Below are 115,343 nucleotides of genomic sequence, written 5' to 3'. Positions count from 1 at the left end.
GATCTGATTACTCCAGGCATAGTATACTGCTAATAAAACGAACGGCACAACTACCACTGATAGTACAATATGCGTCACTAAAATAGTATAGTAAAAGCCGCGAATAAACGCCCCTTCACCACCAAACTTTGTTGATTCGGTGGTCAGGTGATACAGTACATAACTAACCAGAAACAACGATCCCAGCACAAAAGCCGCCTGCATACTTCTACGGTGCCCGGCAATGTTTCCCTTTTTAATAAAGATGTAACCTGCCAGTAATAGAATTGAAGTGGTGGTATTAATAGCCGCGTTTAAATGGGGTAATATCTTGGTCCACTCTCCTAAGTTTACTTTAGGTACACGAGGGTTCAGTAAAACGGCCACCGCAATAGGAATCGCAAAGGATAAAATGCGAATCCACATCAGATAGCTCTTCTGCTTTTCTTGGGGTATAATTAACTGACTCATTTTGATTCTCGTTTTTTGTAAATATCCTGCAATACCCGTATTTCCAGAATCAGACGATCCACTTCTTCTTTATCTTCTGCGTCGTAATAACCTCGGATCACGCCTTCCTTATCCACTAAAACCAACTTACTGTCGTGCGTGAAAGTTTCATTCGAGCCCGTTTTTGGAGCATCATCCTGAACGGCCAGTTTGTAGCCTTTTATCGCTAGCTGGTAGATCTGGGATTTATCTCCTGTCAGAAATACCCATTTATTAGTTTCCGCATCATAACGTTTGGCATAGGCTTTCAACACCGACGGTGTATCATGAACGGGATCAATAGAATGCGAAACAAGCAATACTTCGGGATAATTCAGAAATACATCCTGAATCCGATTCAATTGACTCGACATTTTAGGGCAAATCGTTGGGCAACGGCTAAAGAAAAAATCTGCTACTACAATTTTTCCTTTAATCAGGTTTCTATCAACGGCTACACTATCCTGATTCCATAAATGAAAATCTGGAATGGTATGGAAAAGTGTATCCTGTTCAGGCTCCCACCATTCGCGGTCAGGACCATTTTTTACAATTGTTACCTGATTCGTCACTGAATCACGCAGGGGGAAGTAACGGGGTAAAGTATAATGATTTACGCCCCCAAAACGAATCCACAAAAAAAACAAAACCGGAATCACCAACATGAGAGTCAGGATTCCGGCTTTTTTAAAATTCCACATAACTAGCTCTCTTAATATGCACAAAAGTACATATTAATGTTATTAGTAAGTAGATATAAAACCACCTTCTAGTAAAAGAGCCAGCACTAACCATGCAATAAATACGATGGGAACCAAGATGGTCCAGAAAAGACCTTTTGTTTCCTGCGACAAGTGCATGAAGTCGCCCATGATGTAAGCCGCTTTAATAAGCGTCATACCTACGAAGATGGCTACCTTCAAAATGTGATAGTGGTGAGGTAGCGAGAATGCTACCACGAATTCCAGTACAGTAATGATTAATAAAATCCAAAAGGTTTTCCAGATGGCTTTGGTCTGAGGCTTAGCAACCATCTTACCGTCCTTCTCGATAAACTCGTTATATTCAGATGCCATGACGACTTATGCTTTTCAATTAAACCAGATAGAAGAATGTAAATACGAAGACCCAAACCAAGTCTACAAAGTGCCAGTAAAGACCTACTTTTTCAACCATTTCATAATGTCCACGACGCTCGTATAATCCCATACAAACGTTGAAGAAGATGATGATGTTCAGGATAACTCCAGACGTTACGTGCGTTCCGTGGAAACCTGTAATGAAGAAGAAGAAATCAGCAAATGGCTGAGGACCGTATTGGTTGACGTGTAAATTAGCTCCAAATACTTCTTTAGTTACCTGTACTCCGTTGATGATGTCGGTTACAATGGTTGGCTTGTCTGTTCCGGTAATAAAGTGACCCCACTCCCAAGCCTGAGAACCTAAGAAAGTAATACCACCTAAAATCGTCCAAAGCATCCATTTCTCTACATCTGCTTTGTCTTTGCGGTGTCCTGCTTCAACCGCCAATACCATCGTTACAGAACTGAAGATCAGAATGAACGTCATGATACCTACGAAAACCAGGGGTAACTGATAACCGTGGAAGAAGGGTACTGCCTCAAATACTTTTTCAGGAACAGGCCAGTATTCCGTAGAAAAAACGAAATCTTTTGGCTCTCCCTCGAATGCAGGGTGACTATAACGGACTAAGCCGTAAGCAATGAGTAATCCAGAGAATGTAAATGCATCCGATACAAGGAAGATCCACATCATCAATTTACCATAGCTGGCCTTCATTGGTTCAGCACCACCCAGCCATAGTTGTTTCGGTTCAGCAGCAGCGTGTGTTGCCATGTACGCTAATTCGGTTTACAGTTAATAATTTCGTTTTTTCGCTCCGTTGAGAGACGTTTGGTGAATAAATCACCGAGGCGTTTGTTCTACCGGAAATTCAAAAGGAAGACAAACAGGTATAGCCACAATCCATCCAGAAAATGCCAATACATGGCAGCCATCTCGATACGGTTTCTATTTTTAGAATGAATCTTCATTTGCCAGGCCGACACAAAAGAGACGATCAAAACAATCAAGCCACTGATGACGTGCAAACCGTGAATGAAAATTAAAACATCAAAAAAAGAAACTGCTGGATTGCCGACGAGGAATAGCTTCTGGCTTACCAATTCATAAAATCCCTGAACCTGTAAGTAAAGAAAGACCAAGCCGAGTGCAAAAGTAATCGAAATCGCTGTTTTCAGAGGACCAAATTGGTCTTTTTTTGCAGCACGTACTGATAAATGCATAAAAATGCTACTAATCAGCAATACCCCTGTGCTATACCAGAAAATCATGGGGATTTCAAACTCTAACCAGTTTCCTTCTGCCCGGCGAACCAGATACGCACTCGTCCAACCAGCAAAAGACATGGTAATACTGGCAATAGCCAGCCAAAGCATAAATTTTTTCGGATTAAACGAAAACGTAGGTTTCGCTTCTTCCGTAAAGTTTTTTACCGATGTTACTTCCGTATTCATAACTACAGTGATTACTCCCGTGGGAATTAAATGAGTTTACGCTTTATCTAACAAAAACACGATCTGAAGGATCGGCAGATAGGATATAGAAACAAAGAATAATCGACGGGCGGCGGCATCATTCACAACCCGGAATAAGTAAATGCCATGAGCCAGGAAGAGCAGACCTCCAATCGTTGCCAGAATGGCCGAGGTAATGCCTGTAATTCCCAATTCATAAGGTATCCAGCCTAAGGGTAACAGGAAAAGGGTATACCCAATAATGGCCTTCGCCGTCTTGCGATCTTTACTTCCGTTGTAAGGTAATAATTGAATGCCCGCTTGCTTATAGTCGCTATCAATCATCCAGGCCAAAGCCCAAAAGTGAGGAAATTGCCAGAAAAACTGAATTGCAAATAATACACCCGGTTCCCAGCCAAACGCATTGGTAGCTGCTACCCATCCAATCATAGGGGGAAAAGCTCCCGGAAAGGCTCCCGCAAAAACAGCAATCGCTCCCGACCGCTTAAGAGGCGTATAGACAAATCCGTATAGTACTACCGAAAGCAGAGCTACAACAGCCGAGCGGAAATTAAAGAAGTGGACAAACAGAAAAAGACTGATTACCGTTAAAATCAGGCAGAACACAGTCGCTTCAGTAACCGTCAACCGATTGGATGGTAAGGGACGATTCCGCGTCCGTTTCATCATATAATCAGTATCTTTCTCGTAAATCTGATTGATTATATTGGAAGCTCCCGTAATGAGGAAACCAGCAATCGTGATGAGGATCAGATTAAACCAGTTAATCTCTTTGACTGCCAGATAATACCCAAAAGTTCCTGATAAGGCTACGTAACTACTTAAGCGGTGCTTGAGTAACTCGAAGTAAGCCTTGGCTTTTTCCTGCCAGGTAAGATCCAGTACGCTCGTTTTAATTTCGGACATTGCTCGTATGTAAGGGCGTTGCGAATGCTTCCGCGTCTACCCTATTAATTCTACCGAAAACGTTCTCGGCATTCAATAATAAAAAGGCTACAAACTGTACGCCTAACATGATAATCGACAGCGTCAAATGTACCGGCTGTAAGTACGCAGGAATGGAAAAATACGCCATGATTACGCCCGTGAGGATTTCTACCCCTACCAGAGTTAGCATCGCTTTTCCGTACGATCGCAGTAGGCCATTGTGACTCGTATTCTTCATTAACGAACGAATGAACCAAATATGAAAACCAAATACGATTAGAGAAAAAGAGCGGTGTACATAAAACCAAAGTCCTGATTGGCTGGCTTGTTCAATCCACTGATCGCGGTTATCATAACCAATTCTGAATATTACTTCATCAATGGCTTCACGTACCTGCGTACCCAGCAGGATTTGAACCACTGATAAAATAATAGCCGTCGCTAATATAAAATTCAGCTTAGGCTTATGAGTTACTTTTTCAACTTCACTAACCTCAGAATAAGCTCGGGCAACAGCATAAATCAATACGAAAACTATGATGATGGCTACCAGCATGTGCAGGGTTACCATCAAAGGTTTCAGCTCAGTTGATACCACTTTTGCTCCCAACCAGCCTTGAAAACCCATTAATAGAAAAGAGAGGAAAGACAGCCCTACTATCGTCTTGTCACGTTTCCAGTATTTAAGAGAGGCAATAAAGGTAGCAAAAACAAATATTCCCGCTAATACTCCTACCAGTCGGTTTACGTATTCAGTCCATGTTTTTACTGGATTGAAAAGAACTTCACCTTTGAGTTTTGCTCCGAAAATTTCCTGATAATTGGCGGGTAATTGGGATATATCAGTGGGAGGAACCCAGCTACCAAAACAGCGGGGCCAGTCAGGACAACCCATTCCTGCACCTGTACTACGTACCACGCCTCCGGCTACAACAACCAGATAAACGACAATAATGGTAGCAATACCTAACTTTCTGTAATTCATACTGCCCTTCGTTACTTGCCTACAAAGATACTACTGAATTTTCTTCAACGATAAAAAGATTTCAATCTAATCTTTAAGTATTTGCTTAAAATTCAACCTTTCCTTTTGCCAGGCTCACAAAAAAACGGAACCCCGTAAGGTTCCGTTTTTGAAAGTTAGAATCGCTTCTGGCTTAGTGTCCACCAGACTTAGCTGAAACTTCTTTTTGATAAGGGTGTAACTCCTCAATTGTTTTCTCGAGAGCAATTTGCTCATTTTCTTCAGGAAGGTTAGACTCTGGCGTAGCAGAGAAAGGAACCGTCTGAGGAATGAAGTCTTCTACTGCTCCTGGTTTCGAGAAGTCATAAGGCCAACGGTATACCGCAGGAATAGGACCTTCCCAGTTGCCGTGACCTACTACTACTGGTGTAGTCCACTCCAGTGTAGTGGAACGCCATGGGTTTTGAACCGACTTCTTACCTTTAAAAATTGAGTAGAAGAAGTTAAAGGCGAAAATACCCTGAGCTGCAAACGTTATGATCGCCGCAACGCTGATGAACTGGTTCAAGTCAGCGAAAGAGTTCGTCATATCGTACGTAGAGAATGAGTAGTAACGACGTGGGAAACCAGCGATACCAATGTAGTGCATGGGGAAGAATACACAGAATACACCAATGAATGACAGCCAGAAGTGAATATAACCTAAGGTGTTATTCATCATGCGACCGTACATTTTGGGGAACCAGTGGTAAACCCCTGCCATCAGACCGAAGAATGAAGCAGAACCCATTACCAAGTGGAAGTGAGCTACTACGAAATAGGTATCGTGTAACTGGATATCCAAAGCAGCATTACCCAGAATGATACCCGTTACCCCACCAGCGATGAACAGAGACACCAGACCGATAGAGAACAACATCGCAGGCGTAAAGACGATGTTCCCTCTCCAGAGCGTGGTAATGTAGTTAAAGCCTTTTACTGCTGAAGGTACGGCAATAATCAGCGTTAAGAACATGAACACAGAACCTAAGAAGGGGTTCATACCTGTTACGAACATGTGGTGAGCCCAAACGATGAACGCTAACAGCGTAATACCTAACATCGAACCAATCATGGCACGGTAACCGAAAATAGGTTTACGTGCGTTGGTAGCGATAACTTCTGAAGTAATACCTAAAGCAGGTAATAATACGATGTATACCTCAGGGTGACCTAAGAACCAGAATAAGTGCTGGAATAAGATCGCAGAACCACCTTGTTGGGGAAGAGCTTCTCCACCAATGTAGATTTCAGAAATATAGAAGCTCGTTCCAAAGTTACGATCAAAGATCAGTAACAAAGCTGCTGATAACAGTACAGGGAATGAAAGAATACCTAATACTGCTGTCAGGAAAAATGACCAGATGGTCAGAGGTAATTTGCTGAATGAAAGACCACGAGTACGTAAGTTGATAATCGTCGTTACGTAGTTAAGTCCACCCATCAACTGAGAGACAATGAATAGAGCCATTGCAACCAGCCATAGCGACATACCCATTCCTGAACCATTCGATGCGGTTGGAATAGCAGATAAGGGAGGATAAATTACCCAACCGCCCGCTGCTGGACCTGTAGAAATGAACAGAGAGCTTAACATGATGATACTAGCCACTAAGAAGAACCAGTATGAAAGCATGTTTAAGAAGCCCGATGCCATATCACGAGCACCAATTTGTAGAGGAATCAAGAAGTTAGAGAACGTACCGCTCAAACCGGCTGTCAATACAAAGAATACCATGATGGTACCGTGCATCGTAACCAGAGCTAGGTAGAACTCAGATTCTAATTTTCCTTCTGGATTGATCCACTCGCCTAATAGCCAGCGAAGTCCGTCCAGCTTCATGTCAGGGAAACCTAACTGAAGACGGAATAAGATAGAAAGCAAACCACCAATGAAAGCCCAGATAATACCCGTAATCAGGTATTGCTTAGCAATCATTTTATGATCTTCAGAAAAAACGTATTTCTGAATAAAATTTTGCTCGTGATGCTCATGCTCGTGCTCGTGTGCATCATGAGCGTCGTGAGTCAGTGCAGCCGTTGCCATATCGCGTTATGATTTAAAGATACAAGATTAACGAAGTGAAGCAGTAGCAGCGGATGCTGACGCAGTGCTATCAGCGGGAGCTTCTCCTTCAGCAGGAGCTTCTTCCGATCCAGATTCTGTATACTTCATCGCTTTAGCTTTTAAACGAGCAGGTACACGATCTAAATAACTAGCATTGGTAGCCAAGAAAGATTTCTGAGTCTTCAACCAAGCCTGAAAGTCTTCTTCTTCCAATACAACTACGTTCATCTTCATAGAAAAGTGCCCCTGACCACAAATTTCAGTACAGTTCAAACGGTACTCAAATTTAGGATCATTGGTTTCAGCTTTCATTTCGTCCGTTGACTTAGTAGCCTTGAACCAGAATTTGGTAGGCATACCAGGAACGGCATCCATTTTCACGCGTAAGTGAGGTAAAAACACACTGTGCAATACATCACGAGCACGGATTTTCAAAAGAACGGGAACACCTTTAGGAATGTAAAGCGTATTGCTGATTACGTCATCGAATGAGTTCTCGTCCGTCATATCGATACCTACTTCATTAGTAGCGTCAATTAACTTGTAATTGTAACTACCTAACTTGTTGTTATCGACACCGGGATAACGAGCAATCCAGTTAAACTGTTTACCCGTCACTTCAATTACATAAGCATCTGCGGGTGCTTCGCTAGTGATATCACGCCATACTCTCCAACCCATGAACACCATGATTGCCATTACAATAGCAGGAACTACGGTCCAAGCTAATTCAAGGCGGTGGTTAACAGGATAAAACGTAGCTCTACGTTTCGGATCGTATTGATACTTGAACGCAAATACGAATAATAAAATACTAGTCAGGAAGAAGGCAGTTGTAACAATTGCCATAAACCACCAGAACATCGTATCGGTATGCACGCCGTGCTCCGAAGAAGGAGAAGGCAGGAATTTAGGAGCCGCCTCAACGAAAGACCAAACTCCGGCAGCACTTCCAAGCAGGAATACAATTGGCAATAATGCCGCATTGATTTTGTTTGCCATACCAGGGGTATTCGCGTCCTGAGCAGAAGCGAATCCTTTGGTAAACACGGACATTCTATTCAGTACTACCAGAGTTAGTACCAAAAGAACCGCCGCCAGCAAACCAACGATATAAACCATGACAATCTTTGTTTTTAATACTTTCTATTTCAAAACAGCTCTACGAATACTAGACTAAATATCGTGATGAACAGCTTCTTCTAACATCGGGTGGTTTTTAGCCACTAACGAAAGCTTCGTTAATTGGTTGTTGATCACAAAACCAAAAGCAGAAGCAAAGAAAAGAGTCGTTCCCCATTCGATCAAACCAATTCCACCGTGTTCACCCATAATACCTGGCATCATCATCTGATAGAAATCAAAATAGTGAGCCACCAGGATTGCACAAGCTCCAACTTTCAGGAAGGTAAAGTTACGTTTAGCATCACGAGTCATGAACCATAAGAATGGAGCCAAGAAGCCCATAATTAAGTTGATGAAGAAAGGAGCTTTGTAGATTCCACCGTATCCGCTGAAACGCTCACGGAAATAGATCGTTTCTTCAGGCATATTTGCATAGTAGATCAACAGAAATTGAGCGAACCATACATAAGTCCAGAAGATAGAGAAGGCAAACATAAATTTACCTAAATCGTGTAAGTGGTTCTCATTTACACTACGCAGGTATCCTTTTTCTTTCAGGAAAATAACTGTCAGAGTGATAACAGCATAGCCTGATACGTGCCATGAAGCAAAGTGGTACCAACCAAACATCGTTGAGAACCAGTGCGTATCAATCGACATAGCCCAGTCCCAAGCACAGGTAGAAGAAGTAACGGCAAATACTAAAACGAAAGCCCGTGAAAGGTTTTTCATTTTGTACCACCACTCGGTTCCACCGATCTCATCTTCCTGCTTCGAAAGGTTCCGCAGGAATACCCAAAGGCCATACCATAAACCAATGTAAAGTACCGTTCTAATAACAAAGAACGCGTTATTCAAATACCAGCTCTTGCCAGCAATGATTTTATCGTAATGATCGCTTTCAGGATCCATTACTCCTTCATGACGCCAGTGGAACAATTCCTGTCCAAAAGCAAAATAAAGAATTAACAGTACTGCTCCTGAAAAAGGTAAGAATGCTGGGAAAGCTTCAGGGATACGTTTGATGATCGAAGACCATCCCGCCCACGAAAGGTACTGAATCGCAATGAAGAACATTCCGATTACTGAAATACCTGTAAAAAACTCAGCGTTCATCCAAAGGTTAGCTACTACACGTTTCGCCCAAACGGGTAAACCATGATGAGCTTCATGACCATGAGCGGCGTGTTCTGCGTGCTCGTGGGCATGTTCGATTCCGATTCCAAGACCTTTCGATACTAAAAACGCACCAATCAAAAGAGTAGCCAGACCTGCCAGCATACCGATAATCAGCTTCCGTTTCGAGGAGGAGGTAAAGTCATACCATTCTTCCATCTCCGCTGGATCAAAATGGTGATTGTGCTCTGCCATTATACTTACGTTATTCGTTATCAGTTATTCGCCAATCGTTGACACAATTAACAACTAACTCTCTTGATTGATTAGGGTTCTTGCTGAAGTTTGTGAACATATTGAACGATCTTCCAGCGATCTTCAGGAGAAACCTGAGAACCGTGAGGCCACATCCGTCCTTTTCCGTAGGTAATTACGTGGTAGATATGTCCGTCATTCAAATCTTTCAATGCATCACTAGAGTAAACCGGTACCCCACCATATTTCTTACCTACAGGGCCATCTCCTTTACCGCTTCCGCCGTGGCAATGCAGGCAGTAACGACCGTAAAGTAACTCACCCTGTTTGGTCACTTTCTCATCAGTTGGGAAAGGATTAGTTAGTGCAGTTTCAGCGACAGCCAAGTCATTTGGACCAATGTTACGGGCAATCATGTCCATTTTTTCCAATTTGGAAATAACTGAATCTCCATCTGTACTAGCAAAGTACTGACGAGGAATCGTGCCTTTTACCGGAACACGCATGTTCAAATTTCCTTTACCCGTTGCACTGTTAATAGGGTTAGCGTCAATTTGAGACAGGGGCTCGTATCCTACTGGATAGTACATGTTAGGAGCAAACTCCCATGCCTGATGCTGAGGATCACGTTTCAGGGACGCTAGCCCAACCACCACGAGGGAGGCTGCAATCCACACAAACGGTAGGTATTTTTTCATTGTACAATCAGTTGATAATTACTGATAGAAACACAGAGGTAGTTCTATCTGATTTTTAAGCTTCTTCTTCAATTACTTCTTTCACATTCACCTCGATTGCTCCTGTATCACGAAGAGCTTTCTCGATTTCTGCTTCTGATTTCTGGTTAGAAGCGGTGTCAATAGCCATTACGAATTTATCGTCCGTACTACGCAGATCGAAAATAACCGCTTTGTTACCCCACCATAAACCATTTGTAATAAAGAAGCTAAATACCATTCCGAATGCAGTAAACAATACTGTAAACTCAAACATCGGAGGGATGAAATCAGGGAAGGCATAAAAGTCCTTACCACCAATATTCATAGGCCAGTCGATTGCCATGGTGTATAGTGTGAATACAAACATGGTTAGCAAACCTAAGCAGCCGAACATAAAAGCTGCCATAGGAATACGAGTACGGGGATGCCCAATGGCTTTATCTAAACCGTGAACGGGGAAGGGCGTGTATACATCGTGGATTTTGATGCCGCTGGAACGAACTGCTTTTACAGCAGCCATTACTTCATCATCATCATCGTACACCCCTACTAAAAATCTTTTGTTAGTATCCATAATACGGATTGTATGCTTTATCCTATTAATGAGGTTATTCGGTCACGTGTTCGCCTGGTTTCTTCGTGTTTGGTTTCACTTTGTAAGGGAAACGTTCCGAAGAACTCTTCATTACTCCTTTTACTTCCGCCATGTTAATTACGGGTAAGTACTTAGCGAAAAGCAGGAACAGGAAGAAGAATAAACCGAATGTGAATACGTAGTCACCAATATCGATGATTGTTGGAGAGAACATAGCCCAGCTTGAAGGCAGGTAATCACGGTGCAGAGAGGTTACGATAATTACGAAACGCTCGAACCACATACCGATGTTTACTACTACAGACAGAGCAAAAGTCCAGGTAATACTACGACGGATGCTACGAACCCAGAAGAACTGAGGAGTGATTACGTTACAGCTCATCATCGCCCAATATGCCCACCAGTAAGGACCGAAGGCACGGTTAATGAAGGCATAACTTTCGTATTCTACGCCCGAGTAAGCGGCAATGAAGAACTCAGTAATATAAGCAATACCTACAATCGATCCCGTCACGGTGATGATTTTGTTCATCGTTTCGATGTGCTCGATCGTGATGTAATCCTGTAACTTAAAGGTCCAGCGAATAATCAACAGCAGGTTGTTTACCATGGCGAAGCCAGAGAAAATTGCCCCTGCAACGAAGTAAGGAGGGAAGATCGTTGTGTGCCAGCCTGGAATAACAGACGTAGCAAAGTCAAACGATACAATCGTATGTACAGAAAGTACCAGAGGAGTAGAAATACCAGCCAGGATCAACGATACGTATTCGTAACGGAACCAAGTTTTAGTATTACCGTTCCAACCCATGGAGAGTAATCCGTAGATGTACTTGGATACTTTGTTTTTCGCACGGTCGCGAATCGTAGCAAGGTCAGGAATCAGACCTACGTACCAGAACAAACAAGATACTGAGAAGTACGTAGAAATAGCGAATACGTCCCATACCAGTGGAGAGTTAAAGTTAACCCAGATTGAGCCGTAGGTATTAGGGAAAGGAATACACCAGTAAGCTAACCACGCACGACCTGCGTGCATTAAGATAAAGCTAGCTGCACAGATAACCGCGAAAATTGTCATTGCTTCCGCAGCACGGTTAACTGAAGTCCGCCACTTCTGACGGAATAAAAGTAAGATTGCTGAAATCAGCGTTCCGGCGTGACCGATACCTACCCACCATACGAAGTTGGTAATATCCCAGGCCCAACCTACCGTTTTATTTAATCCCCAGTTTCCTAAACCGTCCCACCAGGTCCAGAATACTGAAGCAGTTCCCAGAAGCAGTACGATAGTAGAAATGCCGAAAACGATTTTCCACGAAGCAGTAGGCTTGCCTTCTACCTGCCGACATACGTCCTCGGTAATATCGTGGTAGGATTTCCCACCAGTCACCAAAGGAGGCCTTACAACAGCACTAACGTGTGACATATTTCTAAATTTTCAGAGTTCGAATGAATACTGAGTCCAGAACAAGTCTGAACTCAGTGTTTACTTACTTATACGTGTGACTTAGGATGCTTGTGTTCGTTCTCTTTATGCTTTTCCTCTTTGTGAGGAGCTTGCGAGTCCGCTTCATCCTTATTCCGAATCTTCGTCAGGTAGCTGATCTGTGGCAACACGTTAATCTCTTCAAGCATGTGGAAGGCACGACCTTGTTGTTCCACTGCCAGAATTTGTGAGATTTCGCTTTCTGGGTTGTTCATATCACCGAAGATAATCGCACCCGTAGAGCAGGATTGCGAACAAGCTACCTGTACTTCGTTAGCATAAGGTCTGCGACGTTCTTTTTTCGCAGCCAGTTTTGTCGCCTGAATACGTTGAACGCAGAATGAACATTTCTCCATTACCCCACGGCTACGTACAGTAACTTCAGGGTTGATGACCATTTTACCCAGATCATTGTTGTAGTGATAAGGGAAGCGATCTTCATCAAAATATTTGAACCAGTTAAAACGACGTACCTTGTAAGGACAGTTGTTCGCACAGTAACGAGTACCAATACAACGGTTATACGTCATCTGGTTAAGACCTTCATTACTATGCGTCGTTGCTAATACTGGACATACCGTTTCGCAGGGAGCATTCGAGCAATGCTGGCAAAGCATAGGCTGGAATACTACCTCTGGGTTATCAGAAGCAATTTCAAGCGTTTCTAATTCCTGGAATACGCTTTCTCCTTCTTTAGGCTGTACTGAAGAATAGTAGCGGTCAATGCGAATCCAGTGCATTTCACGACGCATCACTACTTCTTTACGTCCTACTACAGGAACGTTGTTTTCAGCCTGGCAGCTCACTACGCAAGAACCACAACCTGTACAAAGGTTCAGGTCAATGACCATTCCCCAGCTGTGATTTTTCTTTTCGTGACCATTCCAGAGCGTGATGTCCGTAGCATCTTTTGCTCCTTCAGAAGTCTGAATTTTAGGAATGAAGCGGCCAGCCTGTACGTTTTCCTGGTATTTCGCCAGAATCGTTTCTTGTAACACAGACTCACGAGCCATTACGGTGTTGTGAGTTTGAGTCTGACCGATACCCCACTTATATTGGCTACCGGTTGGCGTTACTTTAATTTCAGCACCAACTGATTTAATCCAAGGGAATACGTTCTTACCTACGCCATCTGCTGCTTTACCTGCTTTCGAACGACCGTAACCGATAGCAACCGATACGGTGTCGTTAGTTTGGCCAGGTTGAATCAGAACGGGAAGTTCAATAGCTTCTTTACCAGCGATTTCCAGTTTCACCATGTCATTCTGGTGAACGCCCAATTTCTTCGCAGTAGCCTGAGAAATAGCTGCGTAGTTGTCCCACGTAGCTTTTGAAATCGGATCTGGGAATTCTTGTAACCAAGGGTTATTAGCCTGAGAACCAGTACCCATACCTACTTTTTCGTAAGGTACGAATTCAAGTACGGTAGACGAAGCTTTATAGGTACCACTGATTTTACCTAAAGCTGTAATCAGATCGCCTGTTACTGCGGGAGCAGCTCCTACCGTCCCTTTAGCAGGCTCAAATACGCCTTCGTAAACAGCTTTGTTCCAGGCTTCTTTGCTAGCTGTTTTCAGGATATTCGTGGCCCAGTTCTGAGTCAGGAATTCGTAGTAATCAGCATTTTGTCCAGCCCATGTCAATAAGCTTGCCTGAGCCTGACGCGTATTGAAAATTGTTGAGATCGTAGGCTGTACAATAGAATAGAACCCTGGTTTAGGTTCTGCATCACCCCATGATTCTAAGTAGTGAGAATCAGGAGCAATGAATTGACATAGAGAAGCCGTTTCATCCGCACGATCAGAGAACGATACGCTTAGTTTCGTACGAGCAAGGGCGTCAGCGATTTCTTTACCACGAGGGCTATCGTAAACAGGGTTAGCTCCGTAGAACAGAACCGCGTCAACACGACCGCCTTTCAGGTCATTTACAAATCCGTCAAAAGCCGCGTCATTACCTTGTTTGTAGTTACTTGTACCAGCAATTGTTGTACCGTAGTTACCTAAGATACGGTTGATTTCTGCTACAACTACCTGTACGTTAGGATCATTCGAACCAGAAACTACCAGTGTAGTTCCGGGAGCAGCTGCTTTCAGATCGCGTGCTGCTTTTTCAAGGAATTCAACTTTAACGTCAGCCGTACTTGAAGAACCACCCACCAGGCGAAGTAACGTAGACGCTACCAAGCCGGACTGAGAAGGCTTCAAACGACCCCGGTAATCCGCATTAGCACCCGTCAATGTCATCAGCGTGCTGAAGTCATAGTGACGAGACATTTGCTTATTACCACCTTTTGCCGAAGATAACTTACGACCAGCAGCCCACTGCTTCGAGAATTCGTCAGGAGCAATCCAGGTACCTAAGAAATCGGCATCAAGGCTTACAATAACTTTAGCTTTACTGAAATCAAATGCAGGTAGTTGTCCACCATGTACTTGGGTTAAGCCGTAAGCAGAACTGGCGTCGTAAGCTACATGAACCGTAGAAGGGTATTTCGCTTTGAATGCTTCGATAACCGCTTTCGTCGTAGGGCTCAAAATCGTACCAGAGACGATGCGAATATTCTGAGCAGAAGCTAATCCAGCGGCTACTTCTTTATCTAAAGCAGTCCACTCAATTTTCTTGCCCCCTTTTTGAGGATCACGCAGTTTTTCGTTGTCGTATAAGCTCAGCACTGAAGCATGTACGCGAGTACCTACGCCACCCTGAGAAATACTTGACTGAGGATTACCCTCAATTTTAATAGGCCGACCTTCGCGGGTTTTTACCAAAATGGAGCAGTACTCACCCCCATCAGTAAAAGTTGATGCGTACCAGTTAGCAATCCCTGGTTCAACATCAACGGGTTTGTTTAAGTAAGGAATAACTTTCCGTACAGGAGCTTCGCAGGCAGCTAAAGAAACAGCTGCTACACCAAAGCCCAGCATTTTAAGGAAGTCACGACGGTAGGTTCCACCTCCGTCGGTAATATCAGATGAATCGGCAAATTCGCGATGAGCATTCTTTACGAACTCAGGATCGTTTCGTAACTCCTCTATTCCTCGCCAGTATCGCTTCGTAGTATTTTCCATTCTATTAGAAAAACTCGTGTTGGGGAAAGGCGGCTCTTTATCAGAGCCGCCCTATTATATTAATAGTGACACTTAGAGCATTCCAGCCCACCGATGTCAGCCACTTTCATGTCTTTAACACCGTCTTTTTTGTGTATCTCAACCAGTTTGTCATAGTAATGGTTGTCTTTAGAGTTCACGCTAGTCTTACGGTGGCAATCAATACACCAGCCCATGGTCAGCGTAGAGCGTTGTTCGATTACTTCCATTTTCTCTACTTCGCCGTGGCATTGCTGGCATTGCAGACCGCCTACGTTTACGTGCTGAGAGTGATTGAAGTAAGCCAGATCAGGTAAGTTGTGAACGCGAATCCACTCGATAGGTTGATCTTTCTCGATAGCTCTGTAAATTTTCTGAATTTCAGGGGAAGATCCTTTGATTGCATTATGGCAGTTCATACAGATGTTAGGCGAAGGAATATTCGCTTGCTTGCCTTTGTTAACACCCGTATGGCAATAGTTACAGTCAATTTTGTATTCACCTGCGTGCAGCTTGTGTGAGAACGCGATGGGTTGCTTAGGAGCAAAACCCTGGTGAATACCAATTCCGTACATACCATCTACAGTAGCTTTACCCGCCAATAGGACGAATAATAATAAAGCACCTGTACGGAACGCAGGACTGTTACCTAGTTTGCCAGTACTTTCTTTCAAACGAGCAAAGAAGGGAATCTTCTGAGCTTCGGGGGAAGAGGGATCAACTGTCGCTAAACGATTTAGAACCGTCAGGATGCCAAACAGAGCAACCAGCATCAGAATCATTACTACCAGCAGAGCTACTAAAACAATACCGAAGAAACCAGATGATTGTTCACCGTCGCCTTGAGCAGCACCACCGCCGCCGCCAGCTACTGCTGTACCTGCTGCTGGAGCAGCTGGAGCTGAATTCTTTTCTTTAACGTAAGCTAAAATGCTTTTGATGTCGTCGTCGGAAAGGCTTCCGAAGGCGGTCATCATAATAGGCTTATACTGATCGTACAGTTTAGTAGCTGCTTCGTCACCGCTAGCTACCATGCCGGCTGGGTTTTTAATCCATTTGATTAACCAGGCTTCGTCATGACGCTTGTCAACGTCTTTTAAACCGGGGCCGATCAGCTTTTGCTCTCCTACATTGTGACAGGAAGCACAGTTGTTGGTGAAGAGCTGTTCGCCTTTTGCGGGATCCTGTGCAAAGCCGGACGTGCTACTCCACAACGTCAGAACGATAGCCGTTGCGGTCCCGAAGAAGTAGCTAAGTGCTCGTTTGATCATAATAATACTTTTCAACTTTTATTTTCAGTACGGGATGCCCGTATAGACCCATTCCGGGCTCACAAAACTACAATCGGATCGTTGTTCTTCAAACTCAGGATTTTTCCGAAATGCCAAAACTAGATGAAAAATATCTATTTAAATTTATTCTAAATAAGTACGCAAACTTTTGTTAGGCTGATCAGCGATTTAGAAGCCCCTTCTCCTATTAATTCAATCTTCTTTTTACTGAAAAATGATTAATGTTCTAATAATCAATAACTTCTAACAAATTTTCAAAGTATTGCACAATAAAATCTACAAATAAAACAAAAAGCTCCTACCCTCTTGGGTAGGAGCTTTTTGTTTTATTATTCAATTATCAAGACTTACAATCGGGGCAGGTGCCCTGCACAAGAAGATTGATTTCCTGTCGTTTATATCCTTCGGGTAGAGCTAGGCTGGGTATCTTCACGTGATCCAGACAAGTAGTCTGACCACAAGACAAGCACTTAAAATGCACATGATCGTGATGATGGGTGTGATCTTCCGACTGACAGGCATCTTTGCACATGGCGTACTTCACAGTTCCTTCGTCATCCAGAACTTTATGAATAATGCCTTTATCCAGAAAGGTTTTTAGGGTTCGATAAATCGTTACCCGATCGAAACGCTCCTGTAGCTCACTTTCCAGCCCCCCATGCGAGAGGGCAAAGCTTTTATTATAAAATAAGTCAAGCACTTCTTCCCGGGCTTCGGTATGCCGCAGATTATGTTGCTTTAACGTAGCAGGCACGAGCTTGTTCATGGGTATTAGTATAGTTAGGCTGGCAAAACTCCGTGGGAAGCTGGAAGCCAAGTTATTCCATTTTCAGGGCATTTTCAAATTGTAACTTCACGAGCCCACTGTATAAACCATCTTCGAGTAAAGACAATTCCTCGTGCGTTCCTCTTTCGATGATTTCTCCCTGCTGAAGTACATAAATCTGATCAACATTACGAATTGTGGCCAGACGGTGAGCAATAATAATCGTAGTCCGATTTTCCATTAAGCCATCCAGGGCTTCCTGGACGAGTTTTTCTGATTCCGCATCCAGTGAAGACGTCGCTTCATCCAAAATTAAAATAGCGGGATCTTTCAGAATCGCCCGGGCAATGGCAATGCGTTGCCGCTGACCACCCGAAAGTTTAACCCCCCGTTCGCCGACAATGGTATTGAATCCTTCGGGAAAAGAGGTAATAAAATCATAGGCATTGGCTTTACGGGCCGCTTCTACGATTTCCTGGTCCGTAGCTCCAGGACGACCGTATTCTATATTTTCGCGAATGGTACCCCCAAATAGCATCACTTCCTGCGGCACAACGGCCATGTGGCTGCGGTAATCAGTGATTGAGTAATGATCAATCGGCTGTCCATCCACTAAGATATGTCCCTGCTGGCTCCGGTAATACCGCATTAATAATTGCACTATAGTCGACTTACCGGCTCCTGAATAACCCACTAAAGCAATTTTCTCGCCTTTCTGAACGTGGAGGTTAATATTTTTCAATACCTGAATATCGGGGCGGGAAGGGTAACTAAAGCCTACATTCTTAAATTCAATACTGCCGTCCAGAGTAGGTTTGCGAATCAGATTGGTTTGATCAAGTTCAACTTCTGAAGATTCTTCCAGAATTTCCAGAATACGCTCGGAAGCACCAATGGTTTTCTGCACCTGAGCATACATATCACCTAAACCACCCACTGACCCACCGATGAAGGCAGTGTATAATACGAAGCCAAAAAGATCGGCCATGATCATTTCACCGTTTAATACTAGTGTTGCTCCGTACCAAACTACGCCAATGATGCCGCCGAAGAGAGCAAAAATGATGAAGGAAACAAAGCCACCTCTGTACATGGAAGCTTTCAAGGCGGTGTTAACTACCCGATTCAAAGCCGTCGTATAACGGGTTACTTCCAGTTTTTCATTAGTGAATGCTTTTACTATATTAATAGACTGAAGCGTTTCTTCCACAATAATATTAGCCGAAGCCAGTTCGTCCTGGGCCTGCTTAGACATCGTGCGAATGAACTTCCCAAACACCATCGCGGCTACTACCAGCACTGGAAAAGTGGCCAGCATGAATAAGGTAAGTTTCCAGGAAATCGTCAGAATCACTACGATTCCAATCACCAGGGTTGCCACGCCCCGTAATAACTCTGCCAGGGTGATGGTTAACACATCCTGTAACTGAGTAACGTCGGAAGTCATACGACTCATCAACTCTCCTACTCTGCGTTGCTCGAAGAACCGAATGGGTAAGGTTACAATCTTTGTGTATAAACTCTTGCGAACGTCGGCCATTGACCGCTCACTCACCCGCGTGAAGTAATAAATCCGGGCAAAAGAGAAAATCGCCTGTCCTACCAATACTGCAAATAAGGCAATGAGTACCTGATTGAGTGAGAACTGTGATTTCTTTTCCAGTACTGCCACAATTTCCCGAATCAATAAGGGAAAAGACATCATGGTTAACTGAGAAAGAGCCAGAAAGACCAAACCGATCAGAAAAAGCCCACGATAAGGTTTAACGAACCGAAAAATATGTAATGCTTTATTAAGCCCCGCCCGACTGACTTTCTTTTTGTCTTCGGGAGATGGTTCCTGACCAAAGGAGCTTTGACGTTTAGCCATAAATGCGTTTTACGTTTTGAGTTCGGGGTTTTGCGTTCATTCATCCGTCACTTAACCCCAATCTTTCTACTTATTAGTGGCAAAGCGGAGCATGTTTTCCAAAACTGCAATGGGTGCTTTACCCGTCCGCTGGTCCCAGGCGGCCCAATCAGCCAGCAAGGGGCGGCGGCCCTGAACCTGGGCATATAGCCGCTCTGCTAAATCCGTAATGTTTTCTTTGGGAATCCAGTAATCTTTTTCGGCATTATCTGAAGGGTTAAGGCCAAACTGAGGTTGTTCAGAAAGATACCAGGCTAATTCAGAATAAAGCTTTTTGACTAGTGACTCTTCGTAACCCTTCTGGATGAGAGCGGCGATAAACGTTTGCTCATCCATGGAAGGACGTTCCGAGATGAGTTTTTTCAGACGGCCTTCCCGCATGGACTCTCCCTGAGAGAGCGTCACAATCAGAAAAATAATTCCGCCCAAACCTAATAATACGACAAATGCAAAAGCAAAAAGTAAAAACATGAGAAGGAGCCGCAGACGTTTGAGTCCTGAGCTTTAAGTGAAAAAAGTCATTTATTGTTCCGCCTGCCCCCGATATTTAGAAGATTCGAGAATCTGTCGGGCATCCTGATTTTTCATCAATTCCTGGAGACTAACATTCGGGTTATTCATTTCATAATACCGAACGATCTGCCAACCCAGCCAGCGACCAATACTGCCCGGACAACGAGGGCCAATCTCCGGTGTTTGGGGACGATCACCGAGGTACTTTATCCGCTTGTTAGGATTGGTTTCATAGAGAAGTTTATTATCTATGAAATGCCCCCACACTAAATCCTGGGCGATTTTCGTTTCCGCTAACTGCCGGCCCGTGTAGCCAATTAGCAAACTATCGGGCGTTTGAGGTAACATGGTTTGAGCAAAAACGTAACCTTTGCCGTAGTTGATCATCTCGGATAGCATGGTCTGGTCTTGTGGATTGTTTTTGGCATATTGCTCAGACAAGACGAAGAGAATCTGAGGTACCAGAGCTTTGGGATTATACCGCCACATCTGATAGCCATACACGTCAGGCCGAAACTTAGCTTTCGAACCGAGAAAATAATCCAGACCAATAATGATTACACTATCGCTAACGATTAGATCAGAGCCCAGAAAACCAGAAAATGCCAGCTGAATGCGGGGTACTTTGAAACTGGAATCATAAGCTTTCATATTTTTGAAGGCCGTAGTAAGTTCCGAGCGTAGCGTGTCAAAGTTACCGAAGCTGGCTTGCGTTTGTTTATAAAATTCCCGAAGGCTGGGCTCGTTGACTCTCCGGTACAATTCTGTTAGCAGTTGCGTTGAGTCCTGGAGTCCATTTTTCAGGAAATAATTGTTGACAAACGCCGCGTGCGAATCAACCCAGAGCTTGAATTGCTGAGGCGTAGTACTAGCAAAAAGCGAAGAATCCAGCCGTTCGATGGACAACTGAATTTGAATAGCATCAGCTCCGGGCAGGCTTTTTACCGTATATTGATCGGAATCCTTTGTTTGATCGCAGGCTACCAAACCACCCAAGATTCCAGCTAAAAAGCTGATAATCAAAATTTTTCTCATGAAAACGTTCTTCAAAAAATCGTGCAAAATTAGTCAAAAAAATGGCCTGTTGGGGCTTTTCTTTATTCTTTCGTTTTCAGCCTCTGCTCAATACCGAAAAGTGCAAGAAACGTATCCTACCACCAGGGGCATGGTTCGCTATCGGCCCGTGGGGGTACAAATGGGTTTTAAATTATCGCCTTTTATTAGTGGCAACCGCCTGGAAAGCCGGGGGAATTATAACTCCTTCGATAATAACGGAGCGGTAGTGCGAATGAGTCTCGGACCCATTGCGGATATTTTCTTTTCTGAAAAATATGCCTTCAGTACGGGCTTGTGGTACACCGTAAAGGGCGTTCATGTAAGAAATTCAACCTCGTTCCTGCAGGACTTAACCCCTCCCGGCACGGCGACGTCTTCCTTATATAACCTCCAGTATCTGCAAATTCCTTTGACTTTTAAATTATTAACTAACGAAGTAGCCGATCGGCTGCGGCTGTTTATGCAGTTTGGTGGGGTAGCGGATATCAAGCTGGCCGAAAAAGCCATTAATGCTCCTATTAATGCTCTCTATATTTATAATGAATCGAAGAACAGAAGCCGGGCTTTTGGATTCGGAGATTTTAACTTGCTGCTAGCCGGCGGCGGAGAATATGCCTTATCCGGAAGTGATGCCCTGGTTTTCGGGATAAGCTACCAACGAGGTCTGATTAACATTTACCGAGACAATGATTTATCCATTAAGAATAACTGCTTCTTTCTGGATTTAGCGTATAAGTTTTAAACCGTTGTCTGTTTTCAGTTTGCCGTTGTCAATTTTTGCCACTAGGGGACTCTCTTAAACAGCCTCACCCTACTTCAGGGAACATTAGAGAAAGAGCTTCCCCGGATTTCATCCGGGGCTATTCATATTCAACCCCGCTAGGGTTGTTGTTAACATTATTAAAATAGGTTTACTAAAAATAACCCTGGAAGGGTTAAATACGGATAGCCCCGGATGAAATCCGGGGACACGGTTGGTATTTGAGACCCTTTCATACCTGAAGGTCATCATCAACGTCTGTTATTCAGAGCAAAGCGAAGGATCTTATGACCTTTTTCGAGCTGGTTGGGCCATTCGGTAACTTGGCTAAATTAGCTCCGCCCATTCCACCCAAGGTCTCTCGCTACGTTCGAGAGGTCAGTTAAGGGTTAATCATTGGTGCGAGATTCCATCTCGTTCCTACGATCAGACAGGTTCTACTCGCCATTCTCACAAGCCTGTCACAGCCCTAGCAAAGTAGAGGCCCACATTCCAATTCGCATGCAGGTCTTCGATTAGAAATTTCAGACAGCTTTTAAGAGAAAAAGACACCAAGCGTACGCCTGAGTTGAGCTCTGTAATGACTTAAACTGAAAACAGTAAACCGACAACTGAAAACTAATCAGAATTCAATCCGAAAACCTACGCCGTGTACACTTACGAGGCGTAGGTTTTTATCTTGACTAAGGTATTTGCGAAGGCGGCTGATGAAGACATCCAGACTCCTTCCTAAAAAGTAATCGCTCTTCCCCCAAAGTCTGCTTAAGATTTCTTCACGGGGAATGATTTCGTTGGGCCGCTCGGCCAGCATTTTTAGTAGATCCGCTTCCCGGGCAGTTAGGTTAATAAAACTGGCCCCGTAAATAAGTCGCTGGTTTTTTAAGTCCAGTTGATACGCTCCCAACGTTAAGCCCTGATTAGTCACTGCTTTAGCATCCATTCGTCGAAGAATAGCCTCAATGCGAAGGGTTAATTCCTCCATACTAAAAGGCTTGGTCAGGTAATCGTCGCCCCCCAGTTTAAAGCCCCGAATGCGATCTTCCGGTAAAGATTTTGCCGTCAGAAAAATAACAGGAACTTGGCTGCCGGTCGAACGAATTTTTTCGGCTAAAGCAAAACCGTCCATTTCCGGTAACATCACATCCAGCAAACAGACATCGTAGGGTTCCTGCGAAAAAGCTTCCCAGCCCCGTTTGCCGTCTTTTTGTAAATGTACTTCGTACCCTTCCTGAAGCAGATTATCCGCCACGACAAAGCCGAGCGTTTCATCGTCTTCAACCAGCAAGATTTTAATCATACGTTTCTTTTAATTCAAGACAGGATAAATCAAGGTAAAGCAACTGCCCTGCCCTTCCACACTTTCCATGGCAACCTGCCCACCCATGGCTTCGGTTATGGTTTTTACGTAGTATAACCCTAATCCAAAGCCCTTCACGTTATGCACATTACCCGTAGGAACGCGGAAAAACTTATGGAAAATGCGGGATTGATGTTCCTTCGAAATTCCAATACCCCAATCCTGAATATCTATCCTCACCCGCTGCTTAATTACCTCCGTACGAATGCTTATTTCAGGATGCTGACTGGAATACTTAATAGCGTTATCCAGCAAATTATACAAAGCATTCGTCAGGTGCATGAGATCGGCCTGAATAATCGAGGGCTGAGCTTTTAGCTCCAGGGTAATGTGAATATGTTCTTCCTGAATGCGGGGTTGAAAGCGATCGACTAAATCTTTAATGACTTCGTGAATATCCAGATTTTCTAACTGTAGTTTTTGCTGATTGCTTTGAGCCGTTTGTAGTACTGTATCTACCTGTTGCTTCAGCCGTAATGCCTCTTTGCGAATGATACCCGCATAACTGGCCAGCCGTTCAGAGGATTGATTGGGTTTACTTAATACATCCGTCGAAATAAGAATCGTCGATAGAGGGGTTTTAAATTCATGCGTCAGGTTATTCACAAAATCGGTTTGTAACTCCGACAATCGTTTCTGTTTAAAAATGACGTATAAAGCGTAACTAAAAAAAAGGATAACCAATAGAATTCCTACCGAAGAAATGGTCCATGATTTAAGCTGATCAAAAACATAATTACGCTTTTCGGGAAAATAGACCCCAAAGTAATAATTCTGTCCGGCCACTTTAGGAAAAGACGTTTTAATGGCCTTCTGGTCATCGCAGTTAGCGGTATGGCAGACAAAACCGCCGTATTGAATCTGATGCTGCTCGCAATCGTAAATCCCGTATTCAAAATTAGCTTTAAGGTCATGCCGGGAAAACTCCTGTTTCAGAAAAACCTCCAGAGCAGACGGATCCATCTGATCATTAATCTGAACGGTATAATAATTGGCCGATACCCGTTCGACGGGTCTTAAAGGTAAGCTATTGGGGCGATTATTATAGTCGATCATTCGCCGGCAAACGATCCGTAGAGCAGAGGTAACTCGCTGATCAAAATCACGGTCTTCCAGTTGATAGGCCTGTCGGAACCAGTAAAATTGCACCAGAGCTAACCCCAGCAACAGCAGGACGGATAATACCGTAAAAATGCGAAGTGTACGACTGGACATGTAACAAAAATAGCAGTTGTGCTGAAAGCCTGCCTGTTATTAACATTTCATTAACTCATAAAAATCAGACAGCTACCAATTTGGAAATAAAGAAAAAGTGCGATCTTTGTCCCCGCAATGCAAAATTTCGCCCTAGCATACCGTCAAGAGATGAGCTTACGTCAAAACCCGGCATCGGATTTTGGACGGAAGGATCGTGATGGTTCCGGGCGGATGAGATAGCACCTCAAGGATGACTTAGGCCTAAGTATCCCTATATAGCCCGGAACTGCGTGTTTCGGGCTTTTTTGTTTTATTTCAACCTCAATTCACATGGAAACCCTTATTACCCAGGACGAGTTACTGGCCCTGGGCATTGACTCTCCCGAATTACAAAAGCAATTTCTACGAGTCTCTAACGGCCTGATTTCAAACGGCGTTTATCCTAAAGATAAGGTAATGACGCTCTTTGCTCAGTTGTTGGAGAACCCAAAGAAGTTTGCGTACTCTAAAAATAAATTAACCAACCTCGGACTCGCCGTAAAGAAGATAGCAGATGCCGGGCTATCCATCACCCTGACTGATTATGCCCGGGAAATTCTGGCGGTAGAAGCCGCCCGCACCCCCGTATATGAGTTACCTGCACGGCCCGGTCAGACTACGCGGGAGTTTATTTTACGCGAAGAACCCCTGCCCTACCAGGTTTACGGATCGGATTTTATCGAAGAAGGAGCGATCAAACAGATGCAGACGGCGATGCAGTTACCCATTGCAGAAGCCGGAGCCTTGATGCCCGATGCTCACCAGGGTTATGGTTTGCCCATCGGCGGGGTGCTGGCAACGACGGCTAATACCGTCATTCCTTACGCCGTTGGTGTGGATATTGCCTGCCGGATGTGCCTGAGCGTGTTTGACTTACCTGCTTCGATGATTCAAAACGAAACCCGTTTGCTGAAGTCGCTTTTAAACGAACATACGCATTTTGGTATGGGAAGTGAGTCACGGAAGAAATTTGACGATACCCTCTTTGAAAAACCTGAATGGTCGGCAACCAAGCCCATTCGCGAGTTACGCGATAAGGCCTATCGGCAGTTAGGAACATCCGGGACGGGAAATCACTTTGTGGAATGGGGAGAGCTGGAAGTACTTTCCGACGAGTTATTACCCGCTGGAAAATACCTGGCCTTGCTTTCCCATTCAGGCTCGCGGGGTTTTGGTGGTAACATTGCCAATCATTATTCTAAACTGGCTATGCAGAAGACAAAGCTTCCTAAAGAAGCTCAGCATCTGGCCTGGCTGGATTTAGATTCTCAAGAAGGGCAGGAATACTGGATTGCCATGAATCTGGCGGGAGACTACGCTTCAGCCAATCACCACGAAATCCATAATAAAATGGCTCGGGCGTTGAATCAGTCGCCTCTGGTAATGGTGGAAAACCACCACAACTTTGCCTGGAAAGAAACGCTGGCCGATGGCCGGGAAGTGATCGTTCACCGCAAAGGAGCTACGCCTGCGGGTGAAAAGGATTTAGGGATTATCCCCGGTTCGATGACGCAGCCTGGTTATGTCGTTCGTGGAAAAGGGCTCGATGCTTCGCTGCAATCGGCTTCACACGGAGCAGGGCGACTCATGTCAAGAACCAAAGCCATCCAGACGATTCAAAAGTCTGACGTAAAGAAAGCTCTGGAAGAGGCGGGCGTTACGCTTATTGGAGCCGATCTGGACGAAGCTCCTATGGCCTATAAAAACCTGGAGCATGTCATGGCGGCTCAAACGGATCTGGTTAGTGTATTAGCGAAATTCTCACCCAAAATCGTCCGCATGGCTGATGGTCGCGAGAAAGCGGAAGATTAATCTGGTTTGAGAGATTTGATTTGACAGGGTTTGAAAACGTTTTGATTCTATCAAATCTTCAAACGAAATCAAAACCTGTCAAACTAATAAACCACAGAGTTACTCAGAGTTATGCACAGCGTTTACTGTGTTGACTTTTGAGTAACCCTGTGGTTAAAACTTTGCACTAATAACTCTCAACCCAACAACCAACAACTACTTTTTAGCCGTTGAGAACGAGTAAGGGGCATCTGAGGCAGCCGTTCCACGTTGCTTGTTAGGCTTGGCAGACATTTGGAAATTGATGGTGGCTCCCTTCATTAATTCCTGATGGCTCAGCCAGTTTTTCGTAGAGGCCTTGCCGTTCACATTTAAAGACTGTACGTAGCGATTATTATCATTGTTGTTAGCCGCTGAAATCACCACTTTCTTGCCATTTTCCAGCTCAACCGTTGTTTTCTTGAACAAGGGCGTACCCAATACATATTGGTCGGTGCCGGGGCAAACGGGATAGAAACCCATCGCGGAGAATACATACCAGGCCGAAGTCTGACCGTTATCTTCATCCCCACAATAGCCATCGGGCGTGGGTTTATACATCCGCTCCATTACTTCCCGCAGCCAGTACTGAGCTTTCCAGGGTTCGCCCGCGTAGTTATAGAGGTAAATCATGTGCTGAATGGGCTGGTTGCCGTGAGCGTAATTGCCCATATTCATAATCTGCATTTCACGGATTTCATGGATAACTCCACCGTAGTACGAATCGTCGAAAATCGGAGGCACTACGAATACCGAATCCAGCATTTTCACGAATTCTTTCTTACCGCCCATTAAATCAGCCAGACCCTGTACATCATGGAAGACCGACCAGGTGTAGTGCCAACTGTTTCCTTCGGTGAAGGCATCCCCCCATTTGAAAGGATTGAAGGGCGACTGGAATTTACCGTCCTTATTTTTACCCCGCATCAGCTTGGTTTCAGGATCAAACAGATTGCGGTAGTTCTGGCTACGTTTCGCAAACAAATCAATCTCCGCCTGCGGACGGTTAAGGGCTTTCGCTAACTGATGAATCGTCCAGTCATCATAGGCGTATTCCAGCGTCCGTGCCGCGTTTTCGTTGATTTTGACATCGTAAGGAACGTAACCTAGCTCATTATAGTACTTTACCCCTTTCCGGCCAACGGAACTCAATGGGCCTTCGTTCTGGGTATTTTTCAGGATTCCTTCGTACAGCGTATTAATATCAAAACCACGAGCCCCTTTCAGGTAAGCATCCGCAATCAGCGAAGCTGAATTCGAGCCAATCATACAGTCACGATGACCAGGGCTGGCCCACTCGGGTAAGAAACCACTTTCTTTATAGGCATTCGCCAGACCTTCCATGATGTGGGCATTCATACTGGGGTACATCAGGTTAAAGAAAGGAAATTGTGCCCGGAAGGTATCCCAGAAACCGTTATCCGTAAACATGTACCCGGGTAACACCTGACCATTATAAGGACTGTAGTGCATGACTTTTCCAGATGCATCCAGCTCATAAAACTTGCGGGGAAATAGCATCGAACGGTACAGGCAGGAATAAAACGTCCGGGTTTGGTCTACCGAACCGCCCTCTACATTCAGACGGCCCAGCTCCTTATTCCAGATTTTGCGGGCTTTTTCTTTGACCGTCGCAAAGTCATCCTTACCAATTTCTTTTAAATTCAATTCCGCCTGCTCGGCACTGATAAAGGAAGACGCCACCCGAGCATATACTTTCTCACCTTTCTTGGTAATAAAACCAACGACTGCTCCTACGTGGTTATCCTGCACCTGCATTTTGTTGGGGACAGCATCTTTTCCACTCCAAACCATCGTGTTGGCAAAGGGACGATCAAACTGAATAACGAAGTAGTTCTTGAAATTGGAAGGCACTCCACCACTGTTTTTGGTCGTGTAACCTACAATTTTATTCTCTTCAGCAATGATTTTCACGAATGAACCTTTGTCAAGGGCATCGATAACCACGCGGGATTCTTTACTGTCGGGGAAAGTAAATTGTAAAGCCGCCGCTCGCTCAGTCGGAGCAATCTCGGTGGTTACGTCGTGATCCGCCAGATATACTTTGTAATAATAAGGCTTAGCTACTTCCGATTTATGCGAAAACCAGCTGGCCCGCTCGTCTTGATCGAAACGAAGCTTACCTGTAGTAGGCATGATGGCAAACTGACCGTAGTCATTAATCCAGGGACTGGGTTGGTGAGTTTGTTTGAACCCTCGAATTTTATCCGAGTCATACGTATAAGCCCAGCCATCGCCCATTTTACCTGTCTGGGGCATCCAGAAATTCATTCCCCAGGGCAGGGCAATGGCGGGATAAGTATTACCAGTAGAGAGACTGTGCTTCGATTGGGTTCCCATGAGGGTATTCACCCATTCCACGGGTTCGGCTACTTTGGTCACCTCCTGAGCGGTTGCCGTCAACATCGACAAGCCCAGCAGGCTAAGCAGACAAGAGCGTATCATTAATGAAATGTTTAGAAAGTGGTATTCAATGGAAAAAGTAGCAATTTGGTGGTTTCAACTCATTTTCCAGCAGAAGAAAGCCGAAAAACCTTTGGAAAGCCAAACGAAGTTTGTAGCCATTGATCTATTCGGACTTTAAACAAACGATTCCCCTCCTAGTCTCAACCTTAATCCAAACCTTACACTCATGTTTACCGTAGAACAGATTGAACAGGCTCATGAAAGAGTAAAATCAGGAGCCGATTTTCCAAAATATATTCAGGAAATCAAGGCCCTAGGCGTAACGACATTTGAAACCTGGGTAAAGGACAGTCACACGGACTATTTCGGCGAAAATGATTATCAGACTTCATCTCAGCCACAATATGAGGAGCTAAGCATTGCAGCTACCAATCAGTCTGAGGCATTCAAGCAATACCTGAAAACTCACCAGCGAGGAGAAACGGATTATTACACATTCTGTCAGCATTGTGCTGAAACAGGCATTGAGAAATGGATAGTCTCTTTACAGCAGATGACCTGTACTTATTATGATCAGGCAGGTAATGAGATTTTGGTGGAACAGATTCCTGGTTACTAACTTATTACTCGGCTTTTCCTGCCATCCTGCGTAAAGCGACGGCTAAACCCCTCGCCTGTCATCTCGAACGACGTGAGAGAACTTCTACAGAAGGAGACGGATTTAGAGGAGTAAAGCTTTCCCTAAGCCAAGTAAGCTCGTCAAATCAATAAGATCCTTCTTCGCTCTGGATGACAGGCTTGTTTTCTTGTGTCATCTCAAGAGTCATTAATCTACCATCATTTCCCACTACCTTAGGTCATTCAAAGCCAACGGCTGGTACGCTATGAATGCAACCCTTTCGAACACTTATTACGACGATTATCTGTCTTCTCTACTTACTTTAGATTTTTCTGCAGCTTTTGCTGAGCTAAAAAGCAAAGACTGGACGATTGATAATTTCAAGTTTTACACCGCGGTATCGGTCATGGCTTCTTCCCGAATCGAAGGTGAAAGCCTGGAGGTTGACAGTTACGTTAAGCATAAGTTGCTTGATATCGAATATTTACCAACGCTAACCGAGAAACCCAATGATTTGTATCGGGCCTATGAATTTGCCCGGGATCATTCGCTAACACTTAACCATTTTCTTCAAGCTCATTCCATAGCTACTGAACATTTATTACCCGAAGCTTTTAGAGGAAAGGTAAGAAACCGAAACATGCTAATTATGGATCAGCAGAGTAATCGTATTCGCTACGAGGCTGCTTCAGGAAATGTAGTAAAAGAAGAATTTGAGATTTTCTGGAGCGAAGTAAACGCCCTGATTCAGCAGGAATTAAGTCTTGAAGAAGCCTTTTATTATGCCGCTTTTATTCATCTGGTTTTTGTAAAAATCCATCCGTTCAACGATGGGAATGGACGAACGGCCCGCTTGCTAGAAAAGTGGTTTCTCGCCAGCAAGCTGGGTGAAAAAGCCTGGTACCTCGGGAGTGAATTTTATTACTATACTCACTTGCAGGACTACTATAACCATCTGGGAAGAGTTGGGTTATTTTATAAGGCTTTGGATTATGACAAGGCTTTACCTTTTTTGAGGATGTTACCCTTGAGTTTGGTGTATAAATAATACCCCTTAGTATTTTCTATTCTTACCGCTTCATTAACATACATTTTTACCTAATCTAAATGAATAAAATATTTACTTACCTCAAGGTCATAGCTATTCCCGTTGCCTATGGATTAATACTCCGTTATCTATTTGGGGTTGAGGATTGGCAAAGACTGTATTCTGTCATGTCCCTTACGTTTCTGGTTTGCTTACCAACCATCATGGGCATCCTGACCATCTTTTTTTCCAGTGAAGAAAAAGCGAAAGAACGTTCTTATCGCTTTTTTGCTCCCTGGGTTCCTATTCTGTTTTTTTCGTACTCACTCTACTAGTGGGATGGGAAGGATGGGCCTGCTGGCTTATGGTATTACCGCTTTTTTTTCTAGCTGCTTCCCTAGGGGGCTTTATTGGCTGGAGACTTAAAAATAGGAATCGGAACAAAAGAGTATACTTATCTACCATCCCCTTAGTACCTTTACTCATTACCCCACTTGAAATGACAGTTGGCTCAATACCAGGCACCTATCAAGCTTATACCTTTATCGATATTCAAGCTCCTGCCGAGAAAATATGGAGTAATGTTACCAGAGTTAAAGAAATCAAAAAAGAACAAGATACAGGTTGGCTAACCAACGCCTTAGGCTTTCCTAGACCCGTCAAGGCCATCCTCAATTATGAAGGAGTCGGAGCGTATCGCGAAGCTATATTCACGAATGGATTAGTTTTCCATGAAACTGTTTCTGAGTATATTCCTCAAAAGAAAATGGTATTTTCAATTAAGGCTTATCCCCACGAAATTCCATCAACGACGCTGGATGAACACGTAGTTATCGGAGGTAAATACTTTGACGTATTGAATGGAACGTATGAATTAGAAAAATTGAATTCCAAAACGTATCGATTGCATTTATATAGTCACTTTAAATTAACAACTACCTTTAATTTCTATGCAAGCTGGTGGGCCAGATGGATTATGCAGGATATTCAGGATAACATTTTACAGGTAGAAAAGTATCGAGCAGAAAATGAATAAATTACCCATTATACAGATTGATTTCATGAAAACTACGAATGATCAGTGGAGTGTTACGATTAGAGTATCTACAACATTTTATGGCTTCTAATTGTCTCTTAACCATGCCGTCTTAAAATTTGTCAACTAGTTAATAGATAATTATTGTAAATAATCAAATCTTCATTTAGTACCCATAACGGATTTTATAGTAAACTCTTTAGTTATGCATTTAATAAATTATTATGCATATTTGAAATCTTTCACCATAAACTTCCTATCTATTACGATGAGCTTATTTTTTCGATTGACTTTTGTTATATACTTTTTTAGTTATTTAAACTTTACTGTTTCAGGACAGCATATTATCGAGTTACCAGAACACACTTTAACTACTAATAATCTTGGATTTAATTTTAAAAAGGTTATAGATGCCCGACTTTTTAAGGATAATATAGGCCTATTACAAATGAATTAATCGAATGCAATTTTCCAGCAGATGTATCAGAGTATTTAGAAAGTTACCTTAAAAGAAATCTTTCTTCTAGTGGAGACAGCCTAGTTCTAGTAATAAATGATTTATGGGTTAGTAACAAATCAAATAACAATACTGGTGAAAAAAAAGTAGATCTTTCGTTTACTATCTGTCGTCAAGACACTTTAGGTAAACTATGGAATATTTATTACGTTGAAAACTTAGCCGAAATAAGCGATTGGAGTGGTCAGGCAAGCTATGGAAAAAAAATTAGGAAATTATTTGATATTTGTCTTAGTGAATTCTCAAAAACTAACTGGAGAAACAATGCCGGAACCTTATTTGAGCTGGGACCACAAACCAATGATAAAGTAGCCAGTTTATTTGAACAAGTTATATTTCCTGCAGGACTATATTTTTCTATTCCTGAACTTATGGATAAGAAACCTAGCATTTTGCCTAACTATATTGATAGTAAACGGTTAGATGGCAAATATTTGGCTATAAAAAACTTGAAGGCTCTTTCTGAAGGAAAAAAGGCATTCGCCTATTCGGATGGGAAGCGTCTGTATATATATGCGAATCAGTACAAAGTGGGAAATAAGGCTACTTACTTTGCACCGGTTCGAGAAACGGGTCGGTTCTTTTTAGTTGAAGATGAACTTGATGCTAGTAATATGAGAATATTGTATTCTTATGGATCAATTGGATTGGCCATTTCTGGGGCAATCTCAGGAGTTGATAGAACAACCGTCATTAATAGGAATGACTTAGGCTTTATTGTGGATTTGTATACTGGACAAACCTATACATGTAACGATAAAGGAATATTGAAACTTCTTACAGAATTTCCAGAAGCTCGGGAAAGATACTTAAACAAAAAGGATCGTAAAACAGCTTCTGTATGGCGTTCCTGCATTATGTATTTGAATCGAAATGAGTTTAATAAATTAAGTAAAAATTAGTTATTTAATCTAAAACTTAAAAAACGGAGGCCGAGCTATTTACTCGGCCTCCGTTTTTATTGCCTACTCATTCTTATAAACCACTCCATCCTTCATAACAAACTTGACATTCATCATCGTTTTAATGTTCTGTAAAGGATTTTCAGAGGTAGCTACAATGTCAGCCATTTTTCCGGTTTCGATGGTGCCGATTTGTTCTTTAATTCGTAGCAAATCTGATGCACTAGCTGTGGCGGCTTTGATGGCCTCCATGGCGGGCATACCGGCTTCTACCATATATTCGAATTCCTTGGCATTAACGCCGTGAATGGAAACGCCCGAATCTGTGCCGAAAGCGATTTTTACGCCTTCTTTGTAAGCCTTCGCAAACATGCTTTGAATCTTTGGTCCTACTTCCAGGGCTTTTCGGGCTTGAACCAGCGTGTAATACCCCATGATTCTTGCTGAATCTGCTACGGTTTTTCCCGCCAGAATCGTTGGTACTAAGTAAGTCCCATGCTTTTTGAACAAAGCAATCGCTTCATCATCCATATACGTGCCGTGCTCCACACTAGTAACCCCCGCCCGGATGGCTCGCTTCATACCTTCGGCTCCGTGAGCGTGGGCGGCAACCGTAAAGCCGTAATCCTGGGCTGTTTCCACGATTCCCCGAATTTCATCTTCGGTAAACTGTGGGTTTTGTGAATTGGAAGCCAAACTCAGCACGCCACCCGTAGCTGTGATTTTGATAAGATCGGAGCCATCTTTATACCGCTGCCGAACGGCTTTACGGGCATCTTCTTTTGAATTTACTACTCCCTCCAGCGGCCCAGGGTCACCCATCAAGTCTTTCCGATACGCATTCGTCGGGTCAGCGTGCCCTCCAGTGGTGGCAATGGATTTTCCTGACGTATAGATTCTTGGGCCTACTACCAAGCCTTTGTTAATCGCGTTTCGTAAAGCCACGTTAACGCCACTCCCGCCCAGATCACGCACAGTAGTAAAACCAGCCAGCAAGGTATTCTTGGCGTTTCGAGTCGATTCAAAGGCAATGTCGGCAGGGTTAAGCGTAAAGCGGTCAATGGCCCCTCCACGACGAGTCTCGGATTCCAGATGCACATGGCAATCAATTAGCCCCGGCATTACCGTCTTACTTTTCAGATCAATAACCTTTTCCCCGGATTTGGCTGATTTATAGCCCTTTTCAATGCCAATGATTTTATTTTTCTCAACGACAATTGTCATTTGGCTCTTGGCTTCGTTTGCTACGCCATCAATCAAGGTACCACAATGAATGAGTGTATTCTGAGCAAAAAGACCTCCTGGCAGCAGACAGAAGAATAGCAGTTTTTTCATAAACTAATTTTGATATGGAAAGATGATCGGTATTTAGCCTATAAAAATATAAAATTTTAAAATAGCATCTATTTTATATATAAAATTTTGTTAAATACAGTATTATCAAAACATACATCAGATCACTCCTAGTAATTCAACACACCTATGATTCGCCTTAGAGGTTGAATCTCACAAGATTATATAGGTATTGCCAGAAGCTTGACAGGTAAAATACTCAAGAAGGCTTAAAATGCCCAGCTCTTCTTTCCAGTTATTAAACATTAGTTATTTAATTGAATCGTCATTTCATCTGATTAACGAGCATTCATAGCCCATCTTATTTTCTCTTCTACTGATCTTAAGTTGCGTGCATTGAACGCTAATTATAGCTCCGTTAACTATAAATTTTTCCCACCATATTATAAGTTAACTTATTATTTAATCTTACTAATAAGTGTCCATTTAGATTGAATGTAAAACTTGATTCGTCTCAATATTTAACTTATCTCAATACCTGACGCATCACTAAATGATGTATAATTAATCTATTAATCCCGCACCCTTACTTATCAAAAGTTATTCTACTTGATATAATTCAACAAAGAATGTCCATTACCTCTTACAAAACGTATTATCTATAATGAAACTACTATGAGTAACAAGTTAAATAGTTAGGTACAAAATTTACAATTAACCTACAAAAATCAATGTACTAATACCAAACACTCAATTTTATTAATTGAGTGTTTATAAATATTAAAATAATTTTAATAACCATTAATGATTAGCAATACAAAAGGCTCAAATTCAATATATTTGTTAGGCAGATATTCCAGTATTTGCAAGTAAGTATAACCTCTATCTATAACTTATTTAAAGCATTAAAACTCCTACCTAAAACCAGCTATTTTTTCAACAATAGGCACTATATACAATCAAAAATTAACAAATTTTAATTTACTATTTTTATAAACATTCCTTTCAACCACAATCTTGATCTATAATTTAAACCCTAACTATTTGTCTAATGAAAAAAGTTTTACTACTACCTCTATTGTGGGGGATTACTTTTCAAAGCTTTGGGCAAGACGTCGACTCCAGTAAGTCGGAACGTCCGCTCCCAACGTATACGGAAGGTTTTGCTCTGGGTTTGAAAGCTGGAACCGCAGGCTTTGGGCTCGATCTGTATCATTCTATTAATCGCCACTTCACCGGGAGAATAGGTTTTGGACTCTTCAATTACAAAACCCGGTTCATTTCTGGATCTAGTACAGATGATGTTCAAATCGGTTTGGATGGAAATATCAAGATTAAAACGGTTAACGCCCTGATCGATTATTACCCTTTCAAACGCATGGGATTTCGTCTGACGGGAGGAATAATGCTTAATCTGAATGAGGTAACTCTGGACGGAAAGCCAACCCGTGACGTAAAACTGGAAGATTTAACCTTTACAGTGGATGAAATTGGCACGCTTTCGGGTAAAGCTGAATTTAATAAACTAGCTCCCTACATAGGCCTGGGGTTTGGGCAGCCTTTTCTTCGCAATCGACTTAAGTTCAACATTGACTTAGGATTCTTTTATCAGCAGTCGCCCAAAGTATCCCTGACCGCCACCAAGATGTTAGAGCCTTCGCAGGACCAGGCCGCTATTATTGAGCGGAACCTGAAGCCTCTCAAGTATTATCCTGTTTTGAATTTAGGTGTCTCCTACCGTTTAAATAAATAATCCACTGCCTTCATGAAAGATACTGTTTTTTCTAAAAAACGGATGCTTGGCGGAGTTCTGCTGAGTTCTTTTCTTGCCGTAATTGTCTTTGCCTGTAAAGACTTAAAGGATATTGCTAATCTGGATCCATTGGAAGATGTAAATTTTTCAATTAATGCGAATCCATTTACTGCTCCGGTGATGATTCGGTTTGTTAACGCAAACCCTACTGCAACCAACCAGCCGGGGGCTTTCGACGTAAGCGTTTCGGGTACTAATGCGGACGTTGTTTATATGGCAGATGGTTCAAAAACTTTTAAGGCCTCTCAGGGGCTACTGCCTTTAGGTATGCGATCAAAGGTTACTCCATCAGCCAGTACTCCTTTGAAGTTTACCATTCATGCAACGGTCTCTGGCTTCAGCCCCGTTTCTTATAATGTGATGTTGACGGATACTTCGCAAAGCGAAATCCAGATTCCACTCGTTGAGTTGAACAACCCAGCCGAAGGGACTTCGGCCCGCGTAGCCAGCACTACGGTAGACGGAAACGGAAACACCACGGCTGCCGTCACCATTGTTACCCCTAAAACCGCTGCTACCGCAGATGAAGCTACATTAACTATTGCGTCTGGGACTCAGATGCAGGATGCCTCTGGCAAAGCTCTGGCAGCGGGTCAGGTTCGGATGGAGGTAGTGCATTATACCACGACATCCGATCAATCGCTAAGCTCGTTCCCCGGCGGATTTGTTGCTGATAACGTGCTCAATGCCAGTGGTCAACCCATGAGTCCCATTACTTTTAGTACGGCGGGATTCATTTCCATTAATATGACCTCGGGCGGAACCAGTGTGAAGAAATTCTCTAAGCCCGTAGAAGTTACAATGGATCTGGATGAAACCTTAACTAACCCTACTACAGGCCAGACGATTAAAGCCGGTGAAACGGTTCCACTGTGGAGTTTGAACGAAGAAACTGCCCAATGGAAAGAAGAAGGTACGGCAACGATTTATGCCGATGCCAATGGAAAACTTCAGGCTAAATTTAACATTACTCACCTTTCTAGCTACAATCTGGACTGGTACACTTCCGCCTGTGTTAATCACGTATTAAACATTCAGTTTCGCTTCAGTTCTTCCTCTACGGTCGGTCGGTATTATTACGTTGTCTTCCGGGATCAATCTGGGCGGTTTTTAACTTCCAGGTATATGTATATACGGGATGGTGAGGTCGTTTCCTTTTATCGCCACCCCACTTTCCCAAACTTAAAAATTCAGGTGTACGACAATTATTATAGCTATAATTCTTCGAAAGTCATTGGACAGGCTACCGTAAGTAATCCTTGTTCCAGTGGAACGGTAACTTTAACCGTTACTCCCCCGACACCCCCTGAATTTGTGAATGTCAAACTTAATTTCACTGCAACGAATACCAAGAGCAAGTACAGCTACCGCCCATCTGGCTGGATCTATTTTTACCGAACGGGAGGTTCCTATTGGTGGGAACCTGGTAGTTATGCGTATCTCTACTCCTATTATGGACAAGGAAGTACTCAAGTCATCAAAAATGGCACCTACTATGTATACGCCTACTTCAATCGGAAATGGGAGTATACCCTCATCAAATTCGATCCCTCAAGTCTGCCTCAAACAATCAATGAGCAGACTTTAAAAGGAAAGGCTAGTTATAATTCAGCTACCAATACTATCGATATTGCCTTGACAGCAGATATTAAATAGGACAGATATACAGTAAAAAAGGTACTTCAACCTGGGTTGAAGTACCTTTTTTATTAATCAGTTTTATGCAATCCAATTGATACAGCTGAAGCTCATAACGAAGTTTTCTCCAGGCCTTTTCTTTCCAGTTTTTTAATCACCCAGGCTCCTACTTTCTCCCCCTGCGTACGGCCATTCACAATAGCGTCCATGAAGTGAATACCTCCGTATAAACGAGACATCCCCGCCTCATCGGCGGCTTGCATAAACGAAGTAAACGAGCGGGCTTTGAGTCCAAAGGGTTCTTCAACCGTATCGGTATAAGCAAAATGGTCCCCTAAATAATGCGTTAACACCGTAGCAACAGCCGTTGAAATAGTAGAATGCCCGCTGAGGTACTCTGGGAAAGGTGGCGTTTGCAGAAAGGGCCGCCAGTTAGGATCGACTAACTGCCGAATGGCCGTTTCGGGGCGGATGCGATTACTGCGGTATTTCTCATCCCAGCAACAAATAAATCCATCCATCAGGGTAATGGAAACAATGGTGCTCATCTTGAGGGTTTGAGCTAAATTCAAACCCGCTTTTTTGCAGGCTATGCCCGTAATTCCCAGCCAGTGAGCCCCCGGAGAAATTTTCTTCATGCCCACCATCAGGTGGCCATTATCTTCCAAAGCAAAGGGATTACAGTCCCAAAAAGCGGCAATTTCCTTATGATCGTCCGGGAGTTTTTCCTCAACATTAATAAGCATCAGCTTATAAAATTCAGAGTTTTTATCCTTTGAAAAGGCAACCGGCGGAACCGGTTTAAACTGTGAACAGGTATCGAGGGTAAAGGGACGAACCGTGGCAAAATAAGGTTCTACGGGCGAAAAATACCCCGGGGGTGTAGGATACCAGTTCCCTTCCTGATTTTTAGCCTGATAACGCGGATAGTTACTAATGCGGTTATAGCGATCTTTCTTTGCGTATTTAAGTAACTGCTGACTAATCTGCTCGGCATATTTTTGAGAATGCTCCAGCGTTTGTTCCGAAAACCCGATGGCCTTGCAGGAATCAAGAAAATGCTTTTCATAAGCTGCCATGCGACTGCCCGAAGGCTGCATTTTCTTTGACGTTTCCATGACTGCCAAAACTGCCGCCAGAGAAGCCGAGTGCGATTCTAATCCCTGCGGTTGCTCGATTTTGGGAAAACCGTTCAATACCCCATGCATGCTGTGAATGGAGGAGTCATGCTGGGCCATGACTTCATACCCCGACAAACAGGCGTAGGAAAAAAAGCGGGCAGCCAGCGGCGGATTGGTTACATCATGAATCATGATCTCCGTCATCTCATTCAAGACCCCGGTCAGGGCTTCGGGAGATATCTCGGGCTGCTTCTCTTTCGAACAGCTAAATAAAGTAATCAGCAATAAAAAGAGACTGTATTTTTTCATGGCTTGCGGAGTTGATACGCTTCCAGGGGTTTTTGATTGATTCCGAAAAGCAAACGATTTTCCAGGGGTAATACGCTCCGCACATCACCGCGTAACAGGAAGCCGGATTTGCGTTGAGGAATGTACTGAAATTGTCCTTTGCCGTCTCCTTTCAATAGTACCCCATCATTGGCATTGCAATTCCCGAAACGCAGTCGAGCTTTATTAACATTTCCACAAAGAAGCAGATCCTTTTTACCGTCTTGGTCAAAGTCGAGGCTGGTCACGGTAAATACCGGAGCCAGCTGAGCCTGTATGGGTAAGGCCTGTTCCTGAAAGGTCCCCTTAGGCGTTTGTAACCATAAAGTCGTTTGTAAGGTATTCGCCGATAGCTTCGTACTGCCCTGTAATTCTTCTGGGGTGAAAATGTCCGTAAGCGTGGCTTCGGCGTAGCTTTTATAATCCGGGAATCGCGTCCGCATGATACTCATCTGATCAAGTAATTCATCGCGAGAGACGTAGGGATAGCTTTTCCCCTGAATGTAAAAACAAAGAATAGGGTCCACAGAACCATTATCGTCGAAATCCTTGTACACTAGCTCAGCAGGTTCACGGTCGGAAACTTTGCATTGGGTATTCAGGCCCTGATTACCTCCCAACAAGTCCATTCGTCCATCGCCGTTTACATCGTCCACCAGCAGTTTGTTCCACCATCCCCGATAAGATTTTGGGAAGTATTTACTCGTCTGATCCGTCCAGGTATTCCCCCCACTTACAAAGGCCGTAATGGGCATCCACTCGCCTACCACTACCAAATCCGGTTTCTTATCCTGATTTAAATCCAGCCAGGCTGCATCACTTACCATCCCTATGCGAGCCAACGCCGGGGCTAGCTTTGCCGTCTGATCACTGAAATTTCCTTTTCCGTCGTTGATAAGCAGGAAGCTCGGGGGTGTCTCTGGATACCGCCCGGGGATTACTCTTCCTCCCACAAACAAATCCATGGCTCCATCACCGTTCACATCGGCGGCCCGAACGCAACTTTTGCTAGCGACCATAGCGGGTAAGGCTCCTTTGCTGAGTGCGAAATTTCCTTTACCATCATTCAAATATAAATGATCCGACAAACGGGCATCGTCAGGCATGAGGTCACCGTAACCGCCACTCACCACGTATAAATCCGGGAAATTATCCTTGTTTACATCGACAAATAAGGCATCAGCGTCTTCGCTGGAGGTCTGGAAGCTCTGTTTACGAGTGAAATTTCCTCCTTTTTGCTGGAGGAATAACTCCCCTGCCTTTCCATTACTGCCGCCCACGAATACATCTTCTAATCCATCCCCGTTTACATCGGCTTTTACCATGCAAGGCCCCGTAAACGACAGCGGATTAACCAGTAAAGGTTGTCGCTTGAAATCATTTAAGGAATTGGACGTTGCCTGAACCAATACGGGAGACTTAACGGAATGATACCAGGGGGATTCACTAGTTCCAGGCTTTTTGCCAGAAGAGGCTTCAGACTGTTTAAGCGTCAGTAACTGATCAGCTTTGACAGCCGTTTTCGTTTGCTGTGAACCGTCCAGCCAGGTAATAGTCAGGGAATCAATCTGAGTAGCTGATTTCAATCCAAAATGCAGTACAGAGGACACGCTCGATTGATACCCACGGGTAGGCATCTGCTCAAGAAATTGGCGTTGCCCATTTACTGAAATCATTACTTTGGCCCCAATTCCCTGGGTGTTCCCCCCCTTGCCTTCGAGTTTTACATTCAAAAAATGATTCTTCCGACTCGACTGGTTTTCATACACACTAGCGACATGATTAACATTATTGACGATTAAGTCCAGATCGCCGTCGTTGTCCAGATCTGAATAAGCAGCTCCATTGCTATTCAGGGGCTGATTAACTCCCCAGGCCGCACTGACATTACTAAAGGTCAGGTTCCCATTATTTCTGAATAGATAATTGGTTACGTTAGAGGACGGAATCTGCTGAACCAGCGTCAGTACATCCTGCCGGTGAATATTACCCTGACGATTTTTCATAAAATCACCCATGTATTTCAGGAAATCCATGTTGGTGTAGTCCCGCAGATAGCCGTTAGAAATGAAGAGATCTTTCCAGCCGTCATTGTCATAATCCGCAAATAGAGCAGCCCAGCTCCAGTCGGTGTTGGAAATACCCGCGAGTTGACCGATTTCGCTGAAACTCCCATCTCCATTATTTACCTGGAGCATGTTTCGCATGTACTGGTAATAAAATCCCGAACGCAGATTCAACTCAAATTTTTCATAGTTATCCGCACTCATCAACAGTTTCTGCCTCCGGTTATCTTCGGGTAACATATCCAGCGTAAAAATGTCAGGCAGAGCGTCGTTATTGATGTCAGCGATATCATTACCCATTGAAAATTGGGACGTATGCCGTAAGTAGTTTTGAATTTGATTACGGAAAGTTCCGTCCTGATTATTGATGTATAGAAAGTCTGGAACGGCATAGTCATTCCCAATGTAAAGATCCGGCCAGCCGTCACCATTCATATCTGAAATTCCAATTCCAAGTCCATACGACAGGGAAGCACTCTGGATGCCCGCCTTTGCCGTAACGTCTCTGAAGTGATTACCCGTATTCTCAAACAATCTGGAACCAACGCTGGGATCTTCCTTTTTGAGAATTTCTTTGGTGGCAACCTCATCCAGAACAGGCAGCGATTTAGGATTATGATTTAGTAAAAAAAGGTCCAGATCGCCGTCTTTATCATAATCGAAAAAAGACCCCTGCGTACTATAAGCGGGCTGGTCAAGCCCATACTCCCGAGCCAATTCTTTAAACTGCGGGATTCCATTTCCATCCACCCCCTGATTAATGAAAAGCTGATTGGTGCGGTTCTCAGGAGATACATTCCCCGAATAACATACGTAAATATCCAGCTTGCCGTCGCCATTCACATCGGCCATGCTTACACCCGTTTTCCAGGGACCGGGTCGGCCTGCCGCTCCCGAAGCATCCGTAATATCTTTAAACTGTAAATTGCCCTGATTTAGGTACAGTTTGTTGGGAGTCATATTAGCCGTAAAGTACAGATCATCCCGGCCATCATTATTCAGATCCCCAACGGCTACCCCCCCGCCGTTGTAGAAATATTCATACATTAAAATATTGGTATTCAGCCCTTCAGATAAGGTATTACTAAAGTCGATATGCGTCTGATCCGTAGAAAGTTCTTTGAAAAGAGAGGGACCATTATCGGCAGGAAGACCTTCCTTTTTGTCCTTTTCCTGACAAGCCAGAATAAGAACCAGAAGGCTCAGGGGTAAAAAGCGATTCATGCAAAGTTTCAGTTTGGGGGGACACGCGAGAACCAGGTATTCACGTTGCGAAGAACAGTGCCTAGCCTATTTTACGAAAATAATCTACGCCCTTTCAGACGTAGATTATTTGGTAAAAGTATTTTATCCTTTCTAAGAGATTAGTAACCTGGGTTTTGAACCAATTTATTATTTCGGTTCATTTCGTCCCGATTGATAGGAACAAAATACATTTTATCCAGCCACTTACGATTCTCAATACCGGGATCAATGTTGGTAACCTGATATTTGTAGGTATAGCTGTTTGGATCGTATTTGTAGAGACTTACCGTCTTACCCGATTTGAGCGTACCCGTAATCTGGACAATCCGAGCCTGCTGACCAAGCGTATTTGGAGCAATCATCCAGCGACGGGCATCGTGATAGCGTTGCTCTTCGTAAGCCATTTCAATACGACGTTCGTTACGATAGCGGTCCCGGAGGGCACTTCCCGTTTCAGTAATCGCAGGCATACCGGCCCGGAAACGTATTTTGTTAAGGTACGTTTTTGCTTCGGCATCTTCTCCCAATTCGATACAGGCCTCAACGTAGTTAAGTACCGCTTCCGTATAACGGATCAAAGGCCAGGGAACCTGTTGACGAGTATTTTGATCAACAATCGATGGGTTCGGATCAATGAACTTACGCATGTAATAACCCGTACGACTTCCGTTCCAGTCTTCTACCGAACTTTGACGAGTATCTAAACCAGCCACGGCCACAACGGCTCCACTGGAGTTGGTTACCTGATACTGCCCAGTCTGAATCTGGTTGTTGGGGTCTTTACCCGCTACATCCGAAGGACGGGGCTTCCAGGGTGCTCCATCGTAAAGGATTGTACCGTAGAAGCGAGGATCGCGGTTCTGGTAAGGCGTGGCCGCTTTCGTAGCATCGCTCCAGTCAAACTTGCTACCATCCATCATTTCATAATCATCCACCAAATTCTGAAGTGGAGTATTACCTGCCCAGTTGTGGTAACCGTTGGGTCCGTTGTTACGGCCTACCCAGGCTCCGGCTTCGTCCTTAAGATCCGTGAAATAACGACCCAGAATCAGGTCTTTCTCTCCGCCGTTCTTAGCCGTGGATACATTGATGTAGTTAGTGGTTCCCTGATCTTTGGAAACGGGAGCCGACAAGTTCAACTCATATCCATACGAACCCAGGCTTATGACAGCTTTTGCCGCTGCTTTTGCCTTCTGCCAACGATCAGCCCGGCTACCACTCGTGTACCCTAACACTTCGGGATTAGAAAAGCCAGCAATAGTGGTTGATTTCGTTTTAGCCGTAGGGATATCATGTAAATCACTGGCGGCATACAATAGCACGCGTGATTTAAGAGCCAGAGCAGCCGCTTCAGTAGCCCGACCGGGAAGTAATGACTTTCCTTTCAAAGCCGTAGCGGCATCATCGAGGTCTTTCGTAATGAAAGTGATGCATTCTTCGTAGGTATTCCGTTTTACCGTATAATCGGCTTCTCCCAGTTTGTAGGCACGATCAATGATGGGTACACCACCGTAATATCGCGTTAGTTGCTGGTAAAAATACGCCCGCATAAACTTGGCTTCTCCCAATAATCGAGTCGCCAAGGTAGCATCGCTGAACTGAGGGGTACTCAGGTTCTCGATGGCCAGGTTACAAGCCCGAATCCGGCTGTACATGGCTCCCCACTCGTAGGTATTATTGATCCATCCAATGTCAGCCGGATTGGAACGAGCTTCCGTAAAGGTGTTAATGCCCCGACCTGGGTGGGTAAATAGAGCCTCGTCGGTCAATGAAGCCAGCATCTGTTCATCAAAACCTCCCTGACCAAAGCCGTTGTAGATTTCGCTCACAAACGCCTCAGCCAGTGGTCCATCCTGCCAGACTCCTGACAAAACCACTTCTCCCAGGGGTTGCTTATTAACAAAGTCTCCATTACAGGAAGCCATGAACGCCAGCACCGCAACGAAACCCAGTTTTTGAATTGATTTTCTCATAGTATGTATTTCATTTCGAGCCTGGATGCTATCCTTCGGTAAGAACAATAGCACCCAAACTAACCTTCCTTAGAATGTGATAGACAAGCCCGTGTTGATGATGCGAGCAGGGGGATAGTACTGACCCGTAGTATTATCTGCTTCAGGATCGTACACTTTCAGTTTGTCCACTGTAAAGAGGTTCAGACCATTTACATAGAAACGCACTGCATTCATGCCAATCTGCCTGCTGATGGTTGAAGGCAGGGTATAGCCTAACTCCAGGTTTTTCAGACGAATGTAATCGGAGCTACGCAGCCAGTACGTGTTGTCGTAAGAATAATACTGGTTACTACGGTCCGCAATCCGGGGGTGTTTATCACTTGGATTGTCCACTGTCCAGCGGTGTTGGTATACGTCCAGCAGGTAGTTACCAATACTTCCAGATTCACCCGTACTAACGTACAACTGAGCACCCGTAGCGTACTGGAATAACACCGTCAGATCGAAGTTTTTGTAGTAGAACGAGCCGTTCAAACCGCCTTGCAGCGTAGGAATGGTGTTCTTGTTACCACGAACGCGGTCATCTGGATTAATTTTTCCATTGCCATCGTAGTCTTTGTACTTCATATCTCCAGGACGAACGGTATTCGTAATGGCTGAGTAATCCACCTTGGCAAGTGTGGCATCAATATCGGCTTGGTCCTTGAATACCCCGTCGTATTGATAGAACATGAATGCATTCAGGGGTTTACCCGTCGTACGCTGCCAAGCAGGGGCTCCTGCTGCTTCATCCCAGAAGAGAACTTTGTTTTTGGCGTAACCTCCGTTGAAGCTAATGTTATAGCGGAAATCACCCTTCTGTCCGTTGTGACCAACCTTGAATTCAAAACCGGTATTCTGCATTTTACCGATGTTCTCGGCAGGCAGGTTCATACCCGTTGTTTGAGGAATGGAAGCATTTTTACGCCACAGGATACTCGTCCGCTTGTTGTAGAAATATTCAAACTCGAAGTTGATTTTTCCATTGAACAACTGTCCTTCCAGACCGATGTTTGAGTTATTAGCTACCTCCCAGGTAATGTTAGGGTTAGGAACGCGAGACTCATACAACGTTTTCTGTAACTGGTTATTGATTACGTACGTACCAAAACCTGCCGTCGAATAATACTGATATTCCTGAAGGGACCCGTTATAATAGATCTGGTCATTACCCATTTGGCCGTATGAAGCCCGCAGTTTCAGGTAATTCACGAAGTTGACATTGTTCTTGAAGAAGTTTTCTTCTGAAATTTGCCAACCAGCCATGATACCGGGGAAGAATCCGTAACGGGTTGCCTGGGGGAACATGTAAGAACCATCGTATCGCCACAGGAACTCAGCCAGATACTTCTCTTTGTAGTTATAGGCCACCCGACCGAAGTAGTTCAAACGAGCACGTTCCCAGGCACCACCGTTGTTCGTACGCTCCAGGTCACCACCCGCGAAAAGCTGATCAATAGCGGTAGAGATAAAGTAACGACGGTATGCACTGAAGTTATCGTTACGAACGGTTTCCTTGTTCACACCCGCTAAAACCGTCAGGGCATGATTTCCAAACTTACGTTCGTAGGTTCCGATTCCACCTAACAGTACGTTCAACTGATCTTCATTACCCTGGGTCAGTCGGGGTTCCGCAGGACCACGTTTGCCTCGTACTAAAACAGGCGTTACGCCATCACTTTCGTACGCTCCCTGGAATGTATACAGATACCAGGGGATTTCCCACCGTTTGGTTTGTCTGATGTATTTATCCAGAGCAGCCGTTCCGGTAAATTTCAGTCCTTCTACACCCGGGATTTTAATATCAATCGAACCGTTCGTTTGCCAGTAATAACGCGTATCGCGGTCATATCCCGTCTGATTCGTTGTGATTACCACCGGGTTTTCACCGTTTTCAATGTCAGGGCCAGGCATGCCATTAGGCCAGTAAGCTGGCTGCGTAGGCAGACCACGCATCAACATCCGGAAAATGGTTCCAGCTCCTTTCGTTGGGAAGCGACGGTTTTCCTGACGAGCAATACTTCCCAAACTCACGTGTACGTACTTATTGATATTCGCATCCAGATTCAAACGAAGGTCATACTGTTTGTAACCCGTGGCTGAATTTTTGTAATACGCATCCTGGTTTTGATAGCCGATAGAAGTCAGATACTTCACATTTTCAGTACCTCCACTAAGCTGCACATTGTGCCGCGACTGCGGAGACCAAGTTTTCAAAGCATCTTTAAACCAGTCAGTATTGGGGTGGAACCAGGGATCTGAACCGTCCGCAAATTTCTGGAAATCTTCGGGTTTATAAGGAGCTGCTTTTACCGTTCCATCTGGACGCGTGTAGCTACCTGTAGAGCGGAACGCATCCGTGGCTGCCCGCCATTCATTGGCAGGTAAATTAAAGATTTCCAACTCATTACGCATTTCCGCAAACTGAGAAGAATTCGCCAGTTTAGGAATAACCGTTGGCTGCGAGAAACCCTGATTAAAGGAATAGGATAACTCAGGCTTACCCGTTTTTCCGCGTTTGGTTGTAATCAAAATAACCCCGTTGGCGGCCCGGGCACCGTAAATGGCAGCCGAAGCATCTTTCAATACAGAAATCGTCTCGATATCGGCTGGGTTAATGCGGTCAAAACCACCCGCCCGTGCCGGAATTCCATCTACTACGATCAAGGCATCGCTGTTACCCAATGTGTTTGTACCACGAATCCGAATACCGGCTCCGTCATAACCAGGCTCACCACTGCGTTGCACGGCGATTACACCTGGCATCCGTCCAGCAATAGAGTTCGATAAGTTAACGGCGGGAGATTTCACCAGATCCGTACCTTTTACCGTAGTCACCGCACCCGTTACCGTTTCTTTTTTCTGCTCACCGTAACCTACTACGACTACTTCTGACAAAGACTGAGTATCACTTTGTAGAATTACATCAACGGTTGACTTGGTTCCTACGGGAATTTCCTGTTTGAGGTAACCCACGTAACTGAAAATAAGTACGGCTTCGCTGTTAGGCACCGTCAGTTGATAGGAGCCATCGGCTTTAGTTGTTGTTCCGATAGTCGTTCCTTTTACCTGCACACTCACACCTACCAGGGGTAGGTTATCCTCACCAAGCACTACCCCTTTGATAGAAATATCAGCGGGTGTTTCGGTCGTTTCGGTTTTAGTGATTTTTTCACCAGAAATCATCACCGTATGGGCGGCCAGCATGGGTTTCCGCTTCACTACAATTTGCTCATCCATGATCTGGTAGGTTAATTCCAGAGGGTTAAGCAACTCCTGTAAAGCCGAACCAATGGGCTGGTTGCGGAGAGTCAGGTTCACTTTACGATTAGAAGCCACCAGTTCAGGGCTATATAAAAAATGAACGTGGGCAATTTTCGAAAGTTGAGCCAATACTTCTTCCAGTTCCTGATTTTTTACGGCAATAGTAACTCGTTGGCGGAGAACTTCCTGTCCGGAGCTCTCATGTGCGTGACTGACTCCAACAAAAACTACTGCCATGAAAAACTGCACAAAACTGACTTTCATAAGGTCGTACAGCAGTTTGTTTGAGTAGCTAATTTTTTGCATAAATTTGGGAGGTTTAATAAACCAATTAGACAAACAGATCCCCTGCATCCTTTCTGAGAGGATGTGCATTTTTTTGCAAGCTTTTAAGGGGAGATTTTTCGGCCTCCGATGCGGCAACATCGGGGGCTTTTTTTTCATTGGGGTGTTAAAGTTCTACATAGGCAAATCGTCAAGAAGAAACTAGAAATTGATTAAGGTTTAGTACAGCCTTTTCCGTAAATAGCTACTTCGCCATTACGATATTCATACTTGGCTTCAATAGCGGTACATATCAGGTTTAGCTTTTCCTGTAAGGGCCGATCATCCAATACTGCCGTTAGAGAGCAATACTTCAAGGCCTCCGAATCGTACTGAAAAGCTACTCCATAGGTTTTACTCAGTTTTTCAAATACTTCCTTGATCGGTGTATGAACGTAAGAAAAGGTTTCTTTTTCGAGACTTGATAGTTCAGGCAACGTAATATTTTTGAGATGGAGACTGTAATCCTGTCGCTCAAAGGTGGCCTGCTGTTTAGGTAATACGATCAGCGAAGGCGTTTGGCTCTGCTCTTTTTTATAAACCGCCACTGACCCCGTCTTGACCGTTACTTTCACTTCTTCGTCCGTATCAAAAGCCCGGATATTGAAACTTGTACCGGTTACCTTCGTAATTACTTCGTTAGCGTAGACATAGAAGGGTTGCTTTTTATTCTTTTTAACTTCAAAAAAGCCTTCTCCCTTTAGCGTTACCTCCCGTTTATCTGCCTGAAAGATGGTCGGAAATTCTATTTGACTTTTAGGCTGCAAAAGCAGTGAACTGCCATCGGGTAATAACACCAGCTTCGTCCGCTGACTTGTATTTCTGACGATTTCCCAACCTTTTTTATCCTTTTCTACCGGCGTAGTTACTTGTGCCCATTCGGCTTTTACTGGCCGTTGCGATTTCCAATAGATCCAGCTAACGGCTATAGCTCCCAGAGCTACAAAAACAGCCACCGCGATATTCCATCTCCACCAGCGTAACTGATAAACAGGCGTTTCGGGAGCTAGCTGACTTATAATTTCATTGGATCTTTCCTTGATATAAGCATTTGAAAGCTCAATCTCTTGCTCTGTCAAGGCTTGAAGCAGATGTTTTGCCTGGCTGATTGCGTCTTCTGCTTCGGGATATCTTAATAGAAAAGCGACCCAGAAATTTTCTTCTGATTGTGTTGCTTTTCCATAGACCCAATGCCGAAAGGACGGGTTTTCCAGAAAATCCTCTACCTTGAAATCATTATAACTATCCATGAAATAATTAAAGAGAGAGCTTACTTCAATACGATTAGGAAAATGGATCATGGATATACTCTTTGATAATAAATTTTCTTAAAATAATTTTCCATGAAACCAGATTCTACTCTTTTCCTGAGAGTAAAGCCCTGTATAGCAGATTAAGTATGAAGGGAACGGAGGTGTAAGACTAAAAATCCGTTAGTAATAGAGGTAAACAGCCAATGATGTTAAAAAACAATTGCTGTTTCTGAACATGGCCTTTTAAGTAATGAATGGCTTTCTGAAGATGATTGGAAACGGATTGCCGGTTAATACCCATGATATCCGAAATCTGCTGAATATCGCAGTCGTGATAATATTTCAGAAATAAGGCTTCCCGTTGGCGGTCAGGCAGTTGGGAAACAATTGAAGCCAAATGGGAATTCAGATGCGTTTCAGTTTCCGTATGGATCCAGCTATCCTGAATGCCCCCTTCTAGAAAATCATCCCGATCCTCATGTTTTTCAGAGAAATCAGTTAATCGCTGATGTTGCTTCAGGTCAAAGATAACCCGGTTGCGAAAGGCCTTGAAGAGGTAGTTTTTAACGGAAGCCGGTGTCTCTGTCAAATCTTCCTTATGCTCCCATAAGTAAATAAAGAGGTCCTGAATTACGTCCTCAACGAAATCCTGATCGCGACAAAATCGCATGCCGTAATTAAGCAATGGCTTGTAATGCGAAAGAATGAGTTCCTGAAAAGCCTGACGATCTCCTCTGATGAATTTTTTCCATAAGAGCGGTTCTTCGCTCACGAGTCGATTAGTAGTCGTTTTCATAGAGTTTAGAAGTAATCAATTCCAAATATATAAATTACAGCAATATTATAATTTATTATATGTATAATCTTATTCGATTTAAATGAATTTTTAACCAATTCGCATAGATTCAGCTTGTTAGAAATGAAAAACGGTCTGTGGGAAAAATCCACAGACCGTTTTGTCATCCTGATTAAGTTATGTGCTTAGCCTACCAGCTCCATAAGATCCTGATCATGGATCATTTTACGCTCATCGGCCATTAATAAAAATCGTTCGTAAAGACTATCGATATCCAGCTTATCTGATTTAAAGCCTAAAAGTTGTAGACGGTGACGCAAAGCAGCCCGTCCGCTACGAGCCGTCAGAATGATTTCTGAGCTAGGCACTCCTACATCTTCAGGGTTAATGATTTCGTAGTTAGATGAATTTTTCAAGTGCCCATCCTGGTGAATACCCGAAGAGTGAGCAAAAGCATTACGGCCTACGATGGCTTTGTTAGCTTGTACGGGCATCCGCATCATGCCAGATACCAGCTTCGAAAGGGGGTACAGACGTGTAGAATCAATACCCGTTTCAAATCCCAGATCTTTATGTACTTTCAGAGCCATGGCAATTTCTTCCAACGAAGTATTACCCGCTCTTTCACCAATACCGTTGATGGTTACCTCCACCTGACGAGCTCCAGCCCGAATACCAGCCAGGGTATTCGCCGTTGCCAGACCTAAGTCATTATGGCAGTGCATAGAGATCGTTGCCTGATGAATGTTCGTTACGTTGGCAAACAAATACGAAATACGCTCGTACATCTGCTCGGGAAGTAAATAACCCGTTGTATCAGGAAGGTTTACTACCGTAGCACCTGCTTTAATAACGCCTTCGGTCAGTCGAGCCAAAAATTCGAGATCTGCTCTACCTGAATCCTCGGCGAAGAATTCCACGTCTTCAACGAATTTCTTGGCATACTTCACGGCCTTCACAGCCCGTTCCAGAATTTGGTCACGGGTGGAATTGAACTTATGAAGAATGTGTACGTCTGAGGAACCGATACCCGTATGAATCCGGGGACGTTTGGCATGCTTGAGAGCTTCAGCGGCTACTTCAATATCCTTCTCAACGGCTCGGGTAAGTCCACAAACCGTAGGCTCGGTTACTGCCTTGCAGATTTCTTCCACGGAGCGAAAATCGCCGGGACTTGAAATCGGAAAGCCCGCCTCAATAACATCCACTCCGAGAAGCTCAAGTTCCTTAGCAATTACTACTTTTTCTTCGGTAGTTAATTGACAGCCGGGCACTTGCTCGCCGTCCCGCAGGGTGGTGTCGAAGATTTGAATTCTTTGGCTCATAAGTAAACAATGTGATCGTGAATTAACGCTTGGTTAGGTTAAACCTGATAAACAAGCGGGGATTTCTTTATCAAGTCAAAACAATAAAAACGCCTCATAAAAAAACCCTTTCCCAGAAGTCTGAGAAAGGGCTGAGTATGGCTACAACCAGCTCCCGTTCTCAGACAGTGTGACCGAGAAGAATAAGAGAAAGGTTGAGAGTCTTCGCAAACATAACACAGGCGGTTTCTATTGTGAGGACAAAAATAGCCGGAAATTTGATTCTGACAAATATTTATTGTGTAACAAGAGGACTTTCTTATTACCTTTTTTCGCTTTGAGGATTAAGCAATCCGCTTAAGCAGTTCTGCCCCCATGGCATCCGTTCCCAGGATTTTGGAAGCATCTGTAGTGGCGTCAGCAATATCTCCCGTACGGAACCCATCTTTCAGTACGCTATCTACCGCTGCAATGATGGCTTCGCTTTCGGCTTTCATGCCAAAAGAAATATCCAACATGAGAGCCGCCGAGAGTACAGAAGCCAGAGGATTGGCCACGCCTTTTCCGGTAATGTCGTGAGCTGAACCGTGAATGGGCTCGTAAAGACCTACCGAATCTCCCACCGAAGCCGAAGCCAGCATACCCATGGAACCCGCAATCTGACTGGCTTCATCCGTCAGGATATCCCCGAATAGATTAGCCGTTAACACCACGTCAAAACGACGGGGATCCTTAATAAGCATCATGGCCGCCGAATCTACAAACTGGTGCTCTACTTCTACGTCAGGATACTGTTTTGCAATTTCCTGCACAACTTCACGCCACAGACGGCTCGTTTCCAAAACGTTGGCTTTATCAACCGAACACAATTTTCCGCGACGGCTCCGAGCAGCTTCGAAGGCTTTGTGAGCAATGCGTTCTACTTCGTATTTACTGTATTTGGCAATATCATACGCGGTAGCTCCTTCGTCCTGGCGTCCTTTCTCACCAAAGTAGATATCGCCGGTTAATTCCCGGAAGAAGAGAATATCCGCTCCGCGAAGAATTTCTGCCTTGATGCTAGACGCTTCCAAAAGCTCATCAAATAGTTTGATGGGACGAAGGTTTGCGTACAGTCCCAGAGCTTTACGAATGCCTAAAAGCCCCTGCTCAGGACGTACTTTCGCCGAAGGGTCGTTATCGTATTTGGGGTGTCCTACGGCACCGAATAAAATGGCATCGGAAGCTTTCGACTTTTCAATGGTTTCTTCAGGGAGCGGCTGACCCGTGGCTTCGATGGCCGCGTGACCAATTAGGGCATAATCAAACGTAAACTCATGACCAAATTTCTGGCCAATGGCTTCTACTACTTGCTTGGAAACGGCCGTCACTTCCTGACCAATCCCATCACCGGGAATTACTAAAATGTGCTTGCTTGACATTTGCAGGTTTAATTAAACAAAGAGTAACTCAGAGTTTTTCACAGAGCTACTCAGAGTATTCTTATTAAAGTACGACTCGCTTGATTCCATTTTTCAGGCTTGACACATTGAAATTCATTAATAATCCCAATTTGTAAGGGCCAAGCCTCATGTAAGTTAGAATTTGAGCGAGATGTACCTCATTTAATGCTTCAACTGATTTTAGTTCAATTACAATTTGTTGATTAACCAAAAGGTCAATTCGGTACCCTACTTCAAGCCTAATTTCTTCAAATACCAAAGGCATGGGCTTTTCTTTTTCTACGAACAAACCTTTTTTAGAAAGAGAATAAGCCAGACATTCCTTATAAGCACTCTCAAGTAAGCCTGGACCTAAAGCAGTATGAACCTGATAAGCACAACCCAGAATCTGACTTGAAATTTTATTTAACTCAGTGAAACTCTGTGCCATACATTGTGCACCTCTGTGGTTAATTCAAACTCGCCTGAAACGCTTCGATTTCTGGGCGTAATGAGATCAGATAATCGATATCATCATAGCCATTCATCAGACAGTTTTTCTTGTAGGGATTAATCTCAAAAGAAGTCGCCGTTCCGTCGGGTAGAGTTACCTGCTGATTTTCTAAATCAACAGTAATCTGAGCCTGAGCATCCGCTTCGATGGCGGCGAAAGTCTTGGTCAAGAATTCTTCGGATACCTGAACGGGTAATACAAAGTTATTGAGCGAGTTATTACGGAAAATATCCGCAAAAAAACTAGAAATAACGACACTGAAGCCGTAATCGTGAATCGCCCAGGCTGCGTGTTCGCGGCTAGAACCCATACCGAAGTTCTTACCCGCTACCAGAATTCTGGCGGCTTTATAGGTAGGATCATTCAAAACGAAATCCGCCTTCAGCGTATCGTCTGAATTATAACGCCAGTCCCGGAATAAGTTATCGCCAAAACCCTCACGAGTAGTTGCCTTTAAAAAACGGGCGGGAATAATCTGATCCGTATCTATATTTTCAATAGGCAGCGGAGCCGCCTGTGAAGTCAATTTGGTTATTGTTTCTTTTGCCATTTTTATAATGAATATAGACGAAGGCCTTGGATGAATTGAAAGTGCTTCTTGTTTAATGTAAATAACTCTACATCATTACGAATAGCAGTGGCAGCAATCAGTCCATCAGGCACGTCTAAATGATGACTTAAGGAATAATCAGCCATGAGTTGAAGAAAAATTTCACAAACCTGGCTATCAATCTTCAGTAAACTCACTTTCGCTAGATCCTTACGAATACTGGCAAGTTCTTTGCGGTTCATAGCACCGTACAAAAGCTCACCCGCAGAAATTACGCTAAGAGCTACGTTCAGCTCTCCTATCTTTCCTACTTCCGAAATGATAGAAGCGTTATTCCGATAGATTTCAATAAGAATATTCGTATCGCAAAGGATCAATCTTCCTTCTTCCATGCTTTTTTTCTCAAGGTGTCAGCATCGATACTTCGACCAGCCCACATTCCTGCATGTTCAAATAATCCGGTCTTCTTCTTACTGCTTTTAGCTTTGGGAACCTGAATTTCTACATAGTCTAATTCAGAAAGTAATTTTTCAACAAAATTCACTTTCGAATCATCTTTGATTTTCAAGATTAGCTGAGTCATGACCTTTGCGTTTTTTTACTAAGTGATAGTTATACCAATTCCCGGATGTCGCCCACTTTCCCCGTAACAGCAGCTACAGCGGCAGTCAGAGGAGAAACCAGCAACGTCCGAGCTCCAGGTCCTTGCCGACCTTCGAAGTTTCGGTTAGACGTACTCACGGCATATTTGCCTGCGGGTACCTTGTCTTCGTTCATACCCAGACAAGCCGAACAACCGGGACCGCGTAATTCGAAACCGGCTCCTTCAAAAACTTTATCGAGCCCTTCGGCTTTGGCCTGTTCAGCTACCTGATTAGAGCCGGGTACGATCCACACCTCTACCCCATTAGCCTTTTGCTTGCCTTTCACAAACTCAGCTACTTCGCGAAGATCCTCGATGCGGGCGTTCGTGCATGATCCAATGAAAACGTAATCAATAGCTTTTCCCAACAGACTTTCACCGGGCTGTAAACCCATGTAATTCAATGACTTCTGAAAAGAAGGTTGCTCCGTAGCAGGAATCTCTTCCAGCGTTGGCACGTGATCCGTCACACCGATGCCCATACCTGGATTCGTTCCGTAGGTAATCATCGGCTTGATATCGGCAGCATCGAAGGTTAATACCTTATCAAACTGAGCACCTTCGTCAGTTTTCAACTGCTTCCACTCTTCTACTTTGCGGTCGAAGTCTTCGCCTTGAGGTGCAAAGCGGCGACCTCGCATATAATCAAACGTTACTTCGTCGGGGGCAATCATTCCGCCGCGAGCACCCATTTCAATACTCATGTTACATACCGTCATTCGGCCTTCCATTGTCAGGTTGCGAATGGCTTCACCCGCGTATTCGACGAAATAACCCGTCGCACCTGCCGCTGAGATTTTAGCGATGATGTATAAAATCAAGTCTTTAGCCGTCACGCCTTTTTCCAGCGTTCCGTTGACTTCGATAAGCATTTTCTTAGGCTTCGACTGAATGATACACTGCGTCGTCAAGACCTGCTCTACTTCTGACGTACCGATGCCGAAAGCTACATTACCGAAAGCTCCGTGGGTCGAAGTATGAGAATCGCCGCAGACGATGGTCATCCCCGGTTGCGTAATACCTAACTCGGGTCCGATGACGTGCACGATGCCCTGGAAGGGGTGCAGCAGGTCGTAAAGTTCAATGCCAAACTCTTTGCAGTTTTCCCGCAGTTTTTCTACCTGATGCCGTGAAAGAGCTTCGCGGATGGGCAGGTGTTGATCCTTGGTAGGAACGTTATGGTCAGCCGTAGCCGTCGTACGGTTAATGTTAAAAACTTTGGCTCCGCGTTTACGCAGCCCATCAAATGCTTGAGGGCTGGTTACTTCGTGAATGAAGTGACGGTCGATAAATACCACATCGGGGTATCCTTCCTGGCGTTTCACGACGTGACTGTCCCAGATTTTATCGAATAATGTTTGAGGGGTATTGCTCATTGTGATCAGGAAATCAATATTGATTACAAAAGTGGGGGATCAATCTAAATTCATGCTATCGTCAAACGTTCAAACGATAGCGTTTTTAGTCCTATTATATAAAGTGGGCGTTGAGCCGTATTGTTCCTTAAAGGCTTTAATAAAATGGGAAACGCTTTCATACCCTATTTCCAAACTGATTTCGGAGACGTTTTTTCCAGAGTTTTCCAATAAAAAAACAGCGTGTTCCAGTCGCTTTTTTCGAATCCACGCGGCGGGACTACTGGCAAACTGTTTTTCAAAATCCCGTTTAAAAGCCGAAAGACTCCGCCCCGACAGTCGAGCTAACTCATTTAAGGACAAAGGTTTTAGGTAATAACTTTTCAGCAACCATTCCAGATCAAGTTTTTCTCCCTGATACAAGCTATGAAGGAAAGCCTTTAACTGACCCGTTTCGTCATTTTCCATCAAAAGCAATAATAACTCGTGGGATTTCAGTCGTAGAAATTGATTTAAAAACGGTGTAGGACGCTGAAAATAAGGAAAAATCGAATCGGCAAACGCACTTAGGCTTTCATTACCAGCAAACACCAGTAATGGGTTTTCAATTTCCCGTTTCTGCAGTGGACCGGAGATTAATTCAATATTTTGCTCAACGAAGGATTTCAATAGCTTTTCATGAAAGAAAAAAACCAGACTTCGATACGCCCGGTCTAAGGCTTCCTGCATAAAGTAATAACCTCTCCGAATAAATACGACATCTCCTTTTTTCACCCGGGTTTCGCCTTCGGGAGCCAGAAAACGCTTCTCTCCTTCCAGCACGAAAATAACGGCGTGTTCTTCAAAAAATACTTCGTTACGTAGCGGAGGGTCCTGATTTCGATAGGCCACAAAGGTCATGTCCTGAATCTTGAGGGATTCAAATTCATGGGCATGCATGAAGGCAGGGACACGGAGCACAGCAAACGGGGGTTAAAAGAAGCAGGTTTGACCGTTTGAACCCGTTTGAAAGTAAATAATCTCTCAAACTTCAAACACCGTCAAACCTGCTCAAACTAAAATTCTAAAAACTAAGCAGCGTTTTTACTTTCTGCACTAGCAATGGGTTTTGCTACAATCTTATGGTCTTTTTCCTGAAAAGCTTCCCATTCCAGAAGCTGGCGGGTTTGATGTTCGGGAGAAAGATTGGAAAAAGCGGCTAATTGCCGATGTAAAAACTCTAGTTTCTCTTCTTCGGTTGGGAAAGCCGCTAAACTGGCAGCCAGCTCCCGTAGTTCGGATACTGTATTCATGATATGTACTTCTATTGAATTGTACTTTATAACATAAAAGAGGGTCAATATAGTTTATTATTTGATTTTTATATAATAATTTAAAGAAATTCTTGGCTGAACGAAAAAGGTAGCGTCTGCTCTGCTCTTGAAAAAGAGGCTAGCAAAATGAGATACTTCCAGCTCTAAACACTTCTTGTAGCTAATGCCTACACTCGGCTGTAAAATCGTGTAATTATAGGTAGGGTACAGAATTCTTTTACTCGAAGGTGGAGATATCCAGTAATGTCCAAAACCAACGCTAATAAATGGCTGAACCTTGGCTAAACCAATATAGGTTCCTACTGACACTTCAGCTGCACTTCCCCATTGAGGCTGACCTTTCTCCGTGTATATATTATAGTAATACATATTAGGAGTCATAAAATAACTGGCTTTTAGATAAGACCGCTGATGATTACGTGGGAAGTGCACCCTTACCGCAAGTCCTGCAGTGAAATCGTTATCACGTCGATTTAGATCATAACTATTTAATCGTTCAATCCCGGCTCCTAATCCTACGAAGATTGCCATTTTTCGCTCCGTTGATTGCTTAACCTGTTTATGACCCGTTAATTTTTCATTATATGCATTGAGATACTTAATGATTTGACTAGAAAAATACGTAGGTGCTGAAGCAGAAAAACCCGATGTTCCGGCCGTTAATTGAGCAAGCTGATCCTTATATTCATCAATGGTAACACTGTATTGTTGACCATCTTTAATTTTATTGTATTTGAAATTAACCAATTCGTAAAAACGGTTGGACTGACTAATGAAGAAACGTTCTCGTTCATCGCGTGGGCTCTTTTCACGATACAGGTTAATAGCCCCGTTAGTCCAGATTCGTTCAATAAATTCCTTTTGCTCTACGTAGGTATTAGGTATAGAAGCATAGAGATCACTAGTAACAATTAAAAGCTTTAATTGATGGGATTCAAAAATCGACTGATCCGTTTCAATATAAAAAGCAGAAATCTGCTCAGCAGTAAAAATCTGTTCTTCCTGGCAAAGATCTTTTTTGAAAGCGATCTGAGTAGGGCTGATATCCCAGTCTTTATTATTGATGTAACCCCTCAACGTATCGGATGGGTTGACTACGACATAGCCGGGTTGAAATTGGGTTTGAGCTAACGCCGTAATAAACGAAATAAAAACAAATGGTAAGATTAATAGAGATCGGAAAAGCATAGGGTAAATCTTAAAAGTATTACATCTAGATAAAACTTCATTTGTTAAGCCTCCTCTCGCTAATTGCAATGACTAGCTGAGCTATCATTCCAATTCTGAATAGAGGCTATCTAAGTTCTATTTATCTAGCCTTAAAGAAATAGTTGAAAGTAATCCGGGTAGGAATTAAAGAAGGAGTTTCATCCTGAATCTGAAAAAACAGAGGTGAGAAATGAGCTATTTCTAGTTCCATCTGTTTTTTATAAGCGATTCCTATGGTTGGCGTTATAAACCCAAAAGACTTGACGGGAGTTTCAAAATACGTCATTCCAAGCGAGTAGAAGGGCTGAATTTTACCGCTACCAATGTATTGACCAGCTACTAATTCCAGGTTATTTACTCGACCAGCACCCTGTTTTTGATTTAGTTCATCAAAAATCATCATTTTGGGAGTGACATAGAAGGCGGTTTTAATAAAGGTATTCTGATGATTCCTAGGGAAATTAATTCGCAGAGCCAGCCCCAGACTTAGATTATTTTCCTTCTGCCGGATGTTGGTGATGTTTAACCGCTCTGACCCTGCACTCAAACCTACATAAAAGGAAGTACGCTCATCTTCCTTTCTAACTTTACCGACTGTCCTCCGGTGCGTTTTTCATGATAGGCCTGCAAATATTTGATAAGATATCGCTCAGCATAAGGTGGTATAGGCATTGAAAAACCTGCCGCATCGCTTGTAAGCTGGCTGAGCTGTTTTTTGTATTCTTCAATCTTAACCAGATAGTTCTGACCGTTGACTTCTTTATAGTAGCTGTAGTTAAGTAACTCGTAGAAGGAAGTAGAATCTTTAATAAAAAAACGGGGTTTACCGTCTTTTTCACTCTGTCCGTAATACAGACTAATGGTCGTATTACTCCAAAGTTTTTCAAGAAATAACGTTTGCTGAAAATAGTGATCCGGGCGACTTTCGTATACCTCAATGCCTACGTATAAAAGATTAAGCAAATGAGATTCATAGTGTTCATTTTTACCTTCGATGTAAAAACCCTTACTACTTAAAGCCGTTAGACGTTCTTCTTTTTGGGTAAGATCTCTTTTAAAGTAGACTTCAGCTGGGCTATCGGACCAATCCTGGTAGTCAATATAACAGAATAAAGTATCCCCTTCTGTTTTTACAATATATCCTTTTTGGAAATTGCTTTGAGCAAATCCACACTCTGCCCAAAATAGCAAAAGTGCACTTATTAAAAAATAGCGGAACATTAGATTAGGTAGATAAAATGGGAAAACAATATTAATGAATTTCCCATTTTATCTGTATCCTTATACTAATATCCCAAATAAATCCGGCTTGTCATTCAAATATTCATACGTGATTTTTGCTTCATTCATGCGGTGAATTAAAGACGAAAAGTCACTCTTGGATTTCAATTCAATACCTACAATAGCGGGCCCCTGCTCGCGGTTGGTTTTCTTTACATATTCAAAGCGAGTAATGTCATCATTAGGCCCTAATACGTTTAAAAATTCCCGGAACGCCCCTGCCCGCTGAGGAAACCGAATGATGAAATAATGCTTCAGGCCTTCGTACAAAAGCGAACGCTCTTTAATTTCTTCCATCCGGGTAATGTCATTATTACCCCCACTTACCAGGCACACCACGTTTTTCCCTTGATTTCATCTTTCAGAAAATCAAGAGCAGCAATACTCAGAGCCCCGGCGGGTTCAGCTACAATGGCTTCTTCGTTGTATAACTGCATAATCGTTGTACAAACTTTGCCTTCCGGCACTACGATTACGTCGTCAAGTAATTCTTTACAGATTTCATAAGTCATGTCTCCCACCCGCTTCACGGCTGCTCCATCGACAAATTTGTCAATATCGTCAAGCGTTACAATTTTGCCATGATTAATGGATTCACGCATGGAAGCAGCTCCGGCTGGCTCAATGCCGATGAGCTTGGTATGCGGAGACAGATGCTTGAATACCGTAGCGACGCCCGAAGCCAACCCACCCCCACCGATGGCGAAGAGCACGTAATCAATTTTAAAATCGGCATCCTTGAAAATTTCAAGGCCTACCGTTCCCTGCCCTTCCATTACGCCCAGATCATCAAAGGGGTGTACGAACGTAGCTCCCTGTTCGCGTTCGAAGGTACGGGCAGCCACGTAAGCATCGTCAAAAGTATCGCCCGTGAGTACTACTTCTACTTCTTCCTTACCGAATAATTTTACCTGCTTTACTTTCTGGTTGGGCGTGGTGCTGGGCATGAAAATCGTCCCTTTTACTCCCATTTTATGGCAGGCATAGGCCACGCCCTGAGCGTGGTTACCCGCACTGGCACAGGCTACTCCGTTAGCCAGAGCTTCGGGGGGTAACTTGGCCATGCAATTGTAAGCTCCTCTTAATTTATAGGAACGAACAATCTGCTGATCCTCGCGTTTGAGGTATACATTGGCTCCAAACTTAGCTGATAAGTTCAGATTTTGGGAAAGGGGGGTGTGCGTAACCACTTTACGCAAGCGTTCGGCGGCAAGGAATATGTCGTCAAGCTGGGGGAATAGCGTCGGGGAATCAACGGTTTCTTTCATCTTCTCTTCAATGCGACGAGCTAACGTCTGTGCCGGGGTAGTCACTATAGATATCTTTTAACGCTGGGCTGGAGTAGTTTACAGTTTTGAGCGGCCGCCGCTGCGGTTTCCTGTTTCCAGTTTCTCTTCCCTGTTCACTTGACTGTACGCTGTTATTCTTCACTCTTTACTAATAAGGGTGAATGAACGAATGGATTCACATTCACTCATTCACCCCAATTGAGTTTGGGGTTTTGAGTTTAACGTTGTGAGTTATTTTTTTAACTCTAAACCCTAAACTCCAAACCCTAAACATATAAACGCTACTAGCTACGCTCGGGACGCAGGCTACGTACGGTAGCACCGGCTTTCCACATTTCAGATTCACGTAGTTCAGCTAATTCTACTTCCAGTTTCTCACGGTAATCTGACTGTGAGTTACGAGTGATGGAAATCTGAGCTTGCTCGCCTGATTTAACCGAGTTGTATAATTTTTCGAACACAGGCTTCGTAGCTTCTTTGAAAGGCTTCCACCAATCCAGAGCACCACGCTGAGCTGTAGTAGAACAGTTGGCATACATCCAGTCCATTCCGTTTTCAGCTACTAAAGGCATCAGAGACTGAGTCAGCTCTTCTACCGTTTCGTTGAATGCTTCAGAAGGAGAGTGACCGTTCTCGCGAAGAACTTCGTACTGAGCCGCGAAAATCCCCTGAATAGCACCCATCAGCGTACCACGCTCGCCCGTTAAATCAGAAGTTACTTCTTTGTAGAAATCCGTTTCGAAGAGGTAACCTGAACCTACGCCGATACCCATAGCGATACATTTTTCACGAGCTTTACCCGTAGCATCCTGGTATACAGCGAAGCTTGAGTTCAAACCTTTACCTTCAACGAACAGACGACGCAGTGAAGTTCCTGAACCTTTAGGAGCTACTAAGAATACGTCAACATCCGCAGGAGGAACGATACCCGTCTGATCTTTGTAAGTTACGCCAAAACCGTGTGAGAAGTACAGAGACTTACCAGGTTTCAGAGCAGCCTTTACGGTTGGCCATACTGCAATCTGAGCAGCGTCAGAAAGCAGGTAGCAAATGATGGTACCTTTTTCCAGGGCTTCTTCGATTTCGAAAAGCGTTTCGCCAGGAACCCAGCCATCTGCAACGGCTTTATCCCAGGTCTTAGAATCTTTACGCTGTCCAACGATTACATTGAAGCCATTATCTTTCATGTTCAGACCCTGACCAGGACCTTGAACGCCATATCCGATTACCGCGATAACTTCGTCTTTGAGGACCTCACGAGCTTGCTCAAGGGGAAACTCTTCCCGGGTTACTACTTCTTCTTCGACTCCGCCAAAGTTCAACTTTGCCATTTTGATTAGATTTGATGGTAATAAAATTGTAAAAGCTCTTTCTAGTTTGGAGTTTGGGGTTTAGAGTTAAAACAACTCACAACTTTAAACTCAAAACCCCAGACTCTTATGCTATTTCCCAAACGCCTTCGGAAGGCAGGTACTCTACGAGTCCTTTTTCTTCTTTTGATACACTGATACGGCCTGAACGAACGAATTCCAGAATACCGTGGGGCTTGATGTAATGGTAAAATTCCATAATTTCCGCTTCGGTTCCCGATTTTTCGATCACGACCGAATCCGTTCCCCAATGCACAACCCAGGCGTTGAAATCCTTGTTTACACGCTCAATGTCCAGTGCAAGACCTCCCAGCGGCGTTGAGATTTTAAACAGGGCTGTCTCATTAAAGACAATATCTTCATCCAGATACCCGTATACAGCCAGCACATCGACCAGTTTACGAATCTGGCGAACCAGTTTCTCGACCGATTCCCGGCTTTCGGACTTGAGTACAATGGTAAAGCGGGATACGCCTTTACGCTCGGTTTCGCAAACCGTCAGCGACTCGATATTCAAGCGGCGACGCGTAAAGACAATCGTAATACGATTCAGTAAACCAACCGTATTCGTGGTAAATATGGAAATGGTGTAATTAGTCATCGTAGTGTTTGGTTGATGGTTATTGGTTAATCTTGTTTGTTTTTACTGTCAACGAGCAATGATCAACCAACAACAACTAAGTCCTACTCTAATCTGATTTTATCAACCGCCTGCCCCGCTGGAACCATGGGGAATACGTTTTCTTCTTTCTCGCAAATGACTTCGAGTAAGTAAGGTCCGTCATGATTCAGCATGGTATCCAGGGAGTCACTTAAAGCCGCCCGATCCCGGCAGGTATGTCCTTCAATGTGGAATCCTTTGGCAATCGTTACGAAATCCGGGTTCTTAATGTCCACGAAGCTGTAGCGATTGTCAAAGAACAATTGCTGCCACTGCCGCACCATACCCAGGAAGTTATTATTGAGGATAACGATCTTGATATTCAGGTTTTCCTGCCAGATGGTAGCCAATTCCTGGAGCGTCATCTGGAAGCCGCCGTCACCAATGAAGGTGATTACTTCGCGATCCATCGCTCCTCTTTTGGCACCAATGGCTGCGGGTAAGGCAAAACCCATCGTTCCCGCCCCGCCAGAGGTTACTACGGAATTGTGCTTTTTAAAACGGTAATACCGATTGGCAAGCATCTGATGTTGTCCAACGTCCGTTACGACTACCGCTTCACCTTTGGTTTTTTCCGAAATCAAATGGACTACTTCACCCATTTTAATTTGATCGCCTTCGTGGAAGAGCGTCGCCCGGGTGATTTTTTCGTCTTCAATCGCATCGTACGCCCGGAATTCATTCCGCCATTCTTCGTGTGAACGTTCTTCCACCAGCGGTAATAAGGCTTTCAAAGCTTCTTTGGCATCCCCAACAACGGGGGCCGTTGCTTTGACATTTTTATCTACTTCGGCGGGATCGATTTCGATGTGAACGACTTTAGCCTGAGTAGCGTATTTGCTTAAATCGCCGGTTACCCGGTCATCAAAACGCATCCCGATGGCGATTAATAAATCACACTGGTTCGTTAATACGTTTGTACCGTAGTTACCGTGCATGCCCAGCCAGCCTACGAAATTAGGGTGGTCTTCGTCAATGGCTGACATCCCTAAAAGCGTAACCGCCACCGGAATACCCGTCTTTTCGGTAAATGCCTTGAGTTCTTCTTCGGCCTTCGCTAAGGTAATACCATGACCAGCCAGAATATAAGGTTTCTTAGCCCGGTTAATCAGTTCGGCTGCCGCCTTCAGTTGATCTTCTTTAGGCACCATCCGGGGCTTGTAACTCACCATTGTTTCGCACTTTTTATACGAAAATGGCTTCGTCATCAGCTCCATCTGGGCCGTCCGTGTAAAGTCCAACACCACTGGACCGGGACGACCGGTTTGAGCAATATAAAAGGCTTTGGCCAGTACTTCAGGTACTTCATCCGCATTGGTAATCTGATAGTTCCATTTGGTAATGGGCATCGTCATACCGATTACATCCGCTTCCTGAAAAGCATCCGTTCCGAGAAGTTTATTATATACCTGACCGACGATGCATACCAGGGGGGTCGAATCCAGCAGAGCATCGCAGATGGGCGTCATCAGGTTAGTAGCTCCGGGACCGGAGGTTACCATACAAACACCCGCCCGATTTTGCATGCGGGCATACCCCTGAGCGGCATGACCCGCTCCCTGCTCGTGACGAACCAGAATATGATGAAGGACCTCCCGGTAATCGAAAAGAGCGTCATAAGTAGGCATGATTGCTCCGCCGGGGTATCCAAAAATGGTATCTACTCCTTCAGCCAGTAACCCCAGCATCAGGGCATGAGAGCCCGTTACTGTACGTTGGGAGGCTTCTTCCAAAACCTCGGCAGCGGTTTGCATCTGGTGTGCCATAGGATTCTTCCTTTCTGTTAACGATGAGTCGTTAAGCGTTTATTTTTAAGTAGTTACTCTATTGACAATCAAATCTTATAAATCCGTCACGCAACCCAGACTAGCCGAGGAAACGTTTTTGATATACTTACGAAGAATACCACGCTGGAAGGGGTTCTCTGGAGCTACCCAGGCAGCCTTCCGGGCGGCCATTTCTTCATCAGAAATATGCACCTGAAGGACATTGCTTACGGCATCAATCGTAATCAGATCGCCATCTTCAATAAGAGCAATGGGGCCGCCGTCATAAGCTTCGGGCGTTACGTGACCCACGACAAACCCGTGCGTACCACCCGAGAAACGTCCATCCGTAATCATGGCAATCGAGTTACCCAGACCTGCTCCGATAATAGCCGAGGTAGGCTTTAACATCTCGGGCATTCCGGGACCTCCTTTGGGCCCTTCGTAACGAATTACTACCACCATTCCGGGTTTAATGTCACCGTTGGCCAGAGCTGCCATGAGCGTTTCTTCTTTGTCACAAACTTTGGCAACACCTTCAAAACGCTCCCCTTCTTTACCCGTAATTTTAGCTACTGCACCCGTAGGAGCCAGGTTACCATACAGAATCTGTAAGTGCCCCGTAGCTTTGATCGGCGTTTCAATCGGGAAAATGATTTTCTGAGTTTCAAAATCCAGATCAGGTTCTTCAGCCAGATTTTCAGCGATGGTTTTACCTGTGATCGTCATACAATCGCCGTGTAATAAGCCTACTTTGAGCAGGTATTTCATGACTGCCGGAACGCCCCCAATGGCAAGCATATCTTCCATAAAATACTTACCAGAAGGTTTCAAATCGGCAATAAGTGGAGTACGGTCACTGATGTCCTGAATATCTTTCAGGGTAAATTCAATTTCAGCGGCGTGAGCAATCGCCAGATAATGCAGAACGGCGTTGGTCGAACCACCCATCGCCATTACCAAAGTCAAGGCATTTTCCAGTGACTTACGGGTAATGATGTCGCGGGGTTTCAAATCCAGTTCGAGCAATTTCTTCATGGCTGCCCCAATGGCCAGACATTCTGCTTGTTTGCCTTCGTGCGTAGCGGGGTAAGAGCTGGAATTAGGTAAGCTTAAACCTAATGCTTCGATACTGGAAGCCATGGTATTAGCCGTATACATCCCGCCGCAGGCTCCAGCTCCGGGAATGGCATTCTGGATTACTCCCTTATAATCTTCATCGGCAATGGTTCCGGCAAATTTCTTACCCAAGGCTTCAAAGGCCGATACGATGTCGAGCTTCTGACCTTTCCAGCTACCCGTGCGGATCGTCCCTCCGTACACCATAATGCCGGGACGGTTCAGACGAGCCATAGCCATAATGGCTCCGGGCATATTTTTATCACAACCCACCACCGTAATGACGCCATCGTACCACTGTCCTGCCACTACATCTTCAATGGAATCAGCAATAATATCGCGGCTGGGAAGAGAGTAGCTCATGCCATCATTCCCATTGGTCATCCCATCCGAAACACCAATGGTATTAAAGATGAGTCCAACCATTCCATTACCCTGAATTCCTTTTTTTACATGAACGGCAAGACCATTCAGGTGCATGTTGCAGGTGTTCCCTTCATAGCCCGTGCTGGCAATGCCAATTTGGGCTTTACTCATATCCTCTTCTGTCAAACCTACGCCATACAGCATGGCCTGAGCAGCGGGATTGGTTACTTCCTGGGTAAGCGTACGCGAGTACTTATTCAATGGGGTACTTTCCGTTACCATATCAACTCGTTGTTAAGCGAAATCAGCAAAAGAGCCAAGCATGCAATCAGAGCTAAACTCCTCTGTAGTCATCCGTTGATGGAATATATAAATCGATCAAAAATTGTACTAATCAAACAAATCTTGCCTTATTCTAAGACGGGGATGACCAGATAACAAAAAGACCTTTCTCGGGATGTGAGAAAGGTCTTTCAAGGTGAATATCAACCTGTCTCACACGGATTGTCGGATGAGTACGAGAATAATAATCACGAGAATATTTGAAACAAATCGGATCATCAGGAATTGAATTTTGCCACTTTTTGGGTTGGCATATCGCAAAGGTAAAGGCTTCTATTTTTCAAATCCAAAAAAAAAGAAACAAAATTTTGCCTTTATTTATGCCTACCACATTCTATTGTCATTTTATTAAAAACGGCTTCACAATTTTATAAAATTCGCATTACACTAGGATAATACTAAGTATTAGTTTTGCATCAGCATTGAGAAGGGCGTCGCTACCTTTTTAGTAGTCTCACTAAACTTCTGAGTTTGATGTAAAACCGGGTCTAAGGTCAAACTGAGAAGTTTCCGCCAGTCCGTTTATCACCTCTAAAGAAGTAAGAAAATGGATTGCCTTTCTGCTCATAGCCCCTGAGGAAAGATGTAATTTTTTAAGATTCAGAAAAACCATCCTTCCTGGATTTACCGTACATGTAGAAGGTTTACCCCAGAAGGATTAACAAAATTTACAGGCGTACGTAATTCCGTCAGTCTTTTTATTCTTAAGTAGAAACCTGAAATATGCCGTTTATCACGATTTAACAAATTTCTGTTTTTCCTTTCTTTTTTTGCAAACAGCCTTTCCAAAGGCTCATCATTCTACCTTCAATCATAGGCCCCCTCTTTTGGGGGCTTTTTTAGTAGCCCGCCAACAATACGGTCAGGATACCACTTACCACTACATCTTTGAGAAAATGGAGAGCCCGACTGATATGATTGGTTACGGACTGCACATGGATACCCATGATGTGGCCGATTTCCTCGTTGGAAAGGTTATCAAAAAAGCCAGCATTAATGCTTCGCGTTGTCGTTCGGGAAGCTTACTGAGCCCCTGCCGAAGCCGGTTGAGTTGTTGTTGGCGATCTTCCTCTTCGGTAATGGTGTATTCTACGGAAGGAAGCCAGGTTTCCGGCGACCAGAGAGCTCCCCATTCCAGCGGCTCTTCATCCATTAAATGCTTCCGATTTCTGGAAAGAGCATTTCTCAGGACTCGAAATAAGTAAAACTTGATGGTTTGTAAATCGGTAAGAGTTTCTCTTCGCTGCCAGATTTCTACGAATACGTCCTGAATCACATCCCTGACCAGATCGTAATCCGAAGTAAGGCGTTTACCATAGGAAAAAAGAGCTGGAGCGTAGCGGCGATAGATGGCTTCATACGCCTGGAGATCTCCCCGGCGAAAGGCATTCCAAAGCTCCAGGTCAGACTGAGTAGAAACGGTCATACATATTGAGTTGGATAGATTTCGTGGTCAACTTTAAAGAAAAGATGACCACGAAATGTTGATTAAATCATCGCATTAACTCCAGTCCCGATCCCAGGAGTCTGGAGTATTCCAGGCCTCCGTTGGGGCAAACCACTGCTCGCCTTTTTTGAGAAACTTCTTGGCAAAGTCCTCGTTAAATTCCACCCCCAATCCGGGTTTGTCAGGAACTTTTACGAAACCATTGGTAAAGGGTTTATCAATACCCGTCACCAGATCCTCCCAGCCCACTACATCCACGCCGTGGTGCTCCAGAGCAATAAAATTCTGCGTAGCTGCCGCACAATGCACATTAGCCATCATACAAATGGGTGTTCCGGCAAAGTGCATGGCCATAGGAATGCCGCGTTCTTCAGCATAATCCCCAATTTTCTTGGTTTCCAGAATGCCGCCTGACGACGCCAGATCTGGGTGAATGATATCCACGGCTTTGGCATCAATGAGCTTGATGAATTCTTCTTTACCGAAAATATCCTCGCCCGTGAGTGTCGGCGTTTCGATGGCTTCGGTAATCTGCCGCCACTGGTCGTGATAAAACCAGGGAACTAGATCTTCCAGCCAAGCCAGTTGATATTTTTCCACTGCTTTTCCAATGCGAATGGCTGTATTTACATCAAAATGACCGAAGTGATCGGCTGAGATAGGAATATCATAACCTACTACACTACGCACCTTTTCCACGTAATCAGCAATGTACTGAATGCCTTTTTCCGTCACCTGCACCCGGGTAAAGGGATGTTTGGTTAGTCCATAACTACCTACCCGACCTATTTTACTGTTTCCGTACTGATTCTTAATATCCCACAGACCCGCTCCAATCAGCATTTCGGGTTTATCGGCCAGCAGTCCAATGCCGAAGTCCATCTTTAGCCAAGTATAACCCCGATCCAGCCGGGTTTCCTTGAGTTTTTTGCCAAAAGCTTTTGGATCATCCACTTCGGGGGTATCCGCATAAAGCCGGATTTCATCGCGATACTTTCCACCCAGCATTTGATAGACAGGTACGTTATAAGCCTTACCTGCCAAATCCCAAAGGGCCATTTCTACTCCGCAAACTCCGCCCGCCGCCCGTCCATGATTGCCAAAGGGCCGAATCATCTTGAACAGTTGCTCGACGTTACAGGGGTTTTTACCCAGCAGACGGCTTTTTAGCATTAAAGCGTATTTGGGGCTACCGCCGTCGCGAACTTCTCCCCATCCTACTAATCCCTGATTGGTTTCGATACGAATGACAGGGCTACTGAAAGGCACCCCCTGCAAATGAGCAATGCGTAAATCGGTAATCTTTAGCTCCGAAGGTTTAGAAGCCCGCTTGACTTTCTGGGTGATGTACTCCATCTCCTCTTCAATGTGATTGTCGAAACGTAAGCCTAGAGCTAATCCTCCGAGAGCTGCTTTTTTCATAAATCCCCGACGGTCGGCTCCTGGTGACGTTTCAGGCGGGGAAACAGCCGACCGGGCCGGCTGCTTGAAGCGGTCGAAAATGTTTTTCATAGTACTTTATAAAGTTTAGAGGTAATTTTTCGACGAAAAGTTACACACAATACATCTTATCCAAGAAAAAATTGTCTTTTTTTGCAGTAATTCCTGTGTAATCTTAATTCTTACTAAGCTCAGGGAAGATTTTTACCTCTAAACATTATCTATGAAAAAGTTATTCACTTTCGCTCTGATCCTGAGCGGAATAAGCCTATTGCTTGCTTTGGGCTTATTTCTGACGGGATCGGGCCAGTTGACGGCCCTGCCCGTAGTTGGGGGACTGCTGCTGCTAGCGTTGGGGGTTAAACGATCCCCCGCTACCTCAAGTCTTAGTTACACCGTTCTGATTCTATCAGCCGTTTCCGTAGCCATGTATCAGCCGCAATGGTTTTTGAAATGGGGTGATTTTGAATTAAAACGACTCATCATTCCCCTGCTTCAAATCATTATGTTCGGCATGGGGTCACAGTCAAGTCTGGAGGATTTTGCGGGTATTGCCAAGAACCCTAAAGGCGTATTGGTGGGTATTGCCAGTCATTACCTGATTATGCCCAGCGTAGGCTTTTTGCTGGCTGTTTCCTTTCCATTGCCCCCCGAAATTGCAACGGGCATTATTCTGGTAGGCTGCTCGCCCAGTGGACTGGCTTCCAACGTCATGGCTTATATTGCCCGGGCCAATGTTCCTCTATCGGTTACGGTAACGGCTTTCTCTACGCTACTTTCTCCGGTATTAACGCCTGCTTTATTACAAGTGCTGGCGGGAGCTTTCTTACCCGTTGATTTCTGGAAAATGGTAATGGAGATTTTTAATATTACCATTCTCCCCATCGTAGCGGGTCTTTTGTTTAATGCCCTGGCCTATCCCGGCCAAAGCCAGCGGAGTATTATAATCCAGATTGCAGTTTATCTGGGAATTATTCTGCTGAAAAACACCATCGCCCTTCAGGAAGGAGCTACCAATTTCGCCGAAACCGTAGGCTGGAATTGCTTCTGGTTCATTGGAATGCCCCTATTGGGCGGCTGGCTTTTTCAGCGATTGGCGGGTGGAAAACGGGAAATCATGGATCGGGTTCTTTCTTCACTTTCCATGGCGGGTATTACCACTATTATTGTGGTGATTACCGCCGCTGGTCAGCAAAGTCTTTTGCAGGTAGGGCTGATTCTGGTACTGGCCTGTTTTCTGCATAATACCCTGGGTTATTTTTTGGGTTACTGGAGCTGCCGACTCGTGGGACTTAGCGAGCAATCCAGCCGTTCGGTGGCTTTTGAAGTTGGCATGCAAAACGCAGGGATGGCCTCGGGTTTGGCCCTTCAGATGGGCCAACTGGCAACTACGGGACTGGCTCCCGCCGTGTTTGGTCCGTTAATGAACACCACGGGATCCATGCTGGCGAACTGGTGGCGAACCAAGCCGCCCCGGGAAGAAGAACCCGTAGAATCCCAGCCTTCGCCTATTGCTTCTTAATGCCTGATTACCTTTTACATACCTCTAAATTCTATCGTACTTATGATTCGTGTCAGCTTTCTGGTAACCGCCTTCTGGGCCGTTACCCTGGCGGTTTCCGCCCAGCAGATTAATGCTCCCAAAGAGCTTATTCAAACCTATACCTCTCAGTACAAAGGCGAACGCTTTCCCGATGGCAGGCCCAGAGTCTCCGATGATCTGGTGAAACGACTCAAAACCATTTCTCTGGAAGAAGCCTGGGGTGTACTTCGCAGTGAAGGCTATACCAACCAATTCGAAGCGGGCTGGATGCGGATTAATGCTGGTCAGGTATTAGCCGGACGGGTATTAACGGCTCAATACATGCCCGCCCGCCCCGATATGGAAAACCCTATCAAGGAAAAAGGTAAAGCCGAAAACCGGAAAGGGGCTCCTAACTCCTGGCCCATCGACCAGCTTAATGAGAATGATGTATACGTAGCAGATGGGTATGGAAAACTAGTGGACGGAACCCTCATTGGTGATAATTTGGGTAACTCCATTTATGCTAAATCGAAAACGGGCGTCGTATTCGACGGCAGCGTTCGGGACCTGGAAGGACTGGAAGCCATTCAGGGTTTTACTGGCTTTGTTCGTGGGTTTGATCCTTCGTTCATTAAGGATATGCTCATGACGGGCATCAATTATCCCATCCGCATTGGCCGGGCCACCGTATTACCGGGGGATTTGATCTTAGGAAAAACCGAAGGGGTAATATTCATTCCCGCTCACCTGGCCGAGAAGGTCATTACTTCCTCGGAGTGGATTGCCCTTCAGGATGATTTTGGCCATCAGATGCTACGGGAAGGTAAATACACGCCCGGAGAAATCGATATGAAGTGGTCGGCTGCCATTATCCAAACCTTCCGCGATTGGCTTAAAAAACATCCCGATAAAGTAAAAATGACGCCCGATCAACTGGAGGAACGGATTAAGAAGCTTTAGGTTATTGTTGTTAGTTGTTAGCGGCTGCGGTTGTTAGTTGTTTACCAAACTTCATGAAAGTTTCGAACTTTCATGAAGTTTGATTTTTGCTGTTTTTTGCATAACCCCATCGGGGTTAAATTATGAATAGCCCCGTATGCAATGCGGAGTTAAAATAGGTCATAAAGCAAACGTTTTCTTAGCCATTTTGATCTAAAATCGCCATTGTAATCCGGCTGATACAAATGAGCTGCTCTTTTTCGTTAGTAATACGAATCTCCCAGACGTGTGTGGTTTGTCCCACGTGAATGGGCTGGGCTTTCGCATACACAAAGCCCTCTTTCACTGCTCGCAGGTGATTGGCATTGATGTCCAACCCTACGGCTATTTTTCCTTCTCCTATACTAGCATAGGCCGCTACGCTTCCCAGCGTCTCGGCTAGTAATACCGAGCTCCTCCGTGCAGTACGCCGAAGGGTTGCCGGGTACGATGATCCACCGGCATTCGAGCCATCAGGTAATCAGGGCCGACCTCCGTAAACTCAATCCCCAGGTGACCGGCAGCCGAGCTGGCATTGAGGCGATTAAGGGCTTCGGGTGTTAATTGTTTTTGAAATAACATCATAGACAAACGCTTATGAAAAGCTTAGACTCCTACCAGAGTTCACTTTTCCAGGATAAGGATGATCCGTTTTTCGTGAAAAATACATCCGTTCACTGAAAATACTAGCATTTTATACAAGCCCATAGGTAGACACTCGCTTGATAATCCGTACTTTTGCGGAAATTTTGCTCAAAGCAGATGGTTCTCATCTCAAGAGTGTTAGCAATTGGGCAAGTGATTTCCACGTTACTTTAAACTAGGGCTCAGGCCTTACACCCCCTTGACAGCTTTGAAAATAATTTATCTGGTACGGCACGGAGAAACGGAATATAACCGATTAGGAATTGTTCAGGGCTCAGGCGTTGACTCTGATTTGAACGACCGCGGTCGGGCTCAAGCTCATGCCTTTTATGAAGCTTACCAGCAAGTACCTTTCCAACGCATCTATACTTCGGCTCTTAAACGTACGGTTCAGTCGGTTCAGGACTTCATTGACGCAGGCATTCCCTACGAACAGCATGCGGGTTTAAATGAGTTTGGCTGGGGAGATATGGAAGGTAAAACGCCCCATTACACCGAAGACGACTATTACCGTAGTATGATCTACAACTGGCGGATTGGCAACGTCGATGTATCCGCCATTGGAGGCGACAGCCCGCTGAGTGTTCTCAATCGTCAGATTCCCGTCATTGAACACATCATCAGTCGTCCTGAAGAAGAGCAGGTGTTGGTTTGTATGCACGGTCGGGCTATTCGGATTTTGTTAACGCATTTATTCAAGGAACCTTTATCGGAGATGGATCATTGGGAACACTCTAATCTGTGTCTGTATAAAATCCGGTACGATTACAATACGGGTAATTTCACCCTCGAACTCGGTAACGACACCCGTCACCTGGCCGGAATCGAAAAGGAACCTGAAGTAAGCAACTCTTAATAGTTTACTGTTGTCAGTCTACCGTTTTCAGTTATTGCTGACGAACAAAACGGACAACTGTAAACCGTAAACTGACAACTCATTTCTCCCATGGTTTACGACATAACCTTGATTGGTGGAGGGATTGTGGGGCTGGCGACGGCTTTGCAACTCAAACGCCAACGCTACGATCTGAATATTCTTCTCCTGGAGAAAGAAAATCACGTTGCCGCCCATCAGACTGGCCACAATTCGGGCGTGATTCACTCGGGATTGTATTATAAACCCGGTAGTTTGAAAGCTACCAATTGTATCCGGGGGTATGATATGCTGCTGGATTTTGTCCGCAAAGAAGGCATCCCCTTTGATCTCTGCGGAAAGATCGTTGTAGCGACTAAAAATGAGCAAATCCCTTTGCTTAACAACCTTTATGATCGCGGGCAACAGAACGGTCTCACCAAGATTCGCAAGATCAGTCTGGGTGAAATGAAGGAAATTGAGCCTTACGTTTCCGGCGTAGCAGCCATGGAAGTTCCTTACACGGGAATTATTGATTATAAAACAGTTACTGAAAAATACGCCGAAAAATTTCAGGCCTTAGGCGGGCAAATTCACCTCAGTGAAAAAGTCATTGGTATCACCAAGGGCTCAACCATTAGTATCGTCAAGACCGAAAAAGCTTCTTACGAGACCAAACTCGTTATTAACTGTGCAGGTTTGTATTCGGATAAAGTCGCTCAGTTTAGTCAGGATCAGCCCGTTAACGTTCGCATTACCCCCTTTCGTGGTGAGTATTACCAGTTAAAACCCGAACGCGAGCATCTGGTGCGTAATTTGATTTACCCCGTTCCTGATCCGAATTTCCCCTTCCTCGGCGTTCACTTTACCCGCATGATTGGCGGTGGTGTGGAAGCAGGGCCTAATGCCGTGCTGGCTTTCCGCCGCGAAGGGTATAAAAAGTTAGATATTGATTTTAAGGAACTCTACGAAACCTTTTCCTGGCCGGGCTTTCAGAAAGTAGCCGCTAAATACTGGCAAACGGGCCTGGGAGAAATGTATCGAAGCTTCTCGAAAGCGGCTTTCACGAAAGCGTTACAAGAGTTGATCCCCGATATTCAGGAAAACGATCTCATTCCCGGTGGTGCGGGCGTGCGAGCTCAGGCTTGTGACCGAACGGGTGGTCTGCTCGATGATTTCTCAATTCTGGAAGACGCTAAGGTGATTAATGTACTCAATGCCCCTTCCCCGGCGGCCACCTCCTCCTTATCCATTGGGTTGACCGTATCTGAAATGGCACTCAAACGTTTTTGATAAATTAGGATTATCCTTGTTTATTGCCCCAGGCCGCTCAATTGAGCGGCCTTTTTCTTGATTATAAGTTCCCGAATTTCATCCGGGGACACTGTTGTTAATAGCAAACTTCCTCCCTGCCGTCGCTCGGCTCTAGCTGAGTGACTACCTAGCTCTAGGCCTCTGGCCGGTAGACTGCGAACCCATAACTAGTTACAAAACAACTTTCCCCAACCTAAACAGACCTGCTAACATAGGCCAGAGCCAAGGGAGGAAACCTAATTGGTCAAAATTGAAAGAGGCCCGATTCGTATTAAGTTCTTTGATTATAAATTTTAAACAGCTTTTAATTCAAAATAGCACTTTTATTAAATCATTGTAAATCAGTATTTTAAATTTACAAAAAGTCTAATAAGTAAATTTTTTATATTTTTTTTCCTATTTACTGAGTTAAAACCCACCCTTGCTGCCTCTTGATGTCAAATTGCTCAACAGATGAACTATCAGAACTTTAGTCGGGAGGATTTTGTGAAAGACTCGTACTTCCGCAAATGGGTTCAAAAACCCGACGAACTGACTCGCCAGTTCTGGTACGATTACCTGACGAAATACCCCGAGCAGACCGAAACCATTCGTCAGGCGGCAGAGATGGTTCTGCAACTAGCAACAGTGGTCAGGGAGCAAAATCCGGTAACGCCCTCCGAAGAAATTGAACATAGCTGGCAGGAAATCAATCACCGAATCACTCATCCGGTAACTGGCGTAAAACCTTTCTATCGTCAGCGTTGGGTATGGGCATCGGCTGCCTGCCTCGCTTTTTTGATTAGTTGGGCCGGGTATTGGTATGCCCGTCAGGATCAGAGCTATCAGCACAACGTAGCCCATGCAGATCAGGCTTTAAAGGAATGGGTAAATACTACGGATCACGTCCAAACTATTGCCCTCCAGGATGGCAGCTCTGTGCTTTTACATCCGGGCAGTCGGCTGAGTTACCCTCAGCAATTCAAGTCTTCCAAACGGGAAGTCTTTTTATCCGGCGAAGCTTTTTTCGAAGTAGCTAAAAATCCTAAACAGCCCTTTTTTGTCTATGCTAATGAAATTGTCACCAAGGTATTAGGTACCAGTTTTAAAGTCAGTGCTTTTCCTAAAGATCAGAAAGTTACCGTAATGGTACAGACCGGAAGGGTTTCTGTTTACGCTCAGTCAGATCAGCAGGCCAAAGAGAAAGCCGAATCTACCGAGTTGGAAGGGCTGGTCTTAACGCCTAATCAACAGATTGTTTACTCTCGCGAGCAGGTTCGCATGGTTAAATCACTAGTTACTCAGCCCTCCGTTTTGGCGAAATCCGCTAGTTCCGCTTTCGTCTTCCGAAATGCCAGTGTGAAAGACGTATCTCGGCCATCGAAAAAGCGTACGGTGTACACATTATCTATGATGAAGATACCTTCCGCCATTGCCAGTTGAATGCCGACTTAAGTGATGAACCTTTGTATCAGAAAATGGAGATTATTACCAAAAGCATTGAAGCCCGCTATCAGGTCGTAGACGCTCAGTTTGTCATCTCCGGCGAAGGTTGTTCCCTCTAACTAAAGCCTTATTATTCAATACCAGTACAGTAGCTTAACCTCTAAACCGCTTACTCCGTAAGCACCTATGAACAGTCCTAACCCCTTTCCCTCGTGGAAAGGGGGTTTAGGTTTCTTCTCCTTTCCATTCCTGAAAATTATTGCCCTACGCTGCCTTCGCCAGGTTGCCATAAAGGTTCTCAACAAAACCTAATTACTCGTTAAAACCTAATTACTCGTTCTCGCGTACCCCATGCCTTTTATCTGACGGCGAATGTCCGATCAATGGGGCTGTGGACTTTTACTTCTAAACCTCCAAAACGTATGAATTCATCCTTACTTCCAAGGAGAAATCAATGGTGGCTTTACTGCTGCCTGATGCTGAGTTTGCTAGTTAACCTGCCCTTACTGGCTGGCCCAGGAGCGGACATTCTTGACCGGAAAGTAACTCTTAAAGCCGATCAGGACGACATTAGCTCGGTGCTTTTGCAACTGGAAAAACTGGCGGATGTCAAATTTTCCTATAGTCCACAACTCATCGGAGCCCGCCGAAAAGTTTCTATTTCGGTCATTGATGAAAAATTAACACTGGTACTGGAACGGCTGCTTCAACCCCTGCGACTGAATTATGAAGTCGTTGGTAATCAAATTATTCTCAAGAGAAAAACCACTACCGAAGCCGTTATTCCCTTGCCTCAGGCCAATCAGGTACGCATTCCCAAAGTTATCATTACCGGAAAAGTCAGTGATGAAAACGGCCAGCCCATTCCCGGGGCTAACGTTCGTTTAAAGGAAAATACTTCCATTGGTACGACCACCAACGCCGAAGGGCAGTATTCACTTAACGTGCCGGATAACACGACTGGCGTACTGGTGTTTACTTCCGTTGGGTATCTGCCCGCTGAAGTAAGCCTTTCCAGCCAAAGCGTAGTGGACATTACCCTGAAAGCAGGTACGACCTCGCTTTCTGAAGTGGTGGTAACGGCTTTGGGAATTAAAAAAGAGGCTAAAAAACTGGGCTATTCTACTTCCACCGTCAATACCGATCAGATCACTACCAATCGTACTGTCAATTTGGGTAATAGTTTGCAGGGAAAAGTAGCGGGGGTGAACGTAACGGCTCCGGCAGGCGGGCCCGGTGGAACTTCTAAAATCCGAATTCGGGGGCAGTCTTCATTCAAAGGCGATAACTCTCCTTTAATCATCGTCAACGGCGTTCCCATCAACAACTCTAATTTTTCCAGCCGTCAGGGGGATAGCGATGGCACTACGAACCGAAGTGGCTCAGCTTCAGACGGCGGCGATGGGTTACAAAGTATTAATCAGGATGATATTCAGAGCATTACCGTTTTAAAAGGTTCAACGGCAGCGGCACTATACGGCTTTCGGGCCAAGGATGGAGCCATCGTGATTACCACTAAAACGGGTCAAACCGGCCAGGGTATTGGTGTAGAAGTCAACTCCAACTTTATTGCCGAACGGGCCCTCGACTATACTGATTTTCAATATGAATACGGTCAGGGGGAATACGGCAAACGGCCCCAAAGCGTGGGAGATGCTCAAAGCTCGGGCGTGTTTAGCTTCGGAGAACGATTCGATGGCAAGCCGACCTATCAGTTCGACGGGGTACAACGCCCCTATCTGGCCCAGCGACACCGCATTCGGGATTTTTACCGGACTGGAACCAGTTGGAATAACTCCGTGGCTTTATCGGGCGGTAATGAAAAAGGCGGGTTCCGCATTTCATTTTCCAACATGGATGCCAACTCGATCATGCCTAACTCTGATTACCATAAGAAGATCTTGAATCTGGGGCTTAATTACAACTTCACCCCAAAACTCTCGGTGCAGTTAAATGCTAACTATTCCAACGAATACAATCATAACCCGCCCCAGATTGGTTTGCAGGATCTGAACGCCAATACTACGGTCTATACCACAGCTACATCGGTAGCCATGAAAACGCTGGAGGATAACCGATACGATGCGAATGGGTTTGAGCTGGCTACCTCTCGTTTTACTAACCGCAATAACCCTTACTGGGTGGCTTACGACCGCTTTGAACACGTACGCCGGGATCGGATTTTTGGTAATGCTTCCGTTCGCTATCAACTCACGGACTGGCTCTACGCTCAGGGCCGGATTGGCCAGGATTACTTCACGCGTCCTTATGATTTTAACCGCCCTACGGGTACGCGATCCCTAGCCGCCGCGGCTACTGGCTTTAACGGTTACTTCTATCAGGAAATCTCTACTTTCCGTGAGCGAAATCTGGACTTTCTGATTGGATCAACGCATAAATTAGGCGTTTTCGGACTGGATATAACGCTGGGAGGCAACTCGCTCCAGCAGATTTATACTAACAGTAACGTTTCGGCCACTAACTTCTACATTAGGGATCTGTACACCATCATGAATGGTCAGAATAAAGAACCCCAGTATGCCTATACCCGCAAGCAGGTCAATTCTCTCTACGGCGTAGCGGAGCTTTCCTATAAAAACTTCCTGTTTTTAAATGCTACGGCCCGCAACGACTGGTTTTCCACCCTGAACCCGCAATCGAATAGTTACCTATACCCTAGTGTGAGTGCCAGTTTTGTGCTCAGTGATGCCTTCAAAGAACGCCCACGCTGGATGAATTTCATGAAAGTCCGGGCGGCTTACGCTGAAGTCGGCGGAGATACCGATCCGTATCAAAACAATTTGTATTACAACCTGAATGCCAACTCCATCCAGGGGCAAGCTCTGGGCTATATTGCTACCGATGTTAGTCCCAATAATAACCTGATGCCACTCAAGGTAAAAGAAGCTGAACTGGGGCTGGAGTTCCGAACACTCGATAATCGGATCAATCTGGATGTAGCTTACTATAATAAAAAGACAGTCGATGAAATTCTCAACGTAGATATTTCGACGGCTTCAGGTTATAACAAATCCAAAGTGAACGTGGGTCAGCTGCGTAACAAGGGAATTGAAGTCCTACTCACGCTGGTTCCGGTGAAAAAGGAAAAGTTCACTTGGGAAACGACTTTTAACTTTACCTATAACCAAAGTGAAGTACTGGCTCTGGCCGACGGTCAGGCTCGTTTAAAAGTAGGTCAGGGAGATTTCTTCGGCGAAGTATGGCACGAAGTCGGCATGCCGATGGCATCGCTACGAGGCATAGCTTACAAACGCGACAATCAGGGAAGAATCATTACCGCGGGCGGTAAACCCGTGGCGGGCCCTATTACCACTTTTGGTAGTGCCATCCCCAAATACACGGGCGGCTGGATTAACACGTTCAATGTAGCGGGCTTTAAAATCTTCACGCAAATTGACTTTAAGGGCGGTCATAAAATCATCTCGAATTCAAACCTGAATTTCCTGCGTCATGGACTTTCTAAAGAATCATTAGTTGGTCGGGAAGGTGGTGTATTATTTGAAGGCGTAACCGCCGAAGGAGCCCCTAATACCACGCGGGTAGAAGCCGAGGATTTTTACTCCAGCTACCGCAGTACCAATAATGCAGAACGCTTCGTGTATAATGCCAGCTTCATTCGGTGGCGTTCGCTCTCGGTGAGTTATGATCTTTCCCGCTTCCTGAATAAAGGATTTGTGAAGTCCCTAAGCCTTTCTGCCCTTTGTAATAACGTCCTGCTGATTAAAAAGCACCTGCCTAACCTCGATCCAGAAGCCGTTAACGGAGCCTCGGATAACATTCAGGGTATTGAAACGCACACCCTGCCTACTACCCGCAGTTACGGCATGAATCTGAACCTGAAATTCTAATCTCCATGAAAAAAATACTGGCTCTTGTCGCTCTGGCTACTGGTTTGATCAGTTGCGATAAAAACTTCGAAAGTATTAACACAAACCCGGTTCAGTCTACCAGCATTGATCCTTTGTATTTGTTTTCCAATGCTCAGCTCAATACGACTCTGGCCTCTCAGACCATGTTCTATGAATCGGCTATTGTTCAACAGACCAATACCCCGTTTGGAGGTCTGAATACCGGAGCTAACTTCAATCAGGATAACCGCGACAACACGCGGGTGAATTGGCTTTATCTCTACAGCGGAACCAATAATGGCAATAATGGTCCCATCAAGCTACTTACCGCCGTGATGAACCAGACCCAGAACGATAGCACCCGCAGCAACCTCTACCACATGTCCCGAATCTGGAGGGTTTATGTATTTCAGGTGCTGGTAGATACGTATGGGGATGTACCTTATTTCGATGCAGGTAAAGCCTTTATTAGCGGAAACAAGTTACCTAAGTATGATCCTCAGGCGGAAATTTACACGGATCTGGTGAAGGAACTCGACCAGGCTATTGCGGGACTGAACGCCAGCAAGCGAATTGAAACCGGAGATTTGTTTTATCAGGGGAATATTGCCCAATGGCGGAGACTGGCCTATTCGCTCATGCTGAGAATTGGCATGCGTTATACTAAAGTAGATGCGGCCAAAGCCCAAAGTATCGTCCAGAAAGCTTTTCAGGGTGGTGTTTTTCAATCCAACGACGACAACGTCAAAATTCAGTACACCAGCATTTATACCAATCCGCTGGGGAACCTCTGGAATAATACCGAAAAAGCCAATTTCTATTTGGGAGCTCCTTTCGTGAATTTCCTGAAAACAACCAATGACCCCCGCCTGACGGTCATTGCGGCTCGTTACAGAGAACCCAGTAAAAATCCCGAACAAACTACGGTGGATCGCACGGCAGCCAATCAGATTGGCATGCCCTACGGCTACGACGACGGCTCGATTGCCACGGCTCCCAACTTTCCGGGAAGAGTGCCCTCGGGTGGATGGAATTACTCGCAGGTCAATCGGCGGACGCTGGGAAAAGTGGATGGTCCTAACTTTTACCTTACTCACGCTCAAACACAGTTACTGCTAGCGGAAGCGGCTCAACGGGGCTGGATTACGGGCAGTGCCGCTAACTTTTATCAGGCGGGCGTTACGGCTCACATGGCCCAAATGAGTAGTTATGATGCCTCAGCGACCATTCCTCAGTCTGCCATTGATACCTACCTGGCGGCTCAACCTTACGTGGCAGCGACGGGTCTTCAGCAGATTAATACGCAGTACTGGGTCGCTTCTTTCCTGAACGGCCCGGAAGCTTTCGCCAACTGGCGAAGAAGCGGTTTTCCCGTCTTAACACCCAATAAATATCCGGGCAGAACCATTACGGGAGATTTCATCCGGCGACTTACCTACCCGATCTTAGAGCAGTCTGTAAATGCCGAGAACTATAATGTAGCCGTGAGCCGTCAGGGACCCGATGATTTAGAGACCCGAGTCTTCTGGGACAAGCCTTAATAAAATACAATTTTCCTACTAATAAAGTCTTTAATCTACTAAGATTAGAGACTTTATTTTTATGTGGATAAAGCAAATGTCTTCCCAACAGCTCCATTACCGGCAACAGTCAAAACAGAATATAATTTCGTTTTTGATGTTATTCGTAATAACGGCAATTTGTAAACAGCTACACTCAGCTTTGGGGAAAAATTGTATTTTACTTATTCAACTTACTGATAATCAAAAATTTATATAAAAATATTTGTTCATTTCGTGCTAACAATCTTACCTTTGCCAGCGTTATAAGAAGACAGCAGGTCCGGAGACGAGCCAATGTTAACAGAATATTATTTCGTCGCCCTGTTTGTTCTAATAAACTTTACTTTCAACATTTTCTATTAAAACATCTTCTAGCCGCGAAGACCATTTTTGTTACATATCATAGCCATGAAAAACATCATCAAGTCACTCGCTTTAGTATTCGCTTTAAGTTCATTTGTTGCTCAGGCTTCAGACATCGAAAAGAATCCTGGTACAGATAAAGAAGCGAAAAAAGCTACCTTTCACACGAACGTGTTCAAGGGTAAAAATGCTACGCAATTCTACTGCTTCGTTGATAAACAAGCGGGGCAGCGTTTAACGATTACCGTCCGTGATCATAAAAACAATATCATCAATGAGCAGTATGTTTCTAAAAACGAAACGCACGTAGCTCAAAAAATGGACTTGAGCCAATTGCCCGACGGCGATTACTCTCTAACCGTTGCTAGTGCAGATCGGATGGTTGTTCATCCCGTTCGCATCACGACTGCTGCTTCTGTTCGTTACATTTATCTGACGGAAGAAGAAGCTGCCGCTCGCAAATAATCTAACTAGTAAAGTTTACCGCCATGCATCGGCAACTCTGCAAAGGGTTGCCGTTTTTTATGGTGTTCACTTGGTGGAAAAGCCAACAGCGGTAACCATGGCTACTAGTGAAATGACTGGTAAGCTTTTCAGGGGAATCATCCACGCTTGCGACTGAAAGAAAATGGCTTAGGGTACGCTAACCTTAGTAGAAGGGGGTACGAGAAGTGCAGGCAGAAATCCGGACGGCAGATGAAAGTAGTTTGCAAATTTTGCAAAACCTTATAAATAAAAAAACCCGGCGGATTCCACCGAGTCTTTCCCGTAAAAGCCATGAAAACAATAAATGATGTTCAAACATACGCTAAGTTTTCGGAAAATCAAAACCACCAAAGCCCCTATTTTCAAAATTTTTATAAATCCATCTGCTTATTTAGTAATAAAAAATGCGGCGTTACCGGGGTAAAGCCGCATTTTTTGGAACAATTAGAAGAGCTTAGGTTATTTTTTAGGATACGGAATAATTAACTTTTCACCCTTCTCTACGTAGTTTTTCGTCTTTCCATTGGCCTTCATCAGGGCATCTACAGAAACGCCGTATTTTTCAGCAACTACCCGCAAAATGTCTCCCTTCCCTACCGTATGTGTGGCATAAACGGGAATCTTCAGACTTTTTCCTGCCTGTAATTTGTCAGGGTCCACATCGGGGTTTGCTGACTTAAGCTGACTAGCGGATAATCCGTATTTAGTAGCCACGCTATAGAAGGTTTGGCCACCGGTTACTTTATAAGAAATATTTCCACCCCTGGAGCTAACCGATTTAGTTTCTTCGGTCTTGGCTACTTTCGTTTCGGAAGCTTTCTCTTTTTTACCTCAGCAGTTTTAGCCGTTTGCTTGGATTCCGAAGCTGCTTCTTCTGAACTCGTACTGGTAGTAGCTGCCGAAGGTGTAGCGTCAATGGCCTCAGGTTCAACAGCCGTAGGCGTGGGAACGTCCGAATCCATGTTATCGGCAGTGTTTTCGGTAACCGCCGACTTTTCTACTTTCTGAGGCGTTAGCGTTACGGCGTCCTCATCCATAAAGTAAGCATAACCAATGTAAAGTAAAGCCGCTACGATAATAGCCAATACTCCCAGCGTAATTGTGGGTAAACTGGAACCTTCTTTGGGTCGTTGGTTTCGCTCTTCCATACGTTAAGATTGGGGCTGAATGATTAATTAGTAAATCCCGGAAGTACCCTTTTTGTTTTATACCGGCGGTAATCCTTCGCGGGCCTGCTGACTCATTTCGGCCACTTTGGCTTCTAACGAAATTTTATACGCCTGTAATTTATCAGCGATTTCTTTATTTGCTACACCAATAATTTGAACGGCCAGAATTCCGGCATTTTTTGCTCCATTTAAAGCCACCGTTGCGACGGGTACGCCACCGGGCATTTGCAAAATGGAAAGAACTGAATCCCAACCGTCAATAGAATTGGAAGATTTCACCGGAACGCCGATAACGGGTAAAGTCGTCACAGCAGCCACCATGCCGGGCAAGTGAGCAGCTCCGCCGGCACCCGCAATAATCACTTCTACACCCCGTTGACGGGCCTGCTGAGCGTACTCAATCATTTTCAGAGGTGTACGGTGAGCCGAAACGATGTCAATTTCGTAAGCTACTCCAAATTCATTACATACGTCGACAGCTTCCTGCATGACTTTTAAGTCAGAAATGCTGCCCATGATAATACCTACCATTTTATTTGAGTTATCGGTTGATGGTTGTTTGTTGTTAGCTGATGAAAGTTAAAGTCTTCACTTTTCCTAACAACCCTTAACAAACAACTAAAAACTAGATTTATGAGATGATGCGAACGGCGTTTTTAAGGGCTTCTACCTTCTTTTTCAACGTTTCAAGTTCCTTGTCTACGACGGTAATATGGCCCATTTTGCGGAAAGGCTTGGTAATTTTTTTACCATAGAGGAAAGGATGCACGCCGGGGGTTTCCAGCAGGGTCTCCATGCCTTCATACTTAGCTTCGCCTTCGTAGCCTTCAGCTCCCAACAGGTTAATCATAGCCGCATAGGAATGGGCTTTTGTGTCGCCCAAAGGCCAGTTCAATACAGCCCGTAAGTGCTGCTCAAACTGACTTACGTCGTTAGCCCGCAGCGTATGATGCCCACTGTTATGCGGACGGGGAGCTACTTCGTTAATGAGAATTTCGCCGTCTTTGGTTAAGAACATTTCAACGGCGAGAAGACCCACAATGCCAAAAGCTTCGGCTGTACGGCTGGCAATAAACTGAGCCCGGGCATCTACTTCAGCGGGAATCGAGGCCGGAGCAAACAGATAATCCACCATGTTTGCTTCGGGATGGAAAACCATTTCTACAGTAGGGAATGTCTTGACGTCTCCCCGCTCATTACGAGCGACGATGACGGCTAATTCCTTTTCAAAATCAACGGCTTTTTCCAATAACCCCGGAGCATCGAATGCTTTGTCGAAATCAGCAGCCGTAGCAATTCTTTGTACGCCACGACCATCGTAACCGCCTTTCCCCAACTTATTAAAAGCAGGCAGAAAATCTGCGTGACGACGGGCATCTGCCTGATTTTCGACTAACACAAAATCAGAAGTAGGCAGGTTATGATCGCGGTAGAATTGTTTTTGCAGGCGTTTGTCCTGAATAATCTCAACAATTTCGGGCTGAGGAAATACCCGAACGCCTTCGCTTTGCAGCTTTTTCAGGGCATCGAGATTCACTGCCTCAATTTCAATTGTTATTACTTCCAGGTCTTTACCAAACGCATAGACGGTATCAAAATCCTGAAAAGACCCTACCACAAATTCGGGGGCGATTTCCGCACAGGAAGCCTGAGCATCAGGATCAAGTACTTTAATGGATAAGTCAAAATCAATGGCAACCTGTAGGAGCATACGACCTAACTGGCCGCCGCCCAATAGGCCAAACCGAACACCGGGATTAAACATGTAAGAATAATAGAAATGAATGAAGAGGCTTCCCTCAGATGATGATGCAAAGATAAGTTGGAGTTTTCAGTTTATAGTTTTCTGTTTTCAGTTGCTTGCTATTAACCTTTTTAGTATTTCTCTTTACCTTCACAATTGCGAGCCCGTTCACTCTACTTAATTGAAAACTGTCAATAGCAAACGGACAACTAATCACTGAAAATCAGATTTCTAAAGTCTACCGGATGGCCATTAACGCTTTATTGGCCGGGGCTTGGGGTAAATGGTATTACCCTTTGGCCGTTTATTATTGTTAGTACGCCCCGTCCTTCAGCCTCGCTGATGAATCATGAACGCATTCATATTCGTCAACAGGCGGAGTGGCTGATTTTGCCCTTTTATCTCTGGTACGTTAGCGAGTATTATTACCATCGATTGAAAGGTAAATCTCATCACGCTGCTTACCGGGCTATTAGTTTTGAAAAGGAAGCCTATGCTTTTGAAGAAGACCTGGAATACCTAAGCAAACGCAGGTTTGGGGCTTTTCTTCGGTTTTTGAAATGATTTTTATTTTATGCATTAGCATACGAGGCTATCCAGACTGGGGCTCTGGACTTGCAAATCATTCAACTTAAAACCCCAGCGGGGTTCCATATGAATAGCCCCGGGTGTCAACCCGGGGATAAGCCTCCCCAAGTAACACTGTTGCCAGCGGAAAAGCTGGCAACGGCAGGATAAGGATATACTTTCAACTCCAGCGAGATTTAATACGGGGGTTCCTGATGGATGAGCCCGGTCTGGTTGGCACTGAATGATCTATTCGAAGGAGTCCTTCAAGTAACACCTGTTGCCAGCGAAAAAGCTGGCAACGGCTGGATAAGGATGTACTTTCAACCCCAGCATGAAGTTATTGAATGATCTACCAGTACTTTGGAGGTTTATTAAGCTCTACCAATCTTCCCCCCAAACAAAAACGGCCAGCAATCGCCAGCCGTTTGATTAAGCTTCTCCTACGGGACCCGTGTAGGGAAGTTGAAAACCGGAATGCCCGCCACCTTCGTTAATGGGGCCGTAGTTTTCTTCGTATTTAGCCAGGTTATCCTGCAAGGCATGCATCAACCGCAAGGCATGGTCGGGCGTGATGATTACACGTGATTTTACTTTTGCTTTAGGAACGTTAGGCATTAATCGTACAAAATCAATAACAAATTCGCTTTGGGAATGCGAGATAATGGCCAGATTCGAATAAGTACCCTCTGCCATTTCTTCGGACAATTCGATTTCGATTTGATCGTTCTGCTCTGCAGCTGGTTGCTTTGACATAGCTGTGTTCATTAATGAAATAATCTCTACCAGTAAAAATTTAATCCAGACAAGCGAACTTCCTGGAAATGAATCGAATTCTTACTTTAGAACGGTTAGAAGAAAACTAAGGTAATTCATGGACTACCGGATTTGCAAAAAGTCAAAGATAATCCTTGTGATCCGATCGTCTAAGCAGGTTATTACCTAACTATGAATTTTGTAAAAATCCTAGTTCTTTCTTCTGCACAAGGGCCGTCTTTTCTGTGTATATTTGTCCTTTGTTTCCATCAACAATAATGCTCCATGCAGGTTGCTCTTCGTTACCAGGAACTTTTCGAAAATCGTCATAATAATGCAGATGAGGCCGATCGTCAGGCTATGCTGGCTGAAATTGGCGTAACTTCGGTTGAAGAACTCATCAACCAAACAGTACCTTCGGCCATTCGCCGGGCTAATGCCTTGAATCTTCCTCCCGCTCAAACGGAATTTCAATTTTTGGACGATTTCAAGAAGCTTGCCAGTCAAAATAAAGTCTTCAAGAGCTACATCGGTACGGGTTACTACGATACGTATACCCCTAATGTAATTCTGCGTAATATTCTGGAAAATCCAGCCTGGTACACGGCCTATACGCCTTATCAGGCCGAGATTTCGCAGGGACGCCTGGAAATGCTGCTGAATTTCCAAACCATGATTTTGGAATTAACGGGCATGGAAATCGCCAATGCTTCTCTGTTGGATGAAGCCACAGCCGCTGCGGAAGCTCTGCATTTATTACATGCCCTGAAAAAAGGAGCCAAGGCGAAAGCAGATACGTTCTTTGTTTCAGATCGATGCCACCCACAAACGATTGACCTGCTTTATACGCGGGCTACTCCGATTGGGGTCAAAATCATGGTGGGTGATCACCGTACAGTTGATTTGACCAACGAAAGCATCTTCGGTGCTTTATTACAATACCCCGCCACCGACGGAGCTGTATTTGATTACGGTGACTGGATTGCCTCTGCTCACGACTTAGATATCAAAGTAGTAGTAGCAGCGGATCTACTGGCTCTTACTTTACTGAAAGCTCCTGGTGAAATGGGTGCGGACGTAGTAGTAGGCTCTGCTCAGCGTTTTGGCGTACCCATGGGTTACGGCGGACCACACGCGGGTTACTTTGCTACCAAAGACGATTACAAACGCCAGATGCCCGGTCGTATCATCGGGGTATCGGTAGATGCGGAAGGAAACCGTGCCCTTCGCATGGCTCTGCAAACTCGTGAGCAGCACATTCGCCGCGAGAAAGCCACTTCTAATATTTGTACAGCTCAGGTACTTCTTTCGGTAATGGCGGCGGCTTATGCCGTATACCACGGCCCTGAAGGCTTGCAGAAAATTGCTCACCGCACGCATGCTTTAACGCAACTGACGGCTCTGGCCCTTAAGGAACTGGCTTATGAAGTAGTAACGGAAGCTTTCTTTGACACCATTCAGGTAAAAGTTTCGGATGAAAATGTGGTGAAAGCTGCCACAGAAGCCGCTGAAATCAACCTGCGTTACTTCGGAGATAATCTGGTTGGTATTTCGTTTGACGAAGTAAAAACCTATCAGGATGCCGTTGAACTGATCAACATCTTCTCGACACTGGTAAGCAAAAGTGTTAACCTGTCGGAAATTGAATCAGCCTTAACCTGGGAGTTTAACGAAGTTCTTACCCGGGAATCTGCTTACTTAACAAACCCCGTTTTCAATACGCACCATTCCGAACACGAAATGTTACGTTATCTGAAATCGCTGGAAAATAAAGACTTATCGCTGGTACACTCCATGATCTCACTGGGATCATGTACCATGAAGCTCAACGCCACAACCGAAATGATTCCGGTAACCTGGCCTGAGTTTGGTAAACTTCACCCCTTTGCTCCTAAAGCTCAGGCGGCGGGTTACCAGCAGTTATTTAAAAACCTCAACGACTGGCTTTGTGAAATCACAGGTTTTGCGGCCATGTCTCTGCAACCTAACTCAGGTGCCCAGGGTGAATACGCGGGTCTGATGGTGATTCGGGCGTATCACGAAGCTCAGGGTAATAGCCATCGCAACATCGCTTTGATTCCCGCTTCTGCTCACGGAACCAACCCTGCCTCAGCCGTTATGGCGGGTATGAAGGTAGTCGTTACCAAAACCGACGAGAACGGGAACATCGACCTGGCTGATTTAAAAGCCAAAGCCGAGCAGTACAGTGAAAACCTGTCCTGTCTGATGGTTACCTACCCTTCGACGCACGGCGTATTCGAAGAGTCGATCATCGAAATTTGTAATCTGATTCACCAGCACGGTGGTCAGGTATATATGGATGGAGCGAACATGAACGCTCAGGTAGGACTTACCTCTCCTGGTACGATTGGAGCAGACGTTTGCCACCTGAACCTGCATAAAACGTTCTGTATTCCTCACGGTGGTGGCGGTCCTGGTATGGGTCCCATCGGTGTAGCGGCTCACCTGGCTCCCTTCCTGCCCGGTCACGCTGTGGTAGAAGGCGTGGGTGGCGAACAGGCTATCTCAGCCGTTTCGGCAGCTCCGTATGGTTCAGCGAGCATCCTGACGATTTCTTACGCTTACATCGCGATGATGGGCGGCGAAGGTCTGACGCACGCGACAGAAACGGCCATTCTGAACGCCAACTACATCAAGGCTCGTCTGGAATCACACTTCCCCGTGCTGTACGTAGGTTCGCAAGGCCGCTGTGCTCACGAGATGATTCTCGACTGTCGTCCGTTCAAGCAATCAGTAGGCATTGAAGCCGAAGACATCGCTAAACGTTTAATGGATTACGGTTTCCACGCTCCTACCCTTTCGTTCCCCGTAGCCGGAACGCTGATGGTGGAACCTACCGAATCAGAGTCAAAAGCAGAACTGGATCGTTTCTGTGATGCCATGATTGCCATCCGTAACGAAATCAGAGAAATTGAAGAAGGCGAAGCGGATAAAACGGTTAACGTTTTGAAAATGGCTCCTCACACTCAGTTTGTGGTTCTTTCAGATGCCTGGAATCGTCCTTACTCGCGTGAAAAAGCGGTATTCCCGCTGCCTTACGTAAAAGCCAGCAAATTCTGGCCTACGGTAAGCCGCATCGATTCAGCCTACGGAGATCGTAACCTGATCTGTGCCTGTCCTCCTTTGGAAGAATATGCTACAGCTGAATAAGTCATAGCTGGTATTAATAGTAAAGCCCGCCGCAAAGTTTTGCGGCGGGCTTTTTGTTTATTGAATTACTTTCGTTTTCCGTATCTTGTTTTGTCTGGTAGAGTTGGGCAACTGCGGGAAAATCTAAAAAGCTAACGCGTGTATTCCAGCGTACTTGTGAGGGTTGCCAAATTGCCTTTATCAAAGGCAGTCAGTGCTTTTTTATTCCATTCGGCCATATAACCTTCTGCAAATTGGTTTCCCTGTGCAGGATTAGAAAAGAATTCTGGTTTTAGATGACTCACAAGTTCTTTAAGTAAGGCTTTTTGTTCAGCAGTAGCGTCTGAAAGAGATGCATAGTGATTAAACTTCCGAACCCAGAAATAATAGCGTTCTCCCGAGTTCAAGGTATTTATATAGAAGCTCTTTTTAGCAGGAAGGCTTTTTAACACTAGCATCTGGTCTAGTTTCGATTCGTCAATAGTATTTCTGAGCTGATTCAGATACTGCTCTGATGTTTTTTCCTGAAGAGTATTCCTAAATGAGCTTTCATAATTATGCTTAGAGCATCCTGACAGTAGTAACGTAAGTGAAGCGAGGGTAAGGTAAAAACCTTTTTTCATAAGCGTAATTAATATTAATGATGTAATTTGGGATATAGAATAATACGAATTCATTTAATAATTTTCACAGTCGCTCGGCTCTGCCGAATAACTAGCTAAAGTTAAATAAATTTTAACTTTTATTAAATTTCAAAATAACCATTCATCAATATTTTAATGTAGACTTTAAATTCTAAATTACCTTTAATGAAAAATCATATAATCTATGCTTTTTCATTGTCTTAATTGCTACCAACCTATATATCGCATTTTATCTACCTCTACTTTTATAAACTGTAAGTACTGTCAACATGTACATATGGTAGTCAACAACAAATTAAAATCCTTCTATCAAAACAAGGTATATAACGTAAACTATAAATCAACTGAGCCTATAGAACCCGGAGAAAACATAATTATCGATAATCAAAATTATTCACTTCTGAATCGAAGTATCTGGGTAGGTAACTATTGGCAACGTCATCATTTGAAGGATGAAGGAATATCTGTTCACTATTTTTATGAATGTGTAAAGACGGAAATATTTGAATTAGTGAATTCTAAAGGCGGAAAAGTATGGATTGAAAAAAGTATGATAAAATATATTTAGTAAAAGAATACAATGCATTTTATAAAAATTTTGCAAGTTTAGGGGTAAGATATTCTGGATTTGGTTTCCTGAAAAAAGAATATGATTATGTAACTATGCAAAATTTCGACAATGATAAAATAATAGTAGCCTTTCAGGACGGAGCTTACCATTTTCACTATTTTGAGGGGGAAACCACAAAGGAATGGAGTGATAACTCTTACGTTCGATTTTCAAGTTATGAAAACAATAATTCTTTGTTCTTTATTATCAATCAAGATGGTAAAGAAGATATTGGTAACTCAACAACTTATTATAAGTTTCTTATTAAGCGTACTAGCAATAAATCATATAAGACTAAAAGCTTTTTATCTAGATTATTTTCTTCAATGAATTAATTGACATTCCCCAATCAATCAACAGAGCTGATCGAATGAGCATTTGGAGCCATAATAACGATTACTTCTTCAAATCCCCAATCTCTCCCAAATGCGTATATCCAAAACCCGTATCAAACTTCAACCCATACCCAAACATCCGATCCATCGAAGAATGACCGAATAAGATAATACCTGCCAGCAATACATATTCATTACCAAGATAGAAACCCAGGACTCCGATCAAAATAGCTACTGCTTTGTGATGAAATACATTATAAATAAAAGCTCCTGTTTTACTATTAAAGACGTAACCCACCATACTTACATCAGGAACTAATAGTAAAGCCGGAAACACCCACCAGGCAAACGGTAACTGGGCAAATAAGACAAGGGAAAGAATAACTTGAGCGGCTTCTTCAAACTTTATGAGCGTTTTCATAACAACAGTATTTGTTGTGGTTTTTGATTCGCTATAAAGGTCCGATGGAGAACAGGGTAAAATTCTTTACATAAGTTAATAAATCAGGAAGTGGCAATCCGGCGGCGAATGCGACTTAGTGAAACGGGAGTTATCCCCAGGTAAGAAGCGATATACTGCTGAGGAATGCGTTCGAGAATCTTACGTTTAATTGACGTGTTGATGAATTTCAGATAACGTTCTTCTGGAGTTAGGGTTAGTAACTCGGCTAGTCGTATGTCCAGCCCCATGAATAAATACTCCGCCAGCTTACGCCCGAAAATCTGATAGACGGGAAATTGCTCATATAGCTTGGTTAGGGTTTCATACTTAAAATACATCAGCTCGCAATCTTCCAGGGCCTGAATATTGATCGTACTCGGCTGACTTGTTAAGCAACCCAAGTAGTCGCCAACCAGGTTATTTTCAAAAAAGAAGTAAGTCGTTTTTTCGTCACCGTCTTTCTCGTAATAAAGCCGGGCAGAACCACTGATGAGGAAGAAAATCTCTTTAGCCTGTTCACCCTGTCTAATGAGATGTTGTTTTTTGGGAAGTTTCCTCACCCGTAGCTGTTCCTCCAGAGCAAGCCACTCGTTATCCGTTAAATCTACAAATCGTTTTAGGTAAGAGTGAAATAGAGGGAACTTGATTTCATCCTTGTTTACTGACATGAATATTCTCTGGTTATCTTTCTCATTATACTTCCGCAATTAACGGATATTTCCGTAACCGCTGATTCATTACCATTGTCAGTATATATAAAGAGTGTTTGTTACTTTATTATTCATACAAAAACGCCTGCCCCCACTGTAAACAGGAAGCAGGCCGTTTTAAGTAATCCTGATTTCTACTGATTAATAAGCCTATTATTTACAATTTCACTGTTAGAGATTGGCCAGATATAGTTCTCAGCAGCCGGAGATACTGCATTAGCACTTACAGTAGGACCTGTTTTTGCTGGAATAGTTTGCAATCTACGTAGCAAATCATTGGAGCGGAAGCCTTCTCCCAACAGTTCAATTCTTCTTTCCACAAGAATTGAACTGATTAGAGCGTCTTTCGTAGCTGTTGCAGAGGCCGGAAAGGTGTAGGAAGCATCTGAACGAGCATGGACGGCTTTAAGTAAATTCGTGGCCAAGGTTAAATCTCCCGTTTCTGCTGCTGCTTCAGCGTAATTCAGCAGTACCTCGGAATAACGAATCAAAGGCATGTAAATTAGGTAAGGGGCAGTACGGCCAAATTTAGAAAGATAATTAGTAGAGCCACTCGCTCTCAGAAAGCCTCTTCTGGCATCGGTAGTAGGCCACTGAGAAGAACCTAAAATCCCCGTTGGGTTCAGATAGTACTCAGCTACGTTATTATAGATATATCCAATAGCCGACTGACCACTATACATATCAAGTGTGCTAAAGGGAGCTGAAAGGATGGATTCAGTAGTTGTATAATCTGTAGTAATCACAGAAACGATGTTAGACTGTAAAGCATGCTTCACTCCGGTAGTAGCGGAGAAAGGAGCTACTGTTTGAGGCACAATTTTCTTAGCTTCTTCTACCACTTTTGCGTAATTCCCCATATTTAAATACACCCGTGTTTTCAGTGCTATGGCTGTATTTCGGTGAGCTCTGGTAACTTTTAGGGTTAGAGCCGTTGAGCCGGTGTAATCTGTCGGTAAACCTGCTTCGGCATCATTCAAATCTTTTAAGACTTGGGCATACACTGCCGCTACCGTACTGCGGGCTAAATCGTTATTCTCCATTGTCGTTTCAGGCTGTAACCGTAAGGGTACTCCCGGCGACGTTCCATTATTTTTATTGTAAGGCTGTCCAAATACCGTTACAATGCTATAATAAGATAAGGCCCGTAAAAACTTAGCTTCAGCGATGTATTGATTCCCTAACTCATCTGAAACAATCCCTGGATTTTTAGGAATACCATCAATGATGATGTTAGCCTGGTTAATGGTAGCATAGGCTGCCGTCCACAGGTTATTAATATCATTCGAGCCCGAGTTATAGCGGTTGGCCCAGCTATCGTAACCCGTAAAACTATTACCCGTAGTATTAATGAAATCCTCTCCACGGACATCCAGATAGAGCTGAAAACGTCCGCCGAAGTAGTTGGCATCCTTCAAAGATTTATAGGTTCCGTTGACTAGCCCAAGTATACGACTCGGGGTGTCAAAGATATCGTTAGCGTTTACCTGAGTAGGAGGAATGGTATCCAGATATTTGGATTCATTACAGGAAGATACCATTAGTAAAAGCCCTCCCGTAATTAAGTAAGTTACGGTAGATAATATTTTATTTTTCATGCCAAGATTGCTTAATCCATTCAGAAGATCATTTCTAGAAGCTAAGATTCACACCAAACGTGATGGTACGGCCATTCCCCAAAGAGTTATATTCAATACCTGGTGAAGTATTAGTATTGCCATTTACGGAAGATTCAGGTTCTACGCCTGAGTACTTCGTAAGAAGAAATACATTAGAGGCCTGGGCATACACACGAAGCGAGCTAATACCCGATTGTCCAAATACAGCAGCAGGTAGTTTGTAGCCTAACACCAGGTTTTGCAACCGAAGGAAATCTCCTTTCTCTACATAAGCTGAAATGTTTGGAATATTAGCCGCAGCAAAGTTGTCTCCATAAACCAGACGAGGTACATCCGTAACTTGACCCGGAGTTGTCCAGCGATTGAGTACTTTTTTGGAGTTATTAAACATCCGTTGATCCAGCCAGGTACCCGTATTCCCGTTTAAAATGTAGTTACCACCAGAGTAGGTAAAGTTTACATTCAGATCAAAGTTCTTATAACGGAACGTATTATTAAATCCACCATACCATTTAGGCAGAGCATTACCCATAGGTTTGTAGTCATTAGCTGTAATAGCAGGGGCAGCTCTCCCATCCAGATATGTCCAGGAATTTCCATCAGTAGGAACTGCCAAACTATACTGCACCCGCTCTCCAGCAGCGTTAATGAAAATACGCTGTCCGTTTTCAGGGTTAATACCGTCGGTAATAGCACCGTAGAGCGTCCCTACCGACGAACCTACCTGTGTGATATTGAAGATATTAGCTGAACTGGCAGTAGTGCTTAAAATAGGCTTCCCATCACTAGCCAAAGAGGTCACTTTGTTACTCAGACGGGAATAGTTGAAGCTGATATTCCAGGAGAAGTCCGATTTACGAATTACCGTCGAGTTAATGCCTAATTCAAGTCCTTTGTTAGATAAGGATCCTACGTTAGATAAAATAGCGTTATTAGGGATTCCCTTGGATGGGGCTTGTGGAACATTCAGAATCAAGCCATCAACGTTATTATTAAAATACGTTAATTCTACCTGAAGCTTACCATTCCAGAAATCCAGGTCAGCTCCTACGTTGGTCTGTTGCGAAGTCTCCCAACCTAAATTGGCATTGCCCGCCTGATTATATGCCCAGGTAGGCACCGTTCCGTAAAGCGATGAAGAATATAGGTTTAAAGAAGCATATGGGCTGTTAAGGTTCCCATTTCCTACCCGTCCCCAGCTAGCTCTCAGCTTAGCACTGGTCATGACCTTGCTCAGCGAAGAAGCTTTGTAGAATTCTTCTTCGGACAAAGACCAGCCACCAGAGATACCTCCGAAGTTACCCCACTTCTTATCTGATCCTAAAGAAGAATTACCATCCCTTCTAAAGTTTATCGTAAAAAAGTAACGGTCATTAAAGTCATACGTTACCCGTGAGAACATCGACAGGAAGGATCGATTAAAGAGGCTGTTTCCTGAAGGCGTAATATTACCCCATGTTCCCTGGTAATCATCAAAGTAAGGGTCAGCCGCCTGAGTTACGTTCACTCCCCATATGTTAGTATCAAATACCTGAGCATCATAACCTAGCAATGCAGTCAGGTGGCTTTTTCCAAAACGAGTGTCGTAATTAAGGGTATTCGTAAAGTTCCAGTTGTTGCGAAGACCCGTTATGTTTGTAACCGAACCATTAGTAGTAGAACTACTCCCCCGGACAGCACTTAATGAGGTAATATTCTCATTTCTTAGACGGTCAATAGAGTAATTAGTTGTAAAACTAAGCCCTTTCAGAAGACTAAAAGTCGCACCGATATTAGCCAGGATACGATCATTTTCAGAAGTATAACTCGCCAGCTTAAAAAGTGCGACAGGGTTAAAATAAACACTAACCACTTTGTTCCCATCATTATTGATAGGTCCTCCGTCATTGATAGATCCTGCGTTTACATCCCTGATGTTAGGGGTACCATCCTCTTTATAAGCTGCTACGTTAGGTGCCAACGTATAGGCCATCCGGGCAGCCCCCACGATAAGTTGTGCATTACCCTCCAGTGAGCCAGAATTGGGTGACTTGTTAAAAGAGTTAGTATAATTAATACTTCCCCTTAGCTTCAGCCATTTATTAACCTGATGATCCAGATTCAAACGGATACCTTTACGCTTGAAATTATTGGTTCTCAGGATACCATTCTGATCTGAATAGTTTGTCGAAAAGAAGTAACTCGTTGTTTTACTTCCCCCACTTACATTAACGGCGTGATTCTGTGATACGCCATTCTGAAAGATATAATCATACCAGTTAGTGTTAGTATTAATAATAGAGCCATCTGAGCGACGAGCCTGAAAAAATAATTCCGAGGGTACATTTGGATCATTAGCTCTACCTTCTAAAATCTTCCTGTTGTTAACGGCCTCGTTTTTAATCATCATGTACTCATCAGCGTTGAGCAGTTTAGGCAAACGCACGGGACTCGTCACACCGACCCAGCCGTCGTAACCCACTTTCACCCGTCCTTCTTTCCCTCTTTTTGTGGTGATTAACAGCACCCCAGCTGCCGCCCGCGAACCGTAAATGGCCGTGGAAGCAGCATCTTTCAACACATCAATGGACTCAATATCCGAAGGGTTAATATCCCCCAGCGGGTTATTGGGGACGTTACCGTTACCCACACTACCAGTGGTTAAAGGGATACCATCCACTACAATTAATGGATAGGAACTTAGAGAAATCGAGTTGATCCCCCGAATCCGAATGACGGGAGCATTATTAAGTACGCCATTGGCTACGGCAATATTCACCCCGGCTGCCCGGCCCGCCAGAGCCTGGTCAAAACTTTGCACGGGAATTTCTTTGAGTTTCTCACTATTGATACTTGCTGCCGAACCCGTAAACTCTTTCTTGGTTTGCGTACCGTAGCCCACCACTAATACTTCCGTTAAGTCTTTTGAATTAGTGGCTAATTCAACGTCCAGTGTAGTTTGTGAAGAAATGGGTTGTTCAATTGGCGTGTAGCCCACGAACGAAAACACCACTACACTTTGCTGGTCGGGAACGCTCAGTTTGTATCTGCCCTGAGCATCCGTCGTAGTACCGATGCTGGTTCCTTTGACCTGAACCGACACACCCGGTAACCCTTCTTTTGATTCCTTGTCTGTTACCTTTCCTGTAATCACGCGATCAACAGGGGCACTGATAGTCAGACTGGTAGGCACTTTTACTTTTTCGGACAAGTTTACCCCGGAAACAATCGGGCTTAATCCCAGGACCAGTGCGGGGAGAATTAATTTACTCTTAAAATTCCTTTGCCCAGCCACCTCCAGGAGAGTGTGGTACTTTTTTTTCATACTTTTGCTTTGTTTTGGTACATGTAAACAGACACATGGAAATCAAAACCGGAGTTTCGTCGAGTGATTGGCGTTACAGACGAAATTTCCAGTACTTGAAATCGGTGACCCTGGCAGGTCACCGATTTCTGTTATATAAGGATAATGAATGTTTCTATACCGGGCGGAGATTGTAAACGGATAATGGGCAACTATTACTTAAATCCAATTTCTTTATAAGACTACCTTCAACCTCAAAATGGACCTAAACTGACCGTTTACTAAAAATCTGGAATAAAATTAGTCGTTTTTCAATATAGTCAATACACTTACTATGTTTTTTTATAAAACTTAGATTAATAATAAACCTATTTTAATAAACTCAGAATATTACCTAAGTCGGAATATGTCAACTATATTATGTAAATAATTATATTTTTATTTGGTCTTTGAGGTACCACCTGCGAATGGATGTTAACGTAAAATGCAGCTATAAGCCTAGAAATTAAGCTTTTACTTGGCTTTAGTTGATTTTGAATACTATGGGATAGCAAATAAAAGAGCAGCTTTCTGCTCTAAACAAAAAGCTGCTCTTTTATTTACCAACCTCCATTAAATGGTCCGATAGGAAACGTATGTTTTGGCCAGCATCATGAGTTTTTGAAAATCTGCACTCGAATTCGTTCTTCCTGAATTCGGGCAAAAGGTACGGCCTTGATTTTGGCAAAAAGTCGCAAATAATAACAATAGGCCAGATATACTCCCATCCGGGCCGAACGAGGCAATCGCCGAATACCTACAAGAGCCGCATCAAAATCCTGTTGAATGTCGTCTTCGATGATAAGTTTGTCTTTGGCTGAAAAACTATTGAAATCTACACCGGGAAAATATACTCGGCCCCGGTCGTGAAAATCGGATTTAATATCCCGCAAGAAATTTACTTTCTGAAAAGCCGAACCCAGCCGGCGGGCGGGTTCACTCAGGGAGTTATATTCGTTACAGTCACCTTCACAAAACACCCGAAGACACATCAGTCCAACCACTTCGGCAGAACCGTAGATGTACGTTTCATAGTCATTTTTGGTATAACTGGTTTCGTCCAAGTCCATTTCCATAGAAATCAGAAAGGCTTCAATAAGCTCTCGCTCGATGCCAAATTGATTGACTACTTTCTGAAAGGAATGCAGCACCGGATTCAGGCTGATACCTTCTTCAATGGCCTGATAGGTATCTTTTTTAAAACGCAGCAGTAAGTCTTTTTTATCAAAATCATGAAAAGTGTCCACGATTTCGTCCGCATATCGAACGAATCCATAGATGGCATAAATGGCCCAGTGGAACTTTCGGTCCAGTGTTTTAATGCCTAAAGTAAACGACGTGCTGTAGCGTTGGGTAATGAGCCGACTGCACTCCAGTGTCGTTTGTTCGTATAATGCCATCATATTTTTCATCAATTTGCCGTAGGTTTAGTAAGGATAAAACCCTAAAAAAACTATACTCTCTTTTTCTGTTCGCGGTCTAATTCCTGAGCTACCACTAGTCCCGAAATCAGGGATGGCGGTACGCCGGGGCCAGGAACCGTTAACTGACCAGTATAATACAAATTTTTTACCTTATAACTTTTAAGCGTAGGTTTTAATAAAGCTGTTTGGCTGAGCGTATTAGCTAATCCGTAAGCATTACCCTTAAAGGCGTGATAATCCTGTATAAAATCCGAATGGGCGTAACTACGTTTATAAACCACATGACTGCGAATGTCGTGACCTACGTAACGCTCCAGCCGCTCCATAACCATATTATAATAATAGTCACGAGTGGCTTCGGTATCCCCTTCCAGGTCGGGAGCCACGGGAATGAGAACGAATAAATTCTCACAACCCTCAGGAGCCACCGAAGGATCGGTTTTGGAGGGAGCGGATACGTAAAACAAAGGTTTACTGGGCCATTTCGGCTCGGTATAGATTTCGTGCGAATGCAGCCCGAAGTCTTCGTCAAAGAATAAGTTATGATGAATCAGCTTATCTACCCGGCGATTTACCCCTAAATAATATAGCACACAGGACGGAGCCAGAATTCGCTTTTGCCAGTAGCTTTCGGAATAATTCCGATACTCGGGTTTCAGCAACCGATCTTCTACGTGATGATAATCGGCCCCCGCTACCACTGCATCGGCGTGATAAGTGCCCGTCGTGGTCACAACTTGCCGTACCTTTTCATCCTTGATGACCAATTCCTGCACCTCTTCTTCGTAATTAATCTGAACGCCTTTCTCTTCGGCCAGCTGCACCATCGCTTTGACGATTTCGTGCATGCCGCCCATGGGATACCAGGTACCCAGAGCAATTTCCGCATAATTCATCAAACTGTACATAGCCGGTGTGTTTTCAGGAAGGGCTCCTAAAAACAGAATTGGAAATTCCATGAGCTTGAGAATTCGCTCGTGCCTGAAGTATTTCCGAATATGGGAATGAAACGATTGCAGCACATCCAGACGACTCACGTCCAGCAGTAATTTAAAGCTCAAGAACTCGGTAATGCTTCGGCTGGGTTTCCAGACGAATGTATTCATTCCGACGTCATACTTATAGGCTGCCTGCTTGAGAAACTTTTGAAGGTTTTGGGCGGCACCGGGTTCCAGCTTTTCAAACAAAGCTTCAAGTTTGGGCAAACTGGCGGGAAGATCTACGGCATCGTTAGAGCCAAAAACCACGCAATAGGAAGGATCTAGACGGATGAGCTGGTAGTAGTCGGAAGGCTTTTTACCGAATTGAGCAAAATACTTTTCAAACACATCGGGCATCCAGTACCAACTCGGGCCCATGTCAAAGACAAAACCCTGGGTTTCAAACTTTCGGGCCCGTCCTCCAGCCGACTCATTTTTCTCTAGTATGGTTACTTCATACCCCTGATCCGCCAGAGCGGTGGCGGCGGCTAAGCCCGAAAAACCGGCACCAATAACAATTACTCGTTTGCCCATGAAATTACTTAAAATACTACCAGTCTAACTGGGACGAAGTCAAATTGTTTGGGGAGTAGACACAAAAAAAGCCGGGAGAATCCGGCTTCGTTATTCTAATCAAGATGAAGGTCCTAGTACGCGTATTCGTACATGCTCAACTGATCTTTTAATTCCTTGCGGGCCAAGTGAATTCGGTTCTTCACGGTACCGATGGGAATTTGCAGACGATCAGCAATCTCGTGGTATTTGTAGCCTTGAAAATACATCATAAAGGGCGTTTTGTGAGAATCGTCCAATACGTGAATGGCGGCATTAATGTCTTCCAGAGCAAAGGTTGAATAAGCTTGATTGTCGGTAGAACTCTCCAGCGAGTTTAAGTAATATAAGTCGTCTGATGTATCAATAAACGTGTTCTTACGCACCATCCGCTGATAGTTTGTAATGAACGTGTTTTTCATAATCGTATAAAGCCAGGCTTTGATATTAGTGCCGTCCGCATACTTATCACGATTGGTGAAAGCTTTGAGTAACGTGTCTTGTAATAAATCATTGGCCTCTTCAACATCCTTCGTTAATCGTAGTGCAAAAGGCCGCAGTGATTTCGAGACGTGTCCAACGTGATGAGTAAATTCAAGAGCAGTCATGGGCTGAATAAGGCGACGTTTGTTTAATGAAATTATTTATTAGGTTAAACAATATTATGTTTATGTCCTAGCAATAAAAAATCTTGCGTGAATTTTTGATCGAACGGTTCAAATCAGGTTTCACCCAGCAAATCAGGTGTTTAACAAAACTGGACTCTAGGTTGAACAATCGGGAATTAATATTAAAAAACCGGGCCACAGCCTTTTGACTAATTGATTTTAATAAATTATTAAACAACCTACCTGGTCATATACACTCAAAATTCATTCCATAATCTGTCTTTTTGCAATACTGTTGCACATACGTTACTTTTGTCGTTACATTCAAGCGATGGAATTCATGATGCGTTGGTTATTGATTGGGGGACTGTTACTAACGGGGTCGGTGCGAGCCCAGAATTGTAACTGTGTACTGAAAGGAGAAGTGAATGAGCATCAAACCGGCAAACCCGTCGCCGGAGCTGTTTTGTTCTTACCGGAAATAAATCGGACGACTCTTACCGACGGTTCCGGGAAATATGTGCTTAGGGGTTTGTGCCAGGGTAAGTATACTCTAATTTGTAAACTCATTGGTTATCAGTCTGATACTCTTTCTGTTAATCTTATTCATGAAGAAGTAGAGCAAAATCTTCATCTGGAAGAAGAAGACATTCACCTGCAAAACGTAACCGTTACGGCTCATAAGCTGGAGAATTCTACGCTGAATCGTTCGGTGTTATCGGGAGAAGCTCTGGATCAGACCCGGGGGCAAAGTCTGGCCGATGCTTTGAAAAACGTTACGGGTGTATCAACCCTTCAAACGGGCAGTAGCATTGGTAAGCCCATTATTCACGGCATGCACTCCAATCGAGTCCTGATTTTGAACAATGGCATTCGTCAGGAAGGACAGCAATGGGGCAGCGAACACGCTCCCGAAATTGACCCTTTTGTTGCCAAACAACTTACGGTGGTAAAAGGAGCCGCTGGCGTTCGCTATGGTCCTGAAGCAATTGCCGGAGTGGTGCTGGTAGAGCCTGCCCCTATTTCACAACATACTGATATACAAGGCGAAGCAAATTTAGTTGGCTTCTCTAATGGGCGTCAGGGCGTAGCTTCTTTACAGGTAGAAGGGGGCTTAAAAGCACTACCCGGATTAGGCTGGCGGGTACAGGGAACGCTCAAAAGGGGCGGTAATATTCGAACTCCTCATTATTTTTTAGATAACACGGGCATTGCCGAAGGTAACTATTCGCTGGCGGTGGGTTACCGTCACGGTAACTGGAATCTGGAAGGATTCGCCAGCCATTTTGATACTAAACTAGGTATTTTCAGTGGTTCGCACATTGGCAGTGTTAGTGACCTGGAAAATGTACTTAAAAATGGAGAACCGTTCGTAAAAAGTGGTTTTAGTTATGCCATTGGGCGTCCTTATCAGCAAGTATCCCATAGTCTTGAGAAGCTGAAAATCAGTTATTCACCCTCCGAAAAAGGCCTGTGGTCGTTAACGCTGGCTCGTCAACGAAACAAACGGGCAGAGTACGATCTTCACCGACCCCGAAATGATAGTTTAGCGGCTTTAAACCGACCTGAACTTAACTTTGAAATCTCGACCTATACGGGAGATCTGGTTTACGAGCATCGACCCATTGCCCAAAGAATCACGGGATCAGCAGGATTAAGTCTTCAATACCAACGAAATCTGGTTTATGGCCGGCCCCTGATTCCTAATTTCAGACAAGGAACAGCGGGGTTATTCTGGCTTGAAAAGTACAGCAGTGAACAATGGGATCTAGAGGCAGGCGTACGATATGACTTTCGTTATCAGCGAGTTACTCTTTTTCCTCGTCGCGGAGTTCGGGAATATAAGTATATGCGATTTGGTAACGTATCGGGCAGTTTGGGTCTCGTGCGTCGCTTCGGGAAAGCATGGAATACACGGCTGAATGCTGGGGTGGCCTGGCGGCCTCCTTCCATCAATGAATTATACAGTGCAGGCGTTCACCACGGAGCAGCAGCGTATGAAGAAGGCGACGCCAACCTGCAACCCGAAACGGCTTTTAATCTTGACTGGACGACTCAATACAGTAGCAAACGCTTGACGGCTGAAGTTTCTTTCTACCGTAATTACATCCATAATTTTATTTACCTGCAACCCCAGGCTACGCCTATCCTTACCATCCGGGGGGCATTTCCGTATTTTAAATATACACAGGTAGATGCTCTTTTTCAGGGAATTGACCTTTCCTTTAGTTATTTGATAACCAATCATTTAACTATACAAAGTAAATATGCAATGGTTCGGGTAATGGACGTTAAAAACGACGTTCGGCTAGTTCAAATTCCTCCTGATCGGCTGGAAAACTCGCTTCGTTATGCATGGACAAAGCCCGGTTGGCGACTGGATAAACTTTACCTCCAGGCGGGCCATTCCTACGTAGCCAAGCAAATCAGGGTCCCCCCAAACAGTGACTTTGCTCCTCCACCAGCAGCCTACTGGCTCTGGAATGCGGCGTTAGGTACTTCCATTCCACTTCATAAAAAGAATCTGGATGTGAGCTTGAGCGTTCAAAATATATTCAACACTGCTTACCGAGATTATCTAGACCGTTTTCGGTATTATGCTGACGAACAGGGAATAAATATCAGCCTTCGAACGAAATTCAACTTTTAAAACCAGTACATAGCAAAGCCCCAGCTCTTTGAAGTGCTGGGGCTTTGCTATGTATATTAACTATTCATTAACCTTTCGAAGCTAAGCTATATGCCTTTCACTTTTCAACACTTTTCCCCATCAATGGGAATATAATTCCACAAAAATCGGACAAATTGGGAGCTTTTGTTACATTATGTCTTCATTTTATTACCAAACAGCAACTCGACAGAATTATTCTGTAAATTCTTAGTCAATGTTATCTTTCGTAAGTGATTTCTTATCGACCTCGAAGCCTACCCGTTTTAAAGAAGGGCTCTCCTTTCGTTCGAGAGAACAGGCTTGAACGAAAGAATGTATCTGTCTTACCCTCCGATTCCCAATCAGTGTATTGAAGTCTGACAATTATAAATTTTAGCCCGTTTCTAAAAGCTAAAACAAGCGACGAATCAGCCACAAGATTACATTGAGAATGATGGTTACGAGGATGCAGGTAGCAATGGGCATGTAAATCCGAACGTTTTCCCGCTCCAGACGTAGATCGCCGGGTAATCGTCCTATCCAGTGCAGTTTATCGTGAAAAAAGTAGATCACGATTCCCAGTACCATTACAATCCCGCCCAGAATGATCAGTCCTTTGCCCAAGTTTGGATTCATGCCTTTTGCTGATTAATACTCCTCCGCTGCCGAAGGAAAGTCTTTCGTTTTCACATCGTCTACGTAACTCGATACTGCCTGTTGAATCACCTCGGCGACATTGGCATAGCGACGCAGAAAACGCGGTTTAAACTCCTGATTAATTCCTAACATGTCGTGCATGACCAGAATTTGACCATCGCAACCGCCCCCAGCTCCAATTCCAATACTAGGAATGTGCACCGAAGCCGTAACTTCAGCGGCCAACTGAGCCGGAATCTTTTCGAGAACGTAAGAAAAACAACCTAACTCCTCCAGCAAACGAACATCGTCACGCAGTTTTTGAGCTTCTGCTTCTTCCTTTGCTCGCACAGCATAAGTGCCAAATTTGTAAATAGATTGCGGGGTCAATCCCAAATGTCCCATTACTGGAATACCTGCACTCAGCACCCGAGCAATGGATTCTTTTATCTCGGCTCCGCCTTCCAGTTTCACGGCATGAGCTCCCGATTCTTTCATAATCCGAATAGCCGAACGCAGGGCTTCTTCGGAGTTTCCCTGGTAATTGCCAAAGGGTAAATCCACTACGACCAGGGCTCGCTTCACGGCCCGAACCACCGACTGAGCGTGGTAAATCATTTGGTCAAGGGTAATAGGCAAGGTGGTTTCATGCCCCGCCATCACGTTCGAAGCGGAATCTCCTACGAGAATAACTTCTACGCCAGCCGCATCGATAAGCTTGGCCATGGAGTAATCATAGGCCGTTAAACAACTGATTCGTTCGCCTTTGGATTTTAATTCTTGCAGGGTATGCGTAGTAACCCGCTTAATATCAGGATTATGAACAGACATAGTAGTTTTCCGTTTTCAATTTCCAGTTTGTGATTAATCGTTTTCAGTTTTACCCTGAAGACCCAAGGTCTCAACACAGCGTTTCACAAAGCATTAAGCCGGGTACGTTTCTGGTTATCGTCAACTGAAAACAGACCTCCGCAAACTGAAAACAAATAAAATAAGCTGCGAATTTAGGTTTTGTAGGGTGTAAACAAAAAATCCCTGCGGGTGAAGGCAGGGACTTTTCCATCAGACGAAACTGATTAGTCATGTTGTTTGAGTTTATCCTTGAAAACTTTCTCAAACTTTTCAACCTTGGGTCTTACCACAAACAAACAGTAAGGCTGACGGCCATTCTGGTTGTAATAATCCTGGTGGTAAGCTTCGGCTTTATAAAAATTAGTAAAAGGCGTAATTTCCGTCACCAGCGGATCGGGGTAAATCTTGGCCTTGTCTACTTCTTTCTTCCAGTGTTCGGCTTCTTCTTTCTGTTTTTCGTTATGATAGAAAATGGCCGAACGATACTGAGGCCCTTCGTCATTTCCCTGCCGATCAACTGTGGTTGGGTCGTGTGTCCGCCAGAAAACGGCTAACAGATCAGCAAAGCTGATTTTCTTGGGATCGTAAGTAATGTTCGTTACTTCAGCGTGTCCGGTTCGACCGGTGCAAACGTCTTTGTAGGAAGGATTTTCCACAAAACCACCGGAATAACCTGATTCTACTTTTACTACACCATCCAACCGTTGAAAGACCGCTTCGGTACACCAGAAACAGCCCGATCCTAAGGTGGCTACTTCGAGTCCAGCGGGTACTTGTACGGTTGTTTTAGGCAGAGGTTTATCCGTTGTCATAGCTTTCTTCTGCTCCTGAGCCGGCGACTGGCACGCAAAGAGCGTGGCCACAGACAGGAGACTTAGTTTGAGCGTTCGAAATATTGTTTTCATTAGATAGATAACAGGAACAGAACCAGGATAGTTTACCTAAGTAAAAGAATATTATTACCTTAATTCAAGCAATTTAGAGCAGTCCAACATTCCCTATCTGTATGAAATTAAATCTCGATACCAAACCGTTTTGCATAACGGGTTCTGACAAATTTAAAATCAAAGACCATTCGACTCAAATCAAGGATCTCTACAAAACGAAGGAAGAGTACGAAAGCCTTTTAGCGGAATACCGCGAAGAGATTGACGAGCTGCAAAGCCGCATGTACGCTCATAACCGCTTTGGTTTATTACTCATCTTTCAGGCCATGGACGCGGCGGGTAAAGATGGCACCATTGGGCACGTCATGAGTGGAGTGAATCCCTTCGGCGTGGAGATTCATAACTTCAAACGTCCTTCTACGCTCGAACTGGAACACGACTTCCTCTGGCGAACCAGCCTCCGGGCTCCACAGCGGGGCACCATTGGCATTTTCAACCGGAGTTATTACGAAGAAGTTCTGGTGACAAAAGTTCATCCCGAGATCATTCTTGATACCCAGCGATTACCCGAAGAGTTGACCAAAGACCTGGACAAACTCTTCAAACATCGTTATAAGGATATTGCCAATTATGAGAAGTATCTGGTGCGGAATGGCATTCACATCATGAAATTCTTCCTCAATGTTTCTAAAGAAGAACAGGGCAAACGCCTCATCAGCCGGATTGAAGACGTTTCTAAAAACTGGAAGTTTGAGGAAAACGACGTAAAAGAACGGGAATATTGGGACGACTATCAAGAGGCCTACGAGGAAGTCATCAACCAGACCTCTACACCCAAAGCTCCCTGGTACGTTATTCCGGCGGACGATAAGAAAAACATGCGACTCATTGTTAGTCAACTTATTCTGGAAAAGCTCAAAACTTTGCCTATGAGTTATCCCGAATCTAGCCCAGCCCGTCAGGAGGAACTCTCTAAGTTTATCAATATCATCAAAAAACAATCAGCCAGTAACGGCGACTAGTTGCTGCCTGATTTTTTCTTCCAATTGATGCTGCCAAAGGCGAAAGGTGTCTTCAATGGGCTGGTGAGTAGGCAGGTAATCGAGAAATCGATCCATTTCAAGGAAAGAAGTGGCCTGAATTCCTGCTCCCGCCCGAGCGGCATCAATGGCATTAACGGCCTGCTCAAAATGCTGGGGCGTAGGAAAAAGCATCACGGGCTTACCCAGATACATCGCTTCACAAATGGCTTCAAAACCCGAAGTACTCACCAATCCCCGGCAACGACGCATGGCATCCAGAAATAAATGAGCATCCACGCGATGCAGGCTGTAATTGGGTAAGGGCGTTTCAATTTTTTGAGCTTGCGGATGAGCCCAGAAAGCTACTACGGTTGTTTCTGGATGGCGACGGCACCAATCCCGCAGGTCATCTTCCAGCTTATAATGAGTCATATAGGCCAGAATAAAATCCTCTTTTTGCGGGACTAAATCCTTTACCTCTGCTCGCAGTAAAGGAGGGATGACGTAAATATCCTGCTTCGTGTCATCAGGCATTTCGTAAAAGGAAAGAGCCAGTTTACGAGTAGTTCCCAACGCTGAAAGTCGGGTAACCGTATTGACAATGCGGTGATGAAGAAAACTACTGGTAGGAAGTCTAAACTGCGAATGCTGTAATAAATATTGGTGGGCAATGGAAAGCACCGGAATACTGGATTTATACCGAAATCGCCATAAGCCGCAAAGCATTTCGTAAAAATTGATAATCACATCAGGACGTTTTTCCTGAATATAGGCCTCCACTTTACCCGCCTGCTGCATATAAACGCTACCCTGTTTGAGGTTTTCCCAAAAGGTTTTCCAGACGGCTAACGATTTACTTTTTTCGCTATAGAGCAAAGCCGGACTAGGGAAAGCCCGCATCTCTACCGACAGGTGTTTTTCGAGTAAGACCGGAATGCCCCGGCCCTGGGTTGTGCCGACAATTGCTCCTACTAATTCATGTCCGGCTTTTTGCAGGATCTCGGCCATCGCAATAGCCTGGGTCTGATGGCCCCGACCTTCGCCCTGAATAAAAAAAAGAATTCGCATACCTTAGCCTTTGACTGAACTCAAAGATATAAGGCTTTTGAGAATGTCATCTTCCTGTTCCTGATCGTCTTCAGATATTTCTTCTTCCAGGGGTAAATTCGAAGAAATGGGCGTATAATAAAGCAGGTTCCAGTTTCCTTCGTGATCTTCCACCAAAGCCGAAAGTGATTCCACCCAATCACCGGAATTCAGATATTGTACAGAACCGATCATGCGAATGGAGGGTTGGTGAATGTGCCCACATATGATCCCAGTGCATCCTTTGGACTCAGCCAGATCAGCTAGTTTCTCTTCAAAATCGGAGATGTAATTAACCGCCGCTTTGACTTTATGCTTGATTTCCTGCGAAAGGGAGTAATAAGGCAATCCACGCCAGGCCCGCCAGTGGTTATAAAACTTATTGATTCCCAGCAGCAGGTTATACCCTACGTCGCCTACGTAAGCCAGCCATTTCAGGTGCGTGGTAATACGGTCAAAAATGTCGCCGTGGGTGACGTAATATTGCTGGTTTTTCTGGGTTTTGAGGATATAATCCCGGCGGATGGAAAAGTACTTTCCAACTTTGATGGGTAACACATGATCCAGAAAATCATCGTGATTACCCCTTAGATAAATGACTTTCGTGTCGTAGGCCTCAATCATTTTAAGGACCTGACGAAAGAACGAAGTATGCTTTTTCTTCCAGCTATTGCCGTATTTTTTTAGCTGCCAGCCATCAATAATATCGCCGTTGAGAATAAGCTTATCGCAGGTATACTGCTTAAGAAAAGCGGTGACCTCCCGGGCCTTGGCTCCCTTCGAACCCAGGTGAATATCCGACAGGACAATGGTGCGAAAATGCGTGCGTACATCCATGCTGCAAACTACCGCCTATCTGTGACCCACGCTTGAATTTCATTTTACTATATCAATAAAGTTCTAACTCACTGGTTAACAATTACTTCACATTAGATATTCTGATAACTTTTTCACTCAAAATTCTAGTAATTATCCATAAAAAAGCCGCTAAGTTGAGTAACTCAGCGGCTTTTTCTAAACGTGTATGAGCTTACCACCAGCGGTAAAACAAACCAGCCGAAGCCGATACATTTGCTACATTAGATACATAGCTACTTTTGAAAGGCGAGTAAAAATAAGTAGCCTGAACGTCGGCTCCGAAGTTTCCATTTTTAGCAAACAGGAAACGGGCTCCTACCCCAGCCTGACCACTAAACGCCAGCGTGCTTTTTCCATCTTCCAGGTAGCCGTAATAAGTCAGATTCCGCATACCGGTAGCTCCCAAACCTAACATGGCGTAAGGCCGAACGGGGGCATTCGGTGACGCGAAATGGTACTTCCCAAAAGCATGAAATGAAGTAGCTCCCAACGAGTGCGTTTCAATAGAGGAAATGTCCTGATTACCCGAGGTATAAATCCGGCGGGGCAATCGATCCTTGAAATAGGAATAATTGAACTGCAAACCGAAGGAGTAATTCTTCGGCGTTACGAACTCTCCTGAAAGATTGTAATGATACTTAGCCATTCCTCCGGCATAATCTTTCAAACTTCCCAGCGGCGAGGCTACGCCATAGCGGGCGGTAATCTGATAGTGCGTATACCGTTCGAAAGGAGATTTCATTGTACGAGTCGGAACACTGCGATACTCGTAATCCTGTTTATTATAATGTCCTGGGTTTTGCTGAGCACTTACCCCGAAAGACAAGCCAACAAAAGCCAGCAATAATAGGCGTTTCATAAGAAGACTAGATTAATACAATTAATTGGCTTTCAAGTAAGTAGACTGAGCAAATATGCCATCCACCACTGTTCCTACGGATGAAGTATCATAAATTCCGTCCCCGCGAATCTGGGCGTCCCAAACAACCGTAGCCTGATTGTTGCTTACATTTTTAACGTCGGCGATACGAATGTACCAGTAGTTTTCGCTGTACGAGTAATAGCTGTAATACGGAGCGTAACCGTAGCCGTAACCATACCCATAGCCATTCCCATAGCCCCAATAGGATCATAATACCAAGGGTTATACGTAGGCACATACCCCGACTGCGAGTAGCTGATTTGAGCGGGAGTTACCTCCAGATCGGGCTTGGCGTTACGAGCACGCGGGTAAAGCCCGATTAGTCAAATTAGTAATAATGCGGTCAATGAAAATCAGATCCTGGGTACGTACCATTTTCGTTGATTTTTCATTTTCTACTACCAACACCGAATCGGGGATCGAAAAGGTTTTATAACCCGTAAAATTGGTAGTCGCGTGGTTGGTAATGAATACCTGAGAGTCCTTAGGGTCCAGGTCATTAACGGGATCACGCTCGCAGGCTGCCAAAAGTCCAACGCTGCATACCAAAAGCAGGAGCGATTTTGAGATACGTTTCATGTCTTTTATACAATTCAAATACTAACTACTTTAACGAAAAAAACGCTGATAAATTTTACTTTCATACCAGACACCAATAGGATGGTCCAGGTTTAAAAGAAACTTCTTTATTAATACCTCAAAGTATTGTTTCTGGTTTGAGAATTGCCTCAATTTCTCGAATCGCTTGCCTGAAACGTTGCTCATAATCGCCTGAAATGATGACGTAAGGCCGTTGTTGCTCTTCGAGTAAAGCTTTCAGCCGATCAAAATGCCATTGCCGCCGATCTGCAAATAAACGAATACTGTCGTTGATCCAGGGTACATCCGTATTCAACAATAGATACAAATCATAAAACTGACTGGCCGCCCATTTTTGAATCAGCTCCGGCGACTGCCCCAGGTATAGTTCTGCAAAAGTTTGGGTAACCAACAAATCTGTATCACAAATGAGAAGACCATGCCGGGCATTAGGCAACGCCTGCTCTTCGAGAAAAAGTTGGCCGGCGGCAATATGGCAGTGATCCATGGCATCACAGTCATTCCCAAATTTTTCGCAGTAAATCCGGCCATATTCCTCCACCAGAACGGTATTAAAATGCTCTGCCAGGCGGCGGGCCAGCGTGCTTTTACCCGTAGATTCCGGGCCCACTAACACTACTTTTTTAATCATCCGAAGAAGAATACGCTTACACTAATGACGGTTCAGGAGTTCACTAATACGTGATTTCGACGCAGGGAAGGCTGCTCAACGTTGAACAAAGCTACGAAATCTGCTCCCAGTTTTTGTCTGGAAAATTGAGTTTCGGCCAGTCGCCGGGCATTTTCACTGGCCTGATGAAGAAATTCGGGTTGCTGAAGGTAAGGTTTCAGTTTATCGTAAAACTGCTGAGGATTCTTCTGATCGGCGTAAAACCCGCATCCTTCGCTTTCAATCATGTCGCAGTGCCAGCCTCGAATGTTAATAACGCATAGCTTTCCTGCCGCCAGGGCTTCAAAAAGTTTATTGGGAGAGTTGGTACCCAACGCCGGCACATCCAGGTAAGACAAATACGCTACATCAGTGATGCTAAGAATGTCCCGAAGTTGCCCTTTATTGACATGACCCAGAAACTGAACATGATCCAGGCCCACGGCTTTCTGCTTGAGATGAGGCAGCTCCGAACCCGTACCAACGATAAGAAAACTCAGATCGGTACGGTTCTGACCCAGCCGGGCAATGTCAAGGAGAGCATCCAGAGCTACGACCTTTCCAATGGAACCAAAGTAAGTAATAACCGTTTTTCCGGCGGTATTCCAGCGATTTTCCAAAGCCGGATCTTTTGAACGAGGCTGGTAAAATTCGCAGTCGGCTATGTTAGAAATATAAGCTACAGGGCGGTTAATCCGCTCTTCAATATCACTCTGAATCGCCGGAGAAAGCCCAATGACTTTTTCGGCCTGTTCGTAAAACAGGTGCTCTAAGCCATATAAAAGTTTTTGCAGGAAACGATTTTTGAAATACCCCATTTCAATAGGCGTGCGGGGCCAAAGATCGCCCACTTCAAAGTAGTAGGGAACGCCTTTGAACCACTTCATGGCCACCCCGATAAAACCCACACTCAGCGGCACCGAAGCAATATAACAGCGATACACATTCCTGATGCGTAGAGCACAACCAATGGCCTTCAGTACAAAAGCCAGATACACATAAAGCCGGCGAAACGTGCCATAACGCTGCTCATAGTGTAACGGTAGGTAATGTACGGTAAGGCCTTCGATTTGCCTGCAGGCGTATTGTTTTTCGTTATGACTCGTAATCACTTCTACCTCGTAACCGGCATCAACCAGAGACCGCGAGAGGTAATACGAGCGAATAATGCCGCCCTCTTCGGGTGTTCTGAAAAACTGATAAACGTATACGATCTTTTTGGGGAGCATTGAGTATTTACCTCTGTATATCTAACACGAAACTAACAAATAATAAACAAAACTTTAGATTATCACAGGGAATTAATAAGACCAGCTAAAAATTAGGCATTACTGACTAGGGAAACAAAATAAAATGAGAAAAATGGATTTTGTTTTCTCTTTGATGCCATCATTTAGAAATGAATCATTGAATTTAGCTGATAGTCACTGTACCTTTGCCCGCAAACACCACGAATATGCCAATTACCCGCGAGCCTATCTCCCGAAAACCGGGCACTACGACCATCAAAGCAGCCATCGACGAGATGCTCCGGGCTTATGAACTGAAAAATAAGTACAGTGAAACGTATCTGGTGGCCTTTTGGGAAAAACTGGTGGGCAAGTCTATCGCCAGCCGAACCGGACGTTTGTACGTTTCTGAAGGCACGCTTTATGTGCAGATTGTTTCGGCCCCTTTGCGACAGGAATTAGTGTTGGCTAAAACGAAGCTCATCGAACTATTAAACCGCGAAATGGGCGAAGAAGTCGTACGTGAAGTCATTTTTATTTAAGCTATCCGTCAGGGTTACACATAAAAAAGGGCGATTGAATTGATCAATCGCCCTTTACTTTTTATACCAGATATTTCAATCGAATTACTTCTTTTTCAGTCAGGTATCTCCACTGTCCCCGGGGTAACTCTTTTTTATTGAGGCCCGCGATAACCGTGCGATCCAGTTTGGTTACATCATAACCGAATTTCTCAAAAATCCGGCGAACAATGCGGTTCCGACCCGAGTGAATCCGAATGCCTATCACTTGAGCGTCTGGCGTAATGATGCTTACTTCATCGGGCTTGATGAAACCGTCTTCCAACTCCACCCCATTTTTAATGGCCTCGAAATCTTCCGTGGTGATGGGTTTATTAATCTCTACCTGATAGATTTTCTCAATCTGGTTAGAAGGGTGCGTCAGCTTTTCGGCTAGCTCTCCGTCGTTCGTCAACAGTAATAAACCCGTTGTGTTGCGGTCCAGACGGCCTACAGGATAAATGCGTTCGCCAGCGGCGGCCTTTACCAGTTCCATCACGGTGCGACGATCCATGTCGTCTTCTACCGTAGTAATGAAATCTTTCGGTTTGTTGAGTAACACGTATACCATCTTCTCAGGATTGAGCGTGCGACGACCGTAACGAACCACTTCGCCGGCTTTCACCTGATAGCCGAGTTCTTTGACTACTTTACCGTTTACTGAAATTTCTCCGGCTTCAATCAAAGCATCTGCATCGCGACGCGAACAAACTCCCGAAAGAGCGATGTATCGGTTCAGCCGCGTAGTATTTCTTCCTTCTTTCTCCGTCTTATCAATTTTCTTACGGATTTTCTCAGGAGCGTTTTCTTTGTACTTGTCTAAATTATACGTAGGCGTTTTGATGTTTTCGGCGTCATCCGAACGCTGAAAACGGCCTTTCTTGCGAGTAGGATCATGATCGGCCCGCTTGCCATAACGATTGGGCGTTTCGCGATCCTTGTTTTCATCCCGGCGGGGCTTGTCAAGCTACGCTCTGGTTTAGCATCGAAGTTACGTTCGCCGCGTGGTTTGTCGAATGAACGCTCCCCTCTTGGTGCGTCTGATCGGCGATCGCCACGGGAAAAACCGGGCTTCGAGTCGAAATTGCGTTCGCTACGGGGTTTATCAAACGAACGTTCACCCCGAGGTGCGTCTGCATTACGATCATTGGAGCGATCAAACGAACGGCCTCCACTGCGGGATTTGTCAAACGAACGCTCCCCACGAGCATTATCCGAATTCCGATCACTGGAGCGGTCGAAAGAACGCCCCCCTACACGAGGCTTATCGAAACTACGCTCACTACGGGGTGAATCCGCGTTACGATCTCCACGGGAAAAGTTACGTTCAGGACGAGAATCGGAGTTACGATCATTGGAACGGTCAAAGGAACGACCACTACTGCGGGGCTTGTCAAACGAACGTTCGCCCTGAGGTTTATCAAATGAGCGGCGGGGTCTGTTTTCTGAGTCTCCTTCGCTGCTGCGACGAGGACGGAATTCGTCAGTACGACGTTCGGGGCGGCTACCTGAAAAAGTGCGGCCTTCTGAATTGGTTTTGCGGGGTCTACGTGAAGACTCCTCTTGCTGTGCCATAACTATGGTTAAATTTGAAGAAAGTATGGGTTAAAGGGTCTCCCTTCGAATATGGCCTGAAAGCTTTTTCTTGCGAAAACCTTCTCGGGTTTCAGCCGTTTTTATAGCTATATTCTCTGGTAATAGACCCGGGCAGCCAAATGCTGAAAACCCAAAACTTCGTGTTGCAACATCCCTGCTGTAACTGACTGATTTTTAAATAATTAACAAAAACCAGTAAATAGGGGCGGCAAAGATAAAATAAATTCTTTGCTTCATTAGATGATTGGGCAGTAATTATCCGTTTCTAGTAACGAAAAATGTACCGAAACATTCCCGGAGGTCTGAATTTTATCTGGTAATTTTTTTAGAGAAGAAAAGCCTTCCTTTCAGCCATAAGTACTGATCGTCGGATTTTACCTAACTTGAACCCGCAAACTACCGCAGCCACTATGAAGTTGATTACTACTTCCCGTATTTTTCTACTCCTGTTAAGCGTCTGTCTGGCCGCTTGTAATTCGGCGATGCAGGCTTTTAAAAAGGGCGAAAGTCACTACGAAAACGGTGAATATGAATTAGCCATCAAGCAATTTCAAAAAGCGATTCCTCAGGATGCCGCTAAAGCGAATCTATACATTGCCGAAAGTTACCGCCGTTCTAATCGCATTGCTCAATCGGCTGATTATTATCAGAAGGCTCTGGAAGCGGGCAGTAAAGAACCAACATTACGTTTATACTATGGCTATGCCCTGAAAGCTCAGGGAAATTACAATGGAGCCGCCGATCAATTACGGGGATTTACCAAGCAAAAGGGTAATAACCGCAACCTGCTTTCGCTGGCTCGCCGGGAGCTGGATAACTTAACCCTGCTTGATTCCATCAGTCAGAAAGTAAGTCCTTTCAAGATTACTAACGTTTCGAACCTAAACTCGGCTTCTTCAGAATTTGCTCCGGTATTGGTACAAAATGAGCTGGTATTCACTGCCTCCCGAAAAGACCGTATCTA

At 44.4% G+C, this 115,343-nt stretch carries 96 protein-coding genes and 3 pseudogenes (2 of these 99 cut by a window edge); 25 read left to right on the top strand and 74 right to left on the bottom strand.

Translation table 11 applies throughout. The features are described 5' to 3' along the window. The 19 genes from BWI96_RS13935 to BWI96_RS13845 form a co-directional block, all read right to left on the bottom strand. Positions 1–450, bottom strand: the 5' portion of a protein-coding gene (locus tag BWI96_RS13935) for a DUF420 domain-containing protein (RefSeq protein ID WP_106637223.1). Its footprint begins 105 nt before the window's first position; 450 of the gene's 555 nt are visible here — the first part of the coding sequence; the start codon lies at positions 448–450; its stop codon lies off the left edge, out of view. Continuing rightward, positions 447–1,169, bottom strand: coding sequence for an SCO family protein (locus BWI96_RS13930; RefSeq protein WP_106637222.1), 723 nt, complete (start codon positions 1,167–1,169; stop codon positions 447–449). The genes BWI96_RS13935 and BWI96_RS13930 overlap by 4 nt, the downstream gene beginning before the upstream one ends. Positions 1,170–1,211: 42 nt before the next feature. Then, positions 1,212–1,544: a cytochrome C oxidase subunit IV family protein gene (locus tag BWI96_RS13925; protein WP_198555262.1), complete on the bottom strand. Its 333-nt coding sequence runs from the start codon at positions 1,542–1,544 to the stop codon at positions 1,212–1,214. A 19-nt stretch (positions 1,545–1,563) separates the two neighbouring features. Next, entirely contained in the window at positions 1,564–2,325 is a 762-nt protein-coding gene (locus BWI96_RS13920; RefSeq protein WP_232793732.1) for a cytochrome c oxidase subunit 3, read from the bottom strand. An 86-nt stretch (positions 2,326–2,411) separates the two neighbouring features. After that, positions 2,412–3,005, bottom strand: a complete 594-nt coding sequence (locus tag BWI96_RS13915) for a cytochrome c oxidase subunit 3 (RefSeq protein ID WP_106637221.1) — start codon at positions 3,003–3,005, stop codon at positions 2,412–2,414. Between the two features lie 36 nt (positions 3,006–3,041). Further along, positions 3,042–3,932, bottom strand: a complete 891-nt coding sequence (gene cyoE / locus BWI96_RS13910; RefSeq protein ID WP_106637220.1) for a heme o synthase — start codon at positions 3,930–3,932, stop codon at positions 3,042–3,044. After that, on the bottom strand, positions 3,919–4,938 hold the full coding sequence (locus tag BWI96_RS13905; RefSeq protein WP_106637219.1) for a heme A synthase: 1,020 nt from the start codon (positions 4,936–4,938) through the stop codon (positions 3,919–3,921). Before BWI96_RS13905 ends, cyoE begins: the two co-directional genes overlap by 14 nt. Positions 4,939–5,110: 172 nt before the next feature. Next, complete coding sequence (locus BWI96_RS13900; protein WP_106637218.1) at positions 5,111–7,003, bottom strand: cbb3-type cytochrome c oxidase subunit I; 1,893 nt, start codon at positions 7,001–7,003, stop codon at positions 5,111–5,113. Between the two features lie 27 nt (positions 7,004–7,030). Beyond that, complete coding sequence (locus BWI96_RS13895) at positions 7,031–8,146, bottom strand: cytochrome c oxidase subunit II (protein ID WP_106637217.1); 1,116 nt, start codon at positions 8,144–8,146, stop codon at positions 7,031–7,033. A 54-nt stretch (positions 8,147–8,200) separates the two neighbouring features. Next, a complete protein-coding gene (locus tag BWI96_RS13890) occupies positions 8,201–9,520 on the bottom strand; it encodes a quinol:cytochrome C oxidoreductase (protein WP_106637216.1) in 1,320 nt (439 codons plus the stop codon). A 71-nt stretch (positions 9,521–9,591) separates the two neighbouring features. After that, the gene (locus BWI96_RS13885; RefSeq protein ID WP_106637215.1) at positions 9,592–10,218 is read right to left on the bottom strand and encodes a cytochrome c; all 627 of its coding nucleotides are present in this window, start codon (positions 10,216–10,218) and stop codon (positions 9,592–9,594) included. A gap of 55 nt (positions 10,219–10,273) precedes the next feature. Continuing rightward, entirely contained in the window at positions 10,274–10,813 is a 540-nt protein-coding gene (locus BWI96_RS13880; protein ID WP_106637214.1) for a DUF3341 domain-containing protein, read from the bottom strand. Positions 10,814–10,847: 34 nt separating this feature from the next. Continuing rightward, complete coding sequence (gene nrfD, locus BWI96_RS13875) at positions 10,848–12,260, bottom strand: NrfD/PsrC family molybdoenzyme membrane anchor subunit (protein ID WP_106637213.1); 1,413 nt, start codon at positions 12,258–12,260, stop codon at positions 10,848–10,850. A 68-nt stretch (positions 12,261–12,328) separates the two neighbouring features. Continuing rightward, complete coding sequence (locus tag BWI96_RS13870; protein ID WP_106637212.1) at positions 12,329–15,391, bottom strand: TAT-variant-translocated molybdopterin oxidoreductase; 3,063 nt, start codon at positions 15,389–15,391, stop codon at positions 12,329–12,331. Positions 15,392–15,450: 59 nt separating this feature from the next. Next, the gene (locus BWI96_RS13865; protein ID WP_106637211.1) at positions 15,451–16,680 is read right to left on the bottom strand and encodes a cytochrome c3 family protein; all 1,230 of its coding nucleotides are present in this window, start codon (positions 16,678–16,680) and stop codon (positions 15,451–15,453) included. A 361-nt stretch (positions 16,681–17,041) separates the two neighbouring features. After that, complete coding sequence (locus BWI96_RS13860) at positions 17,042–17,467, bottom strand: Fur family transcriptional regulator (RefSeq protein ID WP_106637210.1); 426 nt, start codon at positions 17,465–17,467, stop codon at positions 17,042–17,044. Positions 17,468–17,519: 52 nt separating this feature from the next. Further along, complete coding sequence (locus BWI96_RS13855; RefSeq protein WP_106637209.1) at positions 17,520–19,337, bottom strand: ABC transporter ATP-binding protein; 1,818 nt, start codon at positions 19,335–19,337, stop codon at positions 17,520–17,522. A 66-nt stretch (positions 19,338–19,403) separates the two neighbouring features. Next, positions 19,404–19,847, bottom strand: a complete 444-nt coding sequence (locus tag BWI96_RS13850) for a hypothetical protein (protein WP_106637208.1) — start codon at positions 19,845–19,847, stop codon at positions 19,404–19,406. 51 nt (positions 19,848–19,898) lie between these two features. Further along, positions 19,899–20,924: a gliding motility protein gene (locus BWI96_RS13845; protein WP_106637207.1), complete on the bottom strand. Its 1,026-nt coding sequence runs from the start codon at positions 20,922–20,924 to the stop codon at positions 19,899–19,901. On the opposite strand from BWI96_RS13845, the gene BWI96_RS13840 reads away from it, so the two are divergent. Further along, entirely contained in the window at positions 20,923–21,687 is a 765-nt protein-coding gene (locus tag BWI96_RS13840) for a porin family protein (RefSeq protein ID WP_106637206.1), read from the top strand. The two genes, BWI96_RS13845 and BWI96_RS13840, sit on opposite strands and share 2 nt — an antisense overlap. A 640-nt stretch (positions 21,688–22,327) precedes the next feature. On the opposite strand, the gene BWI96_RS13835 is transcribed toward BWI96_RS13840, so the two are convergent. After that, complete coding sequence (locus tag BWI96_RS13835; protein ID WP_106637205.1) at positions 22,328–23,002, bottom strand: response regulator transcription factor; 675 nt, start codon at positions 23,000–23,002, stop codon at positions 22,328–22,330. A gap of 9 nt (positions 23,003–23,011) precedes the next feature. Next, entirely contained in the window at positions 23,012–24,277 is a 1,266-nt protein-coding gene (locus tag BWI96_RS13830) for a sensor histidine kinase KdpD (protein ID WP_106637204.1), read from the bottom strand. A 312-nt stretch (positions 24,278–24,589) separates the two neighbouring features. On the opposite strand from BWI96_RS13830, the gene BWI96_RS13825 reads away from it, so the two are divergent. Further along, a complete protein-coding gene (locus BWI96_RS13825) occupies positions 24,590–26,110 on the top strand; it encodes an RtcB family protein (RefSeq protein WP_106637203.1) in 1,521 nt (506 codons plus the stop codon). Positions 26,111–26,305: 195 nt separating this feature from the next. Here the strand turns inward: BWI96_RS13825 and BWI96_RS13820 are convergent, their stop codons facing one another. Beyond that, positions 26,306–28,594, bottom strand: a complete 2,289-nt coding sequence (locus tag BWI96_RS13820; RefSeq protein WP_106637202.1) for a GH92 family glycosyl hydrolase — start codon at positions 28,592–28,594, stop codon at positions 26,306–26,308. A gap of 187 nt (positions 28,595–28,781) precedes the next feature. On the opposite strand from BWI96_RS13820, the gene BWI96_RS13815 reads away from it, so the two are divergent. The 5 genes from BWI96_RS13815 to BWI96_RS13800 all read left to right on the top strand — a co-directional run bounded on the left by BWI96_RS13815 (position 28,782) and on the right by BWI96_RS13800 (position 32,656). Next, complete coding sequence (locus tag BWI96_RS13815) at positions 28,782–29,174, top strand: DUF1398 domain-containing protein (RefSeq protein ID WP_106637201.1); 393 nt, start codon at positions 28,782–28,784, stop codon at positions 29,172–29,174. A 265-nt stretch (positions 29,175–29,439) separates the two neighbouring features. Beyond that, positions 29,440–30,222, top strand: a complete 783-nt coding sequence (locus BWI96_RS13810; RefSeq protein ID WP_106637200.1) for a Fic family protein — start codon at positions 29,440–29,442, stop codon at positions 30,220–30,222. Positions 30,223–30,281: 59 nt separating this feature from the next. Then, complete coding sequence (locus BWI96_RS21625; RefSeq protein WP_157830367.1) at positions 30,282–30,536, top strand: hypothetical protein; 255 nt, start codon at positions 30,282–30,284, stop codon at positions 30,534–30,536. Between the two features lie 29 nt (positions 30,537–30,565). Then, complete coding sequence (locus BWI96_RS13805) at positions 30,566–31,237, top strand: hypothetical protein (protein WP_106637199.1); 672 nt, start codon at positions 30,566–30,568, stop codon at positions 31,235–31,237. Positions 31,238–32,125: 888 nt separating this feature from the next. Beyond that, positions 32,126–32,656 (top strand): DUF6563 family protein, encoded by a 531-nt coding sequence (locus BWI96_RS13800; protein WP_106637198.1) that lies wholly within the window; start codon positions 32,126–32,128, stop codon positions 32,654–32,656. 63 nt (positions 32,657–32,719) lie between these two features. Here BWI96_RS13800 and BWI96_RS13795 read toward each other — a convergent pair whose 3' ends face one another. Continuing rightward, positions 32,720–33,991, bottom strand: coding sequence for an amidohydrolase family protein (locus tag BWI96_RS13795; RefSeq protein WP_106637197.1), 1,272 nt, complete (start codon positions 33,989–33,991; stop codon positions 32,720–32,722). A gap of 1,009 nt (positions 33,992–35,000) precedes the next feature. Between BWI96_RS13795 and BWI96_RS13790 the strand changes: the two genes are divergently transcribed. Both BWI96_RS13790 and BWI96_RS13785 read left to right on the top strand, forming a co-directional pair. Further along, the gene (locus tag BWI96_RS13790) at positions 35,001–35,702 is read left to right on the top strand and encodes a hypothetical protein (protein WP_106637196.1); all 702 of its coding nucleotides are present in this window, start codon (positions 35,001–35,003) and stop codon (positions 35,700–35,702) included. A 12-nt stretch (positions 35,703–35,714) separates the two neighbouring features. After that, positions 35,715–37,418 (top strand): hypothetical protein, encoded by a 1,704-nt coding sequence (locus BWI96_RS13785; protein ID WP_106637195.1) that lies wholly within the window; start codon positions 35,715–35,717, stop codon positions 37,416–37,418. 92 nt (positions 37,419–37,510) lie between these two features. On the opposite strand, the gene BWI96_RS13780 is transcribed toward BWI96_RS13785, so the two are convergent. The 26 genes and pseudogenes from BWI96_RS13780 to BWI96_RS13660 form a co-directional block, all read right to left on the bottom strand. Beyond that, entirely contained in the window at positions 37,511–38,830 is a 1,320-nt protein-coding gene (locus tag BWI96_RS13780) for a vanadium-dependent haloperoxidase (protein ID WP_106637194.1), read from the bottom strand. Beyond that, entirely contained in the window at positions 38,827–42,138 is a 3,312-nt protein-coding gene (locus BWI96_RS13775) for a VCBS repeat-containing protein (RefSeq protein ID WP_106637193.1), read from the bottom strand. The genes BWI96_RS13780 and BWI96_RS13775 overlap by 4 nt, the downstream gene beginning before the upstream one ends. A 140-nt stretch (positions 42,139–42,278) precedes the next feature. Then, positions 42,279–44,132: a RagB/SusD family nutrient uptake outer membrane protein gene (locus BWI96_RS13770; protein WP_106637192.1), complete on the bottom strand. Its 1,854-nt coding sequence runs from the start codon at positions 44,130–44,132 to the stop codon at positions 42,279–42,281. A gap of 69 nt (positions 44,133–44,201) precedes the next feature. Further along, positions 44,202–47,723 (bottom strand): TonB-dependent receptor, encoded by a 3,522-nt coding sequence (locus BWI96_RS13765; RefSeq protein ID WP_232793731.1) that lies wholly within the window; start codon positions 47,721–47,723, stop codon positions 44,202–44,204. Between the two features lie 191 nt (positions 47,724–47,914). Continuing rightward, positions 47,915–49,042: a FecR family protein gene (locus BWI96_RS13760; protein ID WP_106637191.1), complete on the bottom strand. Its 1,128-nt coding sequence runs from the start codon at positions 49,040–49,042 to the stop codon at positions 47,915–47,917. Positions 49,043–49,163: 121 nt separating this feature from the next. Next, positions 49,164–49,790: an RNA polymerase sigma factor gene (locus BWI96_RS13755; RefSeq protein ID WP_106637190.1), complete on the bottom strand. Its 627-nt coding sequence runs from the start codon at positions 49,788–49,790 to the stop codon at positions 49,164–49,166. Between the two features lie 185 nt (positions 49,791–49,975). Continuing rightward, positions 49,976–51,115 (bottom strand): 2-isopropylmalate synthase, encoded by a 1,140-nt coding sequence (locus BWI96_RS13750; RefSeq protein WP_106637189.1) that lies wholly within the window; start codon positions 51,113–51,115, stop codon positions 49,976–49,978. A gap of 323 nt (positions 51,116–51,438) precedes the next feature. Then, entirely contained in the window at positions 51,439–52,515 is a 1,077-nt protein-coding gene (leuB, locus tag BWI96_RS13745) for a 3-isopropylmalate dehydrogenase (protein ID WP_106637188.1), read from the bottom strand. A gap of 64 nt (positions 52,516–52,579) precedes the next feature. Beyond that, positions 52,580–52,966: a GxxExxY protein gene (locus BWI96_RS13740; RefSeq protein WP_106637187.1), complete on the bottom strand. Its 387-nt coding sequence runs from the start codon at positions 52,964–52,966 to the stop codon at positions 52,580–52,582. A 19-nt stretch (positions 52,967–52,985) separates the two neighbouring features. Continuing rightward, positions 52,986–53,579 (bottom strand): 3-isopropylmalate dehydratase small subunit, encoded by a 594-nt coding sequence (gene leuD, locus BWI96_RS13735; RefSeq protein WP_106637186.1) that lies wholly within the window; start codon positions 53,577–53,579, stop codon positions 52,986–52,988. Between the two features lie 2 nt (positions 53,580–53,581). Continuing rightward, positions 53,582–53,971, bottom strand: coding sequence for a type II toxin-antitoxin system VapC family toxin (locus BWI96_RS13730; protein WP_198555261.1), 390 nt, complete (start codon positions 53,969–53,971; stop codon positions 53,582–53,584). Continuing rightward, entirely contained in the window at positions 53,953–54,162 is a 210-nt protein-coding gene (locus tag BWI96_RS13725; protein ID WP_106637185.1) for a hypothetical protein, read from the bottom strand. The genes BWI96_RS13730 and BWI96_RS13725 overlap by 19 nt, the downstream gene beginning before the upstream one ends. A 29-nt stretch (positions 54,163–54,191) precedes the next feature. After that, positions 54,192–55,598, bottom strand: a complete 1,407-nt coding sequence (leuC, locus tag BWI96_RS13720; RefSeq protein WP_106637184.1) for a 3-isopropylmalate dehydratase large subunit — start codon at positions 55,596–55,598, stop codon at positions 54,192–54,194. A 69-nt stretch (positions 55,599–55,667) separates the two neighbouring features. Next, positions 55,668–56,537, bottom strand: coding sequence for an AraC family transcriptional regulator (locus BWI96_RS13715; protein WP_106637183.1), 870 nt, complete (start codon positions 56,535–56,537; stop codon positions 55,668–55,670). Positions 56,538–56,647: 110 nt separating this feature from the next. Next, positions 56,648–56,869, bottom strand: coding sequence for a hypothetical protein (locus BWI96_RS13710; RefSeq protein WP_106637182.1), 222 nt, complete (start codon positions 56,867–56,869; stop codon positions 56,648–56,650). A 57-nt stretch (positions 56,870–56,926) separates the two neighbouring features. After that, positions 56,927–57,967 (bottom strand): hypothetical protein, encoded by a 1,041-nt coding sequence (locus BWI96_RS13705; protein WP_157830366.1) that lies wholly within the window; start codon positions 57,965–57,967, stop codon positions 56,927–56,929. A 232-nt stretch (positions 57,968–58,199) separates the two neighbouring features. Beyond that, on the bottom strand, positions 58,200–58,646 hold the full coding sequence (locus BWI96_RS13700) for a hypothetical protein (protein ID WP_106637180.1): 447 nt from the start codon (positions 58,644–58,646) through the stop codon (positions 58,200–58,202). A gap of 2 nt (positions 58,647–58,648) precedes the next feature. Beyond that, positions 58,649–59,320 carry a hypothetical protein gene (locus BWI96_RS13695; RefSeq protein WP_106637179.1) on the bottom strand — a complete coding sequence of 224 codons (672 nt, stop codon included), beginning with the start codon at positions 59,318–59,320 and terminating at the stop codon, positions 58,649–58,651. A 60-nt stretch (positions 59,321–59,380) separates the two neighbouring features. Further along, positions 59,381–60,648 (bottom strand): annotated as a pseudogene (gene ilvA, locus BWI96_RS13690) (threonine ammonia-lyase IlvA). A gap of 305 nt (positions 60,649–60,953) precedes the next feature. Continuing rightward, a complete protein-coding gene (ilvC, locus tag BWI96_RS13685) occupies positions 60,954–62,000 on the bottom strand; it encodes a ketol-acid reductoisomerase (RefSeq protein WP_106637178.1) in 1,047 nt (348 codons plus the stop codon). A 106-nt stretch (positions 62,001–62,106) separates the two neighbouring features. After that, complete coding sequence (ilvN, locus tag BWI96_RS13680; RefSeq protein ID WP_106637177.1) at positions 62,107–62,640, bottom strand: acetolactate synthase small subunit; 534 nt, start codon at positions 62,638–62,640, stop codon at positions 62,107–62,109. Positions 62,641–62,723: 83 nt separating this feature from the next. Further along, on the bottom strand, positions 62,724–64,454 hold the full coding sequence (gene ilvB / locus BWI96_RS13675) for a biosynthetic-type acetolactate synthase large subunit (protein ID WP_106637176.1): 1,731 nt from the start codon (positions 64,452–64,454) through the stop codon (positions 62,724–62,726). An 87-nt stretch (positions 64,455–64,541) separates the two neighbouring features. Then, entirely contained in the window at positions 64,542–66,233 is a 1,692-nt protein-coding gene (gene ilvD, locus BWI96_RS13670) for a dihydroxy-acid dehydratase (RefSeq protein ID WP_106637175.1), read from the bottom strand. An 899-nt stretch (positions 66,234–67,132) separates the two neighbouring features. Further along, positions 67,133–67,240: a hypothetical protein gene (locus BWI96_RS23350; protein ID WP_369804170.1), complete on the bottom strand. Its 108-nt coding sequence runs from the start codon at positions 67,238–67,240 to the stop codon at positions 67,133–67,135. Next, positions 67,216–67,719 carry an RNA polymerase sigma factor gene (locus tag BWI96_RS13665; protein ID WP_106637174.1) on the bottom strand — a complete coding sequence of 168 codons (504 nt, stop codon included), beginning with the start codon at positions 67,717–67,719 and terminating at the stop codon, positions 67,216–67,218. Before BWI96_RS13665 ends, BWI96_RS23350 begins: the two co-directional genes overlap by 25 nt. A gap of 75 nt (positions 67,720–67,794) precedes the next feature. Beyond that, positions 67,795–69,252, bottom strand: a complete 1,458-nt coding sequence (locus BWI96_RS13660) for a mandelate racemase/muconate lactonizing enzyme family protein (RefSeq protein ID WP_106637173.1) — start codon at positions 69,250–69,252, stop codon at positions 67,795–67,797. A gap of 151 nt (positions 69,253–69,403) precedes the next feature. Here BWI96_RS13660 and BWI96_RS13655 point away from each other — a divergent pair, with 151 nt between their 5' ends. Both BWI96_RS13655 and BWI96_RS13650 read left to right on the top strand, forming a co-directional pair. Further along, entirely contained in the window at positions 69,404–70,702 is a 1,299-nt protein-coding gene (locus BWI96_RS13655) for a bile acid:sodium symporter family protein (protein ID WP_106637172.1), read from the top strand. A 42-nt stretch (positions 70,703–70,744) separates the two neighbouring features. Next, positions 70,745–71,665 carry an RraA family protein gene (locus tag BWI96_RS13650; protein ID WP_106637171.1) on the top strand — a complete coding sequence of 307 codons (921 nt, stop codon included), beginning with the start codon at positions 70,745–70,747 and terminating at the stop codon, positions 71,663–71,665. Positions 71,666–71,843: 178 nt separating this feature from the next. Here the strand turns inward: BWI96_RS13650 and BWI96_RS13645 are convergent. After that, positions 71,844–72,148, bottom strand: a pseudogene (locus BWI96_RS13645) (hotdog fold thioesterase). 388 nt (positions 72,149–72,536) lie between these two features. On the opposite strand from BWI96_RS13645, the gene BWI96_RS13640 reads away from it, so the two are divergent. The 7 genes from BWI96_RS13640 (at position 72,537) to BWI96_RS13615 (ending at position 82,179) form a co-directional block, all read left to right on the top strand. Next, the gene (locus tag BWI96_RS13640) at positions 72,537–73,184 is read left to right on the top strand and encodes a histidine phosphatase family protein (RefSeq protein ID WP_106637255.1); all 648 of its coding nucleotides are present in this window, start codon (positions 72,537–72,539) and stop codon (positions 73,182–73,184) included. Positions 73,185–73,274: 90 nt separating this feature from the next. Further along, positions 73,275–74,474 carry an L-2-hydroxyglutarate oxidase gene (gene lhgO / locus BWI96_RS13635; RefSeq protein ID WP_106637170.1) on the top strand — a complete coding sequence of 400 codons (1,200 nt, stop codon included), beginning with the start codon at positions 73,275–73,277 and terminating at the stop codon, positions 74,472–74,474. A 474-nt stretch (positions 74,475–74,948) separates the two neighbouring features. After that, on the top strand, positions 74,949–75,917 hold the full coding sequence (locus BWI96_RS13630) for a FecR family protein (protein ID WP_106637169.1): 969 nt from the start codon (positions 74,949–74,951) through the stop codon (positions 75,915–75,917). After that, on the top strand, positions 75,845–76,039 hold the full coding sequence (locus tag BWI96_RS23345) for a DUF4974 domain-containing protein (RefSeq protein ID WP_369804174.1): 195 nt from the start codon (positions 75,845–75,847) through the stop codon (positions 76,037–76,039). Before BWI96_RS13630 ends, BWI96_RS23345 begins: the two co-directional genes overlap by 73 nt. 303 nt (positions 76,040–76,342) lie before the next feature. Beyond that, positions 76,343–79,789, top strand: a complete 3,447-nt coding sequence (locus BWI96_RS13625) for a SusC/RagA family TonB-linked outer membrane protein (RefSeq protein ID WP_232793730.1) — start codon at positions 76,343–76,345, stop codon at positions 79,787–79,789. Between the two features lie 5 nt (positions 79,790–79,794). Continuing rightward, positions 79,795–81,330 carry a SusD/RagB family nutrient-binding outer membrane lipoprotein gene (locus tag BWI96_RS13620; RefSeq protein ID WP_106637167.1) on the top strand — a complete coding sequence of 512 codons (1,536 nt, stop codon included), beginning with the start codon at positions 79,795–79,797 and terminating at the stop codon, positions 81,328–81,330. 429 nt (positions 81,331–81,759) lie between these two features. Further along, the gene (locus tag BWI96_RS13615; RefSeq protein WP_106637166.1) at positions 81,760–82,179 is read left to right on the top strand and encodes a hypothetical protein; all 420 of its coding nucleotides are present in this window, start codon (positions 81,760–81,762) and stop codon (positions 82,177–82,179) included. A gap of 480 nt (positions 82,180–82,659) precedes the next feature. On the opposite strand, the gene BWI96_RS13610 is transcribed toward BWI96_RS13615, so the two are convergent. The 4 genes from BWI96_RS13610 to BWI96_RS13595 form a co-directional block, all read right to left on the bottom strand. Further along, positions 82,660–82,953, bottom strand: coding sequence for a LysM peptidoglycan-binding domain-containing protein (locus BWI96_RS13610; protein ID WP_255400696.1), 294 nt, complete (start codon positions 82,951–82,953; stop codon positions 82,660–82,662). Positions 82,954–82,997: 44 nt separating this feature from the next. Continuing rightward, entirely contained in the window at positions 82,998–83,348 is a 351-nt protein-coding gene (locus BWI96_RS13605; RefSeq protein WP_106637165.1) for a hypothetical protein, read from the bottom strand. A 57-nt stretch (positions 83,349–83,405) separates the two neighbouring features. Continuing rightward, positions 83,406–83,900: a 5-(carboxyamino)imidazole ribonucleotide mutase gene (purE, locus tag BWI96_RS13600; RefSeq protein WP_106637164.1), complete on the bottom strand. Its 495-nt coding sequence runs from the start codon at positions 83,898–83,900 to the stop codon at positions 83,406–83,408. A gap of 100 nt (positions 83,901–84,000) precedes the next feature. Further along, positions 84,001–85,134: a 5-(carboxyamino)imidazole ribonucleotide synthase gene (locus BWI96_RS13595; RefSeq protein WP_106637163.1), complete on the bottom strand. Its 1,134-nt coding sequence runs from the start codon at positions 85,132–85,134 to the stop codon at positions 84,001–84,003. 321 nt (positions 85,135–85,455) lie between these two features. On the opposite strand from BWI96_RS13595, the gene BWI96_RS13590 reads away from it, so the two are divergent. Further along, positions 85,456–85,677, top strand: coding sequence for a hypothetical protein (locus BWI96_RS13590; protein ID WP_369804169.1), 222 nt, complete (start codon positions 85,456–85,458; stop codon positions 85,675–85,677). A 435-nt stretch (positions 85,678–86,112) separates the two neighbouring features. Here BWI96_RS13590 and BWI96_RS13585 read toward each other — a convergent pair whose 3' ends face one another. After that, positions 86,113–86,436, bottom strand: a complete 324-nt coding sequence (locus BWI96_RS13585; protein WP_106637161.1) for a DUF3467 domain-containing protein — start codon at positions 86,434–86,436, stop codon at positions 86,113–86,115. A 285-nt stretch (positions 86,437–86,721) separates the two neighbouring features. On the opposite strand from BWI96_RS13585, the gene gcvP reads away from it, so the two are divergent. Beyond that, positions 86,722–89,607 carry an aminomethyl-transferring glycine dehydrogenase gene (gcvP, locus tag BWI96_RS13580; protein ID WP_106637160.1) on the top strand — a complete coding sequence of 962 codons (2,886 nt, stop codon included), beginning with the start codon at positions 86,722–86,724 and terminating at the stop codon, positions 89,605–89,607. Positions 89,608–89,738: 131 nt separating this feature from the next. On the opposite strand, the gene BWI96_RS13575 is transcribed toward gcvP, so the two are convergent. Continuing rightward, the gene (locus BWI96_RS13575; protein ID WP_157830365.1) at positions 89,739–90,209 is read right to left on the bottom strand and encodes a bacteriocin fulvocin C-related protein; all 471 of its coding nucleotides are present in this window, start codon (positions 90,207–90,209) and stop codon (positions 89,739–89,741) included. Positions 90,210–90,893: 684 nt separating this feature from the next. Between BWI96_RS13575 and BWI96_RS13565 the strand changes: the two genes are divergently transcribed. Then, a complete protein-coding gene (locus BWI96_RS13565) occupies positions 90,894–91,175 on the top strand; it encodes a hypothetical protein (protein WP_106637157.1) in 282 nt (93 codons plus the stop codon). Between the two features lie 61 nt (positions 91,176–91,236). Here the strand turns inward: BWI96_RS13565 and BWI96_RS13560 are convergent, their stop codons facing one another. From BWI96_RS13560 to BWI96_RS13530, 7 genes and pseudogenes are all read right to left on the bottom strand, one after another. Beyond that, complete coding sequence (locus tag BWI96_RS13560) at positions 91,237–91,596, bottom strand: DUF4260 domain-containing protein (protein ID WP_106637156.1); 360 nt, start codon at positions 91,594–91,596, stop codon at positions 91,237–91,239. A gap of 83 nt (positions 91,597–91,679) precedes the next feature. Further along, entirely contained in the window at positions 91,680–92,285 is a 606-nt protein-coding gene (locus BWI96_RS13555; RefSeq protein ID WP_106637155.1) for a Crp/Fnr family transcriptional regulator, read from the bottom strand. A gap of 176 nt (positions 92,286–92,461) precedes the next feature. Beyond that, positions 92,462–93,925 (bottom strand): RagB/SusD family nutrient uptake outer membrane protein, encoded by a 1,464-nt coding sequence (locus tag BWI96_RS13550; RefSeq protein WP_198555259.1) that lies wholly within the window; start codon positions 93,923–93,925, stop codon positions 92,462–92,464. A 34-nt stretch (positions 93,926–93,959) separates the two neighbouring features. Beyond that, positions 93,960–97,250, bottom strand: coding sequence for a TonB-dependent receptor (locus tag BWI96_RS13545; RefSeq protein WP_106637154.1), 3,291 nt, complete (start codon positions 97,248–97,250; stop codon positions 93,960–93,962). Positions 97,251–97,841: 591 nt separating this feature from the next. Then, positions 97,842–98,671: pseudogene (locus BWI96_RS13540) on the bottom strand (phytoene/squalene synthase family protein). Positions 98,672–98,721: 50 nt separating this feature from the next. Beyond that, the gene (locus tag BWI96_RS13535) at positions 98,722–100,206 is read right to left on the bottom strand and encodes an NAD(P)/FAD-dependent oxidoreductase (protein WP_106637153.1); all 1,485 of its coding nucleotides are present in this window, start codon (positions 100,204–100,206) and stop codon (positions 98,722–98,724) included. 113 nt (positions 100,207–100,319) lie between these two features. Further along, on the bottom strand, positions 100,320–100,832 hold the full coding sequence (locus tag BWI96_RS13530) for an RNA polymerase sigma factor (RefSeq protein ID WP_106637152.1): 513 nt from the start codon (positions 100,830–100,832) through the stop codon (positions 100,320–100,322). Positions 100,833–101,172: 340 nt separating this feature from the next. Here BWI96_RS13530 and BWI96_RS13525 point away from each other — a divergent pair, with 340 nt between their 5' ends. After that, positions 101,173–103,482, top strand: a complete 2,310-nt coding sequence (locus BWI96_RS13525) for a TonB-dependent receptor (protein WP_232793729.1) — start codon at positions 101,173–101,175, stop codon at positions 103,480–103,482. A gap of 411 nt (positions 103,483–103,893) precedes the next feature. Here the strand turns inward: BWI96_RS13525 and BWI96_RS13520 are convergent, their stop codons facing one another. The 3 genes from BWI96_RS13520 to msrA form a co-directional block, all read right to left on the bottom strand. After that, the gene (locus BWI96_RS13520) at positions 103,894–104,118 is read right to left on the bottom strand and encodes a DUF2905 domain-containing protein (RefSeq protein WP_106637150.1); all 225 of its coding nucleotides are present in this window, start codon (positions 104,116–104,118) and stop codon (positions 103,894–103,896) included. A gap of 12 nt (positions 104,119–104,130) precedes the next feature. Continuing rightward, on the bottom strand, positions 104,131–104,949 hold the full coding sequence (gene panB, locus BWI96_RS13515) for a 3-methyl-2-oxobutanoate hydroxymethyltransferase (protein WP_106637149.1): 819 nt from the start codon (positions 104,947–104,949) through the stop codon (positions 104,131–104,133). A gap of 245 nt (positions 104,950–105,194) precedes the next feature. After that, positions 105,195–105,875: a peptide-methionine (S)-S-oxide reductase MsrA gene (gene msrA, locus BWI96_RS13510; protein WP_198555257.1), complete on the bottom strand. Its 681-nt coding sequence runs from the start codon at positions 105,873–105,875 to the stop codon at positions 105,195–105,197. A 101-nt stretch (positions 105,876–105,976) separates the two neighbouring features. Here msrA and BWI96_RS13505 point away from each other — a divergent pair, with 101 nt between their 5' ends. Next, complete coding sequence (locus tag BWI96_RS13505) at positions 105,977–106,879, top strand: polyphosphate kinase 2 family protein (protein WP_106637148.1); 903 nt, start codon at positions 105,977–105,979, stop codon at positions 106,877–106,879. Here the strand turns inward: BWI96_RS13505 and BWI96_RS13500 are convergent. From BWI96_RS13500 to BWI96_RS13475, 6 genes are all read right to left on the bottom strand, one after another. Beyond that, positions 106,859–107,947: a glycosyltransferase family protein gene (locus BWI96_RS13500; RefSeq protein WP_106637147.1), complete on the bottom strand. Its 1,089-nt coding sequence runs from the start codon at positions 107,945–107,947 to the stop codon at positions 106,859–106,861. The genes BWI96_RS13505 and BWI96_RS13500 overlap by 21 nt on opposite strands. A 3-nt stretch (positions 107,948–107,950) precedes the next feature. After that, complete coding sequence (locus BWI96_RS13495) at positions 107,951–108,802, bottom strand: UDP-2,3-diacylglucosamine diphosphatase (RefSeq protein WP_106637146.1); 852 nt, start codon at positions 108,800–108,802, stop codon at positions 107,951–107,953. A 193-nt stretch (positions 108,803–108,995) separates the two neighbouring features. Further along, a complete protein-coding gene (locus BWI96_RS13490; RefSeq protein ID WP_106637145.1) occupies positions 108,996–109,682 on the bottom strand; it encodes an OmpA family protein in 687 nt (228 codons plus the stop codon). A gap of 357 nt (positions 109,683–110,039) precedes the next feature. Further along, positions 110,040–110,324 carry a hypothetical protein gene (locus BWI96_RS13485; RefSeq protein WP_106637144.1) on the bottom strand — a complete coding sequence of 95 codons (285 nt, stop codon included), beginning with the start codon at positions 110,322–110,324 and terminating at the stop codon, positions 110,040–110,042. A 118-nt stretch (positions 110,325–110,442) separates the two neighbouring features. Then, entirely contained in the window at positions 110,443–110,976 is a 534-nt protein-coding gene (locus BWI96_RS13480; RefSeq protein ID WP_106637143.1) for an AAA family ATPase, read from the bottom strand. 32 nt (positions 110,977–111,008) lie between these two features. Further along, the gene (locus BWI96_RS13475; protein WP_106637142.1) at positions 111,009–112,223 is read right to left on the bottom strand and encodes a glycosyltransferase family 4 protein; all 1,215 of its coding nucleotides are present in this window, start codon (positions 112,221–112,223) and stop codon (positions 111,009–111,011) included. A 227-nt stretch (positions 112,224–112,450) separates the two neighbouring features. On the opposite strand from BWI96_RS13475, the gene BWI96_RS13470 reads away from it, so the two are divergent. Continuing rightward, complete coding sequence (locus BWI96_RS13470) at positions 112,451–112,765, top strand: DUF721 domain-containing protein (protein ID WP_106637141.1); 315 nt, start codon at positions 112,451–112,453, stop codon at positions 112,763–112,765. Between the two features lie 61 nt (positions 112,766–112,826). Here BWI96_RS13470 and BWI96_RS13465 read toward each other — a convergent pair whose 3' ends face one another. Both BWI96_RS13465 and BWI96_RS13460 read right to left on the bottom strand, forming a co-directional pair. After that, positions 112,827–113,468: a pseudouridine synthase gene (locus BWI96_RS13465; protein WP_232793728.1), complete on the bottom strand. Its 642-nt coding sequence runs from the start codon at positions 113,466–113,468 to the stop codon at positions 112,827–112,829. 134 nt (positions 113,469–113,602) lie between these two features. Further along, entirely contained in the window at positions 113,603–114,358 is a 756-nt protein-coding gene (locus BWI96_RS13460; protein ID WP_106637139.1) for a hypothetical protein, read from the bottom strand. A 431-nt stretch (positions 114,359–114,789) separates the two neighbouring features. Between BWI96_RS13460 and BWI96_RS13455 the strand changes: the two genes are divergently transcribed. Then, positions 114,790–115,343, top strand: partial view of an OmpA family protein gene (locus BWI96_RS13455; protein WP_198555256.1) — the 5' portion only. The gene runs 1,447 nt beyond the window's last position; only the first 554 of its 2,001 coding nucleotides appear in the window; its start codon is at positions 114,790–114,792; its stop codon lies off the right edge, out of view.

The organism is Siphonobacter sp. SORGH_AS_0500, from assembly GCF_002838835.1.
GTDB lineage: Bacteria > Bacteroidota > Bacteroidia > Cytophagales > Spirosomataceae > Siphonobacter.
The sequence above is the reverse complement of the archived record's forward strand: the minus strand, read 5'-3'. Positions and strand labels throughout refer to the sequence as shown.

Excerpts from the sequence above, each read along its gene's own strand:
- BWI96_RS13930 (WP_106637222.1), bottom strand. The coding sequence starts at position 1,169 with ATGTGGAATTTTAAAAAAGCCGGAATCCTGACTCTCATGTTGGTGATT.
- BWI96_RS13925 (WP_198555262.1), bottom strand. The coding sequence starts at position 1,544 with ATGGCATCTGAATATAACGAGTTTATCGAGAAGGACGGTAAGATGGTT.
- BWI96_RS13920 (WP_232793732.1), bottom strand. The coding sequence starts at position 2,325 with ATGGCAACACACGCTGCTGCTGAACCGAAACAACTATGGCTGGGTGGT.
- BWI96_RS13915 (WP_106637221.1), bottom strand. The coding sequence starts at position 3,005 with ATGAATACGGAAGTAACATCGGTAAAAAACTTTACGGAAGAAGCGAAA.
- cyoE (WP_106637220.1), bottom strand. The coding sequence starts at position 3,932 with ATGTCCGAAATTAAAACGAGCGTACTGGATCTTACCTGGCAGGAAAAA.
- BWI96_RS13905 (WP_106637219.1), bottom strand. The coding sequence starts at position 4,938 with ATGAATTACAGAAAGTTAGGTATTGCTACCATTATTGTCGTTTATCTG.
- BWI96_RS13900 (WP_106637218.1), bottom strand. The coding sequence starts at position 7,003 with ATGGCAACGGCTGCACTGACTCACGACGCTCATGATGCACACGAGCAC.
- BWI96_RS13895 (WP_106637217.1), bottom strand. The coding sequence starts at position 8,146 with ATGGTTTATATCGTTGGTTTGCTGGCGGCGGTTCTTTTGGTACTAACT.
- BWI96_RS13890 (WP_106637216.1), bottom strand. The coding sequence starts at position 9,520 with ATGGCAGAGCACAATCACCATTTTGATCCAGCGGAGATGGAAGAATGG.
- BWI96_RS13885 (WP_106637215.1), bottom strand. The coding sequence starts at position 10,218 with ATGAAAAAATACCTACCGTTTGTGTGGATTGCAGCCTCCCTCGTGGTG.
- BWI96_RS13880 (WP_106637214.1), bottom strand. The coding sequence starts at position 10,813 with ATGGATACTAACAAAAGATTTTTAGTAGGGGTGTACGATGATGATGAT.
- nrfD (WP_106637213.1), bottom strand. The coding sequence starts at position 12,260 with ATGTCACACGTTAGTGCTGTTGTAAGGCCTCCTTTGGTGACTGGTGGG.
- BWI96_RS13870 (WP_106637212.1), bottom strand. The coding sequence starts at position 15,391 with ATGGAAAATACTACGAAGCGATACTGGCGAGGAATAGAGGAGTTACGA.
- BWI96_RS13865 (WP_106637211.1), bottom strand. The coding sequence starts at position 16,680 with ATGATCAAACGAGCACTTAGCTACTTCTTCGGGACCGCAACGGCTATC.
- BWI96_RS13860 (WP_106637210.1), bottom strand. The coding sequence starts at position 17,467 with ATGAACAAGCTCGTGCCTGCTACGTTAAAGCAACATAATCTGCGGCAT.
- BWI96_RS13855 (WP_106637209.1), bottom strand. The coding sequence starts at position 19,337 with ATGGCTAAACGTCAAAGCTCCTTTGGTCAGGAACCATCTCCCGAAGAC.
- BWI96_RS13850 (WP_106637208.1), bottom strand. The coding sequence starts at position 19,847 with ATGTTTTTACTTTTTGCTTTTGCATTTGTCGTATTATTAGGTTTGGGC.
- BWI96_RS13840 (WP_106637206.1), top strand. The coding sequence starts at position 20,923 with ATGAAAACGTTCTTCAAAAAATCGTGCAAAATTAGTCAAAAAAATGGC.
- BWI96_RS13845 (WP_106637207.1), bottom strand. The coding sequence starts at position 20,924 with ATGAGAAAAATTTTGATTATCAGCTTTTTAGCTGGAATCTTGGGTGGT.
- BWI96_RS13835 (WP_106637205.1), bottom strand. The coding sequence starts at position 23,002 with ATGATTAAAATCTTGCTGGTTGAAGACGATGAAACGCTCGGCTTTGTC.
- BWI96_RS13830 (WP_106637204.1), bottom strand. The coding sequence starts at position 24,277 with ATGTCCAGTCGTACACTTCGCATTTTTACGGTATTATCCGTCCTGCTG.
- BWI96_RS13825 (WP_106637203.1), top strand. The coding sequence starts at position 24,590 with ATGGAAACCCTTATTACCCAGGACGAGTTACTGGCCCTGGGCATTGAC.
- BWI96_RS13820 (WP_106637202.1), bottom strand. The coding sequence starts at position 28,594 with ATGATACGCTCTTGTCTGCTTAGCCTGCTGGGCTTGTCGATGTTGACG.
- BWI96_RS13815 (WP_106637201.1), top strand. The coding sequence starts at position 28,782 with ATGTTTACCGTAGAACAGATTGAACAGGCTCATGAAAGAGTAAAATCA.
- BWI96_RS13810 (WP_106637200.1), top strand. The coding sequence starts at position 29,440 with ATGAATGCAACCCTTTCGAACACTTATTACGACGATTATCTGTCTTCT.
- BWI96_RS21625 (WP_157830367.1), top strand. The coding sequence starts at position 30,282 with ATGAATAAAATATTTACTTACCTCAAGGTCATAGCTATTCCCGTTGCC.
- BWI96_RS13805 (WP_106637199.1), top strand. The coding sequence starts at position 30,566 with ATGGTATTACCGCTTTTTTTTCTAGCTGCTTCCCTAGGGGGCTTTATT.
- BWI96_RS13800 (WP_106637198.1), top strand. The coding sequence starts at position 32,126 with ATGGATAAGAAACCTAGCATTTTGCCTAACTATATTGATAGTAAACGG.
- BWI96_RS13795 (WP_106637197.1), bottom strand. The coding sequence starts at position 33,991 with ATGAAAAAACTGCTATTCTTCTGTCTGCTGCCAGGAGGTCTTTTTGCT.
- BWI96_RS13790 (WP_106637196.1), top strand. The coding sequence starts at position 35,001 with ATGAAAAAAGTTTTACTACTACCTCTATTGTGGGGGATTACTTTTCAA.
- BWI96_RS13785 (WP_106637195.1), top strand. The coding sequence starts at position 35,715 with ATGAAAGATACTGTTTTTTCTAAAAAACGGATGCTTGGCGGAGTTCTG.
- BWI96_RS13780 (WP_106637194.1), bottom strand. The coding sequence starts at position 38,830 with ATGAAAAAATACAGTCTCTTTTTATTGCTGATTACTTTATTTAGCTGT.
- BWI96_RS13775 (WP_106637193.1), bottom strand. The coding sequence starts at position 42,138 with ATGAATCGCTTTTTACCCCTGAGCCTTCTGGTTCTTATTCTGGCTTGT.
- BWI96_RS13770 (WP_106637192.1), bottom strand. The coding sequence starts at position 44,132 with ATGAGAAAATCAATTCAAAAACTGGGTTTCGTTGCGGTGCTGGCGTTC.
- BWI96_RS13765 (WP_232793731.1), bottom strand. The coding sequence starts at position 47,723 with ATGCAAAAAATTAGCTACTCAAACAAACTGCTGTACGACCTTATGAAA.
- BWI96_RS13760 (WP_106637191.1), bottom strand. The coding sequence starts at position 49,042 with ATGATCCATTTTCCTAATCGTATTGAAGTAAGCTCTCTCTTTAATTAT.
- BWI96_RS13755 (WP_106637190.1), bottom strand. The coding sequence starts at position 49,790 with ATGAAAACGACTACTAATCGACTCGTGAGCGAAGAACCGCTCTTATGG.
- BWI96_RS13750 (WP_106637189.1), bottom strand. The coding sequence starts at position 51,115 with ATGAGCCAAAGAATTCAAATCTTCGACACCACCCTGCGGGACGGCGAG.
- leuB (WP_106637188.1), bottom strand. The coding sequence starts at position 52,515 with ATGTCAAGCAAGCACATTTTAGTAATTCCCGGTGATGGGATTGGTCAG.
- BWI96_RS13740 (WP_106637187.1), bottom strand. The coding sequence starts at position 52,966 with ATGGCACAGAGTTTCACTGAGTTAAATAAAATTTCAAGTCAGATTCTG.
- leuD (WP_106637186.1), bottom strand. The coding sequence starts at position 53,579 with ATGGCAAAAGAAACAATAACCAAATTGACTTCACAGGCGGCTCCGCTG.
- BWI96_RS13730 (WP_198555261.1), bottom strand. The coding sequence starts at position 53,971 with ATGGAAGAAGGAAGATTGATCCTTTGCGATACGAATATTCTTATTGAA.
- BWI96_RS13725 (WP_106637185.1), bottom strand. The coding sequence starts at position 54,162 with ATGACTCAGCTAATCTTGAAAATCAAAGATGATTCGAAAGTGAATTTT.
- leuC (WP_106637184.1), bottom strand. The coding sequence starts at position 55,598 with ATGAGCAATACCCCTCAAACATTATTCGATAAAATCTGGGACAGTCAC.
- BWI96_RS13710 (WP_106637182.1), bottom strand. The coding sequence starts at position 56,869 with ATGAATACAGTATCCGAACTACGGGAGCTGGCTGCCAGTTTAGCGGCT.
- BWI96_RS13695 (WP_106637179.1), bottom strand. The coding sequence starts at position 59,320 with ATGTTCCGCTATTTTTTAATAAGTGCACTTTTGCTATTTTGGGCAGAG.
- ilvC (WP_106637178.1), bottom strand. The coding sequence starts at position 62,000 with ATGGCAAAGTTGAACTTTGGCGGAGTCGAAGAAGAAGTAGTAACCCGG.
- ilvN (WP_106637177.1), bottom strand. The coding sequence starts at position 62,640 with ATGACTAATTACACCATTTCCATATTTACCACGAATACGGTTGGTTTA.
- ilvB (WP_106637176.1), bottom strand. The coding sequence starts at position 64,454 with ATGCAAACCGCTGCCGAGGTTTTGGAAGAAGCCTCCCAACGTACAGTA.
- ilvD (WP_106637175.1), bottom strand. The coding sequence starts at position 66,233 with ATGGTAACGGAAAGTACCCCATTGAATAAGTACTCGCGTACGCTTACC.
- BWI96_RS23350 (WP_369804170.1), bottom strand. The coding sequence starts at position 67,240 with ATGGGTATCCATGTGCAGTCCGTAACCAATCATATCAGTCGGGCTCTC.
- BWI96_RS13665 (WP_106637174.1), bottom strand. The coding sequence starts at position 67,719 with ATGACCGTTTCTACTCAGTCTGACCTGGAGCTTTGGAATGCCTTTCGC.
- BWI96_RS13660 (WP_106637173.1), bottom strand. The coding sequence starts at position 69,252 with ATGAAAAACATTTTCGACCGCTTCAAGCAGCCGGCCCGGTCGGCTGTT.
- BWI96_RS13655 (WP_106637172.1), top strand. The coding sequence starts at position 69,404 with ATGAAAAAGTTATTCACTTTCGCTCTGATCCTGAGCGGAATAAGCCTA.
- BWI96_RS13650 (WP_106637171.1), top strand. The coding sequence starts at position 70,745 with ATGATTCGTGTCAGCTTTCTGGTAACCGCCTTCTGGGCCGTTACCCTG.
- lhgO (WP_106637170.1), top strand. The coding sequence starts at position 73,275 with ATGGTTTACGACATAACCTTGATTGGTGGAGGGATTGTGGGGCTGGCG.
- BWI96_RS13630 (WP_106637169.1), top strand. The coding sequence starts at position 74,949 with ATGAACTATCAGAACTTTAGTCGGGAGGATTTTGTGAAAGACTCGTAC.
- BWI96_RS13625 (WP_232793730.1), top strand. The coding sequence starts at position 76,343 with ATGAATTCATCCTTACTTCCAAGGAGAAATCAATGGTGGCTTTACTGC.
- BWI96_RS13620 (WP_106637167.1), top strand. The coding sequence starts at position 79,795 with ATGAAAAAAATACTGGCTCTTGTCGCTCTGGCTACTGGTTTGATCAGT.
- BWI96_RS13615 (WP_106637166.1), top strand. The coding sequence starts at position 81,760 with ATGAAAAACATCATCAAGTCACTCGCTTTAGTATTCGCTTTAAGTTCA.
- BWI96_RS13605 (WP_106637165.1), bottom strand. The coding sequence starts at position 83,348 with ATGGAAGAGCGAAACCAACGACCCAAAGAAGGTTCCAGTTTACCCACA.
- purE (WP_106637164.1), bottom strand. The coding sequence starts at position 83,900 with ATGGTAGGTATTATCATGGGCAGCATTTCTGACTTAAAAGTCATGCAG.
- BWI96_RS13595 (WP_106637163.1), bottom strand. The coding sequence starts at position 85,134 with ATGTTTAATCCCGGTGTTCGGTTTGGCCTATTGGGCGGCGGCCAGTTA.
- BWI96_RS13590 (WP_369804169.1), top strand. The coding sequence starts at position 85,456 with ATGAATCATGAACGCATTCATATTCGTCAACAGGCGGAGTGGCTGATT.
- BWI96_RS13585 (WP_106637161.1), bottom strand. The coding sequence starts at position 86,436 with ATGTCAAAGCAACCAGCTGCAGAGCAGAACGATCAAATCGAAATCGAA.
- gcvP (WP_106637160.1), top strand. The coding sequence starts at position 86,722 with ATGCAGGTTGCTCTTCGTTACCAGGAACTTTTCGAAAATCGTCATAAT.
- BWI96_RS13575 (WP_157830365.1), bottom strand. The coding sequence starts at position 90,209 with ATGAAAAAAGGTTTTTACCTTACCCTCGCTTCACTTACGTTACTACTG.
- BWI96_RS13565 (WP_106637157.1), top strand. The coding sequence starts at position 90,894 with ATGCAAAATTTCGACAATGATAAAATAATAGTAGCCTTTCAGGACGGA.
- BWI96_RS13560 (WP_106637156.1), bottom strand. The coding sequence starts at position 91,596 with ATGAAAACGCTCATAAAGTTTGAAGAAGCCGCTCAAGTTATTCTTTCC.
- BWI96_RS13555 (WP_106637155.1), bottom strand. The coding sequence starts at position 92,285 with ATGTCAGTAAACAAGGATGAAATCAAGTTCCCTCTATTTCACTCTTAC.
- BWI96_RS13550 (WP_198555259.1), bottom strand. The coding sequence starts at position 93,925 with ATGAAAAATAAAATATTATCTACCGTAACTTACTTAATTACGGGAGGG.
- BWI96_RS13545 (WP_106637154.1), bottom strand. The coding sequence starts at position 97,250 with ATGAAAAAAAAGTACCACACTCTCCTGGAGGTGGCTGGGCAAAGGAAT.
- BWI96_RS13535 (WP_106637153.1), bottom strand. The coding sequence starts at position 100,206 with ATGGGCAAACGAGTAATTGTTATTGGTGCCGGTTTTTCGGGCTTAGCC.
- BWI96_RS13530 (WP_106637152.1), bottom strand. The coding sequence starts at position 100,832 with ATGACTGCTCTTGAATTTACTCATCACGTTGGACACGTCTCGAAATCA.
- BWI96_RS13525 (WP_232793729.1), top strand. The coding sequence starts at position 101,173 with ATGATGCGTTGGTTATTGATTGGGGGACTGTTACTAACGGGGTCGGTG.
- BWI96_RS13520 (WP_106637150.1), bottom strand. The coding sequence starts at position 104,118 with ATGAATCCAAACTTGGGCAAAGGACTGATCATTCTGGGCGGGATTGTA.
- panB (WP_106637149.1), bottom strand. The coding sequence starts at position 104,949 with ATGTCTGTTCATAATCCTGATATTAAGCGGGTTACTACGCATACCCTG.
- msrA (WP_198555257.1), bottom strand. The coding sequence starts at position 105,875 with ATGAAAACAATATTTCGAACGCTCAAACTAAGTCTCCTGTCTGTGGCC.
- BWI96_RS13505 (WP_106637148.1), top strand. The coding sequence starts at position 105,977 with ATGAAATTAAATCTCGATACCAAACCGTTTTGCATAACGGGTTCTGAC.
- BWI96_RS13500 (WP_106637147.1), bottom strand. The coding sequence starts at position 107,947 with ATGCGAATTCTTTTTTTTATTCAGGGCGAAGGTCGGGGCCATCAGACC.
- BWI96_RS13495 (WP_106637146.1), bottom strand. The coding sequence starts at position 108,802 with ATGGATGTACGCACGCATTTTCGCACCATTGTCCTGTCGGATATTCAC.
- BWI96_RS13490 (WP_106637145.1), bottom strand. The coding sequence starts at position 109,682 with ATGAAACGCCTATTATTGCTGGCTTTTGTTGGCTTGTCTTTCGGGGTA.
- BWI96_RS13485 (WP_106637144.1), bottom strand. The coding sequence starts at position 110,324 with ATGAAACGTATCTCAAAATCGCTCCTGCTTTTGGTATGCAGCGTTGGA.
- BWI96_RS13480 (WP_106637143.1), bottom strand. The coding sequence starts at position 110,976 with ATGATTAAAAAAGTAGTGTTAGTGGGCCCGGAATCTACGGGTAAAAGC.
- BWI96_RS13475 (WP_106637142.1), bottom strand. The coding sequence starts at position 112,223 with ATGCTCCCCAAAAAGATCGTATACGTTTATCAGTTTTTCAGAACACCC.
- BWI96_RS13470 (WP_106637141.1), top strand. The coding sequence starts at position 112,451 with ATGCCAATTACCCGCGAGCCTATCTCCCGAAAACCGGGCACTACGACC.
- BWI96_RS13460 (WP_106637139.1), bottom strand. The coding sequence starts at position 114,358 with ATGGCACAGCAAGAGGAGTCTTCACGTAGACCCCGCAAAACCAATTCA.